The sequence below is a fragment of the Roseisolibacter agri genome (genome assembly GCF_030159095.1).
In the GTDB taxonomy this organism is placed as follows: Bacteria; Gemmatimonadota; Gemmatimonadetes; order Gemmatimonadales; family Gemmatimonadaceae; genus Roseisolibacter; species Roseisolibacter agri.
In genome coordinates, this window is the sequence record NZ_BRXS01000002.1 from 673,618 (window position 1) to 788,960 (window position 115,343).

At 73.9% G+C, this 115,343-nt stretch carries 88 protein-coding genes, 1 tRNA gene and 1 pseudogene (2 of these 90 only partly in view); 46 read left to right on the plus strand and 44 right to left on the minus strand.

All coding sequences use genetic code 11. The features are described 5' to 3' along the window. The 19 genes from rosag_RS07775 to rosag_RS07865 form a co-directional block, all read right to left on the minus strand. A protein-coding gene (locus rosag_RS07775; RefSeq protein ID WP_284349502.1) for a hypothetical protein crosses the window boundary here: on the minus strand, nucleotides 1-460 show its start. The gene continues 506 nt to the left of window position 1, outside the view; only the first 460 of its 966 coding nucleotides appear in the window; its start codon is at nucleotides 458-460; its stop codon lies off the left edge, out of view. Further along, nucleotides 457-4,968: a coiled-coil domain-containing protein gene (locus rosag_RS07780; protein WP_284349503.1), complete on the minus strand. Its 4,512-nt coding sequence runs from the start codon at nucleotides 4,966-4,968 to the stop codon at nucleotides 457-459. The genes rosag_RS07775 and rosag_RS07780 overlap by 4 nt, the downstream gene beginning before the upstream one ends. A gap of 182 nt (nucleotides 4,969-5,150) precedes the next feature. Beyond that, on the minus strand, nucleotides 5,151-5,762 hold the full coding sequence (locus tag rosag_RS07785; protein ID WP_284349504.1) for a hypothetical protein: 612 nt from the start codon (nucleotides 5,760-5,762) through the stop codon (nucleotides 5,151-5,153). Between the two features lie 93 nt (nucleotides 5,763-5,855). After that, the gene (locus rosag_RS07790) at nucleotides 5,856-6,677 is read right to left on the minus strand and encodes a phage tail tube protein (protein WP_284349505.1); all 822 of its coding nucleotides are present in this window, start codon (nucleotides 6,675-6,677) and stop codon (nucleotides 5,856-5,858) included. Between the two features lie 43 nt (nucleotides 6,678-6,720). Next, nucleotides 6,721-7,215, minus strand: coding sequence for a hypothetical protein (locus tag rosag_RS07795; RefSeq protein ID WP_284349506.1), 495 nt, complete (start codon nucleotides 7,213-7,215; stop codon nucleotides 6,721-6,723). After that, nucleotides 7,212-7,793 carry a hypothetical protein gene (locus rosag_RS07800; RefSeq protein WP_284349507.1) on the minus strand — a complete coding sequence of 194 codons (582 nt, stop codon included), beginning with the start codon at nucleotides 7,791-7,793 and terminating at the stop codon, nucleotides 7,212-7,214. The genes rosag_RS07795 and rosag_RS07800 overlap by 4 nt, the downstream gene beginning before the upstream one ends. Further along, nucleotides 7,793-8,263, minus strand: coding sequence for a hypothetical protein (locus rosag_RS07805; RefSeq protein WP_284349508.1), 471 nt, complete (start codon nucleotides 8,261-8,263; stop codon nucleotides 7,793-7,795). Before rosag_RS07805 ends, rosag_RS07800 begins: the two co-directional genes overlap by 1 nt. Nucleotides 8,264-8,303: 40 nt before the next feature. After that, nucleotides 8,304-8,522 carry a DUF7210 family protein gene (locus tag rosag_RS07810; RefSeq protein WP_284349509.1) on the minus strand — a complete coding sequence of 73 codons (219 nt, stop codon included), beginning with the start codon at nucleotides 8,520-8,522 and terminating at the stop codon, nucleotides 8,304-8,306. A gap of 14 nt (nucleotides 8,523-8,536) precedes the next feature. Continuing rightward, nucleotides 8,537-8,935 (minus strand): hypothetical protein, encoded by a 399-nt coding sequence (locus rosag_RS07815; RefSeq protein ID WP_284349510.1) that lies wholly within the window; start codon nucleotides 8,933-8,935, stop codon nucleotides 8,537-8,539. 88 nt (nucleotides 8,936-9,023) lie between these two features. Further along, a complete protein-coding gene (locus rosag_RS07820) occupies nucleotides 9,024-9,998 on the minus strand; it encodes a hypothetical protein (protein ID WP_284349511.1) in 975 nt (324 codons plus the stop codon). 61 nt (nucleotides 9,999-10,059) lie between these two features. Further along, nucleotides 10,060-10,464, minus strand: a complete 405-nt coding sequence (locus rosag_RS07825; protein WP_284349512.1) for a capsid cement protein — start codon at nucleotides 10,462-10,464, stop codon at nucleotides 10,060-10,062. A 4-nt stretch (nucleotides 10,465-10,468) separates the two neighbouring features. Further along, complete coding sequence (locus rosag_RS07830) at nucleotides 10,469-11,593, minus strand: phage protease (RefSeq protein WP_284349513.1); 1,125 nt, start codon at nucleotides 11,591-11,593, stop codon at nucleotides 10,469-10,471. Continuing rightward, nucleotides 11,590-11,931: a hypothetical protein gene (locus rosag_RS07835; protein ID WP_284349514.1), complete on the minus strand. Its 342-nt coding sequence runs from the start codon at nucleotides 11,929-11,931 to the stop codon at nucleotides 11,590-11,592. Before rosag_RS07835 ends, rosag_RS07830 begins: the two co-directional genes overlap by 4 nt. Before the next feature lie 26 nt (nucleotides 11,932-11,957). Further along, the gene (locus tag rosag_RS07840) at nucleotides 11,958-14,210 is read right to left on the minus strand and encodes a phage portal protein family protein (RefSeq protein ID WP_284349515.1); all 2,253 of its coding nucleotides are present in this window, start codon (nucleotides 14,208-14,210) and stop codon (nucleotides 11,958-11,960) included. Between the two features lie 120 nt (nucleotides 14,211-14,330). Continuing rightward, the gene (locus tag rosag_RS07845; protein ID WP_284349516.1) at nucleotides 14,331-14,717 is read right to left on the minus strand and encodes a hypothetical protein; all 387 of its coding nucleotides are present in this window, start codon (nucleotides 14,715-14,717) and stop codon (nucleotides 14,331-14,333) included. 526 nt (nucleotides 14,718-15,243) lie between these two features. Continuing rightward, nucleotides 15,244-16,977 carry a hypothetical protein gene (locus tag rosag_RS07850; RefSeq protein WP_284349517.1) on the minus strand — a complete coding sequence of 578 codons (1,734 nt, stop codon included), beginning with the start codon at nucleotides 16,975-16,977 and terminating at the stop codon, nucleotides 15,244-15,246. A gap of 2 nt (nucleotides 16,978-16,979) precedes the next feature. Then, on the minus strand, nucleotides 16,980-17,426 hold the full coding sequence (locus rosag_RS07855) for a hypothetical protein (protein WP_284349518.1): 447 nt from the start codon (nucleotides 17,424-17,426) through the stop codon (nucleotides 16,980-16,982). 79 nt (nucleotides 17,427-17,505) lie between these two features. After that, on the minus strand, nucleotides 17,506-17,736 hold the full coding sequence (locus tag rosag_RS07860) for a hypothetical protein (protein ID WP_284349519.1): 231 nt from the start codon (nucleotides 17,734-17,736) through the stop codon (nucleotides 17,506-17,508). Continuing rightward, nucleotides 17,733-18,284 (minus strand): sigma-70 family RNA polymerase sigma factor, encoded by a 552-nt coding sequence (locus rosag_RS07865; RefSeq protein WP_284349520.1) that lies wholly within the window; start codon nucleotides 18,282-18,284, stop codon nucleotides 17,733-17,735. Before rosag_RS07865 ends, rosag_RS07860 begins: the two co-directional genes overlap by 4 nt. Before the next feature lie 198 nt (nucleotides 18,285-18,482). Here rosag_RS07865 and rosag_RS07870 point away from each other — a divergent pair, with 198 nt between their 5' ends. Continuing rightward, nucleotides 18,483-19,001 carry a hypothetical protein gene (locus rosag_RS07870; RefSeq protein ID WP_284349521.1) on the plus strand — a complete coding sequence of 173 codons (519 nt, stop codon included), beginning with the start codon at nucleotides 18,483-18,485 and terminating at the stop codon, nucleotides 18,999-19,001. Between the two features lie 4 nt (nucleotides 19,002-19,005). Here rosag_RS07870 and rosag_RS07875 read toward each other — a convergent pair whose 3' ends face one another. From rosag_RS07875 to rosag_RS07885, 3 genes are read right to left on the minus strand one after another with little or no spacing between them, the layout of a single operon-like run. Continuing rightward, nucleotides 19,006-19,428 (minus strand): hypothetical protein, encoded by a 423-nt coding sequence (locus tag rosag_RS07875; RefSeq protein ID WP_284349522.1) that lies wholly within the window; start codon nucleotides 19,426-19,428, stop codon nucleotides 19,006-19,008. Nucleotides 19,429-19,457: 29 nt separating this feature from the next. Next, a complete protein-coding gene (locus rosag_RS07880; RefSeq protein WP_284349523.1) occupies nucleotides 19,458-19,973 on the minus strand; it encodes a RusA family crossover junction endodeoxyribonuclease in 516 nt (171 codons plus the stop codon). A gap of 17 nt (nucleotides 19,974-19,990) precedes the next feature. Beyond that, nucleotides 19,991-20,167: a hypothetical protein gene (locus rosag_RS07885; RefSeq protein ID WP_284349524.1), complete on the minus strand. Its 177-nt coding sequence runs from the start codon at nucleotides 20,165-20,167 to the stop codon at nucleotides 19,991-19,993. A gap of 470 nt (nucleotides 20,168-20,637) precedes the next feature. Between rosag_RS07885 and rosag_RS07890 the strand changes: the two genes are divergently transcribed. From rosag_RS07890 to rosag_RS07900, 3 genes are all read left to right on the plus strand, one after another. Continuing rightward, a complete protein-coding gene (locus rosag_RS07890; RefSeq protein ID WP_284349525.1) occupies nucleotides 20,638-20,910 on the plus strand; it encodes a hypothetical protein in 273 nt (90 codons plus the stop codon). A gap of 88 nt (nucleotides 20,911-20,998) precedes the next feature. Continuing rightward, a complete protein-coding gene (locus tag rosag_RS07895) occupies nucleotides 20,999-21,172 on the plus strand; it encodes a hypothetical protein (RefSeq protein ID WP_284349526.1) in 174 nt (57 codons plus the stop codon). 104 nt (nucleotides 21,173-21,276) lie between these two features. Further along, nucleotides 21,277-21,534 (plus strand): hypothetical protein, encoded by a 258-nt coding sequence (locus rosag_RS07900; protein ID WP_284349527.1) that lies wholly within the window; start codon nucleotides 21,277-21,279, stop codon nucleotides 21,532-21,534. 62 nt (nucleotides 21,535-21,596) lie between these two features. Here the strand turns inward: rosag_RS07900 and rosag_RS07905 are convergent, their stop codons facing one another. Genes rosag_RS07905 through rosag_RS07915 form a run of 3 tightly spaced genes read right to left on the minus strand, consistent with a single transcriptional unit; the run spans nucleotide 21,597 to nucleotide 23,349 of the window. Further along, on the minus strand, nucleotides 21,597-22,820 hold the full coding sequence (locus rosag_RS07905) for a hypothetical protein (protein ID WP_284349528.1): 1,224 nt from the start codon (nucleotides 22,818-22,820) through the stop codon (nucleotides 21,597-21,599). Continuing rightward, on the minus strand, nucleotides 22,817-23,044 hold the full coding sequence (locus rosag_RS07910) for a hypothetical protein (protein ID WP_284349529.1): 228 nt from the start codon (nucleotides 23,042-23,044) through the stop codon (nucleotides 22,817-22,819). The genes rosag_RS07905 and rosag_RS07910 overlap by 4 nt, the downstream gene beginning before the upstream one ends. Further along, the gene (locus tag rosag_RS07915) at nucleotides 23,041-23,349 is read right to left on the minus strand and encodes a YjhX family toxin (RefSeq protein ID WP_284349530.1); all 309 of its coding nucleotides are present in this window, start codon (nucleotides 23,347-23,349) and stop codon (nucleotides 23,041-23,043) included. Before rosag_RS07915 ends, rosag_RS07910 begins: the two co-directional genes overlap by 4 nt. Nucleotides 23,350-23,577: 228 nt before the next feature. Between rosag_RS07915 and rosag_RS07920 the strand changes: the two genes are divergently transcribed. Continuing rightward, nucleotides 23,578-23,639: transfer RNA gene (locus rosag_RS07920), tRNA-Ser, on the plus strand. Between the two features lie 166 nt (nucleotides 23,640-23,805). Here rosag_RS07920 and rosag_RS07925 read toward each other — a convergent pair. From rosag_RS07925 to rosag_RS07940, 4 genes are all read right to left on the minus strand, one after another. Then, nucleotides 23,806-23,970, minus strand: coding sequence for a hypothetical protein (locus tag rosag_RS07925; RefSeq protein WP_284349531.1), 165 nt, complete (start codon nucleotides 23,968-23,970; stop codon nucleotides 23,806-23,808). 112 nt (nucleotides 23,971-24,082) lie between these two features. Continuing rightward, on the minus strand, nucleotides 24,083-26,776 hold the full coding sequence (locus rosag_RS07930) for an ABC transporter permease (RefSeq protein WP_284349532.1): 2,694 nt from the start codon (nucleotides 26,774-26,776) through the stop codon (nucleotides 24,083-24,085). Further along, nucleotides 26,773-27,129 carry a PadR family transcriptional regulator gene (locus tag rosag_RS07935; protein WP_284349533.1) on the minus strand — a complete coding sequence of 119 codons (357 nt, stop codon included), beginning with the start codon at nucleotides 27,127-27,129 and terminating at the stop codon, nucleotides 26,773-26,775. Before rosag_RS07935 ends, rosag_RS07930 begins: the two co-directional genes overlap by 4 nt. A gap of 45 nt (nucleotides 27,130-27,174) precedes the next feature. Continuing rightward, entirely contained in the window at nucleotides 27,175-27,582 is a 408-nt protein-coding gene (locus rosag_RS07940) for an epoxyqueuosine reductase family protein (RefSeq protein ID WP_284349534.1), read from the minus strand. Nucleotides 27,583-27,820: 238 nt separating this feature from the next. Between rosag_RS07940 and rosag_RS07945 the strand changes: the two genes are divergently transcribed. Then, complete coding sequence (locus tag rosag_RS07945; protein WP_284349535.1) at nucleotides 27,821-27,967, plus strand: hypothetical protein; 147 nt, start codon at nucleotides 27,821-27,823, stop codon at nucleotides 27,965-27,967. 88 nt (nucleotides 27,968-28,055) lie between these two features. On the opposite strand, the gene rosag_RS07950 is transcribed toward rosag_RS07945, so the two are convergent. Together rosag_RS07950 and rosag_RS07955 are read right to left on the minus strand one after the other, a co-directional pair. Then, a complete protein-coding gene (locus rosag_RS07950) occupies nucleotides 28,056-30,746 on the minus strand; it encodes an ABC transporter permease (protein WP_284349536.1) in 2,691 nt (896 codons plus the stop codon). 9 nt (nucleotides 30,747-30,755) lie between these two features. Beyond that, a complete protein-coding gene (locus rosag_RS07955) occupies nucleotides 30,756-31,091 on the minus strand; it encodes a PadR family transcriptional regulator (RefSeq protein ID WP_284349537.1) in 336 nt (111 codons plus the stop codon). 206 nt (nucleotides 31,092-31,297) lie between these two features. Between rosag_RS07955 and rosag_RS07960 the strand changes: the two genes are divergently transcribed. From rosag_RS07960 to rosag_RS07985, 6 genes are read left to right on the plus strand one after another with little or no spacing between them, the layout of a single operon-like run. Continuing rightward, nucleotides 31,298-34,015, plus strand: coding sequence for a serine/threonine-protein kinase (locus rosag_RS07960; RefSeq protein ID WP_284349538.1), 2,718 nt, complete (start codon nucleotides 31,298-31,300; stop codon nucleotides 34,013-34,015). A gap of 10 nt (nucleotides 34,016-34,025) precedes the next feature. Next, nucleotides 34,026-36,392, plus strand: a complete 2,367-nt coding sequence (locus tag rosag_RS07965; protein ID WP_284349539.1) for a serine/threonine-protein kinase — start codon at nucleotides 34,026-34,028, stop codon at nucleotides 36,390-36,392. Beyond that, on the plus strand, nucleotides 36,389-38,983 hold the full coding sequence (locus rosag_RS07970) for a serine/threonine-protein kinase (RefSeq protein ID WP_284349540.1): 2,595 nt from the start codon (nucleotides 36,389-36,391) through the stop codon (nucleotides 38,981-38,983). Before rosag_RS07965 ends, rosag_RS07970 begins: the two co-directional genes overlap by 4 nt. Further along, nucleotides 38,980-39,207: a hypothetical protein gene (locus rosag_RS07975; RefSeq protein WP_284349541.1), complete on the plus strand. Its 228-nt coding sequence runs from the start codon at nucleotides 38,980-38,982 to the stop codon at nucleotides 39,205-39,207. The genes rosag_RS07970 and rosag_RS07975 overlap by 4 nt, the downstream gene beginning before the upstream one ends. Further along, the gene (locus rosag_RS07980; RefSeq protein WP_284349542.1) at nucleotides 39,204-40,013 is read left to right on the plus strand and encodes a hypothetical protein; all 810 of its coding nucleotides are present in this window, start codon (nucleotides 39,204-39,206) and stop codon (nucleotides 40,011-40,013) included. The genes rosag_RS07975 and rosag_RS07980 overlap by 4 nt, the downstream gene beginning before the upstream one ends. Beyond that, nucleotides 40,010-40,225, plus strand: coding sequence for a hypothetical protein (locus rosag_RS07985; RefSeq protein ID WP_284349543.1), 216 nt, complete (start codon nucleotides 40,010-40,012; stop codon nucleotides 40,223-40,225). The genes rosag_RS07980 and rosag_RS07985 overlap by 4 nt, the downstream gene beginning before the upstream one ends. A 353-nt stretch (nucleotides 40,226-40,578) precedes the next feature. On the opposite strand, the gene rosag_RS07990 is transcribed toward rosag_RS07985, so the two are convergent. After that, a complete protein-coding gene (locus tag rosag_RS07990) occupies nucleotides 40,579-42,834 on the minus strand; it encodes an RCC1 domain-containing protein (RefSeq protein ID WP_284349544.1) in 2,256 nt (751 codons plus the stop codon). 228 nt (nucleotides 42,835-43,062) lie between these two features. Between rosag_RS07990 and rosag_RS07995 the strand changes: the two genes are divergently transcribed. Both rosag_RS07995 and rosag_RS08000 read left to right on the plus strand, forming a co-directional pair. Then, nucleotides 43,063-45,588 (plus strand): AfsR/SARP family transcriptional regulator, encoded by a 2,526-nt coding sequence (locus rosag_RS07995; protein WP_284349545.1) that lies wholly within the window; start codon nucleotides 43,063-43,065, stop codon nucleotides 45,586-45,588. Between the two features lie 322 nt (nucleotides 45,589-45,910). Then, entirely contained in the window at nucleotides 45,911-47,512 is a 1,602-nt protein-coding gene (locus rosag_RS08000) for a serine hydrolase domain-containing protein (RefSeq protein WP_284349546.1), read from the plus strand. 61 nt (nucleotides 47,513-47,573) lie between these two features. Here the strand turns inward: rosag_RS08000 and rosag_RS08005 are convergent, their stop codons facing one another. Both rosag_RS08005 and rosag_RS08010 read right to left on the minus strand, forming a co-directional pair. Next, on the minus strand, nucleotides 47,574-50,816 hold the full coding sequence (locus tag rosag_RS08005; RefSeq protein WP_284349547.1) for a VPS10 domain-containing protein: 3,243 nt from the start codon (nucleotides 50,814-50,816) through the stop codon (nucleotides 47,574-47,576). Between the two features lie 25 nt (nucleotides 50,817-50,841). Further along, the gene (locus rosag_RS08010; protein ID WP_284349548.1) at nucleotides 50,842-51,975 is read right to left on the minus strand and encodes an alpha/beta hydrolase family protein; all 1,134 of its coding nucleotides are present in this window, start codon (nucleotides 51,973-51,975) and stop codon (nucleotides 50,842-50,844) included. 293 nt (nucleotides 51,976-52,268) lie between these two features. Here rosag_RS08010 and rosag_RS08015 point away from each other — a divergent pair, with 293 nt between their 5' ends. The 5 genes from rosag_RS08015 to rosag_RS08035 all read left to right on the plus strand — a co-directional run bounded on the left by rosag_RS08015 (nucleotide 52,269) and on the right by rosag_RS08035 (nucleotide 59,630). After that, nucleotides 52,269-53,315, plus strand: a complete 1,047-nt coding sequence (locus rosag_RS08015; RefSeq protein WP_284349549.1) for an anti-sigma factor — start codon at nucleotides 52,269-52,271, stop codon at nucleotides 53,313-53,315. Between the two features lies 1 nt (nucleotide 53,316). After that, nucleotides 53,317-54,765, plus strand: a complete 1,449-nt coding sequence (locus rosag_RS08020) for a vanadium-dependent haloperoxidase (protein WP_284349550.1) — start codon at nucleotides 53,317-53,319, stop codon at nucleotides 54,763-54,765. 1 nt (nucleotide 54,766) lies between these two features. Next, nucleotides 54,767-55,276, plus strand: coding sequence for a hypothetical protein (locus tag rosag_RS08025; RefSeq protein ID WP_284349551.1), 510 nt, complete (start codon nucleotides 54,767-54,769; stop codon nucleotides 55,274-55,276). Between the two features lie 113 nt (nucleotides 55,277-55,389). Further along, a complete protein-coding gene (locus rosag_RS08030; protein WP_284349552.1) occupies nucleotides 55,390-58,410 on the plus strand; it encodes a SusC/RagA family TonB-linked outer membrane protein in 3,021 nt (1,006 codons plus the stop codon). After that, the gene (locus rosag_RS08035; RefSeq protein ID WP_284349553.1) at nucleotides 58,410-59,630 is read left to right on the plus strand and encodes a RagB/SusD family nutrient uptake outer membrane protein; all 1,221 of its coding nucleotides are present in this window, start codon (nucleotides 58,410-58,412) and stop codon (nucleotides 59,628-59,630) included. Before rosag_RS08030 ends, rosag_RS08035 begins: the two co-directional genes overlap by 1 nt. Nucleotides 59,631-59,744: 114 nt before the next feature. Here rosag_RS08035 and rosag_RS08040 read toward each other — a convergent pair whose 3' ends face one another. Further along, nucleotides 59,745-62,105: a DNA polymerase domain-containing protein gene (locus tag rosag_RS08040; RefSeq protein ID WP_284349554.1), complete on the minus strand. Its 2,361-nt coding sequence runs from the start codon at nucleotides 62,103-62,105 to the stop codon at nucleotides 59,745-59,747. A gap of 422 nt (nucleotides 62,106-62,527) precedes the next feature. Between rosag_RS08040 and rosag_RS08045 the strand changes: the two genes are divergently transcribed. The 4 genes from rosag_RS08045 (at nucleotide 62,528) to rosag_RS08060 (ending at nucleotide 67,066) form a co-directional block, all read left to right on the plus strand. Continuing rightward, nucleotides 62,528-64,252, plus strand: coding sequence for an ATP-binding response regulator (locus rosag_RS08045; RefSeq protein ID WP_284349555.1), 1,725 nt, complete (start codon nucleotides 62,528-62,530; stop codon nucleotides 64,250-64,252). Nucleotides 64,253-64,752: 500 nt separating this feature from the next. Beyond that, a complete protein-coding gene (locus tag rosag_RS08050) occupies nucleotides 64,753-65,367 on the plus strand; it encodes a sigma-70 family RNA polymerase sigma factor (protein ID WP_284349556.1) in 615 nt (204 codons plus the stop codon). After that, nucleotides 65,364-66,227 (plus strand): anti-sigma factor, encoded by an 864-nt coding sequence (locus rosag_RS08055; protein ID WP_284349557.1) that lies wholly within the window; start codon nucleotides 65,364-65,366, stop codon nucleotides 66,225-66,227. Before rosag_RS08050 ends, rosag_RS08055 begins: the two co-directional genes overlap by 4 nt. A gap of 257 nt (nucleotides 66,228-66,484) precedes the next feature. Further along, complete coding sequence (locus tag rosag_RS08060) at nucleotides 66,485-67,066, plus strand: fasciclin domain-containing protein (protein ID WP_284349558.1); 582 nt, start codon at nucleotides 66,485-66,487, stop codon at nucleotides 67,064-67,066. A gap of 427 nt (nucleotides 67,067-67,493) precedes the next feature. Here the strand turns inward: rosag_RS08060 and rosag_RS08065 are convergent, their stop codons facing one another. After that, entirely contained in the window at nucleotides 67,494-68,138 is a 645-nt protein-coding gene (locus tag rosag_RS08065) for a hypothetical protein (protein WP_284349559.1), read from the minus strand. A gap of 14 nt (nucleotides 68,139-68,152) precedes the next feature. Continuing rightward, complete coding sequence (locus rosag_RS08070) at nucleotides 68,153-68,842, minus strand: hypothetical protein (protein WP_284349560.1); 690 nt, start codon at nucleotides 68,840-68,842, stop codon at nucleotides 68,153-68,155. Between the two features lie 388 nt (nucleotides 68,843-69,230). On the opposite strand from rosag_RS08070, the gene rosag_RS08075 reads away from it, so the two are divergent. From rosag_RS08075 to rosag_RS08090, 4 genes are all read left to right on the plus strand, one after another. Beyond that, entirely contained in the window at nucleotides 69,231-70,322 is a 1,092-nt protein-coding gene (locus tag rosag_RS08075) for an HD domain-containing phosphohydrolase (protein ID WP_284349561.1), read from the plus strand. A 141-nt stretch (nucleotides 70,323-70,463) separates the two neighbouring features. After that, nucleotides 70,464-80,585 carry a GAF domain-containing protein gene (locus tag rosag_RS08080; RefSeq protein ID WP_284349562.1) on the plus strand — a complete coding sequence of 3,374 codons (10,122 nt, stop codon included), beginning with the start codon at nucleotides 70,464-70,466 and terminating at the stop codon, nucleotides 80,583-80,585. Nucleotides 80,586-80,866: 281 nt separating this feature from the next. Next, a complete protein-coding gene (locus rosag_RS08085) occupies nucleotides 80,867-81,319 on the plus strand; it encodes a hypothetical protein (RefSeq protein WP_284349563.1) in 453 nt (150 codons plus the stop codon). 3 nt (nucleotides 81,320-81,322) lie between these two features. Next, the gene (locus rosag_RS08090; protein WP_284349564.1) at nucleotides 81,323-81,814 is read left to right on the plus strand and encodes a hypothetical protein; all 492 of its coding nucleotides are present in this window, start codon (nucleotides 81,323-81,325) and stop codon (nucleotides 81,812-81,814) included. Between the two features lie 82 nt (nucleotides 81,815-81,896). Here the strand turns inward: rosag_RS08090 and rosag_RS08095 are convergent, their stop codons facing one another. Then, nucleotides 81,897-82,391, minus strand: a complete 495-nt coding sequence (locus rosag_RS08095) for a CHRD domain-containing protein (RefSeq protein WP_284349565.1) — start codon at nucleotides 82,389-82,391, stop codon at nucleotides 81,897-81,899. Nucleotides 82,392-82,564: 173 nt separating this feature from the next. On the opposite strand from rosag_RS08095, the gene rosag_RS08100 reads away from it, so the two are divergent. Continuing rightward, a complete protein-coding gene (locus tag rosag_RS08100; protein ID WP_284349566.1) occupies nucleotides 82,565-84,997 on the plus strand; it encodes a BTAD domain-containing putative transcriptional regulator in 2,433 nt (810 codons plus the stop codon). On the opposite strand, the gene rosag_RS08105 is transcribed toward rosag_RS08100, so the two are convergent. Continuing rightward, nucleotides 84,910-85,740, minus strand: coding sequence for a M48 family metallopeptidase (locus rosag_RS08105; RefSeq protein ID WP_284349567.1), 831 nt, complete (start codon nucleotides 85,738-85,740; stop codon nucleotides 84,910-84,912). The genes rosag_RS08100 and rosag_RS08105 overlap by 88 nt on opposite strands. A 125-nt stretch (nucleotides 85,741-85,865) precedes the next feature. Here rosag_RS08105 and rosag_RS08110 point away from each other — a divergent pair. Further along, nucleotides 85,866-86,276: pseudogene (locus tag rosag_RS08110) on the plus strand (YkvA family protein); the annotation flags it as partial. 28 nt (nucleotides 86,277-86,304) lie between these two features. Here rosag_RS08110 and rosag_RS08115 read toward each other — a convergent pair. Both rosag_RS08115 and rosag_RS08120 read right to left on the minus strand, forming a co-directional pair. Beyond that, entirely contained in the window at nucleotides 86,305-89,028 is a 2,724-nt protein-coding gene (locus rosag_RS08115) for an ABC transporter permease (protein ID WP_284349568.1), read from the minus strand. 5 nt (nucleotides 89,029-89,033) lie between these two features. Then, complete coding sequence (locus rosag_RS08120; protein WP_425607504.1) at nucleotides 89,034-89,363, minus strand: PadR family transcriptional regulator; 330 nt, start codon at nucleotides 89,361-89,363, stop codon at nucleotides 89,034-89,036. 235 nt (nucleotides 89,364-89,598) lie between these two features. On the opposite strand from rosag_RS08120, the gene rosag_RS08125 reads away from it, so the two are divergent. The 5 genes from rosag_RS08125 to rosag_RS08145 all read left to right on the plus strand — a co-directional run bounded on the left by rosag_RS08125 (nucleotide 89,599) and on the right by rosag_RS08145 (nucleotide 98,415). After that, on the plus strand, nucleotides 89,599-89,778 hold the full coding sequence (locus rosag_RS08125; protein WP_284349570.1) for a hypothetical protein: 180 nt from the start codon (nucleotides 89,599-89,601) through the stop codon (nucleotides 89,776-89,778). A gap of 155 nt (nucleotides 89,779-89,933) precedes the next feature. Continuing rightward, the gene (locus tag rosag_RS08130; RefSeq protein WP_284349571.1) at nucleotides 89,934-91,277 is read left to right on the plus strand and encodes a serine hydrolase domain-containing protein; all 1,344 of its coding nucleotides are present in this window, start codon (nucleotides 89,934-89,936) and stop codon (nucleotides 91,275-91,277) included. Nucleotides 91,278-91,407: 130 nt separating this feature from the next. Then, the gene (locus rosag_RS08135) at nucleotides 91,408-92,964 is read left to right on the plus strand and encodes a M28 family metallopeptidase (protein WP_284349572.1); all 1,557 of its coding nucleotides are present in this window, start codon (nucleotides 91,408-91,410) and stop codon (nucleotides 92,962-92,964) included. A 293-nt stretch (nucleotides 92,965-93,257) separates the two neighbouring features. Continuing rightward, nucleotides 93,258-96,575, plus strand: a complete 3,318-nt coding sequence (locus rosag_RS08140; protein ID WP_284349573.1) for a SusC/RagA family TonB-linked outer membrane protein — start codon at nucleotides 93,258-93,260, stop codon at nucleotides 96,573-96,575. 13 nt (nucleotides 96,576-96,588) lie between these two features. Next, nucleotides 96,589-98,415 (plus strand): RagB/SusD family nutrient uptake outer membrane protein, encoded by a 1,827-nt coding sequence (locus rosag_RS08145; protein WP_284349574.1) that lies wholly within the window; start codon nucleotides 96,589-96,591, stop codon nucleotides 98,413-98,415. A 139-nt stretch (nucleotides 98,416-98,554) separates the two neighbouring features. Here rosag_RS08145 and rosag_RS08150 read toward each other — a convergent pair whose 3' ends face one another. Next, nucleotides 98,555-99,574 carry a LacI family DNA-binding transcriptional regulator gene (locus rosag_RS08150; protein WP_284349575.1) on the minus strand — a complete coding sequence of 340 codons (1,020 nt, stop codon included), beginning with the start codon at nucleotides 99,572-99,574 and terminating at the stop codon, nucleotides 98,555-98,557. Between the two features lie 345 nt (nucleotides 99,575-99,919). Here rosag_RS08150 and rosag_RS08155 point away from each other — a divergent pair, with 345 nt between their 5' ends. The 3 genes from rosag_RS08155 to rosag_RS08165 all read left to right on the plus strand — a co-directional run bounded on the left by rosag_RS08155 (nucleotide 99,920) and on the right by rosag_RS08165 (nucleotide 102,973). After that, the gene (locus tag rosag_RS08155) at nucleotides 99,920-100,645 is read left to right on the plus strand and encodes a hypothetical protein (RefSeq protein ID WP_284349576.1); all 726 of its coding nucleotides are present in this window, start codon (nucleotides 99,920-99,922) and stop codon (nucleotides 100,643-100,645) included. A 112-nt stretch (nucleotides 100,646-100,757) separates the two neighbouring features. Beyond that, nucleotides 100,758-101,570, plus strand: coding sequence for an SDR family NAD(P)-dependent oxidoreductase (locus tag rosag_RS08160; RefSeq protein ID WP_284349577.1), 813 nt, complete (start codon nucleotides 100,758-100,760; stop codon nucleotides 101,568-101,570). Nucleotides 101,571-101,746: 176 nt separating this feature from the next. After that, entirely contained in the window at nucleotides 101,747-102,973 is a 1,227-nt protein-coding gene (locus rosag_RS08165; RefSeq protein WP_284349578.1) for a GGDEF domain-containing protein, read from the plus strand. Between the two features lie 9 nt (nucleotides 102,974-102,982). Here the strand turns inward: rosag_RS08165 and rosag_RS08170 are convergent, their stop codons facing one another. After that, a complete protein-coding gene (locus rosag_RS08170; protein ID WP_284349579.1) occupies nucleotides 102,983-103,696 on the minus strand; it encodes a DUF3108 domain-containing protein in 714 nt (237 codons plus the stop codon). 212 nt (nucleotides 103,697-103,908) lie between these two features. On the opposite strand from rosag_RS08170, the gene rosag_RS08175 reads away from it, so the two are divergent. Beyond that, nucleotides 103,909-104,865, plus strand: coding sequence for a cyanophycinase (locus rosag_RS08175; protein ID WP_284349580.1), 957 nt, complete (start codon nucleotides 103,909-103,911; stop codon nucleotides 104,863-104,865). A 195-nt stretch (nucleotides 104,866-105,060) separates the two neighbouring features. Here the strand turns inward: rosag_RS08175 and rosag_RS08180 are convergent, their stop codons facing one another. After that, complete coding sequence (locus rosag_RS08180; RefSeq protein ID WP_284349581.1) at nucleotides 105,061-108,321, minus strand: S41 family peptidase; 3,261 nt, start codon at nucleotides 108,319-108,321, stop codon at nucleotides 105,061-105,063. Nucleotides 108,322-108,521: 200 nt separating this feature from the next. Here rosag_RS08180 and rosag_RS08185 point away from each other — a divergent pair, with 200 nt between their 5' ends. The 8 genes from rosag_RS08185 to rosag_RS08220 form a co-directional block, all read left to right on the plus strand. After that, nucleotides 108,522-108,926: a hypothetical protein gene (locus tag rosag_RS08185; protein WP_284349582.1), complete on the plus strand. Its 405-nt coding sequence runs from the start codon at nucleotides 108,522-108,524 to the stop codon at nucleotides 108,924-108,926. Between the two features lie 78 nt (nucleotides 108,927-109,004). Next, nucleotides 109,005-109,610: an ECF-type sigma factor gene (locus rosag_RS08190; RefSeq protein WP_284349583.1), complete on the plus strand. Its 606-nt coding sequence runs from the start codon at nucleotides 109,005-109,007 to the stop codon at nucleotides 109,608-109,610. After that, entirely contained in the window at nucleotides 109,607-111,745 is a 2,139-nt protein-coding gene (locus tag rosag_RS08195; RefSeq protein ID WP_284349584.1) for a protein kinase domain-containing protein, read from the plus strand. The genes rosag_RS08190 and rosag_RS08195 overlap by 4 nt, the downstream gene beginning before the upstream one ends. Nucleotides 111,746-111,836: 91 nt before the next feature. Next, nucleotides 111,837-112,469 carry an RNA polymerase sigma factor gene (locus rosag_RS08200; RefSeq protein ID WP_284349585.1) on the plus strand — a complete coding sequence of 211 codons (633 nt, stop codon included), beginning with the start codon at nucleotides 111,837-111,839 and terminating at the stop codon, nucleotides 112,467-112,469. A gap of 8 nt (nucleotides 112,470-112,477) precedes the next feature. Continuing rightward, on the plus strand, nucleotides 112,478-113,086 hold the full coding sequence (locus tag rosag_RS08205) for a hypothetical protein (protein ID WP_284349586.1): 609 nt from the start codon (nucleotides 112,478-112,480) through the stop codon (nucleotides 113,084-113,086). 88 nt (nucleotides 113,087-113,174) lie between these two features. Next, on the plus strand, nucleotides 113,175-114,407 hold the full coding sequence (locus rosag_RS08210) for a hypothetical protein (protein ID WP_284349587.1): 1,233 nt from the start codon (nucleotides 113,175-113,177) through the stop codon (nucleotides 114,405-114,407). Between the two features lie 83 nt (nucleotides 114,408-114,490). Then, the gene (locus rosag_RS08215; RefSeq protein ID WP_284349588.1) at nucleotides 114,491-115,204 is read left to right on the plus strand and encodes a DUF305 domain-containing protein; all 714 of its coding nucleotides are present in this window, start codon (nucleotides 114,491-114,493) and stop codon (nucleotides 115,202-115,204) included. Nucleotides 115,205-115,256: 52 nt separating this feature from the next. Then, nucleotides 115,257-115,343, plus strand: the beginning of a protein-coding gene (locus rosag_RS08220; protein ID WP_284349589.1) for an LVIVD repeat-containing protein. 1,752 nt of this gene lie beyond the right edge of the window; 87 of the gene's 1,839 nt are visible here — the first part of the coding sequence; the start codon lies at nucleotides 115,257-115,259; its stop codon lies beyond the right edge, outside the window.

A 115,343-nucleotide genomic window follows, 5' to 3' on the forward strand; every position in this document is an offset into this window, starting at 1 on the left:
CCTCTGCGAGCGTCAGCGTGTCCGCCGTGATGGCATCCGCCGCGGCGAGCGTCGCGACGCCCACCGGGTGGCCCGGGCGCCAGAGCGCCACCGCGCCGCCGTTGGCGAACCGCCGATGCGTCGCGTTGTCCCCCGGGCCCGCCCACAGCACGAGTTGGTCGGCGCCGGATTCGGCGTCGACGACCAGCAGCGTCGCGTCCTCCCAGCGCGGCACGCGCACCTGGCGGCGGAGCGGCGCGCTCGCGGCGTGAGCCGCCTGGACGTGCGCGCCGAAGACGGCCGCGCCCTCCTCGACGGTCTCGAGGGTCAGCAGGTAGCGCAGCGTCTCGCGCGGTCGCACGCTGCGCGCGAGCCGCTGCTCGCGGCCGTTGCGCGTCGGCAGCACGTCGGTCGGCCAGGTGCGCACGTGCTGGACGTGGCGCACCCAGTCGTGCGGGATCGCGAGGAGCGGGGGCGTCATCCCTGCACCCCGATGATCGCGCGCAGCGTGTCGCGCTCCTCGCGCCACACCTGCTTCTGTGCGTCGCGGCCCTCGCGGCTGCGCATGGCGGTGAGCACGGCGCCGGGGGCCGGCGCGACTTCGACCGTCACGCCGCCGCTGACGTCGACGCGCTGCGCGGACGCGCCGGAGTCGCCGCCACCACCGGCGCGCGGGACGCGCACGAGACCGCCCTCGGCGAAGCCGGGCGTGTAGCCGCGGACGCCCGTCGTCGGCACCACACGACGCGGCGCGGTCCCGCCCAGGCGGTTGATCTCCTGCAGGTACCCGATGCCCACGCGGCGCACCGCAGCCGCGCGGATCACGAACTCGCCATCGGAGAGGCGCGCGAGAATCGAGTCGGAGGTGCTCGTGCCCGGGCCTGAGACGTAGCCGCCGCCGGCGAAGCCGGGGATGCCGCCCGCTGCGTTCGCCACCGCGAGCGCCGCAGCGGCCGCCTGCAGCGCACCGGCCGCCGTGAGGAGGATGCCGCCAGAAGCACTCAGCGACGCCGCTGCCACGCCCGTCGCCGTCGCGCTGGTGGTCACCGCGGCCCCTGCGGCGCCGAGCGCGGTGGCCGACGCGGTCGTCTGCGCCGCGGCCGCGGCCTGCCCCGCGCCGCCGAACAGCCCGCGCAGCTTCTCGAAGATCTCCGCCGACAGCAGGTCGCCCACCATGCGCTGCGCGTCGGCGACCACGCCCTGCAGGAGCGAGCGCACGGCGTCGTCGAGGTCCTCGACGTTGGTGATCGCCGTGCCGAGGAACTCGCCGAGCCGCGCCTGCGCCGTGTCGGCGATGTCGGAGCCCAGCCGCTTCCATGAGAACGAGAGATTCGTGACCTCGCGGTCGATCTCCGCGATGTCGTCGCCGAGCTGCTGCACGAAGTCGAGGGCGGCCGGATCGGCCATCGACAGCGCCCAGCCCTCCCACGCCTGCCGCGTCTTCTCCAGCTCCGCGCGCGTGGCCTGGTAGGCCGCGACGGTCTCCCGCTGCGCGCCGAGCGCCGACAGCGCGCCGCTCTCGCGCCGCGCGTCGATCGCCTCGAGGCGCCGCTGCAGGTCGCCCTGCGTGCGCTCGACGGCCTCGCCCACCTGGGCCAGCTCGACCTTCGTCCGCTCCGCGTTGAAGAGCGCGCGCACGATCCGCAGCCCGACCGCATTGCCCTCGGCCTCCAGGCGACGGATCAGGTCCCCGAACTGGCGCTCGAGCTCCGCGGTGCGCGCCTGGACGACGTTCCCCTCGGCCTGCAGCAGCTGCACCTGCGCGTCCTGCACCTGGCGCGCGAGCCCCAGCTCCAGCTCGCGCCGGCGCTCGACGGACTCCTCGGCGACGCGGATCCGCTCGTCCTCGAACTGCTGCAGCTGCCCGAGGATCTTCGCGCGCTCGCCGTCGTCGGTGGTGACCGCCAGCAGGGTGATGAGCGCCTGGCGCTGGCGCGCGTTGCTCTCCCGGTACGCCGTCTCGAGGTCCGCGAAGTAGCGCGCGTAGCTCAGGCGGAAGGTCTCGAGCTTCTCGTCGAGGATGGCCTTCTGCGTCTTGAACGACGACTCGGCGGCCGCCACCTCGGCGGCCGCGATCTGCGCGGCATCGTTCTTCGCCTTCGCGCCCACGTTCCCCGGGGTGCCGGTGGGCGTGACGTTGACGGTATCTGGCGTCGTGACGACGACGGGCGCCAGACGCACGGGGTCCGCGCCCGCGATGTCGCCGAACGCCTGACGCAGGCCGTCCAGCGCAGCGCGCGCGGTGCCGACCTTCCGCTCGAGGGCTGCGAGCGCCGTCGAGATCCCGCCGAGATCGTTACCGCGCGCGGCCTTCTGCGCTTCCAGGAGGCTCTGGCGCTGCGCCTCGAGCGACGCCAGCTCGGCCGCGGCCACGCGCACCTTCTCCTGCGCGTTCTTCCGCAGCTCCTCGCGGACGCGCCCGGCCTCGGCGGCCTGCTCGCGCAGCGACTTCGTCTCGTCCTCGAGCGCCTTCCGGTACTCCGGCGAGAGCTCGATCAGCTTCGCCTTGATCTCCTTCAGGCGCTTCGACGCGCGATCGAGCTCGTCGCCCTTCAGGGCGCCGTCTTCGATCTGCTTGCCGAGGCGGGCGTACTCCGCGATGAGCGCCGGCGCCTGCGTGATCGCCTGCGCCTGGGCGTCATTCAGCTCCTGCTGGCGCTTCCGGGCACGCTCCTGGGCCGCCGCGATCGTGTTCACCGCGACGGCCACACCGGCGATCACCACGGCCAGCGCCGTCAGCGGCGCGGCCGCCGCGGCGCCGGCGACCGCCACGGCGGCCAGCGGCACGAGGATCGGCGAGAGCACGAGCGCGAGCCCGGCGAGAACGGCGGTCAGCACCTTCGCCGTCTGCCAGGCGACGGTGATCGCCTGCGCGACGGTACGCAGCACGCCCGCGAGGAGCCCGCTGTCGACCAGCACCCGCGCGATCGCCGCGCCGAACTTCACGACGTCGACGATGATGAGCGCGACCGCCCGCAGCACGTCGCCGGCGGCGCTCGCGATCGCCACCAGCTCGACGCGGTGCTCGCGGAAGTAGGCCCCGAGCGCCTGCGCGCCGGCGACGCTGCCGCTGATGGCGCGCTCGATGAGCGTGCCGATGGTGCCAAACACGGACTGCGCGAGCGCGATCAGCGGCGCGAACTTCGGCCCGATGGTCGCCGCGTCGACGTCGAAGGCGTCCTGCAGGGCTGCGTTCGCCGCCCGCTTGAACGAATCGAACAGCGGCTTAGTCGCCTCGCCGGCGAAGACGCCGAGCATCTCCTGCAGGTTCGAGCGCTGCGTCACCAGCAGGCTGTTGGAGCGCTCCGAGGCGACGTTGAACGCCTCGAGACGCTTCACCAGGAACTGCGCGAGGGTGCCGCGCTCCCGCTCCGCCTTCACCTGCTCGTTCGTGATCCCGAGGCTCTTGGCGACACGCGAGTTGATGTCGATGGTGCCGTCCAGGATGCTGCGCACCTCCTGGTTGAGCTGCACCATCGGCACGCCGAGCGCGCCGGCCGCCTGCGTGATGCCGACCGTGACCTGCCGGATCTCGTCGAGGTTGAGCCCCGCCGAGAGGCCGGCGCCGGTCGCCTGCTGGAAGGCCTCCAGCAGCTGCGGCGTCTCCGCAGCCGTCTTCAGGCCGGCGATGCGCAGCGCGGTCACCTGGCGCTCCGCCAGGCCGTACGCCGTGTCGAGCGCCTGGACGCCGGTCAGCTGCTGCCGGTTGGCGTCGGTCAGCTTCGCCTGCGCGGTGATCAGCGTCGCGATGCCGAACGTCGACGACTCGATCTGCTCGTTGAAGCCGATGCCCGTGCCCACGAACCGCAGCGCCGCGGTGAGGCCCACGACGCCGGCAACGAGCGTCACGACCCGGCGCGAGAGCAGGTCGAAGGAGCCCGCCGCGCGCTGCATCGGCGCCGGCACCTCGTCGGCGCCGTCGCGCACCCCGCGCAGCGCGGAGCGGAGTCGATCGACGAGCGGCGCGGCGGCGGCGGCCGCGCGGCCCAGCACCGACGTCGCGCGCGTGCTCCGGTCGGTCGCGCCGGCCTGGTCGCGCGCGCCCGCAGCGGCGAGCCGCGTGCTTACGGCCGCCCGCTCGCGCGCGTTCGCCGCGCCAAGGGTCGCGCGCGCGTCGCGCGATGCCGCGCCAGCGAGCATGTTGCTCGCGGCCGCCGCGTCCTCGGTGACGGCCACGGTGCGCTCCGCGGCCGCGCTGAGGGCGCCGAATCCGGCAGCGGCCTGCTGCTCGGCCTGAGCGCTCGCGGTGATGGCCTGCGCGGTCGCCTGCGCCTGCGCCGCGACGCCGGCCGTGGCGGCGGTGAGCCCGGACGCCGCCTGCGCGGCCGCCTGCGCGGCCGACGCGCCCGTGTTCAGCGCGCCCGCCTCGGCGCCGATCGCCGTCGCTGCCTGCTGCGCGCTGCTCGCGAGCTCGCCCGTGGCGCGCGCGGCGACCTGCGCGCGCTGCGCCTGGCCCTGCGCGAGATCGCTGGCCAGGCCGTTCGCCGCGAGAGCCGCGCCGTTGGCCTGTCCCTCGGCGACGATCGCGTCCTGCTGCGCCTGGACGGCGATGCGGCGAGCCCGCTCGGCCTTCTGCTCGGCAGCGGCCACCGCGCGCTCGGCGCGATCGATCACCGGCTCGAAGTCGATCGCCTTCGGGTCGCCCGCGCGCTCCGCCTCGTCGAACGCGCGGCGCGCGGCGTCCGCTTCGCCGCGCCGCTTGGCCGCGAGCTGCTCCGCCTTCTGCGCTGCGCGCTCGGCGGCCGCCGCCTCCACCGCCAGCGCGTCCGCCTTCGCGCGCGCGGCCGTCGCCGCCGCCTGCGTCGCGGTCGCGTGCTGCGTCTCCGCCTGCGCGGCCGCGGTGGTCGTGCGCGTGAGCCCCTGCGCGGCGACCTGCGCCCGGTCGAACGCCTGCTCGGCCCGTCCGCTCGCGCGCGCGACCGTGTCCATGGTGCTCGCGGCACCCTGGTCACGCCCTGAGACGGTGAAGGTCAGCTTCTGGTCGGACACGGCTCAGGACGGGCGGCGGGAGGCAGGGGAGCGCTCAGCGGGCGATTAGTCGAGCAGGGCGGGACGCTCGGGCGCTTCGATCGGGTCTTCCTTCGTGGCGTTCGGCGCCCAGATGGCCCACTCCAGATGCGCGAGGCGGTACTCCGCGCGGGCGCGCGCGCGCACCGCGCCGAGGTACGCGCTCAGGGCGTCGCGGAGGAGCCAGCGTCGGACGCCGCGGGCGCCGACGGGGTCGTGCTCGAGGAGCTCGACGACGACGTCGCGCCAGTCGCCGAATCGGTCGACGTCGCGGGCGACGTGTCCTGCGGATCCGTGCGATCGGCGAGCGCCGCGCTCGAAGAGCTCCGGGAACTCATCCGCGAGCCGATCGCGGCGCCGAAAAAAGCGGCGACGCCCGCCGAGAGGATGCCCTGCAGCTGCTGCTTGCTGTCGCGATCGCGCACGCGCGCGAAGAACGCCGCGTTCGTCGTGGCCATCGCCGGCGTCCACTCCTGGGCGACGCCGTCCGCCGTCGCGTCGACGAGCAGCCCGGCGAGCAGGTCGAACGTGCGGCCGCTGTCGTAGATCGCGCAGATGAAGGCGAGCGCGTTGTCGTCCTCGGACGCGTCGGCGCGCAGCGCGGCCGCCGGCGCGCCGTCGTTCGCGAGGAGCCCCGCGCCGCGCAGGTGGCGCGTGAGGTAGATGTCGTGCTCGACGCTGCCCTCGTCGAGCAGCACGAACGCACGGCCGCCGATTGTGAAGACGGCGGGAGCAGAGGCGGGAGCAGCGGGCGCGGGCGAGGCGGCGGCGGTCATCGCGGGAGCGGTGGGAGGCAGGGGAGGGGGCGCACGAGCTGGCGCAGCGGTGCGCTGGCCAGCCCGTGCGGTACTGCGGTCAAGCGGCGCGGCTTACGCAGCCGGGCGCTCAAGGATGCGGTAGTACGGCTCGTCCGGGTGGTTGGTCGCGTCCTCCTGCACCGTGCAGGTGGCGCCCCACTTGTTGAAGTCGGAGCTGATGAAGCCCATCTCGCCGTCCGGCGTGAACGACGCGCGCCAGAGGTCCGCCTCCTTGTTGACGCCCGCCTGGTTGTCGGGCAGGAACTTGAGGTAGCCCTCGATCTTCGACTTCGTCGCGCCGCGGATCGTGGTGCGGCCGCTGCCCGACGCGAGCGCCGCGGCGCTGTAGTCGACCGTGAGGTCGTCGCCGGCGACGAGGCCCGCGGTGGACGGCGTCTGCGAGATCTGGATGAAGCCCGCGGCCGCATCGAGGATCTTGTAGTCGCCGACGCCCGCCGCGTTGACGAGCGCGAGGACCGTCGCGCCCTTCTTCACCGAGACCGCGGAGATCTCGCGGTAGCGCGTCTGGTAGATGCGCCCCAGCACGACGCCGTCGACCGGCGTCAGCACCTCGGCCGTCTGCGCGCCGCCGGTCTGCGTGTACTCGGCGATCTCACCCATCAGGGCGAGCGCCTGGTTGTCGGCCGAGAACTCCAGGCCGGAGATCTTGCCGGTGACCGTGCGCTTCACCGTGACGCTGTTGCGCGTCCCGGCCGCCTTGGTCATGTGGTTCTGCGACTCGAGCTTCTCGTCGGCCGTCGAGATCGTGAACGACTCGACGTTGCCGAGGTGGAAGAACCCGGTCGAGACCCCGTTGTCATCGAACCGATCGAACAGGAGCTGCCCCTTCCCGAGCTGCTCGAGCTTCGGGCTGGGCGAGAGAATGCGGGCCATGAGGAGTGTCCGGGGAGGGGCGAGCAGGGGAGCGCGCGCGCGGCTACGGAGCCGCGACGTCGCGCGCGTGGAACGGCACGGGGCCGATGTCGACGGCCCAGAGCAGGCCGCCGTCCTTCAGGCGATCGACGCTCGCGCCGATCTCGATCTCCACCCCGGGCGCGACGGCGTGCACCGTCTTGCCCTCAACGCGGTGGAGAGTGGGGAACTCGTCGAGCCACGTGAGCACGGCCTCGGGCACGTGCAGCAGGTGGCGCTGCACCTCGTCCATGTTCGCGGAGCGGAACACGTACGAGAGCAGCAGGTCGGTGACGCTGTCGCGCCCCGTGTGCTCACGTCGCGCGGCGGCGCTGCCGTCCCACGTGAGGAAGAGCGCCGGGTACTGCACGGCGACGAACTCCGCGGCCGACTTCCACCAGTCGTAGACGGTGACGCGGTCGAGCAGCTCGACGCCGCGCAGCGCCGCGACGCGCGCGATGCACCCCGGGAGGTCCGCCGTCGCGCTCTCGCGCACCTCGGCGATCACAGAGGCGATCATGCGGCGCCTCCAGCAGCCTGCGCCGCCTGCAGGGGCACGCGCGTCGCGCCGATGCGTCGCGTGGTGCGGCGCCCCTGCCCGAGACGGGCATCACGGCCGAGCAGGTGCTGTTGAATGGGCTGCAGCACGTCGGTGATGATGAACCGCTCGGGGAAATCGAAGAAGCGACGCCGCGTGTTCGCGGCCGCCGCGTAGGGGATCATGGTGCCGTACACGAGCGTCGACGCCGACACCGAGGCGATGGACCCTGCCGCGTTCTCCTCGACGAGCGACTCGCGCAGCGCATGCGTCCAGTGGAGCACACGCCGCGTCGGCCGCTCGCCGTTCGGCTCCTGGGCGTAGTGCCCGGTGCGGTTGCGCCGCGCGGTGATCGTGCGCGGCCGCAGCGCCGACCAGCGGCCCCCGTCCGTCTCGCCGCCCTCGGTGTTGAACACGCGCCGCTGCCGCCGCCGCAGGTTCTCGGCGACGACGCGCAGCGCGGGGCGCAGGTCGTCCGCGTTCTCGCGCAGCGTGAGCGCGAACTCGCGGATCCCGTCGATTCCGTCGGCCCGCAGGGTGAGGCGCAGCAGCTCGGGCATCAGTAGGTGTCCGTGCGCCCGAGGGCGTCGTCACCGAGCACCGGATCACGCCGGTGCTCCGCTGCCGTCCGGCCGACGCGGCGCGTCTCCGTGGTGGGCGCCTTGAAGAGATCAGGCAGGAGCTCGATCTCCTTCAGCACGTCGCGGTAGACGTCCTCGTACGGCTTCGTGAGCTTCTCGACGTCGACGGCCGACATGCCGATCGACACGCGGCGCAGCGCCCAAGCGACGACCTTCGCGACGATGGCGCGCTTCACCAGCGCGGCCGCGTCGTCGTTCGCCGTGGGCTCGACGCCGATCGCGCGCACCACGCGCACGCGCAGCCCCGTGGTCACCGCCGCGATCTCCGCGGTGACGGCGCTCTTCGAGGGCGTAGCGTCGCCCGCCGCCGGATCCGCAGGGAATCCGGAGGGGAGGAGCGCGACGAGCTCGCGGGCGACGTCCGCTTCGTTGGCGTAGACGGTAGGCACGGGACTACGGGTGCGGGTGAGTGCGGCGCGTGACGCCCGGTTACGCGGGCTGCGCCAGCTCGGCGATGCCCTGCGAGATCACGCGGTCGGCGATGTCGGGATCGACCTCGAGGACCTGGCCGGGCTTCACGTCCTCGCCGGCGTGGCGCCACGGGGCCTTCGGCTTGTCGAGCATGCGCACGGGGATGCGCACGGGAGCCGCGGCGGTCGTTTCCGCGGCGATCGCGTCGGCGCCGTCGGTCGGGTTCTTCTTGGCCATCAGAGGGCTCGAGGTCAGCTGGTGGGCGTCGAGCTCTCGCCCGACGGATCAGCGGGCGGCGTCTGCGCGTCGCTCGCAGGGGTCGTCGGCGCCGGATTCGGCGCGGCCTGGCGGCCGCCGCGCGCGCCCGTGGCGGGCTTCGCCGGCGCCGTGCTGCCGGTGCTGCCGGTGCTGCCGGTGCTGCCGGTGCTGCCGGTGCTGCCGGTGCTGCCGGTGCTGCCGGTGCTGCCGGTGCTGCCGGTGCTGCCGGTGCTGCCGGTGCTGCCGCCACCCGTCGACGTCGTCGGGACCTTCGCCTTCACGGCCTCGGCCTCCTTGTCGCGGATGAGGATCTCGCCGGCCGCGTCGGCGATGTCGAACTCGTCGCCCTTGCGGGCGGTGCGGCAGATGTCGGTGAGCGCGCGCAGGCGCATGGTCGTCTCGTCGGTCTGGAGGGGCGCGAGGGCCCGCGCCGAGTACTCCGGCGCGGGCGCTCAGCGAGGGAAGCGCGTCAGCGCGGCGTCAGACGCCGGCGAGCACGTTGGTGAGCTTCCGGGCCGCGGCCGCCACGAGGACCTTCTCGTCGCGGTACGTGCGCGCGTCGATGAAGAGCGTGCGCTTGCGCGGCTCGTAGTGCTCGGTGACCACCTGGCCCTGCGCGTTCGCCGCGGCGCCCTTGAAGGCGCGGCGCCAGGCGTACGTGTACATGAAGGCCAGCTCGCGCCGCATCGGGCGCTCCGGGCGGTAGAACATCAGGATGTCGTCCGTCCAGATGCCGCCGACCGTCCCGCTCTGCGGGCCCGCGACCATGTTGCCCGACACGTAGTGCGCGTCGGCGACGTGGATGTTCTGGATGCCGAAGATCGCACGCAGCACGTTCACGTCGACCAGCGCGGGGTTGTTCACCGTCGCGCCGCCCTTGAAGTAGTCCTTCAGGGCCGCGTTCTCCTTCAGGTGCTCGACCACCAGCCACGGGATGACCATGTGGTTGAGCTGCACGCCGGCGTTGTACGCGATCACCTTCTGCTCGCGCACGTCGGCGACCGGGTCGCCGCCCGAGTCCCACTTCGTCGCCGGGCTCGCGCCCGTCGCGCCGGCGAGGGCCTTGGTCTTCACGCGCACCTCGCGGTTGCGCTGCAGGCGCATCGTCGCGAGCTCCGTGGCGCGCACCTTCACCTCGTAGGGCGCGTCCTCGGCGTTGTCCGCGTCGACCTCGTCGTCGTGCACCGTGGTGCCGCGCGCGCGCTCGACCGTCGCGAACGTCAGGTCGGAGAAGTCGCCCTTCAGCGTGGGCGGCTCCTCGCCCTGCCCGATGCGGTCGTCGCCGTCGGCGTCGACCATCAGGTTGGACTTGTCGGCCTCCATGATCAGGCCGGCCTGCTTGTCGACCAGGAGGACGGGGGCGATGACGTCAGCGACGAAACCGCTGCCGCCCTTGTACTCGACGCTGGCGTTCGTCAGCCGCGTGTTGATGCGAAGCTTGTTGGTAGCGGGCATGGCCGCAGAACCTCTTCAGGAGGGAAGAACGGAGGGGAGGGAGAGGCGGGGGATCCGGCGGTTACGCGACGACCGACTGGCCGTCCATGCGCACCGCGGCGATCAGCTCGTTCGCGGCCGCAGCCGCGCCCAGCGCCTTCGCCTGGATCTTCTTCGTCGACGTGGCGGTCACGAACCGACCGGCGTTGTCGATGGTGAGCGGCGCGCCAACGGCGAACGCCGCACCCGAGCGGACGTAGACCAGCTGCCCGTGCCCGACGTGCAGGCTCGCGACCTGGCCCGTGGTCGCCTCGGTGCCCTTGGCGACGATGCCGAGCACCTCGGCGTCGGCCGCGCCGACGGTGCAGAGGCCCTCAGCGCTGCCCGCGACGGCGGCCATGCCCTCGCTGAGCGTGGTGGCGGACTCGTTCTCGTAGCCCAGCACCGGCGGCATCTGGGAAACAGAGATCAGCTTGCGGTTCGGCATGGGCTCAGCCCTCGTTCGTGGTGGGGACCTTGGTGCCGGCCTGCGCGAGCTCCTGCTCGGCGAGGATCAGCGCGTCGCCGTACGTGATGCCCGGGTTGTCCTTGCGGACCTGGGCGATCTTCTCGTCGAGCAGCTTCTGGCTGTCGGTCTGGATCGGCTGGCCGCCGTTCGGCGCCGCCGCGGGCTGCTGCAGCGGGACGCGCTTCGGCATCGCCTGCAGGAGCGTCTTCGCGCCGTCAGCGACCGCGGCGACGTCGCTCAGGAGCTGCGTGCGCCAGTGCGGCTTCTCGGCGGGCGTGAGGTAGCCGCCGGCGACGCGCTCGTTCAGCAGCGTGTCGACCTCGGTCTCGCGCTTCGCCTGGTTCAGCGCGGTGTTCTGCTCGCTGAGCGTCTTCACCGCGGTGGCGATCGCGCTGCCGTCGGCGGTGTCGGCCAGCTGGAGGGCGTTGCGCACCTCCGTGAGCGTGGTGGCGTTGGCCTGGGCGGTCTGCTGCTCGCTGAGCAGCTGCGCCACCGCGGCCTCGACCTCTGCGTCGGTCGCCGACTCGGCGAGCTTCAGCGTCTGCTTGAGGTTCATGGGGATCTCCGAGGCCGGGGCCTCGCGGGGGTACTCAGCGAACAGGACAGGTGCGGTCCCCGAGGCCGCGTCGCCGAGTTGGAGCGGGGCCATCCCCTCGATGAAGGGGCGGTTCGTCAGCGCGAAGCCGCGGAGCACCTTGCCCACGCGCTTCCCGCTGGTCTTGTCCACGTAGGCCGTCTCGAAGTCGGCCGACGTGAAGCGGTACTCGCCGCCGCGGATCTTCTCGGCAGCCTTCGGCGTGGGCTCGTAGAGCGCCCACAGCTCGGCGCCGTCGGCGCGCAGCTCGAGCGCCTTCACCTCGCCCGCGGCGATCGCGTTGCCGTCGCCCCGGGGCATCGCGATCCCGTGGTCGTAGTCGGCGTAGACGAAGCCGCGCACGCGCGCGTCGAAGTTCTTCTTCAGCTCCGCCAGGTCGGCCGCGGTGATCGCCATCGCGCCGTGCTTCGGGTGCTGCCAGGTGCCGGCGCGCAGGATCTGCTGCCAGCCGGACGACGCGTCGGCGGCGAGCGTGATCGCGTGCGCGAACGCGAAGCGGGTGGGCGTCTTCATCGAACCGCGAGCACGGCGACGGCGGCCGAGCGCCCGCGCTTCACGATGCGCCACGACGCATGGCGGCCTCCCTGGGGGCTGCCGTAGCCGCGGAAGCCGCGGATGGCGCTCAGGTAGGTCGCATCGGTCGCGATCGTCTCGACGAGCGCCCGCGGCGCCGGCGTGCGCTCGGGGGCACGACGCGCGCCGATCGGCTGATCGCCGACGTAGAGCGTGCCGACGCCGAGCGGCGCCGCGCCGCGCGCCTGGCTGGTCGTCGGAGCGTCGGTCACGCCGGTGACGCCGATGGTGCCGAGCGCGAGACTCGCGAACGCGGCGATGCGGGAGAGCATGCGCATGGTCAGGTCCTCGTGTGACGCCGCGCTCAGGCGGCGCGCCGCGGCGCGTCGGCCGCGAGCAGGTACATCCACACGCCCCGGCAGCGCATGCCGCCGGCGCAGTTGGGATCGGGGAGTTCCGGCGCCATCGGGTCGCCGAACGCGTAGTCGTCGCCGTCGTGACGGGCGCAGTGCTCGCACGTGTGCGCGTCGAGCGCCTCCGACCGCACCTGGCGCTCGATCGCGCGCCCGAAGGCCTGCGCGGCCTGCTGGCGACCCTGCCCGAACGCGACGTTCACCACCTCGCTCACGCGCGCCTCGACAGCCGCGGCGGCCCGCTCGGCGAGCGTGTCTGCGACGCGCTGCGCGACCGCCGTCGCGTCCACCGCAGCGGCGCCGGCGGCAGCCGCCTGGGGCGCGGCCGCGGTGACCGCCTGCAGCGCGGCCGCCTGCGCCGCGGTGGCGCGCTGGGCGGCCTCGCGCGACGCGTACAGGCCGACGAGGGCGCGCAGCATGGCCGCGAGGCCGCCCCAGAGGCTGTCGTCCGCCAGGAGGCGACGCAGCGCGCTCCGCAGGCGATCGGTGAAGAGCCGCGGCGTGGGCTGCGTGGTGTCGAGGCCCTGCCGCTCGAGCTCCGCGAGCACCGCCTCGAACCCCACCTGCTGCGCGCGCTCGGCCGCGCGCGCGAGCGCCGCCTGCAGGCGCGTGAGGTTTGACTTCGGGACGTCGATCGACTGCACGCGCGCCGTCAGCGCGTCGCCGCCGGCGGCGGCCAGCGTGCGCACCTGGTCGACGAGCACGCGGTCGATCGCGCGCAGCTCGTCGAGGACGTCGGCGCCGGCGCGCACCGCCTCGCGATCGAGCTGCTCGCCGAGGCCGCGCGGCTTCAGGATCTGCTCCTCGAGCGCGACGACGCGCGCGCCGCGCGGGCGACCGCGGTAGTCGAGCGCGCGGTCCTCGGCCGGGTCGGCGAGCGTCGTCGGCTTCGACTCCGGATCGCCCTTCGGCGGCGCGCCCTTCTGCCCGGGCGCGGGCACCTGGCGCGCCTTCGCGGCCGCCAGGTCGGCCGCCTCCGCCTTCCGCGCCTCGAGGCGCTGCTTCAGCTCCTCGAGCGGGATTTCGGGGAGCTCCAGCTCATCGCGCAGCGCGGCGATGTCCTCGGGCTCCAGGTGCAGGCCCGCGGCGACGGCTGCGGTGATCGCCTCCAGCAGCTCCAGGACGCCCGTCAGCGTGACGCTGACCGTCAGCTCGGGGATCGGCGTCGACTCGCCGAAGTTCCACCGCACGAACGGCTGCACGATGCCGCGGCGGATCACCTTCGCGAGGTACTCGGCGTAGCCCTGCAGGCCGGCGCGCAGCAGCGTCGCGAACGTGTTGCCGAGGGCGCGGTTGCCGCCGTTGCCCGACGTCCCGAGCTCGGTGACCTGCGAGAGCGTCGTCTTCGCGATCTCCGCGGCGAGGGCCGCCAGCTCCTCGGTCGGGCCGGTCCCGGTGTTCTGGCCACCGATCAGCTGCAGCTTCGTCCCGTGCGGGACCGCGAGGTAGGTGCGCGCGCCGGCGCGGAAGTCGGCGAGCGCCTCGTCGACGGCATCCTTATCGTCGTCGCCGGCGCCCTGCGGGTACTCAGCGACGGGCGTCCCGGCGCCGAAGCGGTCGTGGTGCCAGAGCCGCGTCTTCCGGATCGTGTCCCGCTCCAGCCAGGCGCGGTAGCACGGGCGGATGAGCGAGACGCCCGAGTAGTCGGCGCCCTCGCGTGCGTGCACCGCGAGCATGAGGCGCTCGGCCGGCACGTCGATGTCGCGCACGCTCTCGTCGAGCGCCTGCGTGTACTGCACCAGGTGCTCGAGCTCTCCCGTGCCCGCCTTCAGGCGGAACGTGCGCACGCTCTCCTGGCGGATGATCGTGAGCGCGCTGCAGTGGATCCGCTGGTCGTCGCCGAGCGCCCACACGGGCTCCGCGGCCGCGAAGCCGTACTGCAGGTAGGTGAGCAGGTGCGTGAGGACCTGCTCGAACAGGCTGGGATCGTGAGCCGCGCCGCGGTCGGCGCTGAACAGCTCCTCGCGGCAGGCCTGCGCGACGTCGTCATTGCCGGCGACGTCCCACCGGGCGCCGAGGATGGGCTTCTCGAGCGCCATCAGCGCAGTGTGCACCGCGCCGTCGCCGCGGCGCATCTTCGTGTACGTCCGCATGCGCGACGGCAGGTCCTGCAGCGCGCTGACGTACTCGTCCCCGACCACCTCGCGGTTGATCGTGGTCGTGCCGGTGGCGGCGATCGGGGCGAGGCTCTTCCGAGTGGCCACGGCGGGCAGGCAGGAACGCGAAAAAGCGGCCCGGCCCCGGTGGTGCTGGGGCTGGGCCGCTGGAGGGCGGCGAGAAGTTGTGGTGCTACGCTACACGGGACGCAGGAGCGAGGTCAAGCGTCACGCCCGATCTTCGATGGCCTTCCGAATCGCGTTGAACTCGTCGTGGCCCTCGTCGAGGATCTCCATGGCAAAGTGCCGAGCGAGTCCCTGGACGTACTCGTGCAGCCGTGTCGCCCACCTGCCGCCCTGCTCCAAGCCGATCGCGAGGCGCATTGCGTAGCCGTACGCCGTCGCAAAGTTAGTCGCCGTCAGCTGGATGTCTGGGGTGTCGATGACGCGCACCCCGAGCGCGTTGAACAGGGCCTTCACCGGTGCGCGCAGATTCTGCGGCGGGGTTCCACTTCCGCGATGCAGCTCGGTCTCGAGGTCGCGAGCGAGTTGTGCCGCGAGGACCGCCCGGTCACCCGGCGTGAACCTGAGAAACGGATCGTCTGGCGATGGCATGGAGATCTCCCAGTAGGCCGAACGTACGCAGCGGCGTCGCCGCGGTCGTGCGAACCTACTCCACGGCCGTGATCGCGCCAGCGCGACCCGGCCGCGGACGTAGGAGTGGGCCGGGCGTTACCGATCGAGCGCGAATTCGGTATCGCACCTGCTGCAGATCGCGCGGCCGCCGCTCAGCATCAACGGCTGGCCTGCACCACAGTGCGGGCACCGCGGCGCCGGGGCCGGGCAGCACGGGTTCGAGCATGCGGTCACCGGCGCAGCGCCCATCGTGCGGATGACCGTCGCATGCTCTCCGCACTTCGGACACGTCGTGAACCTGGGCATCTGGTAGTTCCTCAGAGGAGGGTGGCCCGAACGCAAAACCGGCCCGGACGCCATGGAGCTGGCGTACAGGCCGGGGGGACAGGCGTCGGGTTGTCTGCGCGGGGACCATCGTCTCCGCAGGCCTGCCGTCTCCAGCAGGCTCCTTCACGTTGTGAGAGGGACCGCGCCATCGCAAGCGCCCCCCGCCGCGACCGTGCCCCTACTCCATAGCCGCGATCGCGCCAGCCGCGCTCGAGCCGGCCCGGGGCCGCTGGCGGCGTTCCTCGCGCTGCGGCGGCTGGCACATCTCAAGGATGGCCATCGTCGCGGTGTCCGCCTGGTCGTCGCGCGCCGAATTCGGCACCGCGGAGAGCTCGCCGAGGAAGTCGGTCACCCACGTGCGCTTCACGTCCTTCGACTGCAGCCAGCTGTCCTCCTGCTCCGCGATCTCCTGCAGCACGGCCGTCCAGCGCTCCGCCAGCAGGTCGTCGGGCAGGTAGACGTTCCCGGCGCGCACGTACGGCGACGCCGAACGCCAGCGCGCCTCCTTCGACACCTCCACGGGCACGGCGATGATGCCTGGGATCTGCTTCGTGAGCGTCGCGATCGCGGCGGGCCCGTTCGCCTTGTCCTCGATCAGCTTCGCGCCCGCGCGCTGCCCGGGCGCCACGCAGTACTGCGACGCCCAGCGGAGCCCCTCGATCAGCTCGGGGAAGCCGAGGCGCGCACGCACCTGGCCGACCAGGTACACGTCGGCATGCACGCGGCCCCAGAGCTGGATCACCGCGAACGATCCCGCCTTGGTCTCCTTCACGTTCGCGTCGCACGCCAGCACGACCTGGTGGAACTTGGGCGGCATGACGTCGTAGCGCTTCCACCAGCCCTTCTTGAAGATCCCGCCGTCGGCCGCGGTCGGCCGCTGCTGGTACTGGCCCGCGTAGTCGTCGAGCAGCTCGAGCTGCGTCTGCGCGATCACCTCGGGCGGGAACATCGTCGGGAAGAGGCACTCGCCGGGCTCCTCGCGCGGATCCTCCCAGCCGATCGACGTCGCCGCCTTCCGCTCCGGCTCGAACTCCAGGGGCAGGCACAGGTGCTGGTAGCCGCCGCGCTCGACGAGGTGACCGGTGAGGTCCTCCTCGTGCAGCCGCTGCATGATCACGACGCGCGTGCCCGTGCGCTTGTCGTTCACGCGAGAGCTCATCGACCGGTCCCACCAGGTGCGCGCCTCGGTGCGCGCGACCTCGGACGAGGCGTCCGCCGCGTTCAGCGGGTCGTCGACGACGATGCCGTGCCCACGGAAGCCCGTCGCGCGGCCGCCGACGGAGACGCACAGCCGGAACCCCATCGCGGTGTTCTGGAAGTACGACTTCACGTTCTGGTCGCCGGCGAAGCGCCACGTCGGCTTGAACGTCTGCTGGTACCACTCCGACTCGATCAGCTGGCGGCACTTCACCGAGTCACGCAGCGCCAGGTCGATCGCGTACGAGCAGAAGATCCCGCGCCACCCGGGCAGGAAGGTCCAGATCCACGCCGGCCAGAAGACGGCGCCGAGCAGGGACTTCATGAACCCGGGCGGGATGTTGATGATCAGGTCCCGGACGGCGGGCCCGCGCCACCAGTCGTCGACGTCGTTCTCGACCTCCCCGGCCTCGATCTGCGCGAGGCGCACGAGCGCGTAGCTGCGCGTCGCCGCCTCGAGGTGCGCGCACACCGCCTCGACGTGCCAGTTGTGGATGTACGGCGTGTCGGGCTCGAGGACGTCCCACGCCTGCCGCACGAAGTCGACGAGCGACATCGGCGGCGCGCCGAGCGGGCGCCGCGCGGCGGCGAGGTCGGACTCCGCCGCTGCCTCGCAGAAGAGCGCCGCCAGCGCGCCACCGCGCGCGACGTCGTCGGCCGAGAGCTGCGCGCCCGCGGCGTCGACGTCGTCGGGCCACAGGGAGAGCGTGGCCACGGCTACCGCCAGATCGCGTTCAGGCGCGCCATGAAGTCGGCGAAGAGGCCCGGGTAGGCCTCGGGCGGGAGCAGCTCGCGCGCGGCGTCGATGGTCTTGCGCACGCGACCCTTCACCTCGTCGACGGTGATCTCCTTCTGCGTGCCGAGGCCGTACTTCAGCAGCTTGTCGCCGGCGATCGCGACGACGGCCGGCTTCTTCTTCCGCAGCTGCGCGTCCTCGACGATGTCGATGAGCACCGGGATCGCGCGCTCCGCGCCCTCGAGCGCGAGCGCGCGCACCTCGGACTTCGGCCGACCGGTGCCGCCGCGGTTGCCCTCGACGCCGCCCGAGAGGAGCGCGCCGCCGTGCGGCTGCTCGACCTTCGTCACCGCCTTCCGCGCGTGCGGACGACGCGCGGCCGCCGGCGCCGGCGTCCCCTCGGGCCCGCCCGCCTCCGCGGCCGCCACCGCTGTTTTCGCCGCTGTTTTCCGGCCGCGGGCGGAGGGCTCCGCCGGCGCCGGCGCGCCCTTCCTGGCCACTGGCGAGCTACCCGCGGACGGTCGTCGCGCGCAGCTGGCGCAGCTCGTCCTCGCGGCGCTGGTACTCGCGCTGGAGAAGCGGGGGCATCGTGGCCATCCCACCGCCGAACATGCCGCGGAGCAGCTCCTGTGCGTCCTGCAGGGCCGAGATGATGCGCGCGACGTCGCGCGCGACCGACGGGTCGTCGTGCGGCACCGGCGCCGGGTGCGGGGCCGGGGCAAGCGAGGCGAAGATCACGCGACGAACCTCCAAGGCGTGAGACGGAGCCGGGCGAGCGCGCGGGCGCGCAGCTGCGATGCGCGCGCCTCGCTCACCCCCAGTTCGAGGCCGATCTCCTTCAGCGTCCAGTCGTCGCGGAAGTACCGGCGGACGATGTGCGCGAGCTCCGAGGGCAGCTGATCGACTGCGGCCCAGAGGCGCGCCGCCTGGTCCACGTCGACCACCAGCGCGAGGGCGTCCGCCGCGCGACACGGGAAGCGGTGCGCGTTCTCGTCGTCGATCGGCGACGGCGCCACGTAGTCGGGGCGGCGCGAGCCGGGGACGATGGCCGCGAGCTGTCGGCGGCCATCGAGCATCGCCCCGCGGATCCGCGGGGCCGCGAACGTCGAGAAGCGCAGGCCACGCGAGGCGTCGAACGCTGCGGCCGCGGCGACGAGGCCGAGGTACCCGTCGCCGAGCAGCTCCGCGCGCGGGCGCCGGATGCGCGCCGCCAGCCGCCCTGCCTCGCGGTACAGCAGGCCAAGATGGTCGGCGGGGTCGATCGAGGAGGGAGCGTCGAGCGCCATCGGAGGGGGCAGAACGCAGAAACCCCCGGCACCGCAGGCCGCCCTGGTGAGGGCGGTCGCGATGCCGGGGGAAGTCGGCGAGAAGATGTGGGCGCCGGCGGCAGGGCCGGCTCGTCGAAGATAGGACGATCGAACGGAGCCGAGCAATACGAGCGGCGGTAGATTGCCGCCGATTCCTACCCCAATCCCGAGGAGGCGATGGCAGACGAGCGAATCGACAAGATCATCGACGCCTGGCGTCAGGCGTCCGAGAAGTTCGACTACTTCCTAACCGGCGGCACTGGCGCCCTCGCCGCGTACGTCGGCCAGCGCATCGAGCCTGTGCGATTGGGGTGGAACCCGACGACGTTCGAGGTCGCTGCCCTCGCGTTGCTCGGCGCTTCGCTCTACTGCGGGATCAAGCGCATCGAGACGATGGTCGAGATCTACCGTGTCCAGGCCCTCACCCTGCGCGCTGAGACGTCGTCCCAGAACTTCATCCGGGCGGCTCACACCCCTGGGGGAGAGTTCATTGACAGCACCACAGGGCGCCCGACCACGCGCGACCGAGTACACGCAGTCGGTGTCGAGCAAGGCGAGGTGGCCAAGGTCGGTCACCAGACGGCTGACTCGAAGGGGAAGCTCGCGGTCCGGTGGTACCAAGCACGGAATGCCACCTTGTTCCTCGGACTCGCGGTGCTTGTCGCAGCTCGCATCCTCCCGGCATACTCGAAGTAGGCGGTCAGGCCGAGCGGTCGATCGTCATACGGGGCCACATCGGCGCGCCGAGGTACCGGAGCGTCTCCTGCACGTCGCGGTGTTCCTTGATCGCGCGCACGTCCGCCCAGTCGACTTCCGCCACGTAGACGGCGCTGCTGCGCGTGTCGACGATGACCCACACGAGCAGGCCGCAGGGCGCGCGGCCGGCGACGTCGCGGTGCTGGCAGCGCACGGGCTGCTCGCCGACGATGAGCGCCCCGTCGCGGATGTGATGACCGCGCGGGCAGCACAGCTCCCGCTCGATCGGGCCTGCGAGCCAGCCGGCGGTGCGCTGGTCGCCGTGGACGTACCGCGTGCGCGGTGCCGCGCGCCGCTCCACGCCGCCCGGCGACTCGATCGGGTGCGGCGCGTACGAACCGTCAGAGGGGGGCGTGAAGGGCGTCACCGGAGGCGGGGTGCAGGATCGACGGATGATCAGACGGGAAGAGGCGTGATCGAGAGCTCGACGCGGGGCCGCGCGTGATCGGAGACGACACGTGTCCCGTCGCCGGTACGAAACCACCAGTCGTCGGCGATCACCTGCGCGTCCTGCAGCGCGTCGGCGAGCGCCTGTTCGAGGCCGAAGCGGTCGGCCTGGTCGCCCGCGCTGTCCGTGTAGAACACCGCGGCGAGGTTGTAGGGTCGATCGGGGAGGGGCAGCGCGAGCTGCTCCCGGAACGAGGCGAGGTGCGCGACGACGGCGTTGCGGTACGCGATGTACGCCTTCGACTGCTTCACGCCGAGCGTCGTGCTGTTCTTCTTCGTGCGCGGCGCGAAGGGGAGCACGAGCTCGAGGCGATCGCCGACACGGCGCGCGATCGGCGGATCCCCGATCACCGCGGTCCCGGTGAACGCGGGCGCACCCGCCGGCGCCGGATTCGGCACGGGCGCGCGCGCGGCCGCCTGCCGCTCGAGCTCCGCGCGGACCTTCTTCTGGAATTCGACGGGCAACTCCGACAGCCGCATCGTCAGCGCCCCCACTCGAACGCGCCGGCGAGCATGACGCCCGCCAGCGACGCGAAGGTCGCGGAGTAGATCAGGAGCCCGACGCGCTCCTCGGCGTGTTCGGGTTCGCTGCTGCCGCGCCAGCAGGCCCACGCGGCGACACCGAACGCGATCGCGAACAGCAGGTACAGGAGACGCATGACCATCAGCCCCCCGGCGCTCCGGCGAGCATATATTCGAGGTGCGGGTGGGGGGTGACGAGTGACGGTTCGGCCGTAGAGCTCGGGGGTCGGTTCGCCGATGCATCGGGCAGCCCGGAGCCCCACCCGCAATCCGCGCCGCGCGCGTGGCGAGTGATCGTCCCTCGCCCTCCGGCGCTGGCCCTTGCCGACGGAGCGGTTCCGCCTGCATAGTGATCGCATCGCCCCATGGCTCGTCGCGGGGCAGTCGCCGGTTTCCCTCGTTTCCTGCGGCTGCACAACGGCGGGTCCACGGGGCGACCTACGTTCGGGCTGGGCGCCCCCAGGCTGGCACACCCCCTGCCGCTGCTCCACGGCGGACTGGCCAGCGGCCACCGTCGGACCTCTCCCGGCGGTGCGTCGGCCGGCGCGCCCTCCCAACCCGACTGATGCTCGCTCCGGAGACCTCCGGTCCCGCTGTGGATCGCTACGTGCGCGCGATGCGCCCGTGCACCACGGCCGCCGGCTTTCAGCACGACTGTGCCCGTGCCGCGGTCGTGCGACTCGCCGAGGAGCTCGAGCGTGCGGGTGAGCGGCCGGCGACGATCGTGCGACTCGCGGTGGAACTGCTCCCGCTCGGGGAAGGCGATGCGGGGACCGTCTTCGGGGTGACCCTCCGCGACTGGGTGCGGACGACGGTCCGCGGCGCGCTTCGCGGTCCGGTGTTCGATCGGCGCGTGCGCCCTCGGGTCGAGGAGCGCTGAGCGCGCGCACTCCGCGCTGCGCTCCATTCCCTTACCGCGCAGAGGAACCCGCTCGATGTACGACCCGCCGGAGTCGCTAGAGGCCCTGATGGCCGACATCGCCCAGCGGGTGCGCCCGACCGTCCCGACCATGCCGCAGGACCAGTTCGACGTCATGGTGCAACGCATGGCGGAGGTCGAGATGCGGTACGCCGAGGCGGCGAGAGCCGAGGCGCGTGCCGCGGCCGCGGCCGCGCTCAGGCTCCTGAATCCACGCGACTGAGACGTCCAGCGGCGACGCCCGCCCATCGCGCACCATCCGGAGTCCGCGCAATGGCGCGTGACGGTACCGGCACGTTGGACTGCAGTCGGAGCTGCATCTCGTGTATGGACCAGCATCGTTTCGCCACCGCGATCGGCGCCCTTCGGGAGCGCACCAGCCGGCTCCTGCCCAGCCAACTCGAGGAGTTCGCCAACGCCGTAGAGGACTTCTGCGACGTCGCGCGGGCCACTGGTCAGTCGCACGCGCTCGTGCGCGCCATCATCGAACTGCAGTTTGCCCGGGACCCCAAGTACGCGGCTGCGCGGGACCGCTCGCTCGCGGCCGTCGACGAGTGTCTCGCGGACCTGCAGTCGCTCAGCTGAGGGCGCCCATCCTGCGAGCGCCACGGCGAGCGCGCGTGCCGAATCCGGCCGAGCTGCACTGATCACGCGCCCACTCCCGCGAGCTCGCCCAGCTCCGCGCGCCGACGCTCGACGAGCTGCACGCGACACGCGGCGCGGGCATGCGCCAGCAGCGCCTTCGGCAGCGCGCTGTTCGAGGGGCACTGCAGGTCGACCTGCACGGCGATCGCCTCGGACTCCTCGGCATGCTCGGCGAGCCACGCGTCGGCCGCGCGCTGGCGCGCCGCGAACTCCTGCTCGTCGGCCGCGCGCCGCGCCCGGTCGTCCGCCGCGGCTGCCTCGGGCGCGGTGCGCCCCTGCGCGTCGCGCGGCGCCACGGCCTCGCCGTCGCGGCACTTGAGCAGCACCACGACGATCGAGCGGTCGGGATTCCGCGTCGGCTCGGCGAGCGTCAGCGCGATCGCGCGCGCGAGAATGGCCGGCGTCGCGCGCACGACCTCCCGCTTCCGCAGCGCGGTCCCCTCGGGCGCCAGCACGCCGTGCAGTTGCTGCACGACGTCCCGCCAGCGCTCCGGCGGTGCAACGCGGTAGCGCTGCTCTCGCAGTCGAGCCACGAGCGCAGCGAGCGGCGCGGCGCGGAGCGGCGAGTCGGCGGGCGCGTCGCCGGCGTCGAGCGCGTCGCGCGCGCCGTCCGGCTGCTCATCCGCGTCGGCAGCGGTCGTCGGCGCCGCGTCGCGCGCGTGCGTCGGAGCTCCGCTGCCGCTTCGGATACCCGCTACGGCTTCCCGCTTCCCGCTTCCGCTTCCCGCTTTATGATCGGGTTCCGTACCGATAGGCCCCGGATACCCTATCGATACGGTATCGCGCGCGCCGGTCTCGACCTGCCACTCGCGGTAGCGGGTCCAGAACGCGCGCACGATCGCCTTCTCGCCAAGCGGGCGGAGGAGGCGCTCGCGCACGAAGGTGCGGTGCTTCGGGTTCTCGGCCGACAGCGACGGGTGATAGCGCAGCGCGTTGACGACCCAGACGATGTTCCGCTCGCGGCGGATCCACCCCAGGCCCTCGACGTCGTCGGGCTTCGGTGCCTCGAGCACGCGGCACGCGGCCTCGTACTCGGCCGGCGTGCAGTTCGCCCGCTGACAGACCTGCAGCACGACGGGCACGCCGATCCCGGCCGCGCCGAGCGACATCCGCAGCGCGATGAGCACCCGGAACGCGAGGTGGTCGAGCGCCTGGACGTCGGGGTCGTCGAGGAACGCGACGTAGAAGGCGTGGTACTCGCCCCGATCCCGTCGGTCGCCTGTCATCCACGACCTCCGCGCACGGAGCGACGCGGCGAGGTGCCGGGGTGCCGCGTCTCCCAGCGCTCGGCCGGGCAGTGGCGACAGCGTACCATCTTGCGGCCGGACGTCGCGTCGAACGTGACCACGCGCCACGTGTGGAACCGCCGACCGTCGGCCAGGCAGCCCGACGCCGCGGCGTGCGCGTGCACGTCGCGCCCCTTCGCGTGGCCCTTCACGCGGCGCTTCACCAGGCCCTCCGGGTACGTGCGGCGGCATGGCGGAGCTGCTGCAGCGTCGCGCGGCCCGCGTGCGTGACCCGGTAGTCGATCGCGTCGGGCGAGAGCACCTTGGGCTCCACGACCTTCTGCGCGACGAGCTGCTGGAGCGCGGCCGCGGTGACCACGCCCTTCCGAACGCCGGCGTCAGTCAGCAGCGTCAGCTCGGGCCGGCTCGGATACTGGCGGCGCGACTCGACGCGGCCACCACCGGCGAGGACGGCGAGCACCTTCGACGAGACGCGCCCGAGGCCCTCGGTGCGGAAGCGGGTCGGCATCAGCGCCCCCGCGGCGAGAGGCGGACCCGGCCGTGACGGCCGGCGGCGATTGCGCGTCGGTCCTCGGTCCCCGGTCGATCGACTACCGCCAGCAGCAGGTGCGCGGCGGGTCCGAACCGGGGCGCATTCGGGGCGGCATTCCGGTCGCGCGCACCGCCGTAGCATGGCGGTTCATGGCGGATCGGAGCGTGGCCCCTACCCTCGTATTCCCCCTCATGACGGGGGCATGGCGGGACGGTCGGCGGGCTCTGAAAATCCCCGTGTCGGGGGTTCGATTCCCTCCCTGGCCACTCCAGTTCGTTGCAGGACAACGACTTGCGCAAACGACTACGCCCGGCCTCTAGGCCGGGCGTTTCGCGTGGTAGAGGGTTCGGTAGAGGGGATCCGCGCGAACCGTCTGCTCCGTCCGCGGTTCAACCTCGCGGAGGTCGTGTGGCACGAGGGGAACCACGAGAACTACCAGTCGTGCGACGAGGTCCCACGAAGCCGCATGCCGAACGCCTCGCGCGCCGGGCGCAGCACCATGAGCGCGGTAAGGAAGCAGAAGCAGAGCGCGGAGGCGACGACGGAGGCCGTCTCCTGCCGGCGGATCTGCGTGAAGCGCTGGAGGATGGCAGTCATCTCGGGCCCCTCTCCCTCAGGGCGACCAGCGCGGCCATGCGGCGACGCATCGCGGCGTCCGGCATGGGCCCGCGCGAGGCCGGTGCGGCGTTCCCGAGGGGCCGCGAACCAGTCAGTCCGCGCGCAGCGTGACCGTGGGGTCGACGCGCGCCGCGCGCCGCGACGGGAGCCAGCTCGCGACGAGCGCCACCGCCGCGAGCAGCGCCACGACCCCGACGAACGTGACGGGGTCGCTCGCACTCACCTCGTAGAGCAGGGCGCGCAGCAGGCGCGTGGCGAGCAGCGCCAGCGGGATCCCGACCGCGAGTCCGGCGAGCACCGGCGCCATCCCGCGCCGCAGCATGAGCCCCACCACGCGGGCCGGCGGGGCGCCGAGCGCCACGCGCACGCCGATCTCGCGCTCGCGCTGCCGCACTACGTAGGCGACGATCCCGTAGAGTCCCACCGCGGCCAGCGTCAGGGCGAGCGCGCCGAACACGCTCACCAGCGTGGTGAAGAAGCGCGGCGTTGCGGCGCCGGCGGCGACCCTGTCCTGCATCGGGACGATCTGGAGGATCGGCCGCCTCGGCAGCACCTCGCGGATCGCGGCGCGCACCGCCCCCGCGAGCAACGCCGGGTCGCCGTCGGTGCGTACGACGAGCGAGACGTGCACTAGCGGCAGCTGCCGGTCCGGCACGTACGCCGTGTAGCCGGCGATCGAGTCGAGCCGCGTGCTGCGCACGTCGCCCGCGACGCCGATCACGCGCACGGCGCGGGGGCCGAGAAGGAACGACTCGCCGACCGGGTTGCGCCCGGGCCAGAACCGGTCCGCCATCCGCTTGCTGATGATCGCCGACCGCCCCGCCGTCGAGTCGCCCGCCACGGCGTCGATGTCCTCCCCGGCGAGGAGCGGGATGCCCAACGCCTTTAGGTAGCCCGTGCTCACCGGCAGCAGCTGGACGAGCGGCTCCTCCCCGGGGGCCGGGGCGGGCTGCCCCGGCACGGTGAAGGGGCGCGCCTGCCCCTGCCCGTCGGTGAACGGCGCGAACGTCGTCGCCCCCGCCGCGGTCACCCCCGGGATCTGGCGCACCCGCTCGATCACGCGCCGGCGCTCCGCCGGGAAGGGCCACGGCGGCGGGCCGTCCGCCTCCAGGTGGAAGCGCGCGAGCAGCGCCCCCTCCGGGCGGAAGCCGGGGTCCACGCTCGTGAGCCGTTGGAAGCTGCGGAGCATGAGCCCCGCGCTCGCCACCAGCACGACCGCGAGCGCGACCTCGGCCCCGACGAGCACCGCGCGGGCCCGGTGCGACGCGGCCCCGCCGGAGCTCCCGCGGGCGCCATCGCGCAGCACGCTCGCCAGCCGCGTGGACGACGCGCGCAGCGCCGGCCAGAGCCCGGAGACGAGTCCGGTGAGGAGCGTGACGCCGACCGCGAACCCGAGCACCCCGAGGTCGAGCCGCACGTCGGCGGCGCGGGGGAGGAAGTGGCCGCTCAGCGCGACGAGCGCGCGCACGCCCCACCACGCGAGCGCCACGCCGAGCGCGCCGCCCGCGAGCGCGAGCAGCAGGCTCTCGGTGAGCAGGAGCCGCACGACGCGCGCGCGCCCCGCCCCGATCGCGGCGCGGACCGCCATCTCGCGCCCGCGGCCGGTGGCGCGCACGAGGAGCAGGTTCGCCACGTTCGCGCAGACGACCAGGAGCACGAGCCCCACCGCGCCGAGCAGCACGAGCAGCCCGCGGCGCACCTTACCGACGATCGAGTCGCGCACGTCCTCGACGACCGCCGACGTCCACCCGGCGTTGGTCTGCGGGTACGTGGTCGCGAGCCGCCGCAGCAGCGCCTCGACCTCCTCGCGTCCCTGCGCCGGTGTGACCCCCGGGCGCAGCCGCCCCACCGGGCTCAGCCAGCGCCGCTCGCGCCCGCGCCACCCGGCGTCGTCCGGGTCCATGACGCTGCTCGGGACCCACACCGCGATGCCCGGATCCGGGAAGGCGAAGTCCGGCCCCATCACGCCGACGACGGTGTACGGCTTTCCGTCCAGCTGGACCACGCGCCCGACGACCTGCGGGTCCGCGCCGAGTTGCGCGCGCCAGAACGCGTCGCTCACCACGATGACGCGGTTCGCGCCGTCGACGTGCTCCTCGGCGCGCAGCGTCCGCCCGAGGCGCGCGGGCGTGCCGAGCGCGGGGAAGAAGCCGCGCGAGACGTACGACGTCCTCGCGTACGCCGGCTCCGCGCCCCCCTCGCCGTACACGTGCCCCATGGGGATCACGCCGAACGCGCCGACCGCCTCGAAGCCGCGCAGCTCGCGCTCCCAGTCCTCGAGCTCCTTGGCACTGACGACGCGACCCTCGATCGCGACCTTCGGGTTGCCGGGCCAGAGCCGCACGACGCGTTCGGCGTCGGGGAAGGGGAGCGGGCGCAGGAGCACCCCGCGGACGACGGAGAACATCGCCGTCGTCGCGCCGATCCCCAGGGCGAGGGTGAGGAGGACGACCACGGAGAACCCGCGCGCGCGCCGGATGCCGCGGGCGGCGTACACGACGTCGTGCCAGACCGTGGAGAGCAGCTCGTGGCGGCGCATCGCGGTGTCGCGGTGGGAGGAGATGTCGTGGCAGCGCGCGCGCACCGCCTCGAGGTCGCCGAAGCGGCGCAGCGCCTCGGCGCGCGCCTCGTCGGGCGCGCGGCCGGCCGCGACGAGCTCCGCGGCGGCCATGTCGACGTGGAAGGCCAGCTCCTCGTCGACCGCCGCGCCGACGTCGCGGTCGGCGCCCGGGAGGCGGAAGAGGCGCCGCACGCCCGGGAAGCGGCGCAGGCCCCGGGCGCTCATGAGGGGCCTCCGTCGGCGACGGCCAGCACGCGGCTCACGGCGGCGGCGTAGCGCGCCCAGCTCGTGCTCTTGGCGCCCAGCTGCGCGCGCCCCTCGCGGGTGAGCTGGTAGTACTTGGCGCGCCGGTTGTTCTCGGAGAGCCCCCACTCGCTCTCGATCCAGCCGCGCCGCTCCAGCCGGTGGAGGGCGGGGTAGAGCGCCCCCTCCTCGACCCGGAGGACGTCCTCGGAGACCTGGTGGATCCACCGGGCGACGGCGTAGCCGTGGCGCGGGCCCCAGGAGAGGGTCTTGAGGATGAGGACGTCCAGCGTCCCCTGCAGCAGGTCGAGGTCTTCGGCGGCGGCGATCGTCATGTGTTCCCCATGAGACCTTATGGGAACGATAGTGACGCGGTCGCCCTAAGACGTCAAGGGGAGAGTGCGGGACCGCCCCGCCTCGGTTTGAGCCTCCGCCGAGCGCTCCAGCGCCGACGCTAGCACGGCCGCGTTGCGCTTCAACCCGCGGAGCTTCGCGCGCTTCATCGGCGAGCCCTTGAACGCCGCGCGGTAGGCGTCCACGTCCATGCCGAGGATCTCGCGAGCGAGCGTGCGCGCGTCCTTGCCCGCGAGCGCCTCACGCGGCGCGAAGGGTGAGCCGGCCGGCAACAGGGTGGCGTACTTGACGTTCCAGGGGCAAGTGGTCTGGGAGACGTCGCACCCGTTCATCGTCGCTCTCGGAATGCCGCCACGCTGACGTCGCGGATCGAAGTAGAGGGACCAGTAGAGGGAGTCGGGCCCACCGAGCGCCTTCGCGCGCACCGAGTTCACCCTCGCGTGCACCGCGCGCACCCAGTGCCGCCGAGTGGTCGTACGGCCTGAAAATCCCCGTGTCGGGGGTTCGATTCCCTCCCTGGCCACTGCAAGCAGGACAACGACTTACGGACTTTCAGAACGCCCGGCCTCGTGCCGGGCGTTCTGCGTGGTAGAGGGTCCGGCGGAAATTCATCGTGCGAATCGTCGCCCCTCGGTGCGCAGTTCCTTCGTTCGATGGCGCTCCGTGCGAGCCATGCGTCCGCATTGGTGGCCCGACTGCTTCGAGGCCCGTTGGAACGAGGGGAACTACCAGTCGTACGTCGAGAACCTGAAGCGCCGGAAGGGCGCGGACGCGGACCAGCCGCACCGACTCGTGTACAAGAAGCTCGTGCGCGCGTAGTCGCGCGCTCGTTCGTCGAAGCATGACAGCGGCCCGGTCGCCCTCTCGGGGGTAACCGGGCCGCTCCGTCGCTACGGCGTCGGAACCTTCACTCGTCGCGCAACGCCACGAGCGGGGGCACTCGCGCGGCCCGCATCGCGGGCACCAGCCCCGCCAGGAGCGCCGCGAGCCCGAGCAGCGCGGCGGCGGCGGCGAGCACCAGCGGGTCCGACGGACGAGTGCGGAAGAGCTGGGCTTCGAGGAGCCGGCCGGCCCCGAGCGCGACCGGGATGCCGACCAGCGCGCCGGCCACGAGCACGCGTGCCACGTCGGCCAGCACCATTCCCACGACGCGCCCGCGGCCGGCGCCGAGCGCCTGGCGCACGCCGATCTCCGTGGTGCGTCGCGCCACCGCGTAGGCCGTGACGCCGTACAGGCCGAGCATCGAGAGGGCGACCACGACCGCGCCGAACGCCGACGCGAACGCCGCGAGCACCCGCTCCCGGCGGATCGACGACCGGACCTGATCGGAGAGGGTGCGCATCGCGACCGCTGCGCCCGGCGCCACCCGCGCGACCGCAGCGCGCACGGCGGGACCCACCGACGCCGGGTCGGCGGCCGTCCGCAGCTCCGCCCGCATGGTGGCGGCGGGCGCGCCCTGCGACATGGCGACGTACACCGTGGGGCGGGGGGGCTCGCGGAGCGAGAGGTACACGGCGTTCGGCGCCACGCCGACGATAGTGAGGGGCGCCGACCGGGTCCCACCCTCGTTCCGACGGATGCGCCGGCCGACGACGTTCGGCGTGCGGAAGTACTTGCGCGCGAACGCCTCGTTGACGATCGCCGCGCCGGGGGCCGTCGCCGCGTCGCGCGCGTCAAACTCGCGCCCGGACCGGAGCCGCATCCCCATCGTGGCGAAGTAGCCGCGGTCGACGCGGTTGAACCAGACCTGCGCGTCGTCCCTGGTCCGGGGGGTGTAGCCCTCCACCTCGACCGCCTCGCTCCACGACGCGCCGCCGACGGGCGTGAGCTCGGACTGGCTGGCGTGCGTCACGCCGGGGATCGCGCGCATCGCCTCGAGCAACGCGCCGCGCGCAGCCACGAGCCCGGCCCCGCGCAGGCCGCTGCGCGACAGGTCTGTGGTCACGAGCAGCACGCCGTCGGCGCGGAAGCCGGTGTCGACCCGCACGAGCGCCGCGAACGACTGCACGAGCGCGCCGGCGCCGACCAGCAGCACCAGCGACAGCGCGACCTGCGCCGCGACGAGCGCCTGGCCGCCGGAGAAGCGCCCGTGCCCCCGGGCGACCGCGCGGCCGCCCACCTGCATGGCCGCCTGCGGCGCGACGCGCGTGGCGCGGAGGGCGGGAAGCACGCCGAACAGCGCCACGTTCAGCGCGGCGACCGCCGTGGTGAAGGCGAGGACGCGCGGGTGCAGCGAGAGGTCTAGCTCGATCGGGCTGCCCGCCGTCGCGATCACCGCGAGCAGCGCCGCGGCGCCCAACCGCGCGAGCAGGAGCCCGCCGGCCGCCCCGAGCGCCGCTAGCAGCGCGCTCTCCACCAGCAGCTGGCGCACCAGGCGCGGGCGCCCGGCGCCGATCGCCAGGCGCACGGCGAGCTCGCGCCGCCGCCCGGTGGCGCGCGCGAGCAGCAGGTTGGCGACGTTCATGCACGCGGCGAGCATCACCACCGCCACGAAGCCGAGGAGCGTCAGCAGCGCGCGGCTGTACTGCGCGCGGAGCGGCGAGATCCCCTGCGGCGCGGGGGCCATCGCGAGCTCCCGCGTCGCGTAATCGCGCTGCTGGGATGGCGTCCAGTCCGGCGGGGTGGTGGCGGCGTAGGCCGCGGTCGCCGCGGCCCGGAGCCTGGCGGCGACCTGCCGCGGGTCGGCGCCGCCCGGCCGACGGCCGATGACGGTGAGCCACCAGCTGTGGCGCGAGTCGAGCAGCGACCGCTCCCCCGGCAGCGCGGCCTCGGCGCAGAGCGGCAGGGTGATCGGCGGGGCGCGCCCCACCTCCGGGCCCGAGAAGCCCTCGTGCGACACGCCGACGATCTGGAACGGCCGCCCATTGACGGACAGCGTGTGACCCACGACCGCGGGGTCGCGCGCGTACTCGCGGTCCCAGAACGCGTGGCTCAGCACCGCGATGGCCGGGCAGCCGCGGACGTCGTCCTGCCGCGTGAACAGTCGCCCCGCGGCTGGCGTCACTCCGAACACGCGGAAGTAGTCGCCGCCGGCGAGCGCCGCGTCGACGTACCGCGGCTCGCCGGCCCGCGCGACGTTGACGCGCAGGGCGCTGAACGCGGCGACCGCGTCGAAGCCGTTGGGCGCGTCGCGGAGCGCCTCCCACAGCGGGTTCGTGAACACCCCGTCCAGCGGCCCGTCGCCGGGGAGCTCCTCGCGCAGCCCGCCCGCGCCCGGGGTGGCGGGGCCCAGGAGGTACAGCTCCTCGGGGTGCGGGACCGGCAGCGCGCGCAGGGCCAGCGCATCGACGAGCGTGTACACCGCCGTCGTGGCGCCGATGCCGAGCGCGATGGAGCCGACCGCGATCAGGGCGACCAGCGGCGCCTGCCGCAGCGCGCGCAGGGCGTAGCGCAGGTCGGCGGCCGCCGAGCCGAGGAAGACCGCGACGCCGCCGGGCGGGAGCGGGTTGCCGAAGCGCCGGCGCGCCTCGACGGCCGCCCCATGTGCCGAGAGCCCCGAGGCGCGCAGCTCGTCGGCGCGCTCGGCGAGGTGGAACGCGCGCTCGCGTTCGAAGTCGGCGGTGCGGAAGCGGCGGAGCAGCCGGCGGTGCCAGGGCATGGGCGGACCTCAGGTGTAGCGGAGCGCGCGGCCGACGCCCTTGGTGAGCCGCGCCCAGCTCTCGCGCTCGACCCCCAGCTGCCTCCGGCCCTCCGCCGTCAGCGAGTAGAAGCGCGCTTGGCGGTTCTTCTCGGTGGTGCCCCACGCTGACCGGAGCCACCCCTCGTCCTCCATGCGGTGGAGGGCGGGGTAGAGCGAACCCTCCTCGACGCGCAGGAGGTCCGCCGACACCCGCTGGATGTGCGAGGTGATGGCGTAGCCGTGCAGTGGCCCCGCGGCCTCGAGGGCCCGCAGGACGAGGAGGGTGAGCGTGCCCTGGAGGACGTCGTTCTTGGGTTTCGGCACCTTTACCTAGCTAGCTAGGTGAGTGGTGGGAATGCTTACGGCCGGCCGCCGACGGCGTCAAGGGAGCATGGGGCCTGCTGACCACGAGCGTCGACGCCAGCGACTTCGGGTGTTTCCGGATTCCGGCCGGGGCCGTATGTTGGCGCGCCTTCGTGCGGCAGTTGCCCGTCCGGCCCGCCGCCTCCTACCTGCCGTTCCGCCCTTTCGTGGCCGACCCCCAGCGCGACCCCCTGCGCGACCAGCTCCAGGCCACCCTCGGCGCGAGCTACACCCTGGAGCGGGAGCTCGGCGGCGGCGGGATGTCGCGCGTCTTCGTCGCGCGCGAGGAGGCACTCGGCCGCGACGTGGTCGTCAAGCTGCTGCCGCCGGAGATGGCGGCCGGCGTCTCCGTCGAGCGCTTCAAGCGAGAGATCGCCCTCGCCGCGCGCCTGCAGCACCCGCACATCGTGCCGCTGTTCTCGGCCGGCGATCTGGACGGGCTGCCGTACTTCACGATGCCGCTCGTCGACGGGGAGTCGCTGCGCGCGCGGCTGGCGCGCTCCGGCGAGCTGCCGCTGCACGAGGCGGTGCGCGTGCTGCGCGAGGTCGCGACCGCGCTCGCCTACGCGCACGAGAAGGGGATCGTGCACCGCGACATCAAGCCGGACAACGTGCTGCTGTCGCGCGGCAGTGCGATGGTCACCGACTTCGGCGTCGCGAAGGCGCTCAGCGCCTCGAGCAACGGCGAGCACGGCGGCGTGACCTCGCTCGGCGTTGCGCTCGGCACGCCCGCGTACATGAGCCCCGAGCAGGCGAGCGCGGACCCGGCGGTGGACCACCGCGCCGACGTCTACGCGTTCGGCGTGCTGGCGTACGAGCTCCTCACCGGCCAGCCGCCGTTCGTCGGGCGCACGCCGCAGGGGCTCCTCGCGGCGCACGTGACCGAGGCGCCGGAGCCCGTCGCGCGGCGTCGCGCGTCGGTGCCGCCGGCGCTCGCCGCGCTCGTCATGCGCTGCCTCGAGAAGCGCGCCGCCGACCGCCCCCAGAGCGCGCAGGAGGTCGTGCAGGCGCTCGACACTATCAGCACGCCGAGCGGCGGCAGCGTGCCGACGACGGCGGTGCGCGTGTCGGCGGACGGTGTCGCGCCCGGGCGCCGGTCGCGCGCGCCGCGAGCGGTGCTCGCCGCGGCCGCGATCGTGGCGGTCGCCGCGTTGGGCGGGGCCGGCTGGTGGTGGACGACCCGCGCGAAGGCTCCTGCGGCCGACGCCGTCGCGCCGCAGCGCGTCGCCGTGGCGACGTTCGTCAACAAGAGCGGCGACGCGTCGCTCGACCCGGTCGGCGCGATGGCCGCGGACTGGATCGCGCGCGGCCTCGCCGGCACGGGGCTCGTCGACGTCGCGGGGACGGCCGACGAGCTCGCGGCGCGCGCCGGCGTCAAGCTCGCGCCGGGCGCGTCGGCAGCCGTTCAGTTGGGCCGCGAGGCGCGCGCGGGGCTCGTGGTCTCCGGCGCGTACTACAGGCAGGGCGACAGCCTGCTGTTCCAGGCCGACTTCACCGACGTCGCGGCGGGGAGGCTGGTGCAGAGCGTCGGACCGGTGTCGTCGTCGGTGACCCGGCCCCTCGATGGCGTGGAGCGGCTTCGCCAGCTCGTGACGGGCGGGCTCGCGCCGATGATCGACTCGACGCTCGCCGGCGCGGCGACGCAGATCTCGCGGCCGCCGAGCTACGAGGCGTATCGCGAGTTCCTCCGCGCGGAGGCGCTGTTCTACGAGGACGAGGCGGCGGCCGTGCTGGCGTTCGAGCGCGCGGCCGCGCTCGACTCGTCGTACGTGTATCCGCTGCAGCGGCTCGTGTCGCTCCTGAGCAACATGGGCCGCGACGTGGAGGCGGATTCGGTGCTGCGGATCATCGAGCGCCGCCGCGCCCGGCTCTCGGGGTACGAGTCGGCGTACTTCGACTTCCACAAGGCCATCCTGGACGGCGACCGGCGTGCGGCCCTCGACGCGACGGGGCGCATGAGACTCTCGGCGCCGCGCTCGCCGTTCCCCGCGTATCTGCAGGGGCCCAGCCTGAACGCCCTCGGCTTCCCGCGCCGCGCGCTCGCCGAGCTCGATGCGCTGGATCCCATGAGCGGGGGGCTGCGGGGCCGGATCTTCTACTACGGGTACGTCCTGACCTCGCTCCACGCGCTCGGCCAGCACGAGCGCGCGCTGGAGGTCGCGCGCCGCGCGCGGGCGCAGTACCCGAACCGGCTGCTCGCGACCCAGACCGAGCTGCACGCGCTCGCCGTGCTGGGTCGGACCACCGAGGTCATGCGCCTCCTCGACGCGGTGGAGGCGCGGCCGACGGAGTCGCGCACCTCAGTCGGCGGCGCCGCCGTCGCCGCGCTCTGGGAGGCGCGGTCGCACGGCCATGGCGACCTGGCGCGCGCGATCGGGTCGTGGCTACAGGCGCGCCCGGGCCTGTTCAGCGCCTCGACGCGCGCGCAGCTCTCGGAGGGCGTGTACGTCTCCGGCGGGGCGCGATCGCTCGCCGCGGACGTCCTGGTGGCGACCGACCAGTGGGATCGCGCGGCCCGTCTCGCCGACTCGCTCCTGACGCAGGCGCCCCAGGATCCCGGTGCGCTGGGCCTGGCCGCACTCGCGGCGGCGAAGCGCGGTGACCGCCCGCGCGCCGCGCAGCTCGCGGCCCGCCTGACGCAGGCAGCCGTGCGGGCGGACTCGCTGCCCGCGGTGAGCGGCCGACACCGGCGGAACCGGCACGACGCGAACCTGCGGTGGCGCGCGGGCGTCGCCGCCGCGCTCGGCGACTTCGAGCGTGCGACGTCGCTGCTGCGCGAGCAGGCGGAAGGGGGATGGGATGCGGCGCTGTACCACGACGAGCTCACGTTCGACCTGCTGCGCGCCTATCCCGGGTTCCAGGCGCTGATCGCGCCGCGCGGGTGACGTGGGCGCGATGACCGACCTCCTCAGACACCGTCTCCAGACCTCGCTAGGTGCCGCCTACACGCTCGAGCGCGAGCTCGGCGGCGGTGGCATGTCGCGCGTGTTCGTGGCGCGCGAGGAGGCGCTGGGCCGCGACGTGGTCGTGAAGGTGCTGTCGCCCGAGCTGGCCGAGGGACTCTCCGCCGACCGGTTCGCGCGCGAGATCCGGCTCGCCGCCGCGCTGCAGCAGGCGAACATCGTCCCGGTCATCACGGCCGGGACGGGCGACGGCGTGCCGTACTACACGATGCCGTACGTCGACGGGCTCTCGCTGCGCCAGCGCCTCGCGCGCGGGCCGCTTCCGGTCGACGATGCCGTCTCGATCCTGCGCGACGTGGCGCGCGCGCTCGCCTACGCCCACGAGCGCGGCGTCGTGCACCGCGACATCAAGCCCGACAACATCCTCCTCTCGGGCGACGCCGCGGTGGTGACCGACTTCGGCATCGCGAAGGCGCTGTCGGCGTCGAAGACCCGGGCGGACGGCGAGACGCTGACGCGCGTGGGGACGTCGCTCGGCACGCCGGCGTACATGGCCCCCGAGCAGGCCGCGGGCGACCCGGCGACCGATCACCGCGCGGATCTCTACGCGCTCGGCTGCGTCGCGTACGAGCTGCTCACCGGCGCGGCGCCGTTCGCGGGGCGCCCCGCGCACGCGCTGTTCGCGGCGCACATGAGCGAGACGCCCGCGCCGCTGCCCGCCGGCGTGCCGCGGCCGCTCGCCGCGCTCGTGATGCGGTGCCTGCAGAAGGACCCGGCGCGCCGCCCGCAGAGCGCGCGCGAGCTGCTGCAGGCGCTCGACGCGACGACGACGGGCGCCGGGCGCGCGGCCGGTCGCGGGTGGCGGCTCACCGCAGTCGCGGCCGTCATCGCGTTGGGTGGGTCGGCCGCGGTGGGCGCGCGGCTGTACCGGACCCGCGCCGGCTCGTCGCCGTCGGCCGACGGCCGGTCGCTGGCCGTGCTCCCCCTCGCGAACGCGAGCGGCGACACCGCCAGCGCGTACTTCGCCGACGGCCTCACCGAGGAGCTGACGAGCGTCGTGTCGAAGCTCCCCGGCGTGCGCGTCGTCGGCGGCCTGTCGGCGGCGGCCTTCCGCGACCGGACGTCGCTCGACGCGCGCGAGGTCGGCGCGCGCCTGCACGTGGGGCAGGTGCTGGAGGGGAGCGTGCGGCGCGCGGGCGCGCGCGTGCGCATCGCGGCGCGTCTCACCAACACCGGCGACGGCACGCTGGCCTGGTCCGACACGTACGAGCGCGACGCGGCCGACGTGTTCGCGGTGCAGGCCGAGATCGCGCGCGCCGTGGCCGCCGCGCTCCGCGTGCGGCTCGGCGGCGCCGACTCCGTCCGCCTGGCGCGCGGCGGCACGCGCGACACCGTCGCGCACGAGCTGTACCTGCGCGGCCGCGCGAAGCAACTGCAGTACTCCGCGGCGTCGCTCCGCGAGGCGATCGCGCTGTTCGAGCAGGCGGTGGCGCGCGACCCGAGCTACGCCGACGCGTGGGCGGCGATCGGCGTCGCGTGGGCGAACCTCGGCGACGAGCACGTCGCGCCGCGCGAGGCGGGCGAGCACATGATCGCGGCGGCGTCGCGCGCGCTCGCCATCGACTCGACGCTCGGCACCGCGCGCTTCGACCGCGCGCTCGGGCTCGCGTACCTGCGCCGCATCTCCGTCCGCGATCTCGTGGCCGAGGTCCGCCGCGCCGTCGACGCGTCGCCGAACGACGCGATGCTGCAGGCGCTCGGCGGCTTCCTCGTGCTGCTCGAGGACCGCGACGCCGGCGTCGCGATCGCGCTCCGCACGCGCGACATCGACCCGCTCGCGGGCGTCGTCGCCGCATTTCCCGCGTGGGTGCTGCGTTACGCTGGCCGCACCGCGGACGCCGAGCGGCTCGCGCGCCAGGCGATCGCGCTGCAGGGCGACGTCGGCATCTCGCACGGTACGCTGGGGACGATCCTGCTCGACCTGCACCGGGAGGCGGACGCGCTCGCGGCGTTCGAGCGCGGCCGTGCAGTGGGCGACCGCGACCTCAGCACCGCGGGCATGGGCGTCGCGCTCGCGCGGCTCGGGCGGATCGAGGAGGCGCGCCGCGTGCGCGCGCAGCTCGAGGCCGAGGCGCGCACGCGCTACGTCGTGGGCGACTGGATGGCGAAGCTGTGCCTCGCGTTGGGCGACCGCGACGGCGCGCTCGCCTGGCTCGCGCGCGCGGCCGACGCCGGCTCGGCGTACACGATGTTCGTCGACCTCGACCCCGACTTCGCCGCGCTGCGCGGCGACCCGCGATTCGAGGCGGTGCGGCGGCGCGTCGGGCTCGCGGGCGATGCGGCCGGAGGCGCACGATGAGGGACCCGCTGCGCGAGCGCCTCCAGGCGTCGTTGGGCGCGGCGTACACGCTGGAGCGCGAGCTGGGCGGCGGTGGGATGAGCCGCGTGTTCGTCGCGCACGACGAGGCGTTGGGGCGCGACGTCGTCGTGAAGGTACTCGCGCCGGAGCTGGCGGCGGACATCAGCGCGGAGCGGTTCGCGCGCGAGATCCGGCTCGCGGCGGGGCTGCAGGACCCGCACATCGTGCCGGTGCTGGCGGCCGGCGTGACCGCGGACGGGCTGCCGTACTACACCATGCCGTTCGTGCGCGGCGCGTCGCTGCGGCAGCGGCTCGGCGACGGCGCGGTGCCGCTCGCCGAGGCGGTGGGCGTCCTGCGCGACGTCGCCGCGGCGCTGGAGCACGCGCACGCGCAGGGCATCGTGCACCGCGACGTCAAGCCGGAGAACGTGTTGCTCAGCGGCCGCTCGGCGGTGGTCGCCGACTTCGGCATCGCGAAGGCGCTGCAGGCGTCGAGGACGCAGGCGCCGGGCGGGACGCTCACGCAGATCGGCACGTCGCTGGGCACCCCGGCCTACATGGCGCCCGAGCAGGCGGCGGGTGACCCCGCGACCGACCATCGTGCGGACCTGTACGCGTGGGGCGTCGTCGCGTACGAGCTGCTCGCGGGCCGGCACCCGTTCACAGGGAAAACGTCGCCGCAAGCGCTCATGGCGGCGCACTTCTCGGAGACGCCGGCGCCGCTGCCGGCGTCGGTCCCGCGCCCGCTCGCCACCCTAGTCGCGCGCTGCCTCGCGAAGGAGGCGGCCGAGCGGCCTGCGGCCGCCGCCGATCTGCTCGCCGCGCTCGACGGCGTCGCGACGGGCGAGCCGCCCGCGTCCACCGCACGCCGCACGCGCCGCGTCGCCGTGGCCGTCGTCTCGCTCGTGGGTGTCGCGTCGGCCGCGGGACTTGCGCTTCGGGCCCGCACGGCGCGCGGCGCCGACGCGCCGAGCGTGGCGGTCCTCCCGTTCGAGCACCGCGGCCCCGCCGATCAGGCGTTCTTCGCCGACGGCCTCACCGACGCGATCACGGGAAAGCTGGTCGACGTGCAAGGCATCACCGTGATCGACCGCCGCAGCGCGTCGATATACAAGGCGACGACGAAGGGCGCCACGCAGATCGGCCGTGAGCTCGGCGTCGCGTATCTGCTCGAGGGCGTGGTCGCGTGGGCGCGCGACTCTGCCGGCGGCTGGCGTGCGCAGGTCACGCCCACGCTCGTCCGCACGCGCGACGCAGTCGCGCGGTGGTCCGGCACGCCGATCGTCGTCACGTCGAGCGATCCGTTCCGCGCCGAGTCCGAGATCGCGACGCGTGTTGTCGACGCGATCGGCGTCGCGCTCCGTCCGGGCGAGCGCGCGGCGCTCTCGGAGATGCCGACGCGTGTGCCGGAGGCGTACGAGCTCTTTCTCCGCGCCGGCGCGCTCGTGCGAGCGCGCCGGCGCGCCGAGGCGGCCGTGCTGCTCGAGCGCGCGACGCAGCTCGACCCCAAGTTCGCGCTCGCCTTCGCGGAGCTGGCACGCATCGAGGAGCTCCGGGCGCGCACCGACAGCGCGGCGTTGCCACGCTACGAGGCCGCGCTTCGCACCGCGCTCGCGCTCGACCCGAACCTCGCGGAGGCGCACTTCCTCCGCGCGGAGCATCTCATCTTTCGCGAGTCGCGCCTCGTCGACGCGGCGCGCGAGCTCGCGCGCGCGCACGCGCTTAAGCCAGGCGACGCGGAGATCCTCAGTGAGCTCGGCGCGGTGCAGGTAGCCACGGGGCAGCGCGACGAGGGCTTCGCGAACCTCGAGCGGACGGCGAGGCTGGACCCGCTGGACGCGCGGTCGAACTATCTGCGCGTCTTCTTCCTCTGGCATTTCCGCCGTCTCGACGACGCGGCGCGACACGCCGCGCGCTTCGCGGCGGTCAACCCCGACGACTGGGGAGGGCACAGTGCTCTCATGCGCGTCGCGCTCGCCCGCGGCGACGCTGCCGCGGCACGACGCGCGCTGTCCGACGGCCTGCACGCCACCGGACGTCCGGACGCAGACGCCGAAGATTTCTGGATGGTCCCGGCGACGATGACGCCCGGTTTCGGTTGGAAGCGCGACGGCGCGTGGCCCGGCGGATTCGAGCCCGCGGGCCGTACGCCGCTCGGCTTCGCGGCGGTCGGCGCGTGGGCGCGCGAGCACGGGCAGACCGCTCGCGCGCGTGCGTGGTTCGACTCGACGCTCGTCGCACGCGGCTCGATGCTCGACGCTCGCTCGTTGACCGTCGGAGAGACCGCCGCGGCGCGTGCGATCGCGCTCGCGGCCACCGGCCGCGCGGCCGAGGCGCGCCGCGCGATCGCGCTCGCCGACAGCGCTCGGCGCGCTCTCGCGCTCCCCGACGAGCCGAACGCCGCGGCGGCGCAGGACTATCTCGCGTACGCGGAGCTCGTGCTCGGCGACACGGCGGCGACGCTCGCGCGCCTCGAGCGGCTGCTCGCGGTGCCGTCCGGGCGCACGCCGGCGATGCTGCGCACGATGTGGCCGTACCGGTCGCTCCACGGGGACCCGCGCTTCCGGCGGTTGGCGGAGATGGACCGGTGAGCGACGCGCTCCGCGACCAGGTCCTGACATCGCTCGGCGCCGCGTTCGCCGCGCTCGAACGGTCGATGCGCATGCCGGCCGACGCGCCGGCCTGGACGCCACTCTCCCGCGACCCGCGCTACCTCGCCCTCTGCCGCCGCCGGCTCGATCCGGAGACGCGCGCGCGCAAGGTGCGGGCGCTCGAGGCGTTCGCGCCCATCCCGCCGCCGGCGGCGCTTCGATGATTACCGACCTGGCACCCGAGCCGGCCACGCCCGCGGCCGAGCCACCGACGGCGCGGCCGCGGACCGTCTGGCCCTCGCTCCGCATCAGGATCGACTGGCGCTACGCCGTGGGACAGGTGTGCCTGACGGCGTTGGGCGTCCTGCTCGCGCTGGCCGGCAGCGCGTGGTGGACCGACCGCCAGGAGCGCATCCGCGAGCGCAGCGAGCTGCGCAACCTGCTTGACGCCGCGCGCGTGAACGAGCGCCGACTCCAGCAGGCCGTCCACGAGGACAGCGTCGCGCTCAAGATAAACCTCAGGCTGCGCGACTCGCTCGCCACCGTGTCGGACGACTCGCTGCCGATCCTCGTCGACGACGCCGGGTGGTGGTCCGACGCGCAGCCGATGGTGACGCCGTTCGCCGCGCTGATCCAGAACGGCGACATCCACCTGGTGCGGGACTCCCGTCTGCGCGCGCTGCTGCCCACGTACGTCGGCGAGATCGAGACCCGCACGCGCAACGTGGACGCGCTGAACCAGGCGCGCGTGGCGTTCGGCGCGAAGGAGCCATCGCTCATCGCACCCGACTACGGCGCGCCGGCGCGGGTCCGTGGTGCCGTTCTGCGGTCGCGACCCGGCCTGCACGACGCCATGCGGGCCATGTGGTTCTTCAACCTGAATACGACGGCCCACTACCGCATCATGCTCCGAGCGACGACGGAGCTCCGCCAGGAGCTCGAGCGCGTGCTGGGCGAGCGCCCGGTGCCGCTGTCCGCGCCGCGCATCAACCGGGACTCTTTCATGTCCGGCCGCGAGACTCGCCGGTGATTGCCGACCACTCCGACCTGGAGCGCCTCACGCGCGCCCTCGCCGGCCGCTACGCCGTCGAGCGCGAGCTCGGGCGCGGCGGCACGGTCACCGTCGAGTCGAGGCCGGGGAGCGGCACCAGGCTCTACGTGCGGCTCCCGGTCAGTGGGGGGGACGGCGCACCAGGCGGCCCCGCGGCCGGCCGGACGCCCGCCCAGGAGGTGGTCTCGTGACGCGGACGACCACGCCGTTCGGGGGCTCGATTCCCTCCCTGGCCACGCCAGTCCGTTGCAGGACAACGACTTGCGCAAACGACGACGCGCGGCTGCGTGCCGGGCGTCTTGCGTGGTAGCGGGTCAGGTGGAGGTTCCCGGTGGGCATCGGCGTCTCCGTCCGCCTCCGTTCCAGGCTGGGCTTCCTCGCTGATCCGATCCAAATCCCGGAACGCATGTAGCGCCCCACCGCGCCCGGAGCACGATGAGGGACCGGGCGATCCGGTCCCTCATCGTGTCGGCAGCTCATCGCTCGGTCAGCGATTGCTCGCGTCCGCCGGTCGGTGGTCGCGGCCTGACCGTCGCATCGTCCATCAGCAGCCGAGAGCCTCTCGTATGCGGGTGGCCTCGGCGATCCAGGCGTCGGCGAGCGACGTGCGAATGAACTTCGTGCGGCGCGCCTCCACCACGCGGATGAACACGTCGAGCTGGCGGCATGCCTCGGCGGTGCTGCCGCGCCGAAGTGCGCCGACGGCGGCGAGCAGCGGAGCCGCGATCTCCTGATGCCCATACTCGATCACGGACGCGTGCAGCATCGTCGTGGCGTGCTCCGGCGTCATGGCCGAGAGCTCGGCAAGCACGGGCGTGGCCGGCAGATACGCGGGTGTCCCGGCCTGGTCCGCCTGGACCCTGCACCAGCCGGGTCCGGTGATCGCCAGCGTGGCGCCGCTCGGCCCGCTCGTGGCGCAGGTGGCCGGCGTGAGCGATGTGAACGTCACCGGGTTGCCCGACCCGCCGCCGGTCGCGGTCAGAACGAGGCGGGCGCCGACGATGACGGTGCCCGGCAGCGATCCCAGCGTGATCGTCTGCGGGCGTCGCACCACGGTGAACGCCACCGAGTGGGGGAACGCGGGCTCGACGAGCTCGGTCCCACCCTGATGCGCGACGACCGTGCACTCCCCTTCCGCGAGGAACGTCACCGGGCGCGTGGCGCCGCTTCCCGAGATCGAGCAGTAGGGTGCGGAGGCGGCCGTGATCAGCACCGTGGCCGGAAGCCCCGAGCTCGCGGTCGCGGTGAAGAGGTAGGTCTCCCCGGGATGGACCGTCCGCGGGGCGACGTAGCCGAGCGTGACGGTCTGCCGCTGCATCTGCACGGACACCTGCGCCGTGTACTCGGTGGCGTCGCCAGCGCGGTCGATCACCTGCCCGCGCACGGTGCGCTGGCCGAGCGCGGACGTGGGGCAGCTGATCGCGTTGACCTTCGAGGCCGCGCCGTAGCCCGCGCCGTCGCCGCAGTCGAGGCGGTAGGTGAACTCCGTCTCCCCGGGCGCACCGGGCACATAGGCGTTCTTGAAGCCGATGTCGAAGCTCGCGCCGACGGTGACGCTGGCCGGCGCGCCGAACGTGGCAACGGGGTACTCACGGCGGGTCCACGAGCCAGACGCGGTCTTCGTGGCGGGTGCCTGGCCGTCGGCGTTGTAGCCCCAGCACTCCACGATCCCGTCGTCGCGCACCGCGCAGGTGGAGCCGCCCGATGCCATGACCTGTACAAAGCGGCGCCCGTTGGTGGTGGCGCGCTCTGCGGGCGCCTGTCCGCTCTCGTTGCGCCCCCAGCATTCCACCACTCCATCGGTGCGGAGCGCACACGCGTGTCCGCCTGCGGTCACCTGGATGTAACGCCCGTCCACAGGCCTCCGCTCCGTCACCACGGACCCGCTGCTTCCCCAACACTCCACCGCACCATCGTCGCGGAGGCCGCAGGTGAAGGAGTCACCGGTCGTCACCTGGACGTAGAAACGACCGGGCGCCGCGAGCCGTTCGGGCGGAGCCGCGCCGCCAGTGTTCCGGCCCCAGCACTCCACCACTCCGTCGCTGCGCAGGCCGCAGGTGAAGTCGTGGCTCATGCTGAACTGGGTGAACTGCTCGCCCGGCACGCTGGGCGCGCGCTCGGGCGGCGCGTTGCCCCAGTCCATGATGAAGGTTCCGTTCTGGTTCAACGGATGACCGGAACACTGTACGACACCATCGGAGCGAAGCCCGCAGACGCCGAAGTCGTTGTAGCCGGCGACCTCCACTTGAACGAAGCGGCCGACGCTCGCACGATGCTCCCGTTCGGGCTCGGAGAAGCTGGGGTCGTCGAAGTATGCCCAGCACTTCACGACACCATCGCTTCTGAGTGCGCAGACCTTCACGCGATCCGCAGTCGAGTACGTGAAGTAGTTCCCGTACGGATCGAGGTTCCGGACGTTGTAGATGAGCGGGGAGACGACGCTGACGACCTGTGTGAAGGTACCCGAGGTCGGGACGTGAACCGGTGCGAGATACGCTCGCATCGCACCCCAGCACTCCACGGCTCCGTCCGAACGGATGCCGCATGGCACGAAGCCCGAGACGTTGGTGGCTAGCCACCTGAACGAGTGCGGCGTCGAGACGACCAGAGCGTTCGGGGCGTCCGCCACCTGGGCCGGGCCGAGTGGGGCGATCTCGTCGTGGCAACCGACGACCCCCGAGGCGATCGCCAGCGCGACGACCGTGCGCCTCGCGAGCTCGAGGGCCGGGACAACTGGCGAGGCTTCCGACGCACGAGACGTCAGCTGTCGGGCCCGCACGGGCCCCCGAAACCGGATCATACGCAGCGCTCCTGGCGTGACCAGTTGTCGACCGGGAGCACGCGCCCTCGCGCGTCCATCGACGGCCTCGCCACGTGCTGCGTGCTCGCAGCGCGTGCTTGCCCGCCCCGGCTGGGGCTCATATGCTAGCGCGGCCGGTCAATTCACCGTCCGTTTGCCGTCAACGCGCGCTCAACTGCCCGCCAGGCCTGCCTGACCGCTTGGGGGCGCGTTCGAAAAGGCCTCCGTATGCTGTCGCTGCGCTTCCTCGGCACTCCGGAGCTGCTCCAGGAGGGACGAGTGGTCACCGGGGCGGCTGCGCAGCGCCATCGTGTGGCCCTGCTCGCGCTCCTGGCCCATGCCGCGCCACGCGCCGTCAGCCGGGACCGGCTCCTGGCGCTGCTCTGGCCGGAGAGCGAGGCACTCCGTGCCCGTCATCGCCTCAACGTCGCAGTCCACGCCCTGCGACAGACGTTCGGTCCGGTGGTCGTCTCGCAGGGCGACGAGCTGCGGCTCGACACGGGGCTCGTGGTGAGCGATCTGGGCGCGTTCGAGGCGGCGGTCACCGCTGGCGATGCCCGACGGGTCGTCACGCTGTACTCGGGGCCACTTCTCGACGGCCTGTTCCTGAAGGACGCCGCGACGTTCGAAGCGTGGGTGGAGGGCGAGCGTGCGCGCCTCGCCCGACAGTATGCTGGGGCGCTAGAGGAGCTGGCGGACGCGGCCGAGCGCGACGGCGACACGGCGGGAGCGGTCGAGTGGTGGGGACGGCTCGTGGCGCACGACCCCTGCCGGACGCACTCGGCACTCGGTCTGATGCGGGCGCTCGATGCGGCCGGCGACCGGGCCGGCGCGCTGCGCCACGCCGAGCTGCACGCGCGGCTGATGACGCAGGAGCTGGACGCGGCGCCGGATCCGCTCGTGGAATCGTTCGCCCGACAGCTGCGCGTGGCGCCCTGGCCGCCCACACCGCCCTCTCTCACCACCGAGCCGGGTCCCCCACTGGACCCCCCGCCGGCCGTCACGGCGCCACCGCTGCGCAGCGGCGACCAGCGTCCGGTCGCTGTTCCATCGATGCGCCCAGCAATCGCTTCGCGTGCGCGGCTGATGGGCCACCTGACGGTGGGCGCGGGCGTCGCGCTGGTCGCGGTCACCACCGTCGCGATCGTGCTCTATGGTGGCCGCGTGGTGACCCCGGCGGATGCGGTGGTCTCGCCTGCCGCGCAGGCGCTGTACCGAGAGGGGCTCGCCGGAATCGGGGCGCTCGACAGCGCGGCAGTCTTTCGGCTGCTGACCTCCGCCCTGCGCGAGGACCCCAGACTCGCGCGGGCCGCGGTGCTGGCAGGGCGCATCGCCCCGAACGACTCGACGCGGATCGCGCTCTTCGCGAAGGCGGAGTCGCTGGCGGTCCACGCCTCGACGCGTGACCGCCTGTACGTGCGCACCGTCGTCGGCACGCTCACCCTCGACTCGGCGCGGCTGGCGGCGTCGGACACGCTCGCGGCGCACCACGCCGACGACGTCGAGGCGATGGCCGCCCGCGGCCAGCTGCTCACGTATGCCGGCCGCTACGAGACCGTCGTCGCGGAGCTGACGCCGGTGGTCCGGCGCACGGCTGCGCGCGGCGACGAGGTGGACGGCGCGCTGAGCGAGGCGTACGTCGCGTTGTACGAGTCGCACATCTCCCTTGCGGCGTTCGATGACGCGGAGCGCGTCGCCCGCGAGTGGATCGCGCGCATGCCGGATCGGGCGGCGGGGTGGGAGCGACTCGCCGACGTGCTCACCGTGCGCGGCCGGTGCGCGGCCGCAGACTCCGCGCTCGCCGTCCCCCCGATGCGGGTGATCGCGGCGTCGCGCCTCCGGCCCGCGCTCCGCTTGGCGTGCGAGGGCGACTATGCTGGCGCCGCCGACTGGCTGGGCGTCTACGCGCGGGTGGGGGACTCGCGCGATCGCGGCGCCGCGAACTGGCTGCGGCTCATCGCCGAGCGCTACGCGGGGCGTCACGAGGTCGCCGCGCGGCACGCGGCCGCCCTGTGCGAGTCGATGGGGCCGTCGTGCTCCCCCTTCCGCGCGCACGCGCAGATCCTGCTCGAGCGGGGACGTCCGCGTGAAGCCGCGGCCGCATTCGCGCTCGCCGCCGATTGGGCGCCGCTCGCGGCGCGGTCATACGGCCGGCTCGAGCTCACCGCGAGCGGGGGCGCGCTGCAGCGTGCGTGGTATCTCACGCATGTGGCGACATCGCTGCTTGCCGCGGGGGAGCTGGACCGCGCGGCGGCGCTGGCCGACACGATCGCGGCCCTCGTGCGACCGTACGTGTCGGGACGTGGCTCGGCGCTGCCGCACCAGGTGCGTGGGATGGTGCTCGCAGCGCGTGCGCGCCGTGCCGGCGACCCCGCCCATGCCGCCCAGCTGCGACGCGAGGCCATCGCCGAGTTGCGACACGCGCTCGGGCGCCCTTTTCGCGGGCTCCCCAGGGCCCGGTTGGAACTCGCCCGTCTGCTGGTCGACGAGGGGCGAGCCGGGGAGGCAGTGGCGGTGCTTCGCCCGGCGGCGTGGCGCGGACTCGAGCAGGCGAATCTCTTCTACGTCACGGGGCCCGAGTTCCGGCTCGCACTCGCCGAGGCATACGACGCGGCGGCGCAGCCCGACAGCGCGGCGGCCGAGTACGGACGCGTGCTCGCAGCGTGGCGCGTCGCCGAGCCGGCGCTGGACGCGCGCCGGGCGCGCGTCGCACGCCGTCGTGCAGGGCTCGACCGTGGATCCCCGCGTCGGTGACGTCGAGGGACCAGAAGAGGGAGCTGCGCTCACCACGCGCTTTCACGCGCACCGAGCACACCACCGCGCGCACCGTCTACACCCAGTGCCGCCCCGTGGTCGCACGGCCTGAAAATCCCGTGTCGGGGGCTCGATTCCCTCCCTGGCCACTCCAGCAAGACGACGCCCCGCGAGACTCGCGAACGCCCGGCCATGTGCCGGGCGTTCCGCGTCCGGTAGGCATCGAGAGGGCGTCGCGCAGCCGATGGGCATGCGCGTTCCCAGAGCGCCAACGCCCGGTCGCCGTGGCGCGTTGGGGAGCCATACCCTCCGCCGCCCCATCATGGCCCGCCTCGCGCTCCGCTCGCTGCTCACCGTCCCTGTCGCCGGCGCCGCCCTCGCCGGCCCCGCCGCCGCGCAGGCGCCCGCCGACCGCGTCGACGCGGCGTTCGCCCGCCTCGCCGGCCCCGCGACGCCGGGATGCGCCGTCGGCGTCGCGCGCGGCGGACAGCCCGTGCTGCAGCGCGCCTACGGCATGGCCGACCTCGAAGGTGACCGCCCGAACACTCCCGAGACGGTGTTCGAGGCGGGGTCGGTGACGAAGCAGGTCACCGCGGCCGCCGTCGTCCTCCTCGCCCTCGACGGGCGATTCGCACTCGAGGACGACGCGCGGCGGTGGCTGCCCGAGCTGCCACGCTACGAGCGGCCGATCACCATCCGCCACCTGCTCACGCACACGAGCGGGCTGCGCGACTGGGGGAGCGTGGCGGCGCTCACGGGCTGGCCGCGCGGCACGCGCGCGTATGCGACGCCCGACATGCTCGCCATCGTCGCGCGGCAGCGGACGCTCAACTACCCGGTCGGGGACCACTACTCGTACACGAACAGCGGCTACAGCCTGCTCGCCGTGCTCGTCGAGCGCGCGAGCGGGATGCCGTTCGCCGAGTTCACGCGCACGCGCCTGTTCGCGCCACTCGGCATGGCGAGCACGCAGTGGCGCGACGACTACACGCGCATCGTGAAGGGCCGCGCCATCGCGTACGAGCCGGCGGCGCCTGGGCCGGCGGCGTCCGGGGCGTTCCGCCTCGACATGCCCTTCGAGAGCGTGGTCGGCAACGGCGGGCTGCTCACGACCGTCGGCGACCTGCTGCGCTGGACGCAGAACCTGGAGACGGGCGCCGTCGGCGGCCCGCGCTTCCTGGCCGCGATGCACCGGCAGGCGCGCCTCACGAGTGGGCGCCAGATCGAGTACGCGAGCGGGCTGTTCGTCACCAGCTGGCGCGGCATCCCGGAGGTGAGCCACAGCGGCTCCACCGGCGGCTACCGCGCCTTCCTCGCACGCTACCCGCAACAGCGCGTCACGGTGGCGGTGCTGTGCAACGCCGCCCACGCCAACGCCACCGCGCTCGCCCATCAGGTGGCCGACGCGTACCTCGGCGACGCGCCGACCGACGTGGCGACGCGCGCCGCCGCCACCGGCGCCACCGGCGGCGACACCACCGGCGCGGTGCCTCCGGCAGGGCTCTACCGCGACGTGCGCACCGGCGCCGCGCTCCGCGTCGCGGGCACGCGCGGCCCCGCCGGTCGCTGGGTCGCCCAGCAGGCGCCGGGCGGGCGCACGACGTGGCTCCGCCTGGCCGCCGACGGCGACACCGTGCGCTACGAGCCGATGGCGCCGGCCACTCCGACGGCACGCGACCTCGCCGCCTACGCGGGGCGCTGGCGCAGCGAGGACGCGGAGGCCACGTGGCAGGTGCGCGCGGCCGGCGACACGCTGCTGCTGCGCGACCCACGCGGGCGCGAGACGCCGCTCGTGCCCGCGTGGCGCGACGCCTTCACCGCCGCGGGCACCGTGTGGCGCTTCGAGCGCGATGCGGCGGGACGCGTGGTGCGCCTCGTCGCCTCGCAGGACCGCGTGTGGGCGATGCCCTTCACGCGGTCCTGAGGCTCGTGCGTGCGGGCGCGCGCGGAGCGCCGGCGACGACTACCTGACGACTACCTGACGACTACATCCGCAGCCGCCCCGCAGGGCTGACGACCACCTCCTGCAGCTTCCGCTGCCGTAGCCGTCCGTTGAGCGTCGCGAGATCCTCCGCGAGCAACCGATCCAGCGTCGCGAGGTGCGCGCGCAGCTGGCCGTTGAGCAGCTGCTGCACCTCCGCGTGCTGATCGGTCGGGCGATCGTCGCTGCCGGCGATGCCGTTGGCGAGGTAGCCGAGCTTCCCGATCAGCTTCGAGCCGAAGCGCACGCCGTCCTGCCCGCGTCCGGTCAGCCGCAGGTCGACGAGCTCCATCTCGAGATCCGTCAGCCGCCGGTGCAGCGCCGCGGCGGCATTCCGCACGCCGGTCTCCGTCACGGTGCGCGCGATCGTGTCCAGCTGCAGGCGCACCGCCTCGATGCGGTGCACCGCGTCGGCCGCCGCCGCGAGGTCCGCCTGGATCGCCGACACCATTCGCGTCTGTGCGGCAATGTCGGCCTCGGACCCGCGCGAGTGGGGATCCTTGCGCACGACGAGCGGCTGCGACTGCTCGACCCCGCCGGCCGACAGCGTCACCGTGTAGGTGCCCGGCGGGGCGAGGATGCTCACCGTGCCCGTGCCGGGGGCCACGCGGCCGCCCGAGTCGACGGCGATGTACGGGGCGTAGAGCGGCGACGTGCGCAGCCGCACCGTCGGCGACGGCGCGAAGCGCAGGTCCCAGTGGATGCGGTTGATGCCGGCGACGCCCGTGCCGGTGAGGCGGCGCACGACCGCGCCGGCGGAGTCGCGGATCGTGAGCGTCGCGGGCGACGCCGCGGGCAGCGCCGCCTTCAGGTGGTACGTGATCGACGCGCCGTATGGCGGATCCTCGCCGGTCGTGGGGTCGTCGTAGGTTGTCGACGGCGCGGTGATCGGCCGGAAGCGGTACGCGGCCCGCGGCACGTACAGGTGCGCCGCCTTCGCGAGCACCGCCGGCGTCGTCTCGCGCAGCGCGCCGACGTCGTCCATGATCCAGAAGCCGCGCCCGTACGTCGCGATCACGAGGTCGTCGAAGTGCTCCTGCACGACGATCCCCGACACCGGCGCGTGCGGGAGGTTGTTCTGCAGCGGCTGCCAGCGCGCGCCGTCGTCGAACGACACGTAGATCGCGTTCTCCGTGCCCAGGTACAGCATGCCGCGGCGCTTCGGGTCCTCCTGGATCACCTTCGCGTAGCTCAGCGGTCCGCGCGGGATGCCGTCGGTGATGCGGGTCCACGTCCGGCCGTAGTCGCGCGTGCGGAAGACGTGCGGCTCGCGGTCGTTCTCCTGGTGCGCGTCCACGGCGACGTAGGCGGTCGCCGCGTCGTGGCGCGACGGGACGATGCTGCGCACCGAGCCCCACGCCGGCAGGCCCGGAAGGTTCCGGGTGACGTTCGTCCACGTCTTCCCGTCGTCGCGCGTGAGCTGCACCAGCCCGTCGTTCGTCCCCACCCAGATCAGCCCCTTCTCGCGCGGCGACTCGGCGAGGCCGTACACGACGCCCGCGTACTCGACGCCGATGTTGTCCGGCGTGAGCCCGCCCGAGCTGCCCTGCCGCGACCTGTCGTTGCGCGTGAGGTCGGGCGAGATCACCTGCCACGACTGGCCGCCGTCGCGCGTGCGGTGCACGTGCTGGCTGCCGATGTAGACCGTGTTCGGGTCGTGCGGCGAGAGGTGCAGCGGCGCGTCCCATACGAAGCGGTAGCGCACCCCTTCGGCCGGCCCGTTCGACTGCTGCGGCCACACCTCCACGTTGCGGAACTGGCGGCGGTCCTCCTCGAAGCGCACGACGATCCCGCCGACCATGCCGGAGCCCGACGCCGTCGACCAGACGAGCTTCGAGTTGGTGGGGTCGGGCGTCGCCCACCCGCTCTCGCCCCCGCCCACGGAGTGCCACATCCCGCGCGAGATCCCGGCCCCGCGCCCGCCGAACACGCGCGAGTTGGACGGCCCGCGGTAGGACGGCTCGTCCTGCTTGTTCCCGAGGACGTTGTACGGGACCTCGTTGTCCACGGTCACGTGGTACAGCTGCGCGTTGAGGAGGCGCTGCCGGTACCACGTCTTCCCGCGGTTCTGCGTGATCGACAGCCCCTGGTCGTGCGCCACGATCTGCCGCGCGGCGTTGGTCGGATCGAACCACACCTCGTGGTGGTCGCCGCCCGGCGTGAGCGCGCCCGGCAGCGTCGTGATCGTCGCGCCGCCGTCCTTCGACACGGCGTAGCCGTTGGTGAGGAAGTGCGCCTCGTTCTCGTCGTCGGGCGCGACGGCCATGCGCCCGTAGTAGTGCGCGCGCCCCATCGCGCTGCGGTCGCGCGAGACGAGCGTCCAGCGCTCGCCGCGGTCCTCGGACCGCCAGAGCTGGCCGCTCTCGGTCTCCTGCCCGTTCCACGGCAGGCCGTCGCCCGTCTCGAACAGCGCGTACACGCGGTTCGGGTTGGACGGCGCGATCGCGACGGCGACCTTGCCCACGGGCTTCTTCGGCAGCCCGCGGCCGCGCAGGCGCGTCCACGTCGCGCCGCCGTCGCGCGACACGTGCAGCCCGCCGCCCGGACCGCCGCTCGTCCGTCCCCACGTGTGGATCTCGAGCTGCCACGTGCCGGCGAAGACCACGTTCGGGTCCTTCGGGTCCATCGCGAGGTCCGAGCAGCCGGTGCGCTCGTCGACGAACAGCACCCGCGTCCACGTGCGCCCGCCGTCGGTAGTGCGGAAGACGCCGCGCTCCGGCTGCGGCCCGTACGCGTGCCCGAGCGCGCAGACGAGCACCGTGTTCGGGTCGCGCGGGTGGATGACCATGCGCGGGATGCGCCCGGTGCGCTCGAGCCCCATCAGCGTCCACGTCGCGCCGGCGTCGGTGGACCTGTACACGCCCTGCCCGAGTGAGATGTGCGAGCGGATCTTCCCCTCGCCGGTCCCCGCCCACACGACGTTCGGGTCGGACGGCGCGACGGCGAGCGACCCGATCGACTGCACCGGCTCGCGATCGAACAGCGGTGCCCAGGTGGTGCCGCCGTCGGTCGTCTTCCAGATGCCGCCCGACGCCGCGCCGACGTAGTACGTGAGCGGGTCGCCCGGCACGCCGACGGCGGAGGTGAAGCGGTTGCCCTCCGGCCCGATCGTGCGCCAGCGGAGCTGCCGATAGACCGCGGGCGCGATCGACGACGTGATCGACGACGTGTCGGCGGGCTGCGCGTCGGCGCCGACGACGGGCACGAGCAGGGCGAGGAGGAGGAGCAGCCGGCGGCGGCGTGACATGTTGGCCTCGGGGCGTGGAGGGGCGCTACCGCGTGCGCACCGGCGGCGCCGGCTTCGAGCGGTCCTCGTACGGGCGCAGGGTCCAGTCGAAGAACGTCCACGTGCGGTTCCACGAGTCGATCTGCTCCGGCGAGTCCACGCGCTCGAGCGTCACGGGGTCCACGCGCCGGCTGAACGCGTGCCCGACCGAGCTGCCCCAGGGCGCGGGGTCGACGTAGATCTTCGTCTCCGCGAGGTCGGGCTTGAGCGAGCGGAGCGTGTGCACCATCTGCACGTCCTCGATGTAGTACACGTCGCGGTCGTTCGTCGCGACGTGCACGAGCATCGGCACCTTGAGCTTCTCCGCGTGGTACACGGGCGAGCGCCGCACGTACTCCTCCAGCTGCTCGTGCGGGAGCCCCTGCAGCTCCTTCTGCGTGGAGAAGCTGCGCGCGTAGCCGGGGCCGCGGTACGAGAGGCGCGTGATGAGGTTCGTCACCGGCACGATCGCCGCGCCGGCCTTGAACTCGTGCGCGTCGCGGAAGAGCGTGTGCGCCGTGATGAAGCCGCCGTGGCTCCACCCCATCATCCCGAGCCGGTCCTGGTCGACGTAGGGCAGCGTCTTGAGGAAGTCGACGGCGGAGATCACGTCGTCCACCTCCTTGCCGCCGTAGTCGATCGCCTTGTGGTGCGCCTCGCCGTGCCCGGTGCTGCCGCGATAGTCGGGCGTGATGATCACGTAGCCGCGCTGCACGGCCTCGCGCACGAACGGGAACATCGACGTGCCCCAGTCGCCGTGCACGCCGCCGTGCACCCAGATCATCGCCGCGTGCCCCTTCGCGCCGCGCTTCTGCAGTGGCGCGAACAGGTACGCGGGGATCGTCATGCCGTCCACGCGGCTCCTGTACGTGATCTTGCGGAACTCCATCACATTCGCGCTGCGCGCCGCGTACACGCTGTCGGTGCGGCGCTTCTGCGCCATCTGCCGCGCGTAGTCGGCGGGCGGATGGTCCTCGTGCCGGTTGCTGACGTACAGCGCGGCGATGCGCGCGGAGTCCATGCGCACGACCTGCGGCGCGGGCGCGCCGGTCTCCGACTGCGCGGCCAACGGCGCGGCGGTGAGGGCAGCCAGGGCGGCCGCGCGAGCGACGCGGCGGAGCGGTGCGGGGCGGGTGGGCATGACGGTGGGGGTGACGGGACGGCGGTCGCGACCGGCGGGACGGCGCGAAGGTGCGGGCGGGACCGGGCACGCGCCACCACGGCCCGGCGCACCCGCCCACGGCGACCGTCGCGCGAACGTCGCGCGAACGTCGCGCGAACCTCGCCCGACGGGCGGGTGCTTGACGGGACGATGCCCACGCGCATTGTACCGCTGCACGCGGTCGCGGACGGGTGACGGCGCCAGTCACCCGCGTCCGCTCGTCGTGTCCGCCGACGGTGACGTCACCCCCATCCAGCGAGGGCTCGCCGAGCATGCGTACCAGCACTCGCCTGCTGCGGCGCCTCGGTCGTCGCGTCGCCACCGCGCGTGTGCTGGCCGCCCTCGCGGCCGCGGCGTGCGGCGGCGGCGGCGGCGGCGATGCCCCCACCGCGCCTGGGCCGGCGGTGCTCGCCCTCACCCTCGCCGGCGTCGGCCCGCTCGACCCGGCGCGCGAGGGGCACTACGCCGCGTGGCTGATCGCGGGCGGCGACGTCCGCCCCGCGGGGCGCGTGCAGCTCGGCGCCGACGGCAGCGCGACCGTCCCCATCGCCGAACGGCCGGCGCGCGTGGACTCCGTCCTCGTGACCGTCGAGCCCCCGGGTGACGCCGATCCCGGCCCGTCGGCGCAGCGGCTGCTCGTCGGCGCGCTGCGTGGCGGGCGGGCGACGCTGGGCGTGACCGGCGCGCTCACGCGCGGCGCGCTCCCGCTGCAGGAACGTCCGGGGCAGTTCACCCTCTTCACCACGAGCAACAACGCGCGCCTCGGCTATCCCTCCTACGAGGAGGCCGGGGTGTGGCTGTTCAACATCGTCCCGAACGAGACGCCGCAGCGCGACACGTGGGTGCGGCTGGCGCAGCTCGCGCCCGCGTGGACCTACGAGGGCTGGGTGGTGCGCGACCTCGGTGCGTCGAACGCGGTCTGGCTGTCGTACGGGAAGTTCGTCACCGACGACGGGGGCGCGGTGGCCGAGAAGGACGACGACGGCTGGGGGCCGCTGTCGGGCATCCCCGACTACCTCACCGCCGGCATCGACAACTTCCCGGGCAGCGACTTCCTCGCCAACCCGCTCGGCCTCCCGCTGCCCGCCGGCGTGACGCTCCCGCTCGACCTGCGCGAGCGCGACGCCGCCGGCGGGTCGCGGTGGTCGCACGTGATCACCATCGAGCCCGCGACCGAGCGCGGCGAGGCGATGGGCGCGGCGCGCCCCTTCCTCGTGCGCCCGTACCGCGATCCGTTCGGCGACGCGGGGGCGGGACGCCCGCGTGCCATCACCTACCGTCCCGACGGTGTGCCGCACGGCACCGCGGAGCTGCGCTAGCGTGCGCATTCGCATGCACACGCGCACGCGGCACGTCGGCCGGTGGATCGCGGTCGCCGCGGCGGCCGCGCTCTCCGCCTGTGGCGACGCGTCCGCCCCGACGGCCAGTCCCGACGTCGAGGCGACCGGGCTGCGTCCGTGGGTGCTGGAGCGCGTGGACGCGCTGCGCCCCCCGGCGCCTCCCGGTGGCGACGCGGCGCGCCTCGAGCTGGACGCGGTGGTCGCCGCGCAGCGCGCGCGGACGGCTGCCGTCGACTCGGCCATCCGCCGGTGGGACGGGCTGCCGGGCGAGCCGTGGACGCGGGTCGCCCTCGACGAGCTGCAGCTGCGCTGGTACCTGCTGCCCGACATCCGCGACGCCACGCCGGCGCGCTCGTCGCGCGCGATGGCGCTGCTGCACGTCGCGATCGCCGACGCGCTGCTGGCGACGCGCGACGCCCAGGGCGCGTATCCGCGCGCCGCCCCCGCGCAGCGCGATGCGCGCGTGCGCGCCCTCGTCGCGCTGCGCGCCGACGCGTCGAGCTACCCGTCCGAGCACGCCGCGGCGGCGGCGGCGGCGGCCCCGGTGCTCGCGTACCTCTTTCCGACGGCGGACACCGCGCGCTTCCATCGGCTGGCCGCCGAGGCGGCGGCGTCGCGCGTGGCGGCCGGCGCGTCGGCGCCATCGGACGTCGACGCCGGCGCCGCGATCGGCCGCGCGGTGGCGGCGCGCGTGATCGCATACGCGCGCGCCGACGGCGCCGACGCCGTGCGCGCGCCCTGGCTGCCCCCGCGCGCCGACGACGCGCTGTCGTGGCGCCCCACGCCGCCGCGCATGGTGCAGGTCCCGTTCGACGCCGACGCCGGGGCCTGGCGGCCGTGGGTGCTCGCGTCGGGCGACGCCTTCCGGCCGCCGCCGCCGCCCACCCCCGGGTCGCGCACCTTCGTCGACGACCTGGCGGAGCTGCGTCGGCTGGGCGACGGCGCGCGCACCGTGCAGCAGGCGGACGTCGCGCGGCGCTGGGCCACCGACGCGCCGTCGGCGGCGTGGGAGGTGTTCCTGTCCGACGAGCTGCGCGCGCGGCGCATGGCGCCGCTGCAGGCGGCGCGCGCGCGGGCGCTCGTGAGCGTCGCCATGCACGACGCGTTCGTGGCGTGCTGGGACGCGAAGTACCACTACAACCTCGCGCGGCCCATCACCGCCGACACCCGACTGCGCACCGTGTTCTCCACGCCCCCATTCCCGAGCTATCCCTCGGGGCACTCGACCATCTCCGGGGCGGCCGCCGAGGTGTTCGCGGCGCTGTTCCCCGACTCGGCCGCGGCGTACCGCGCGCGCGCCGACTCGGCGTCGCTGTCGCGCATCTGGGGCGGCGTCCACTACCGCTTCGACGTGGCCGCGGGCCACGCGCTCGGCGAGCGCGTCGGACACGCCGTGCTCGCGCGCGCCGGCGACGTGGGGGCGCGCTAGCGTGGCGGCGGAGCACCTCCCGCACGCGGCGCGTGCACGTCGCGCGCGCCGCGCGGCCGCTGCCCTGACGCTCGCATCGGCCCAGCTGCTGGCGGGCTGCTACACGTACGTGCCGCGCGACGCCGTGGTCCTCGCGCGCGAGGCGCCGCCGGGGGCGCGGGTCGCGCTCGACGTCAACGACGCCGGACGCGCCGCGCTCGCCCCGACGCTCGCGCCGGGCATCACGCGCGTCGAGGGCACGCTGGTCGGCGCGCGCGGCGACACGCTCGTGCTGGCGCTCGCCGGCTACTCGCAGATCCGCCGCCCCAACACGCGCCTGGTCGGCGACACGCTGCGCCTCTCGCCTCAACACCTGGAGGGCGCCGCCGAGCGCCGCCTGTCGACGCGCCGCACCGCGCTGGTGGTCGGCGTCGGCGTCGCGCTCGTGGCGACCTTCCTCATCGGTCGCCAGCTCGGCGGGCGCGGAGTGCCGCCCGAGAGCCGTGGTCCCGACGGTGGGGACGACCAGTGACCGTCGCACCGCCACGTCTCCCTTCCACGTAGTCGCCGTCTCCGCCGTCTTCCGCCGCTCGCCACCGTCCCGGTGTCCGTGCCGGGGTCCGTCCCACGCCGCAGGAGGTCTCGATGGCCGTCGCGTCCGTCCCTCGCGCCCGATCCCACCCGGGCCACGTCGCAGCGCTCGTCGCGCTGTTCGCGCTGGCCGGAGCGTCACCCGGTGGGGCGCTGCGCGCCCAGCAGGCCCCGACCACCGGCGGCACCGTGCGCGGGCGCGTCACCGTGGAGGGCACCGGACGCCCGCTGGGCGCCGCGCAGGTGCAGGTCGTCGGGTCCAACCTCGGCGCGCAGACGAACGACGCCGGCGAGTACCGCATCACGAACGTCCCGGCCGGCGCGCGCACCGTGCGCGCGGTGCGCATCGGCTACGCGCCCGGCACGCGCGAGGTCACCGTCACGGCCGGGCAGACCGTGACCGCCGACATCACCGTGCGCGACGCGCCGGTCGCGCTCGAGCAGGTCGTGGTGACGGCGACCGGCGACGTGCGCAAGAAGGAGCTCACCAACTCGGTGGCCACCATCTCGATGGATCAGGTGAAGGCGGCGCCGGTCACCAACGCGCAGCAGCTGCTGACGGCGCAGGCGCCGGGCATCACGGTGCTCGGCAACTCCGGGCAGCCCGGCGCGGGCGGGCGCATCCAGCTGCGCGGCGTGAACAGCATCTCGCAGGGCAACAACCCGATCATCTACGTCGACGGCGTCCGCATCTTCAGCGGCTCCGCGCCGATCGCCGGGATGGCGCGCCAGAACACGAACCCGTTCAACGACATCAAGCCCGAGGACATCGAGCGCATCGAGGTCGTGAAGGGCGCGTCGGCCACCACGCTCTACGGCACCGAGGCGTCGAACGGCGTGATCCAGATCTTCACCCGCCGCGGGCGCACCGGCGCGCCGCGCTGGACGGTCGAGGCGACCGGCGGGACGAACGACCTGCGCAACATGGGCCCCGAGGGCGACCCGAGCGGCGTGTTCGTGAAGGAGTGCCGCGGCCCGCTCATGTTCGGGATCAACGTCACGTCGACGAGCCCGCAGTTCGGGCAGGACGTGCCGTTCGAGGACCCGACGTGCCCGTCGAGCGGCAGCTGGCTGCGCACGGGCGCCGTGCAGCGCGTGAGCGCCTCGGTGGCCGGCGGCACCGACGTCGCGCGCTACTTCCTCTCGGGCAACCGCAGCAGCGAGGAGGGCGCGGTCTCCCCGAATGAGCTGATCGAGGGCGGGCTGCGCGGCAACTTCTCCTTCCGCCCGGTGCAGAGCCTCGAGCTCGCGCTCAACTCCTCGTACCAGAAGCGCCGCCAGCACTGGATCCCGGACGGCAACTACGCCCAGGGCTTCATGCTCAACGTCGGCCGCGGATACGCCAACAACTACAAGGGCACCGGCTGCAGCGCGACGGCGCAGTTCTGCCTCGCCAACGCGGAAGTCCTCCGCCAGGCGCCCATCACGCGCGGCGACCACTACATCACCGGCCTCACCCTCAACCACACGGCGAACGACGCGCTCTCGAACCGGCTCTCGGTCGGCTACGACTACACCACCAACGAGAACCGGCAGATCACGCCGTTCGGGCAGATCAACAACCCGGCGGGGAGCATCGCGCAGAGCGACTGGACGCGCCGCTTCGTCTCGTTCGACTACGCGGGGACGCTGAAGAACCGGTTCCGCGGCGAGGCGCTGCAGTCGACGTTCTCGTGGGGCGGGCAGCTGTTCCAGGACGACCTGAAGAGCCTCAACGTGTCGGGCACCGTGTTCTCCGGCCCCGGCGACCCGCTCATCTCGACGTCGGCGCGCCCGGTGTTCGGCGACGACAACCGCCGCAGCGTGATCAACGCCGGCCTGTTCCTGCAGGAGCAGCTGGCGTTCCGGGACCGGCTCTTCGTCACGGCCGGCGTCCGCGTGGACGGCAACAGCGCGTTCGGCGAGAACTTCGGCCTGCAGACCTACCCGAAGCTCGGCTTCTCGTACGTGCTCTCCGACCACGACTTCTTCCCGACCGCATGGTGGGAGACGCTCAAGCTGCGCGGCGCCCTCGGCGAGGCCGGGCGCGCCCCGGGCGCGTTCGACGCCGTGCGCACCTGGGACCCGACCAGCGGCGACGACGGGAAGCCCGCCGTCACGCCCAACCAGATCGGCAACGCCGACCTCGGCCCCGAGCGCACGCGCGAGCTGGAGCTCGGCTTCGAGTCGAGCATGTGGGGCGGGCGCCTCTCGCTCGACTTCAACTTCTTCGACACGCGCACCATCGACGCGCTGATCCAGGTGCGCTACCCGCCGTCGCAGGGCTTCCTGAGCACGCAGCTCGAGAACGTCGGCCAGCTGCGCAACACCGGCATCGAGGCGCGCATCGAGGGGTCGGCCATCCGCCGCGAGAACCTCGAGTGGCGCGCCCGGCTCAACGTCACCAGCATGTCGAACGAGGCGGTGGACCTCGGCGGCGTGCGCGAGATCTCGATCGGCACCGCGACGGTCGTGCGCGAGGGATACCCGGTCCCCGCGGTGTTCGGCCGCAAGGTGCTCAACCCGACCGAGCTCGCGAACCCCATCGTGAGCGACACCGCGGTCTACCTGGGGCGCACCTTCCCGAACCGCGTCATCGGCGTGGGCTCGACGCTCACCCTGTTCAACCGCGTCACGCTCGACGGGCTGGGCGAGTTCCAGAAGGGCGGGATGAACATCAACTTCATCGGCTACCAGAACACGATCCGCGGCGTCTGGCGCCCGTGCTACGAGACGCAGCGCAAGCTCGCCGCCGCCCAGAAAGGCAACGCCGCGGCGCTGGCCGACGTCCCGGCGCTGGAGCGCGCGCGCTGCGCGTTCGACGCCACCACGCGCAACTCGGACTTCTGGATCGAGCCGACGGACTTCTTCCGCCTCCGCTACGTCTCGGCGACGTACGACATCCCGCCGCGCTTCCTGCGCGGGGTGCAGGGGGCCAGCCTCACGCTCGCCGGGCGCAACCTGTTCACGTCCACGGACTACTCGGGGCTCGATCCGGAGAGCGCCGACCAGAGCGACAACACGTTCGCGCGCCGCGAGTACTACCAGCTCCCGACGCTCCGCCAGTTCTCCCTCTCCCTCCGGGCCAACTTCTGATGCGACCGCTCACGAGACGCCTCGGCGCCGCGGCGGTCGCCGCCGCCCTCCTCGCCACCGCCTGCGGCGACGTGCTGGAGGTCCGGAACCCCGGCCCCATCCCCGACGAGGACCTCAACCGCGTCGACGCGGTGCAGTCGCTCGTCAACGGCATGTCGCTCGACCTCTCGCGCGCCCTCGACCCGCTGACGCAGGGCACGGCGATCATGGCCGACGAGCTGTATCACGGCGGCAGCTACGCGGCCGAGGGGCTGTGGAACCGCGGGATCATCAACGCGGAGGACGTCAACGGCCTCTGGGGCAACACGCACCGCGCGCGGTGGGTCGCGGAGTCGGGCATCGAGCGCCTCAAGACGGTGCTCGGCCAGGCCGAGTTCGACCGCTCGCCCTTCGCGGCGCGCGCCTACATCTACGCGGGGCTCGCCAACCGCACGCTCGGGGAGCTGTTCTGCGACGCGGTGATCGACGGCGGGAAGCGCGAGGCGAACACGGTCCACTTCGCGCGCGCCGAGGCGCAGTTCACGGAGGCGATCCGCATCGCGGGCGCCGTCACGCCGACCGCGGTGCGCGACTCGCTGCAGCGCGTCGCCTACGGCGGGCGCGCCTCGGTGCGCGCGTGGCAGGGCAAGTGGGCGGAGGCCGCGCAGGACGCCGCGCAGGTTCCCACGGCGTACACGTTCGTGGCGTTCTACTCGACCAACCGCGCGATCGAGAACAACGACACCGCCTTCGAGACGCAGCAGACGGGCGGGCGGCGCGAGTTCACGGTGTTCAACACGTTCTGGGCCACGGTCACGGACGACCCGCGCGTGCCGTGGCTCTCGACGACGCTGAACGGGCAGGACGGGCGCACGCGCTTCTTCCGCCAGATGAAGTACCCGAACCTCGACTCCGACATCCCGCTGGTGAAGGGGACGGAGATGCTGATCCTGCGCGCGGAGGAGCGCCTGCGGGCCGGCGACGTGGCGGGGGCGATGCAGCGGATCAACGACGTGCGCACGTTTCACAAGCTTCCGGCGGTGACCGCGACGACGGCCGAGCAGGCGTGGCCCATCCTGCAGCGCGAGCGCGGCGCGACGACCTGGATCGAGTCGCGGCGGCTGTGGGACCTGCGCCGCTGGAACGCCGAGCCGGCGCCGATCAAGAACACCTTCCTCGACAGCCGCGCGAAGTGCATCCCGATCAGCGAGAACGAGCGGCTCTCGAACCCGAACCTGTAGGGTCGAGCGGGCGATGATCGCCTGCCCCCGTCGGCCCGCGCGGAGCGCGGGCCGACGGCGTTTCGGGGACCGGGTCGCGCAGTGCCGACGCCCCGCGTCCCGGGCGGGAAGCGCTCACGCAGAGGTGGATGGCAGGACCCGCAGGATCGGGCGGATCGCGTGCAGGGACGGCGCGAACAGCGTGAGCTGGTCCGCATCGGCGAAGACGACGCCGAAGTCCTCCGGCGTGAACGCGCGCGCCAGACGCTCCGCGTAGCTGGAGCGGAGCAGGCGCGCGTAGTACGCGACGTCGTAGTCGCGCGGATCGTCGGTCGGGGCGTCGTCCTCCGACGGCGCGACCCCGCCCTCGCCGCCCTGCTTCCGGTAGACGCGCACGCGGTCGCCCGCGCGCCAGCGCGTCCGTCCGCTCGCGAGCAGCGCCTCGTAGGCCAGCTCGCGCCGGCTCGCGCGCGTCGAGGTGTACTGCTCCGGCGCCTTCGTGAGCCGCACCTGCGACGCGACGTCGGACGTGGGGAGCGCGCGGCCGCGCAGCGCGGCAATGCTCGCGAGGTACGCCGCCCGCACGCCGGCGATGTCGCCGACCAGCAGGCGCCCGATCGCCGCGCGCAGGAAGCGCTCGCCGAAGGGCTCCGAGCGGCTCGAGCGGAAGGCGACGCCGCGCAGCGTCAGCGTCCCGTCGTGGTCGAGCAGCGCGTAGTTCTTCGGCTCGTGCGACAGCATCGCCGCGTAGCGCCCCTCCAGCTCCAGCTGCACGAGCGGCGGCAGCAGGGCGGCGACCTCCGACACGACGCGACGCTCGTCCGCCTCGGTCCACGACTCGGGCACGGCGAAGTAGGCGCCGTCGGTGTCGGCCTCGAGGAGCGTCACGCCGCGCGCGGCGAGCTCCCGGCACAGCAGCGCGAGCAGCTCGCGGCCGCGGCGCGTCACCTCGTTCGCGGCGTGCACGTCGGCGAAGCGCGTGAGCTCACCGCCGGCCGCGAGGTATCCGTATGCCGAGTTGACGACGATCTTGAGCGCGGCCGCCATCGCGTCGTGCGAGTGCCGCTCCGCCGAACCCGGCGCCGCCGCGCGTGCGCGCGCCTTCGCATCGAGGCGCCGCTCGACCAGGTCGTCCACGAGCGCGAGCAGCGCGCCGAGTCGGTCGCGCGCGGGCCCGATGCGGTAGGCGCGCATGAGCGACGGGTACAGGCTCGCCACGTCGGCCTTCACGACGCGATGCGCGACGCCGGTCGCGAACAGGTGCAGCGCCGCGCCGCTGTGCGGCGTGTCGTCGCCCGCCTCGTGCGCGGGCAGCGCCTGGCCCGCGCGCAGGTACGCGCGCACGAGCGTGGGGTCGATCATGCCGGTGGCCGCGCCGGCGTCGGCGAGTCGCTCGTACCGACGCGGCACGAGCTGCGCGAGCGCGTACGCCGGCCCGCCCAGCATGCGCGAGAGCTCGGCCACCTCCCGCACGTCGTCGGTCGCGTAGCGCCGGACGCGCTCCGGGTCGGTGCGGTAGGTCTCGTGGATCCGGTCGCCGCGGATGTACTCGCGGTCGGGCGCCGCGATCCCGAGGTGCCGCGCGACCGCCTTCAGCCCGTGCCCCGGCAGGTCGCGTCTGCCGACGTCGTGCCGTCGCACGGCGTCCAGCGTGTCGATCAGCTCGCGGCCCGGCGCGACGAAGCGCACGCGCCGGTGATCGTCCGCGTTCGGACCGGGCGCGCCGCGCAGGGCGGCGCGCGTCCGCAGCCCCGGCTCGTCCAATCTTCCGAGGGCGAGCAGCACGCCGAGCGTGCGCGCGCGCCGATCGAGGAAGGGGAGGTCGAAGCCGTGCAGGTTGTGGTTCTCGACGACGTCGGGATCGGCGTCGCGCACCCGCGCCACCAGGCGTCGGATGAGAGCCGCCTCGTCGGCTGCCTCGTCACCCGCCGCCTCGAGCACCTCGGTGTCGCCGTTCGGGTAGCGCACCGAGACCATGAAGATGCGGTCGCGCCGCGCGTCGAGCCCCGTCGTCTCGAGGTCGAACTGCAGGCGATGCAGCGCGTCGAACGGGAGGTCGCGGAAGTAGGTGCGTCCCGTCGCGACGAGGTACTGCTCGTCCGGCGGCAGCCGGAGGATCGTGTCCTCGGGCAGCTCGGCGACGTGGCCGACCCGACGATCGAGACGCTGCGACGCGCCGAGCAGCAGTGCGGCGGAGAGCGCACGCCCGTCCGCGGCGCTGACGAGCCAGCGCAGCGCGCCCGGTCCTTCGAGCTCGCGGTGCCACACCGTCGCACGCGCGTCGCCCTCGGGACCGAGCGCGGGACCGAGGTGGCGCAGGTCGTCGAGGCGGTCGAGGAGGAGCCACGGGCGGAAGCGCGCGTCCTCGCGCACGAGCGCTCCCGTCTCGGGAAGGCGGCGCCACACCACCGCCCGCCCGTCGTGCTCCGCGTGGACGGAGACGATGCCGGGCGTCGGGTCCCAGCCCCAGAGCCATTGCGCCGCGGCGGCCTTCACCGGCGTGCCCGGATGTCGCGGCCCGTCATGCGGCGAATCTACTCGACGCCCGCGCGTCCGGGCCGGCACGGGCGCCGAGCGCCGCGCGTGGTGGACCGAGAGCACCTGCCCGCTTCCAGCGAGCCGCGCAGTACGTATGTTTTCGAGGGCGGCTGGTCGTGGCTCGACGACCGCGACCCGACCGCACGTTCGGTTGCATCGACCGAAGCAGTCCCGCGCTTCGCTTGCTCGCCTTCAGGTCCGGTGTCCCCGGACCAAGTCGCGTGCCCACCGACGGCCGTGCGCGTTCCCGCCGTCGCATGTTCAGAAGGAGTCGGCTCATGCCCGTGTCTCGTATCGGCACCGCGCTCGTGGGCGGCGCAGGCGTCCTGCCGCCAGCGGGTCGCGCTGCCGCCCCCTCCGCTGGCGTCCAGGCGGGCGATGTGGGTGGTGCGTCCGGCGCGGGCGACGGGCCGGCGATCCTGCTCGTGGACGACGTGCCGGCGAACCTCGTCGCCCTGACCGGGGTGCTCGCGCCGCTCGTCGCCGAGCATGGGCTGCGCGTCATCACGGCATCCACCGCGGACGAGGCGCTGCGCCACGCGCTCGCCGAGGGTGGGCGGCTCGCCGTGATCGTGCTCGACGTCATGATGCCCGGCACCGACGGGCCGGCGCTGGCGCGGCTGATTCGCGCGCGGCGCCAGACGGCGCACGTGCCGGTGCTCTTCGTGACCGCGCTCGACGCGGAGCGGCGGCGGCTCACCGAGGCGTACCAGTCGGGCGCCGTCGACTACCTCACGAAGCCGCTCGAGCCGAGCGTCATCCGCGCCAAGGTCGCGGCGTTCGTCGCGCTGCACCGCACCCGGGCGGAGCAGGAGGCGCGGGAGCGTCGCCGCTTCGCCGACCAGGCGCGCGCCGAGGTCGACGCGACGCGCGCGCGGCTCGCGCTCGTCCTCGACAGCCTGCCGGACGCGGTGAGCGTGTTCGACCGGCAGTGGCGCTACCTGTACGTGAATCCCGCGGCCGCCGAGATCCAGCGCGCCGCCGGGCTGGCTCCGGAGGCGGTGCTGGGGCAGGTGCTGTGGGACGTCCTGCCCGAGCTCCGGGGCACGCGCCTCGAGGCGGAGTTCCGCCGCGCGGTGGCCGAAGGGTGCCTGGTCACCTACGAGGAGCACGTCGAGCGCCTCGACCAGTGGATCGAGCGGCGGCTGATCCCGGCGCCCGACGGCACGTGCACCGTGATCTCGCGCGACGTGACGGCGCAGCGGCGCGCCGCGGCCGCGCTGCGGGCGAGCGAGCGGCGGCTCGCGGGCCTCGTGGACGAGACGGCCGCCGCGCGCGCCGCCGCCGAGGACGCGAACGCGGCGAAGAGCCGCTTCCTCGCCGCGATGAGCCACGAGCTCCGCACCCCGCTCAACGCCATCATCGGGCACGTGGCCCTGGTCGAGGACGAGGTGTACGGCCCGGTGACCGCGGGGCAACGCGACGCGCTCGCCCGGGTGCGTCGCGCCCAGCAGCATCTGCTGACCCTCATCCGGGACGTGCTGGACCTCTCGAAGCTCGAGGCCGGCCACGTGGAGTACACGCTCGAGCCGGTCCGGCTCGCGTCGGTCATGGCCGAGGCGACCACGATGCTGGAGCCGCAGGCGGCGGCCGCACGGCTCGCCCTCGAGGTGCGACTGCCGGACGACTCGCTGGAGGTGTGGGCCGACGTCGAGAAGCTGCGGCAGATCGTGCTGAACCTCCTCGGCAACTCGATGAAGTTCACGCTGCCCGGGGGGCGCGTGTGGCTCGAGCTCGTGGAGCCGGTGGACGCGCCGGACGTCGTTCATCTGCGCGTCCATGACACCGGCATCGGCATCCCCGCCGCGCAGCTCGGGCGCGTGTTCGAGCCGTTCGTGCAGGTGCACGACCGCGCGCGCGCGGTGCTGGCGTCGGCCGGCCGGGCCGACGGCACGGGGCTGGGCCTCGCGATCAGCCGCGACCTCGCACGCGGCATGGGGGGCGACCTCACCGTGGAGAGCACCGAAGGCGTCGGCTCGACGTTCACCGTGGTGCTGCGACGCGCCGTGCTGCCGTCGGGCGAGCCGACGGACCGCCGGAGCCCGGACGAGCGCCGCGCGGGGGACGAGCGGCGGAGCGGCGACGACCGGCGCGACCCGCGCTGAAACGGCTGACACCCTGCGACCGGGCGGTCGACCGCGCGCGCCACCGTCGTCGCCATGGCCGTCAGCTCCGCGTCCTGACGAAGAGGAGCCGGTGGCTCGGCAGGTCGCCCCTCAGGCGGTTGCCTGGGGGTCGGCCGCCTGCCGCGCGCGCCGGGCGCTCAGGTGGCGCCCCGCGCCATCTGGTTCCACGTCGCGGCGTCCGTGAAGCCGACGACCTTGATCTCGAACGCGGTCGTCGTCGGTTGGGCCGCCGCGTCCCCAATCCGCCGGGCGGCGCGGCGCGTAGTCGGGGTGTGTGTCCCTCCACCTTCGCCCAGGTCGCCGTTCGTGCTCCCCACCCGCGCCGCGCCGACGTCGCCTCCGCCGCGCCGCTCGCCGCCCCCGGCGCGCCGGGGATCGCGGCTTGCCGCGCGTCGGTCCGCTCGCGAAGTTGCCGCCCGGCAGCCGGCGTCCCCTTCTCCCCGCGCGTGTTGGCGGATCGTGCCATCCTCCACTCCGACGTGACGCCGCCCGCCGCGTCGCCCGGCGACGACGTGGCGCTCGTCGCGCGCGTCGCGGCGGGCGACGCGGAGGCGCTCGGCGCGCTGTACGACCGTCATGGCGGCGGCGCGTATGCGCTCGCGCTCGCGATGCTGCGCGACCACGCGGATGCCGACGACGCGGTGGCGGGCGCGTTCGAGCAGCTCTGGCGCTCCGCGTCGACCTTCGACCCTTCGCGCGGCAGCGTGGCCGCCTGGCTCACGATGATGACCCGTTCCCGTGCGCTCGATCTCCTGCGCGCGCAGCGTCGTCGTGCCGCGGCGGTGGAGCGCGCGATGGCGGAGCGGACGGCCGGCGACGATCCGTCGGGGGTGACCGCCGTCCCGCTCGGGGCCCCCGAGCCGGCCGATGCGGCGGTCGAGCGCGGCGAGCTGGCGCAGGCGGTGCGCGCCTCGCTGGCCACGCTTCCGGACGCGCAGCGCGCGGCGATCGAGCTGGCCTTCTTCGGTGGCCTCTCGCACGCCGACGTGGCCGCGACGCTGGGCCAGCCGCTCGGCACCGTGAAGACGCGCATCCGGGACGGCATGCGCAAGCTGCGCGACGCGCTCCGCCCGCACTGGCGAGGGGCCGCGTGAGCGCCAGCGGCGATCGGCCCGTCGCCGGGGACGACCCGGTGGGCATGCACCCGGAAGCCGACCTCGCGGCGGCCTACGCGCTCGGCGCGCTCGCCCCGGCGGAGCGCGGCGACTTCGAGGCGCACCTCGCGGGGTGCGCGGAGTGCCGGGCCGAGGTGCGCGCGATGCACGAGACGGCGGCGCTGCTGGCCCGCGCGGTGCCGGCCGCGTCCCCGCCGCCGGCCCTGCGCACGCGGATCGTGGAGACCGCGCGGCGCGACGCGGCAGCCCGCCGGCATCCCGCCAGTGCCGCGCCGACGCCGGTGGTGCCGCTCGAGCGGCGTCGGCGCGCGGGGCTGCTGCCCTGGTTCGCGGCGGCGGCCGCGCTCGCGCTCGCGGTGGGTCTCGGCAGCGCGTGGCGCGGCGAGCGCGCGTCGCGCCTCGGCCTCGAGCGCGCCCTGGCCGATGCGCGTGCGCGCGTCGGCGAGGGGGACGCGCTGCGGGGCGCGCTCGCGGAGCGCGACTCGCTGCTGGCCGCGGTGCTGGACCGCGACGTGCGCACCGCGCACCTCGCCAGCACCGGCGCGGGACCGGACGTGCGGGTGATCTGGAACCGTCGGCGGGGCCTCGTGGTGCTCACGGCCAGCGCGCTGCCGCAGCTGCCGAAGGGGCGCACCTACCAGCTCTGGGGAATCCCGCAGGGCGGCACGCCGCGCTCGCTCGGCACCTTCGACGCGGGACCGGTGGGCGTGACGCGGGCGCTGTTCCGCACGGGCGCCGATGCCCCGCTCGCGCTCGCGGCCATCACCGAGGAGCCCACGGGCGGCTCGCCGCAGCCGACGAGCGCGCCGCTGCTCGCCGGGCCGCTGAAAGGGGACTAGGGCGCGACGGCGCGCGCGCCGCTCGCAGGGGATGCGAGCGGCGCGTTGTGCGCGAGTCGTCGAGGCGCGACCGCCGTCAGCGGCGGCATGCGGAGCGCGGCGTCCGCTGCGTGACGTCCCTGCGTGCGCGTGCCTGCTCTTACGACAGCTCCAGCGGCGCGAGGACCGTCCGAACATCCGCGCGCGAGATCGCGGCGTAGAGAGGGTGTCGCCGAACGACACCATCCATGCACGCTTCCGATTCTGGAGATCGCGCCATGTCACGCACCGTCCGCCTGACCGCCGCCGCCCTCGTCCTCTCCGCCGCGCCCCTCGCCGCGCAGGCCCGTCTGACCGCGGGCGCCTCCGCCGGCACCGTGATGGTCGGCGCGCAGGCCATGTATCCGACCAGGGACATCGTCGACAACGCCGTCAACTCGGCGGATCACACGACGCTCGTCGCCGCGGTGAAGGCGGCCGGTCTCGTCGAGACGCTGAAGGGGAAGGGGCCGTTCACCGTCTTCGCCCCGACCAACAACGCCTTTGCCGCGCTTCCCGCCGGCACCGTCGAGAGCCTGGTGAAGCCGGAGAACAGGGCGACGCTCACGGGGATCCTCACGTACCACGTCGCCGCCGGGAGCTGGGACGCGGCGGCCCTCGAGCGCGCGATCCGCGCCGGCGGCGGTACCGCGACCATCAAGACCGTGAACGGCGGCTCGCTGTCCGCGATGATGAACGGCCCCCGCAACATCGTCGTGCGCGACGCGAAGGGAGGCGTCGCGAACATCCCGACGTACGACGTCCGCCAGTCGAACGGCGTGATCCACGTCGTCGACCGCGTCCTCATGCCGGGCATGTGAGGGCGCGCTCGCGCTCGCACCGGACACCGCGGGCGCGCAGCCCAGCGCCCGGCGACATCGTCGTCGGCGTGGCCCGCGTTCGTGAAGCCGCCCTCGCGTCGACGCTCAAGTCCGCATGCCGCTGGCCGACATTCGATGCTGGATCGACGCACACGCACGCTTCCCGCGTCGACTCCGTCCCCACGCTCAGCCGGTCCGGCTCCCGAGGGAGCCGGGCCGGTTGAGCGTTGCGGTCGGAGCGGGTGAGAAAGGTGCGGGTTCGACGCGCGTCGTTCGCGGTCGCCCGCGCTGCCGGCATCGCGGCGCGAAACCCTTGGAGCGGTTGCGCCCATCTCCCGGGGCCCGACGCGAGCGATCCCCAGGCGCCGGGAGTGGCGCCTGGGGATCGCTGGTGTCGCAGCGATGCGGACGTGCGGTCCCGGAAGCCCTAGAAGCCGAAGCCGGTGTCGCTGATGGGCTCCTCGCCCGAGCGGTCGACGACCACGTTGTAGCCGCTGAAGTGCTTGAGCCGGCGGTAGACGAAGAGCGTGTTCGGGTCCCGGTACGTCGCCAGCGTCGGGTCGGTGCGCGCCTCGTCCACGCAGGTCAGCTGTCCGGTGGGGCACCAGACGATGGCGCTGCCCTCGGTGATCGCGGCCGTCTTGTCCTTCAGGCGCAGCGTCACCGTCGTGCCGGGCACGAAGCGCACGTCGGGGCTGAAGGTCAGGTGCGGGCGGCCGGCCGCATCGGTCCAGGAGCGCGCCGTGAAGACCATCGGCGTCAGGAGCGGGAGGCAGCCCGCGTCCCACAGCTCCGGGCCGTACCCCGAGGTGAGCGGATCGCAGACGGCGCCGGCGGGCATCGTGAGCTGGTGGCCGCCGGCGAAGCCCTGCGACGTCCCGAGGAGCGGCGTGTAGACGAACGTGGAGACCGTCGTGTCGCCGACCGTGTACACGGCGTGTGCGGGCGCGTCGGACGGCGCGAGGCGCGACGGCGTCGCGGACGTCGGGGCGTCGCCGCAGGCGGCCGTCAGGCCGAGCAGGAGCACGGCGGCGGTCTGGCGGAGCACGGGCCTGGAGAGCTGGATCGTCATCGTCGGGTCCTCGCTCAGAAGCCGCTGTCGTCCTGGATCTCGCTGCGACCGCTCGAGACCATGTAGCCCGAGAAGTGGTCGACCGTGAAGCGCACGACGCCGCGGTCCTTCAGCACCACCGTCGGGCGGAACTCGCTGACCTGCGCGCTGCCCTTCGTCTGGTCGAGCGCGGTCACGTCGGCGAAGTAGGCGCCCTCGATGCTCGACGTGGAGATCCCGCTCAGGTTGATGCCCGCGAGCGGCTGCTCGATCACCACCGGCACCGCGAAGCGGATCCCGTGCGGCTGGAACTCGTAGGCGACGATGCGCCCCGGCACGCGCGAGATGCTGAACGCCACGGGACCGCCGACCGCGCCGGCGGGCACGATGAGGCGCGCGCCGTTCGGGATCGCGATCGAGCCGCCCTGGGCGCCGATCACGCCGCTGACCGTCACGGCCGTCACGGGCGACGACCAGAGCATCCCGGTCACGGGCGTCAGGATGGCCTCCACGGTGGAGACGACGCCGCCGACCACGCCGCCGACCACGCCGGTCACCCCACCGAGCAGGCCGCGGCTCGGCGCATCCGTCGCGACGGGGCGAGGCGCCGAGGGGGCGTCGGCGCAGGCGGCGAGCCCGCTCAGCGCGACCAGCGCGAGGCCCGCGAGCGAGGAGGGGCGGCGCAGCATGGTACGCAGCGCGCGCGCGGTGGACAGAATGGGCACGGACGACTCCGGGATGGCGGTGTATTGGAGGGGGAGTGGGGCGCGGCAGCGGTGCCGCGCACCCCTGGTTTCTTCCCTCGCCGTCACGTATCGGTCGTCGTCCGGCTCGACTTGAGCGGTTCGAAGCGCCTTTCGGCGAAAACTTGAGCGCGGGTTCGTCACGGAACGGGCGCCCACCGTCACGTCGTGCGCACTGCCGGCGCAGGGTGTGACGGGCGCGCCGTCTTCGCGGCGCTCGTCGCCGGTCGCCGGTCGCCGTGCGTGGCGCGCCATCGCGCGTGTCACGATCCAGGCGCGTGACGGGCGTCGTGCGACGCTCGTCGCCGTCGTGCCGGAGCGCACGTGTGCGGGCCCGGGGCGCGATGCCGTCGCAAGGAACCGAGCACCTGTGAACGACGATCCTGGAGAGCCGATCACGCCGCTGCAGCCCGTGGCGCTGGCGGGCGCGCGCATCCTGCTGGTGGACGACGAGGACGAGCACGCGCGCCTCGTGCAGCGCGTCCTCGCGGGACCGGAGATCGCCGACGTGCGTGTCACGACCGACGCGCGCGGCGTCTCCGCGCTCTGCGCCGAGTACCGGCCGGACGTCGTGCTGCTCGACCTGTCGATGCCGGACCGCGACGGGTTCGGCGTGCTGCAGGACCTCGCCGCCGATCCCGATGGCGACCGGTCGCTGCCGGTGCTCGTGCTGACCGGCGACGTCAGCGCGGAGGCGCGTCGGCGCGCGCTCGCGCTCGGGGCGCGCGACTTCGTGGCGAAGCCGTTCGACCCGGACGAGCTCCGGCTCCGCGTGCGCAACCTCCTCGAGATGCGCACGCTGCAGCGGACGCTCGAGGCGCAGAACGCCCGGCTGGAGGCGCGGGTCCGCGAGCGCACGCGCGAGCTGGACGAGACGCAGTTCGAGGTGCTGGCGCGCCTCGCGATCGCCGCCGAGTTCCGCGACGACGACACCGGCCGGCACACGCAGCGCGTCGGCGAGCTCGCGGCGCGGCTCGGCGCCGCGCTCGGGCTCCCGTCCGAGCGGGTGGAGCTCGTGCGCCGCGCCGCGCCGCTGCACGACGTCGGGAAGATCGCCATCCCGGACGAGGTCCTCCGCAAGCCGGACAAGCTCACGCCGGCGGAGCTGGAGGTCATGAAGGCGCACGCCGCCGTGGGCGCGCGCATCCTCTCGGGCGGGCGCTCGCCGCTGGTGCAGACGGCGGAGCGGATCGCGCGCAGCCACCACGAGCGGTGGGACGGCACCGGCTACCCGGACGGGCTGGCGGGGGAGGCGATCCCGCTCGAGGCGCGGCTGGTGGCCGTGGCCGACGTGTTCGACGCGCTCACGCACGCGCGGCCGTACCGCGCCGCGTGGGCGATGGTCGACGTGCTGGCGCTCATCCGCGCCGGGGCCGGCACGCACTTCGACCCGGCCGTCGTCGAGGCGCTGTTCGGCGCGGAGTGCTCGGCCTACGTCGCCGCCGCTGCCATGCCGGACTGATCGCGCTCGGCACCTTCGAGCGAGCGAGTTGCGCAGGCGAGCCGCACACGCACCGCAGCTTGTGCCGCGTCGGACGCCGGGCTAGCGTCGACGTCTGGGAGCACCTCTCCCCGCAACCTCGCTCCTCGCAGGCAGGGCGCCATGGCGAAGCACACGCGCACGTCGACCGGCGCGCCCGGCGCGGGCGGCGCGCCCCGCCCTCCCGAGCCGCCGATCACGGTCGTCGGGATCGGCGCGTCCGCCGGCGGCCTGGCCGCGCTCAAGGCGTTCTTCCGGCACGTCCCCGCCGACAGCGGGCTCGCCTACGCGGTCGTCGTGCACCTCGCGCCCGACCACGAGAGCCACCTCGCCGAGCTGCTGCAGCCTCACGTGCGCATGCCGGTGCAGCAGGTCGCCGAGAGCACGGCGCTCGCGCCGAACCGGGTCTACGTCATCCCGCCCGGGCGCAACCTGTCGGCGGTGGACACGCACCTGCGCCTCTCCGAGCTCGAGGAGGACCGGCGGGAGCGCGCGCCGATCGACCACTTCTTCCGCACGCTCGCCGCGACCCACGACGGCGCCTCCGTCGGCGTGATCCTCACGGGCACCGGCTCCGACGGCACCCTCGGCGTCACGGCCATCAAGGAGCGGAACGGCCTCGTCGTCGTGCAGGACCCGGCCGACGCCGAGTACGACGGCATGCCGCAGAGCGCGGTGGCGACGGGGCTCGCCGACCTCGTCCTCCCGCTGGCCGCGATCCCCGACGCGATCCTGCGCTTCGCGCGCACGCGGCCGCGGGTCGCGGTGCCCGCCGACGCGGACGACGTCGATGGCGAGGAGCGCCAGCTGCTGCAGAAGGTCTTCGTCCAGGTCCGCACGCGCACCGGGCGCGACTTCACGCACTACAAGCGCGCGACGCTGCTGCGGCGCATCGCGCGCCGCATGCAGCTCCGATCCGTCGAGGAGCTGCCGGCGTACGTCGCGCTCCTGCGCGAGCAGCCCGACGAGGTGCAGGCGCTCGCCGACGACCTGCTCATTACGGTCACGAGCTTCTTCCGCGACCCCGAGGTGTTCGAGGCGCTCGCGGCGGAGGTCGTCCCGCGCCTGTTCGACGGGAAGGGCCCCACGGACGACGTCCGCGTGTGGAGCGTCGGCTGCGCGACCGGTGAGGAGGCGTACTCGCTCGCCATCCTCCTGCTCGAGGAGGCGGCGCGGCGCGAGCGGACGCCCCGCCTGCAGGTCTTCGCGTCCGACCTGCACGAGCACTCGCTGGCGCGCGCGCGCGAGGGCTTCTACCCCGGCGACATCGCGACCGACGTGGGCGCCGAGCGGCTCGAGCGCTTCTTCACGCGCGAGAACGGCGGCTACCGCATCCGGAAGGAGGTGCGCGAGCTGGTCGTGTTCGCGCCGCACAACCTCCTCTCGGACCCGCCGTTCTCGCGGCTCGACCTCGTCACGTGCCGCAACGTGCTGATCTACCTCCAGCGCGGCGTGCAGCGGGAGATCGTGGAGCTGTTCCACTACGCGCTCCGGCCGGACGGCGTCGTCGTCCTCGGCGGCTCCGAGACGGTCGAGGGCACGGACCTCTTCCAGGTCGTCGACAAGAAGCGGTGCGTGTACCGCAAGCGGAACGTCCCGGCGTCCGAGCCGCGGCTGCCCGTGTTCCCGCTGACGCGGCTGCGGCGCGTCGGGCCCCGCGCGCGTGGAGGGGCGGGGCAGGAGCCGCCCGTGGCGCACGGGCAGCTCCACGCGCGGCTGGTGGAGCGCTACGCGCCGCCGAGCCTCCTCATGAGCCCCGACGACAACGTCGTGCACCTCTCGGAGCACGCGGGGCGCTTCCTCGTGCACCCGGGCGGCGAGCCGACGACGAACGCGTACCGGCTGGTGCGCGAGGAGCTGCGCTTCGAGCTGCGGTCGCTCGTCGCCAGCGCGCGCGAGCGCGGCACGGCGCAGCGCTCGCGGCCGATCGTCGTGCCGTTCGACGGCGCGCGCGTGCCGGTCGTCCTGCACGTCCGCCCCGCGCGCGACCCGCACGAGGAGGGGTTCGCGCTCGTGATCTTCGACGAGCGCGAGCCCGAGGCCGCGGCGCCCGCGGAGGGGGCACCGGCGGACGGCGCGCGCGTGCGCGAGCTGGAGGCGGAGCTCCGGCTGCTGCGCCACCGGCTGCAGTCGACCGTCGAGGAGTACGAGACGGGCCAGGAGGAGCTGCGCGCGTCGAACGAGGAGTTCCAGTCGGCGAACGAGGAGCTGCGCTCGACGCTCGAGGAGCTGGAGACGAGCAAGGAGGAGCTGCAGAGCACCAACGAGGAGCTGCAGACCGTCAACCAGGAGAACCGCCACCGCGTCGAGGAGCTGCGGCAGCTCACCGACGACCTGCAGAACCTCCTCGTGGCGACCGACATCGCCACGCTCTTCCTCGACCGCGAGCTGCGCATCCTGCGCTTCACGCCGCAGGTGGGCGCGCTGTTCAACGTGCGGCCCGCGGACCGCGGCCGCCCGCTCTCCGACCTCACGCACCGCCTCGGCTACCCGACGCTGCAGGCCGACGCGCGGCGCGTGCTCGAGACGCTCGCGTCGATCGAGCACGAGGTGCAGGACGACGCGGGCCGCTGGTACCTCGCGCGCCTGCTGCCGTACCGCAGCGCCGCGCACCGCATCGACGGCGTGGTGCTCACGTTCGTGGACATCACGGCCCAGAAGCGGGCCGAGGAGGCACTGCGGGAGAGCGAGGAGCGGCAGGCGTTCCTGCTGAAGGTGAGCGACGCGCTGCGGCCCCTCGCCGACCCGCTGGCGGTGATCGCGACGGCGAGCGAGATGGTGGGCCGGTACCTCGACGCCGGTCGCTGCGGCTACGGCGAGCTGCCGCCGCCGTACGACCACTTCGTCGTCGAGCGCGACTGGACGAACGGGATGCCGAGCCATCGCGGGCGCTGGCGCCTCGCCGACTTCGGCGACGCGCTCGTCTCGCAGAACCGCGCGGGCCGCACGCTGGTGATCGACGACGCTCTCGCGGACGAGCGCGGCGAGGGCGCCGAGGACGCGCTGGAGGCGGCCGGCGGCCTGCGCGCGAGCATCGGCGTGCCCCTGCTCAAGGACGGGAGCTGGGTCGCCGCGTTCTTCGTGCACGACGCGAAGCCGCGTCGGTGGACGAAGGGCGACGTCGAGCTCGTCGAGGAGGTCGCCGAACGCACGTGGGCCGCCGTCGAGCGCGCGCGCGCGGAGGCCGCGCTGCGCGAGAGCGAGGCGCGGCTGGCCCACGACCTCGACGCGACCCGGATCCTGCAGCACGTCGGCAACCAGCTGATCTCGACGCCCGGCGCGAACGGGCAGTTCGACGAGCTGTGCGAGGCGGCGCGCACGCTCATGCGGTCGGACTGCGCCAGCATCCAGGTGTATGACGAGGCCAGCGCCCGGCTGAGGCTCGTCGGGCACGTGGGGTTCCATCCCGACTCCGCCGCGTTCTGGGAGTGGGTGGACGCGGGAACCGGCAGCGCCTGCGGACAGGCGCTCGCGCTCGGCGAACGCGTGATCCTGCCCGACGTCGAGGCGTTCCTCGCCGAGCCGTCGGAGCACGAGGCCTGGCGGCGCTCGGGCATCCTCTCGGTCCAGTCGACGCCGCTGGTGGCGCGCACCGGCCAGGTCGTGGGGATGATGTCGACCCACTGGCATCGGCGAGACGTCGTCACCGAGGCCAGCTTCCGGTTCTTCGACATCCTCGCACGCCTCGCCGCCGATTTCATCGTGCGGACGCGCGCGGAGGCGGCGCTGCGCGAGAGCGAGGAGCGGCAGGCGTTCCTCGTGCGCTTCTCCGACGCGGTGCGCGGAATGACGGATCCGGCGGAGGTGGCGACCACGGCGTGTCGGATGCTGCTCGCACGGCTCGACGTGGACCGCGCACACTGGTCGGAGATCGATTGGACGACGGAGGAGTTCGTGACCACCGGGTCCGTCAGCACGACGGGCCTCGCTCCGATCGAAGGGCGTTTTCCGCTCGCGGCGTGGGAGCCGTACAGCGCCTCGCATCGCGAGGGCCGCGCGGTGGTCGTCGACGACACGCAGACGGACCCGCGCGCCGACGGCGCGATGCGCGCGGCGGCGGCTCGCCTGAAGATCGGTGCGGACCTCGCCGTCCCCGTGCTGGTGGGGGGACGACTCGCGAGCGTCCTCGGGGTGAAGCGGCGCGCGCCGCGCCGCTGGACGGCCGACGAGATCGCGCTCGTTGAAGGTGTCGCCGCTCGCTGCTGGGCCGAAGTGGGGCGTGCGCGCGCCGAGGCGGCGCTGCGCGAGAGCGAGGAGAAATATCGAACTCTGTTCGAGTGGATGGGCCAGGGTTACAGCCTGAACGAGGTCGTCCGTGACGCGGAAGGCGCCGCAGTCGATCTTCGCTACCTGGAGCTCAATCCCGCCTTCGAGCGGCTGACTGGCGCCTCGCTCAGTGAAGCACGCGGTCGGCTCGCCAGCGAGGTCTTCCCGGGCCTCGATCGCTACTGGGTGGACATCTGCGATCGCGCAGTGAGGACCGGGGTGATCGAGCGGATCGAGCACGAGCTCACGCCCATTGGCCGCTGGTACCAGTCGAACTTCTATCCGATCGGCCGTGATCGCGTGCTGTCGCTCTACGACGACATCACCGAACGCAAGCTGCGCGAGCAGCACAAGGACTATTCGCTCAAGCTCAGTGACGCTCTGCGTCGCCTGGCGGATCCCGTGCAGATAAAGTTGGAAGCCTCGCGAGTGCTGGGCGAGGAACTCGGTGTCAATCGGGCGCTGTATGCCGAAGTCGTGGGCGACGATTGGTGGGCCGAGCGCGGCTACGTCCGGGACGTCGATGCGCTGCCGACCGGTGCCTATGCATCCGATACGTATGGGCACTGGATCATGCAGACGTACCGTCGCGGCGAATCGTTGGTTTTCGAGGACGTACGCGCTGACCGTCGATTCACGAATGAACAGCGAGCGGCCGCCGAGAGCGCGTCCATCATCGGGGCGGTCGGAGTGCCGCTCGTCAAGAGCGGGGAGCTCGTCGCCCTGCTCTCGGTGCACACGGCGCAGCCGCGCACGTGGACGGCGCACGACATCGCCATCGTCGAGGAAACCGCTGAGCGCACCTGGGCGGCGGTCGAGCGTGCCCGTGCCGAGGCCGCGCTGCGCGAGAGCGAGGAGAAGTACCGCACGGTGTTCGAGTCGATCGACGAAGCGTTTCTGATCAATGAGATGATCCGGGACGAATCCGGACGGGCGATCGACCTGCGGATGCTGGAAGCCAACCCGGCGTACACCCGACAGACCGGGCTGGGGCTCGAGATGGTCGGCAAGCTCGGCAGCGAGATCCTGCCCACCCTGGAGCGATTCTGGCTCGACACCTACGACCGGGTGGCCCGCACCGGCGTTCCCGAGCGGGTCGAGAACTACAACCGGGACACCGACCGTTGGTACGCCGCCCACATCTCCCGGGTCGGCGGGGACGAGCGCCGGGTCGCCGTCGTGTTCGACGACGTGACCGTGCGCAAGCACGCGGAGCTGGCGCTCAAGGCGAGCGAGGAGCGGCAGGCGTTCCTGCTCGGGCTGAGCGACGCGCTGCGGGCGGAGCCGGACGCGGACGCCGTCGCGGATCGTGCGATCCGGATGCTGATCGAGCACCTGCGGCTCGATCGGAGCTACATCGTGTCGTACCGGCTCGACGAGGACCGTGCCTACCTGGTGCACCAGCGGGGCAACGATACGGTGCCGCCGCTGCCGGACGTGTTCATCCTGTCCGACTACCCCGCCGCGTTCCGGGCGATCTTCGACCAGACGTTCGTGGTCGAGGACGAGCTGGAGCGGCAGGGGCTGTCGGAGGCGGAGCGGCGCAACAGTGGACGGCTCGGCATGCGCGCGATGGTGGCGGCGACGCTGCGGAAGCGCGAGGGCCGTCCGCTCTGGTCCATGGTCGCGATATCGTCGCTCCCCCGGCGCTGGACTCGGGACGAGGTCGCGCTGGTCGAGGAGGTCGCCGAGCGCACGTGGGCGGCGGTCGAGCGCGTGCGCGCCGAGGCGGCGCTGCGCGAGAGCGAGGAGCGGTATCGCGCGCTCTTCACCGAGATGGACGAGGCGTACGCGGTGGTCGAGGTCATGGCCGACGCGGCGGGACGGTGGACGGACTTCCTCTTCCTCGAGGTGAACTCCGCGTTCATGCGGCACACGGGAATGCCGTACCCCGTGGGCCAGACCGCGACGCAGCTCCTCGGCACCCCGAACCCGCGGTGGGCGGAGCTCTACGGGCGCGCGGCGGAGACGGGCGAGTCGATCCGCGTCGAGGAGCCGGAGCTCATGCTCGGCCGCATCTTCGACCTCAACATCTTCCGGCTCGGCGGCGAGGGGAGCCGCCGCGTGGCGGTGCTGTTCACCGACATCACCGCGCGGCGACAGGCGGAGGACGCGGTGCGCGAGAGCGAGAAGCGGCTCCGGCGCGTGCTCGACGGCATGGGCGAGGGCTTCGGCCTGCTCGCGCCCGACTTCACGCTCCTCGAGCACAACCGCGAGGCGCTGCGCATGGACGGGCGCGCCCGCGAGGAGATCGTCGGGCGCTCGCACTGGGACGTCTACCCGGGCAGCGAGACCTCCGAGATCGGGCGCGTGCTGAAGAAGGCGATGGCCGAGCGCGTGCCGGTGTCGCTCGAGCACCAGTACGCCTGGGAGGAGGGGCGCGCGCGCTGGCTGGAGATGCGCGCCTATCCGACGGACGACGGCGCGCTCGCGGTGTTCTGGCGCGACGTGACGGACCGCCGGGAGGCGCAGGACGCGCTGCGCGCGAGCGAGGCGCGGCAGGCGTTCCTCGTCCGCTTCTCCGACGCGGTGCGGGGCCTCTCCGACCCGTCGCTCGTCGCGGCGGCGGCGTCGCGCCTCGTGACCGAGCAGCTCGGCACGGAGCGTACGGGCTGGACCGACATCGATTGGACGACGCGGGAATACGTGGCCGATCATGTGTCCCTGGCGGACGGCTCGGCGGGGGAGCCCTATCGCTGGCCGCTGGACCCGCGGGAGCCGTTCGTGGCGGAGCACCTCGCCGGGCGCACGGTCGTGTACGACGACGTGGAGGGCGACCCCCGCGTGTCCGACTCCGTGAAGGCGGCGATGGCGGCACGGGGGATCCGGGCCGGCATCGCCGTGCCGGTCGTGGTCGCCGGGACGCTGCGCGCGGTCCTCAACACGAGCCAGAGCGTCGCGCCGCGCCGCTGGCTGCCCGACGAGGTCGCGCTGGTCGAGGCGTTCGCGAGCCGGGCACGGGCCGAGATCGAGCGCGCCCGCGCAGAGCAGGCGATGCGCGAGAGCGAGGAGCGGCAGGCGTTCCTGCTGACGCTGAGCGATGCGCTGACGCCGCTTCGCGACGCGTCGGAGATCAAGGCCACCGCGTCGCGGCGACTGGGCGAGCACCTCGGCGTCGGGCGCGCGTTCTTCGCGGAGATCGTCGGCGACGACTGGATCGTCGGCGACGCGTACGACGACGGCGCTTCGCCGCTCGAGCCGGGTCGCTATCCCGCGGCGGAGTACGGCCGTTGGACGATGGACACGCTGCGCGCCCGCGGCGTCGTCGCCGTCGCCGATACCGCGAGCGACGCGCGGCTCGAGCCGTCGGAGCGGGAGGCGCTGCAGCGGATCGGCAACGCGGCGGTCGTGGGAGTGCCCCTCGTGCGGCACGGCGAGGTCGTCGCCGTCCTCAGCCTGCACAGCCGCGAGCCGCGCGAGTGGACGAACGCCGAGCTCGAGCTCGTCCAGGAGATCGCCGATCGCACGTGGCCCGCCGTCGAGCGCACGCGCGCCGAGGCGGCGCTGCGCGCCTCGGAGGCCAGGTACCGGACCCTGTTCGAGTCGATCGACGAAGGGTTCGCGGTCGCCGAGGTGCTGTACGGCGCCGAAGGCCGCCCCGTAGACCTGCTGTACCTCGAAGCGAACCCCGCCGCCTCGCGACTGACGGGAGGTACCGCCTTCGTAGGCCGTCGCGCGAGTGAGGTCTTGCCGCAGGCCGACCGGACGAGTCTCCAGATCTACGACACCGTCGCACGCACGGGCCAGCCCGAGCGGGTGGAGCGCCATTACGCGGCCTTCGATCGATGGTTCGAGGGCCACATCTCGCCCGTGATCGACGTCGAGCGGGATGGAACGCACGCCAGTCCTCGCCGTGTCGCCATCGTCTTCCGGGACGTGACGGAGCGCCGTCGTGCAGTCGAAGCCCTCCGCGCGAGCGAGGAGCGCTACCGCACGCTGTTCGAGACGATGGTGCAGGGCTACGCCGACATCGAGCTCGTGCGCGACGCCGACGGCCGGGCCGTGGACCAGCGCTACCTCGCGCTCAATCCGGCGTTCGAGCGGATCTTCGGCATGCCGGTCGCGCGCGCCGTGAACCGCCGACAGAGTGAGCTCTTTCCCGGCCTGGAGCCGTGGTGGAACGAGGCATGGGACCGCGTCGCGCGCTCCGGCGTGCCGGAGCGGATCGAGCACGAGGACGCGTCGCTCGGACGCTGGTACGAGATGTGGGCGTACCCGCGCGGCGGCGACCGGCTCGTGGTCCTGTACGACGACGTCACCGATCGCAAGCGCGCCGAGATCGTGCTGCGCGAGAGCGAGACGCGGCAGGCGTTCCTGCTCCGGCTCACCGACGCGCTTCGGTCGGCCGCCGATGCCGTCGCGGCGCAGCGCGCGGCGACCGACGTCATCGCGGCGCACCTCGGGTGCGCGCGCAGCTATTACACGGAGTACGACGAGGCGCGCGGTGTCGGGGTGGTGCACGTCGAGACGTCGTACGCCGATCTCCCGCCCGCGACCGGCGAATACCGGTTGGCCGATTTCGAGACGCTCGTCGCGCGCCTGCGCACTGGCGACCCGCTCGTGATTCCCGACTGGGACGCGTTCACGCTCGGCGCGAACGCGTCGACGGTCGTGCGGAGCCTGCGCGCGCGCGGACACATCACGGTGCCGCTGGTGCAGGGCGGCACGCTCGTCGCCGCGTTGACGGTCCAGGACACGAAGCCGCGTGCGTGGAGCGCGTCGGACGTCGCGACCGTGGTCGAGACCGCCGAGCGGACGTGGGCCGCCGTGGAGCGCGCGCGCGCCGAGGCGGCACTGCGCGAGAGCGAGCGGAAGTTCGCCGCGCTCTTCGCGACGTCGCCGGCGCCGTTGCTGGTCCTCGCGCCGGACGCGCCGCGCTACACGATCGCCGAGGTCAACGACGCCTACCTGGCCGCGACGATGCGGACGCGGGAGGGGCTGGTCGGCCGGGGCATCTTCGAGGCGTTCCCCGACAACCCGGACGACCCGACGATCACGGGGGTGAGCACCCTGCGTGCCTCGCTCGATCGCGTGCTCGCGACGCGTCAGCCGTCCGCGGTGCCCGACCTCCACTACGACATCGCGCGGCCTGACGGCACGTTCGAGGAGCGGTGGTGGCGCCCGGTCAACTCGCCCATCCTCGACGAGCGCGGCGCGGTCCAGGCGATCATCCACAACGTCAGCGACGTCACCGCCGAGCGGGCCGCCGCGGCGGAGCTGCACACGCTCAACGAGCGACTGGAGCAGCGAGTGGCCGAGCGGACGACGGAGCGCGACGCGCTCCGCCGCGCGTTGACCGCGGCCGAGGAGGCCGAGCGGCGGCGCCTCGCGCGCGAGCTGCACGACCAGCTCGGGCAGCACCTGACGGGCTTCGCGCTGGGGCTCGCCGACGTGCGGCGCCGCATCGCGGCCGGCGAGCCGGCGGCCGACCGCCTCGACCAGCTGGAGGCGCTCGCGCGCCTCATGTCGCGGGACGCGCGGACCCTCGCGCTCGAGCTCCGGCCGCCGGAGCTGGACGACGTGGGGCTCGAGGGCGCGCTCGAGACGTACGTGGCCGAGTGGAGCGCGCGCTTCGACGTCGCCGCCGAGGTGACGGTCACCGGGCTCGCGGAGCGGCCGCTCGCGAGCGAGGTCGGCTCGGCGCTCTACCGCATCGTGCAGGAGGCGCTGACCAACGTCGCGAAGCACGCCGACGCGTCGCAGGTGAGCGTGATCGTCGATCGCCCCGACGGCGCGGTGCGGCTCATCGTCGAGGATGACGGCCGCGGGTTCGACGTGGACACGACGACGGCGCGCGCGCGGGCCGAGCGGCGGCTCGGGCTCGCCGGGATGCAGGAGCGGGCGGCCATCGTCGGCGGCACCGTCACCGTGGAGTCGAGCCCGGGGAGCGGCACCGCGCTCTACGTGCGGCTCCCGGTCGAGCCCGTGAGCGGCGAGCCGGCGACGGACGGGCCCGCGCCGACGGAGGCGCGTCGATGAATCGCGCGACCCTTCCACCAGGCGCACACGGCGCCATGGGCGAGGGCGGGATGGCGGGCGACCCGTAGCGGCGCCCGCCCGGCGATCTCGGGGAATTCCCCGAGCGACCGGCGCTTTCTCCGGGTCCCGACGCCGCGAAGCCCGATGGGCATGCTCGGCGGCGCGCCATAACCTCCAGGGCCCATCGCGTGCGCCGCCGTGCGTGGGCGCCGCGACGGCGAGGGGAGCGTGGTGACGGTCCGGGACACCGCAGTGGACAGCGCGATGGAGGGTACCGCGCCATGAGAGAGCAGCGAATGGATGCGCTGCGCGGCCGGTCGGTGACGGACGGCGCCGCGGCGTCGCCCACCGCCGACCAGCGACCCGCGCGTGAGGACGGGCTGGGGTCTCGCGCCCACATCCGGGCCACGATCGAGCGCGCACGCGCGGCGATCCACTCCGCCCGCGACCGGACCACGAGCAGCCGCGCGGCGCTCGCGCACTCCGACGCGCTCGTCGGGGCGTCGGAGCAGATGCTGCAGCAGTCGCTCGCGCTACGCGCGCAACTCCGCGCCTCGGTCACGGCCTACGCGCGGCACCTCAGGGCGGATGGGGAGCCGCCGCAGCGCATGCTCGTGCTCGTGAAGTCGGCGATGCGCGAGGCGACGCCGCCGGAGCTCGATCCGTACGATGCGCGCGCGCTCATGGAGGACGTCGTGCGCTGGAGCATCGAGGCGTACTATCACGCCGCCTGAGCGATGAGCCCGGTCGCGCGCGTCGCGCTGTTCGAGGAGCTCGCGGCCCTGCGTGGGCGCAGCGCCGTCGCCCGCGCGGCGAGCACCGCGCTCGTGCGGCGGGCGGCGGCGGCCTGTGCGCGCGGCGAGGCGGTGTGCCTGATGCGCGCGCTCGCACGTATGCCGGAAGTGCCGACCGGTTCGGCGGCTGACACGCCGGCGCAGTGGATCCTCGGCGTGTTCGCCGAGCTCGAATCTGCGGCGGCGGAGCGCAGGCTGCGTGAGCCGTGGCTGGACGATGCCGGGGCGATGGACCTCGTGCTCGGCGCCGCGATCGACGCGCTGGTCCGGCAGGCCCCGCCGGCGGAGGTGGAGGCGCTGGCGGCCGCGCTTCGCGACCTCGCGCGTGCGCTGCTGCGTCCGCTGCAGCGCACGCTGCACGACGACGCCCCGCGCGCGGCGTCTCGCGACGCGCGGACGTGCACGCGGTTCCGACCGCCGCTGGGGCCAGCGTAGCGTTCGGCGCATCGGGTGGTGCACCGCGGGGAGCGCGGTGCGCTACCCGGTGCACCACCCGATGCGCTCGCACGGCCGCGCGTCAGCCGTCGAGCTGCCCGCGCACGGCGCCCTGCGGGAACTCGCCCGTGTGCACGTTCACGTAGAACGACTCGGGGCTGGCGAGGATCTCCTTCAGCAGCGCGCGGTCGGCGCTCGTGGTGCAGCCGACCGACCTGCCGCTCGCGTCCGGAGGCGTCAGCGTGACGACGATGCCGCCGCGGACGCCGGCGGGCGCGCGGTGGATGTGGGCGGCCGTCGACAGGGCGACCCCGCTGACGTCGAGCTGCCAGCAGAGCTCCTCCTGCCCGGGGTTGATGGTGATGAGCGCGCTGCCCGAGCCGTCCGGATCGCCCCAGTACGGAGGCGTGGTCGTCACCTCCTGCGTCATCGGCGTCGCGAGCGGGTGGCCGCCGTGCGCGGCGCCGGGCACGATGCTGAGGCGGACGCTCGCGGGCGCGATCGGCTCGTGCCGGTCGGCACAGGCGGCGAGGACCAGGACCGCACCGAGCAGCGCAATCGACCGAGGGGACGGCATGCCGGACATGGATGACTCCCGTGACGTGGGTGGTGGTGTGCCGGAGCTCGACGGAGCTCCCCGCCCCGACCCGGCATCTGTCCAGGTCGGGGCCGCGCGCCTATGCTAGGCGCCGCGGTCGTGGCGCTCTCGCGACGCTCTCGCGCCTCTCTCGTGGCCCCCCACGGCACCCCGTGCACACGCTCACGCTCTTCGGAACGGCCGCGCTGCTCGGCCCCGACGGACCGGTCACGGGCCGAGCGGCCCAGGGGCGACGACTGGCGCTGCTGGCGTACCTCGCGCTGGCGCGCGGGCGTGCCGTCGGCCGGGAGCGGCTGCTCGCCCTGCTCTGGCCCGACAGCTCCGCGGAGCGCGCCCGCCACCAGCTCTCGGACGACCTGTACATCCTCCGGAGCGCACTCGGCGACGGCGTCGTCCGGTCGGTCGCGGACGACCTCGTCCTGGACCCTGGCCTGATCGCGAGCGACGTCGGGACGTTCGAGCGGCTGCTCGACCAGGGACGCCCCGAGGACGCGGTCGCCCTGGTGTCCGGGCCGCTGCTCGACGGCTTCCACCTCGCGGGCGGCGTGGACTTCGAGCACTGGCTCGACGGCGAACGGGCGCGTCTCGCCCGGCGGCACATGACGGCGCTGGAGGCGCTCGCGGAGGAGAGCGAGGCGCGGGGCGACGGCGCGGCGGCAGTGGAGTGGTGGCGGCGGTTGGCCGCGCTCGATCCGCTCAGCGGCCGGCTGGCCGTCCGCCTGATGCGCGCGCTCGCGGCCGTGGGCGACCGCGCGGGCGCGCTGCGTCACGCGCGCGTGCACGCGTCGCTGCTGGAGGGCGAGTTCGGCACGGGGCCGGACCCGGACGTGGAGGCCTGCGCGGAGCGCCTGCGCACCGAGCCTGCGGGCACGCTGGCGACCCGGCCCATCCCCGGCCCCGTGACCGTAGAGGGGCCGGCGCCGGTCGCGCCGCCCGTCGCGCCGCCCGTCGCGCCGGTCGTCGCGCCGGTCGCGGCGCCGGAGCCCGGTCGCGCGCCCGCCCTCCAGCTGGGGGCGCTGGTCGCGTGCGCCGTTCTCCTGGTGCTGGCGATGGTCGGCCTGCGCGGGATCGCCGGGACGCGCGGCACGGCGCCGGGCGCCCCAGCCTCCGTCGGCGTGCTGCCGTTCGTGAACATGGGGCCGGACCCGACGGATGCGTACTTCGGCGACGGCCTGGCCGAGCAGGTCATCGCCGCGCTCGGCCGCGTCGAGGGGCTGCACGTGGCCGCGCGCACGTCGTCGTTCGCGCTGCGCGACGGCCGCCTCGACGTCCGCACGATCGGCGACACGCTGGGCGTCGCGGCGGTGCTCGAGGGGAGCGTGCGCCGGGACGCCGGCCGGGTCCGCATCACCGCGCAGCTCGTCGACGCCGCGACCGGCTACCGACTCTGGTCGGCGGAGTTCGATCGCGAGCCGCGGAACGTGCTCGGCGTGCAGGAGGAGATCGCGGCCGCGATCGCGCGGGCGCTCGAGCGGCGGCTCGCGCCCACCACGGCGTCCGCCCGGCGGCACGACCCGCCGGACTTCGAGACCTACGACCTGTACCTGCGCGGGCTGCACCTGCGGGATCGCCTGACGCCCGACGCGCTGCGCGAGGCGAGCGCGCTGTTCGACCGGGTGATCGCGCGCCAGCCGCAGTTCGCCGCCGCCCACGCCGCGAAGGCGAGCGTCGTCGGTCCGCTGATCATGTTCGGCCACCTGCCGCAGTCGGAAGGCGTGCCGATGCTGCGCGCGCTGACCACGCGCGCGCTCGCGCTCGACCCGGACCTGGGCGAGGCGCACGCGGCGCTCGGGATGCACCGGCTCTTCTTCGAGTGGGACTGGGCCGGCGCGGAGCAGGCGCTGCGCCGCGCGATCGCGCTCAACCCCAGCGACGCGCACGCGCACCACCACATGGCGAACCTCCAGCGCGCGGTGGGACGGCTCGACGCGGCGATCGCGAGCCGCGCACGGGCGGTCGCGCTGGATCCGCTCAACCCGCGCACGGCCGTGGTGCTCGGCGTCGACTACTTCGTGGCCGGCGACATGGAGCGCGCGATGGTGCACTTCCGCCGCGCGCAGCAGCTGGATCCGTTGCACGCGCTGGCGCTCGGGTCGGGGCCGTTCCTCCCCGTGGGGCCCGCCGAGATCTTCGAGCACCAGCACCGCGACGCGGAGGCGGTGGCGGAGTACACGCGGATCGCGACGCTGCGCGGGGCGACGGCGCGGGACGTCGACGATTTGCGGGACGGGTACGCGCGCGGCGGCATGCCCGGCTTCTGGGCGCGATGGCTGGCCATGGAACGTCGCCAGGCGACCGCGGCGCCCGATCCCATACGGATGGCCAATCTCTCGGTGCGGATCGGCGACACCACCCAGGCCATCGAGTGGATGGAGCGCGCCTACGCCGCGCGGCACCCGGCACTCGTGTACCTGCAGCACACCCCGGCCTTCGTCCCGCTGCACGCGCAGCCGCCCGTGGCGCGCATGCTGGCGGGGATGCGGTTCCCGCCGCGCGCTCAGGGCCGCGCCGGCGCCGGCGGGGCGGGCGGCAGCGACGCGAGACGCGCCCGCACGATGCGGAAGCCGGCGTCGTTCGCCTGGTAGGACGCCAGCTCGTCCGCCGGCACCGCGGCGAGCATGCGCTCGATCTCGGCGATGCGGTCCGCGGTGCCCGGATGGTCGGCGAACCACGCGCCCACGGGACCACCGTCGCCGCCCGCGGCGCGCTCCTCGGCCGCCAGCTCCTCGAAGAACGTGCGCATGCCCCGCGGGTCGACGCCCGCGCGCCGCACGTTGACGAACGCGCCCGCATCCGCCTCGCGCTCGGCGTCGCGCCCGAAGCGCGCGAACAGGAGCGAGCCGGCGACCTGGATCCCGATCCGCGCGCCCGCGCCCTCGCACGCGTTCGTCAGCGAGCAGACGAGCGACACGCCTGTCTGCGTCCGCTGCGCCTTCTGCATCTGCTCGACCGAGTGGCGGCGCACGACGTGCTCCACCTCGTGCGCGAGCACGCCGGCCAGCTCGCTCATCCTGTCCGCACGTTCGAGCAGACCGCGGTTGACGTAGATGAAGCCGCCCGGCAGCGCGAACGCGTTGACGACGGACGTGTTCACGACGGCGAAGCGCCAGGCGAGGTCGGCGCGCGCGGTGCGGCGCGCGATCGCCTGGCCCAGGCTGTCGACGTAGGCCGTGACGACCGGATCGTCGAGCACCGGCAGCTGCGCCTCGATCTCGCGCGCCGCCTGCCGCCCGAGCGCGACCTCCTCGTCCTCCGTCGCGTCGCCGCACGCGAGCGCGGCCGCCGCGGCGACGAGTGCCCATCGCCGCCACCGCGCGATCCACGCCATGCCCGCCGCTCCTGTGACCGTGTGCGCATCACCCATGCGCCACGCGCCGGGGCAACGCGTGTGCCGGTCGCGAGCCGTCCGTCCCCATCCGCGAGTATGTTCCGCGCATGCCACCAGCCGCGCACGCACGACTCCGCCAGTGGGCGCGCACGGTCAAGCGCGACGTGCTCGCGCTCTGGTTCGCCGCGCGCGACCCGCGCGTGCCCTGGTACGCGAAGGCGCTCGCGCTCGTCGTCGCCGGCTACGCGCTGAGCCCCATCGATCTGATCCCGGACTTCATCCCGGTCCTGGGGTATCTCGACGACGTGATCCTCGTGCCGGCGGGCATCCTGCTCGTGCGGCGCCTCATCCCCGCCGAGCTCCTCGCCGAGCACCGCGCGCTGGCCGAGCGTGCGGCCGAGCGTCCGACGAGCCGCACCGCGGCGCTCGTCATCGTCGTGATCTGGATCGCCGCCGTCGCGCTCACGCTCTGGCTCGCGTGGCCGACGATCGCGGGGTGGGTCGGGCGCGGGCCGCGCCGCGCGAGCCGACCGTGAGACAGGTCGCGCTCGCGGCAGCCGTGCGTCAGGTTGACCCGAGCACCTCGGCGGGATCGACGGCGGCGGCGCGGCGCGCGGGGAGCCAGCTCGCGACGAGCGACACGAGGACGAGCGCGACCGCCGTGAGGCCCAGCACCCACGGGTCGGTCGCGCTCACCTCGTACAGCAGCCCGCGCAGCAGCCGCGTGAACGCGAGCGTGCACGCCACGCCGATGGCGATGCCGGCCGCCACGAGCCGCAGGCCGGCCAGCGACACGGCGCGGCCGACGTCCGCGGGCCGCGCGCCGAGCGCGATGCGCACGCCGATCTCGCGGCGCCGCACGCTCACCCCGTACGCCACGACGCCGTACAGGCCGACGGCGCCGAGCGTCAGCGCGACGGCGCTGGCGACGGCGAGCAGCACGACGAGCGCGCGGGTGCGCGCCGACCCCCGGCGCACCACGGCGTCGAGCGTGCCCTCGTCGAACGTCGGCAGCGCGGGATCGAGCGCGCGCACGACGCCGCGGATGGACGCGACCGTCGCGCCCGCGCGTCCGGGCTGCGTGCGGGCGAGCACCGCGACGAGGTACGGCGCGGGCGCACCGCCGCCCTGCGGGACGATGGGGAAGTACACGACGTCGTCGGCCGGCCGGTCGAGCGCGTCGTAGTGCACGTCGCCGACCTCGCCGACGATCGTCTGCCACGCGCCGCCGACCGCGCGGATGCGCCGGCCGATCGGGCTCGCGCCGTTCCAGTACCGCATCGCGAACGCGCGGCTCACGACCACGTCGCCGGCCGTCCCCGCGTCGTCCATCGCCCCGAACGTGCGGCCGCGCAGCAGCGGGATGCCCGCCGTGCGGAAGTACCCGCCGTCCACCGTGGCCGCGGCGTGCGCCATGCCTCCGGCGGGCGCCATGCCTCCGGCGGGCGCCGGCAGCGGGCGATCCTCCACCTCGATCGCGGCGCTCCAGCGGTCGCCGCTCAGCGGCACCCAGTTGGTGAGCGCCGCCTCCCGCACGCCGGGCACCGCGCCCACCCGCTCGCGCAGCGCCTGCAGGAAGCTCGCGCGCGCCGGGCCGGCGCCATACCGCGCGATCGGGAGCAGCACCCGCGCGACGGCGACGTCGTCCGACACGAAGCCCGGCGGCACGGCCTCCAGCCGCAGCAGGCTGCGCGTCATGAGCCCGGACGACGCCACGAGCACCAGCGCCAGCGCGGTCTGCGCGACCACGAGCGCGTGGCGCGCGCGCTGGCGCGATGCGTCCGCGACCGGCCCGCGTCCCGCGCCGCGCAGCACGAGCGCGATCGACACCCGCCGCGCGCGCAGCAGCGGCAGCAGGCTGACGCACAGCGCGCACAGCGTCGTGGCGCCCAGCGCGAACGCGAGCGCGCGGAGGTCCACGGTGGCCTCGTCGAGACGCGGCACCGCCCACGCGTCGCCGGCCCGCACCGCCGCCCGCAGCCCGGCGCGCGCGAGGAGCACGCCCAGCGCGCCGCCCGACGCGCAGAGCAGCACCGACTCGGCGAGCGCCTGTGTCATCAGGCCGCGCGCGCCGGCGCCGAGCGCGCCGCGCACCGCCAGCTCCACCTGCGCGTGCTCGGCGCGCACGAGGAACAGGCCGGCGACGTTCGCGCAGGCGACGACGAGCACGAGCAGCACGCTCGCCAGCAGCATCCAGGCGAGGCGCGCGGAGCTGCCGACGACGGAATCGCGGAGCGACTCGACCTGTGGCGCGACGTGCGCCTGCGCGAGGACGTTCGCCGAGGGATCGCCCGGGAGCTCGTCGGGCAGCCGCGCGAGCGCGCGCGCCAGGTCGGCGCGTGCGCGGGTCGGCGTGACGCCGTCGCGCAGCCGCGCCACGCCGACGAACCGGAAGCGCGCGGCCTGCGTGGCGGCCGGGTCGAGCGTGAGCGGGATCCAGAGATCCACGGTGCTCGCCGGATACGCGAAGCGCGGCGCCATGACGCCGACGATCGTGCGCGGCACCCCGTTGACGAGCATCTGCCGGCCGATCACGCCGCGATCGCCGTGGTAGCGCTGCCGCCAGAGCCGGTCCGACAGCAGGACGACGCGCGCCGCGCCCGCGCGGTCCTCACCGTCGGCGAAGCCGCGGCCCAGCGCCGGGCGCACGCGGAGCACGTCGAGCAGGTTCGCGGTGACGCGCGCGATGCGCGCGCGCGCGGGCGTCTCGCCGGGCGCGGACGGCTCGATGTTGGCGTCGACGTTGTCGGCCCACCACGCGGCGATGCCGTCGAACGCCGCGCCCTCGGACGCCGCGTGCCGCTGGTAGAGCATCACCGTCGCGTCCGACTGGTCGACGGTCGGGCGGCCCGCGAGGCTCGCGGTGTGGGTGAGCCGCACGAGCCGCTCCGACTGCGGATACGGCAGGGGCTTGAGGAGCATCGCGTCCACGACGCCGAAGGCCGCCGTGGACGCGCCGATCCCGAGCGCGAGCACCAGCACCACCGCCGCGGCGAACCCCGGCGCGCGCCGCAGCCGTCGCGCGGCGATGCGGAGGTCGTGCAGCACCGACTCCAGCGCCACGGTGCCGCGCGCGCGGCGGCTCGCCTCCTTCACGCGATCGAGGTGCCCGAACTCCGCGCGCGCGCGGCGCAGCGCGTCGTCGCGCGAGAGCCCCGCACGCTCGTGGCGCGCGGCCTCGTGCTCCACGTGGAAGCGCAGCTCCTCGTCGAGCTCGCGCTCGAGCGCGTCGCGGTCGAACAGCGCGCGCATCCGGTAGCGCACGTCGCTCCAGATCTCGGCCAGCATCGCGGTCACCCCATGTCGAGCACCAGCGACACGGCGCTCGTGAGCCGCGCCCACGCGTCGGCCTCGACGTCGAGCTGTCGGCGGCCGGCGCGCGTGAGCTCGTAGAACTTCGCCCGGCGGTTGCTCTCCGACGCGCCCCACTCGGCCCGGATCCAGCCGCGCCGCTCCAGGCGGTGCAGCGCGGGGTAGAGCGAGCCCTGGGGCACCTGCAGCGCGTCGCGCGACACGTGCCGGATGCGCTCGGAGATCGCCCAGCCGTGCATCGGCTCGACCGAGACGGCCTTCAGGATCAGCAGGTCGAGCGTGCCCTGCGGCAGGTCGAGGCGGTCGTCGATCACGGCGCGGTCCTCGTGGGGTCGCGCGAAGGATGCGAGCGCTCTTGTAGAAGTGCAAGGGGTCGGCGATCGGCCGGCGCCGAGGGCGGACGGCACGTGCGGTCGCCCGCGTCGCACGGGGCTGGCGCGCGGGATGCGAATCCACGGGCGCTCACGCCACGCCGCCCGCTCCACGCGCCCGACCACGGGGCTGGCCAACCTCGGAACGGCCCCACCTCAGGAGCAGTCTCGCCGCATGCCGCACCCACGCACCCAGCGCCCGATCGCGGAGAAGCCCGAGCCGAGGATCTGCGGCTGCTGCGCCACCTGCGGCTGCCAGGTGTTCCCGACGCGCGACGCGCTGCCGGACGTGTGCCCCAAGTGCAAGCAGCTGTGGACGGGGATCATCCTCGATCCCGACCGGACGCTGCGCTGACGGGAGTGGCCGGGCGTCTCGCCGCGTGAAGGGTCTGCCGGTCGCGCACTCGCGTCCTGTTGCAGTCCGCTTCCGAGCGCCCCATGTTCGCGGACCGGTCCGGCCGACGTGGCCGCCGGCGATCGGACGCCGTCCTCCCGCCACCCGGGGGTCCCGTGCCGCTCCGTCTTCCGCGACAGGTGGCGCCGCGCGCCCTGTCGATCGTGCTCGCGGCGATCGCGAGCGCCGCGTGCGCTGACGCCACGCTCGGCGCCCAGTCCCTCCCACGCGCCACGCCCGGCGATGTCGGCCTCTCGGCCGAGGCGCTCGCGCGCATCGCGCCCGCCATGCGGGCCTACACCGACTCGGGGAAGCTCGGGGGCATGCTCGTCGCCGTCGCGCGCCACGGCAGGCTGGCGTACCTCGAGACGTTCGGGACGGCGGACGTCCGCACCGGCGCACCGCTCGCGTCCGACGCGGTCTTCCGCATGTACTCGATGACCAAGCCCGTCACCGCGGTGGCGGTGCTGCAGCTCGTCGAGCGCGGAACGCTCGGCCTCGACGATCCGGTGGCACGCTACATCCCGGCGTTCGCGGAGGCCGCCGTGTACGCGGGTGGCGGGGCCGCGCACCCGACGACGACGCCGGCGGTGCGACCGATCACCATCCGGCAGCTCCTGATGCACACGTCCGGGATGGCGTACGGGCTCGGGGTCCTGGCGCCGGACTCGATCGCCAACGCGCGTGGGCTCTTCGTCGCCTCGCGCACCGTGGCCGGCTTCGCGGACACGGTGGCGCGCATCCCACTCGCCTTCCAGCCGGGGGCGCGATGGCGATACGGTCCCGGGCTCGAAGTGCTCGGCCGCGTCGTGGAGATCGTCGACGGACGCCCCTTCGAGCGCTATCTCGACGAGGAGATCTTCACGCCGCTCGGCATGCGCAGCACCGCGATGCGTCTCACGCCCGCGCTGCGCGCGCGACTCGCGGGCTACTACGAGCGCGGCCCGGACGGCCGGCTGCGCACGACGCGAGGCATGGTGCCGCAGGACCTGCTCGAGCCGGCGGCGCGCTTCGCGTGCGGCGGGTGCGGACTGGTCTCGACGGCCGGCGATTACCTGCGGTTCGCGCAGATGCTGCTGAACGACGGCACGCTCGATGGCGTGCGCATCCTGCGGCCCGAGAGCGCCGCCGAGCTGCGGCGCGACGCGCTGCCGCCGGCGCTGGGGCCGATCCCGGCGGGCAACTTCGGTCCGGGCACGGGCTTCGGGCTCGGCGTCGCGGTGCAGCGCGACCGCGCGTCGCCGGAGAACCCGAGCGCGCCGGGCACGTTCGGGTGGTCGGGTGCGGCGAACACGTATTTCTGGGTCGATCCGGCGAACGGCGTGATCGGGATGGTCCTCACGCAGCACCACCCGCCGTTCTCCTATCCGCTTCTTCGGGAGACCAAGCAGCTCGTCTACGCGGCGCTCGTCGCCCCCGACTCCACGGCGCCGGCCACCCCGCCGCGCCGGCCGCGGTAGTCGACGCCGTCGGGACGTGCATGCGCGGCGTGCCCGCTCGCTTGCCGGCGCGCTTGCCGGCGCGCCGCACGCGGCGCAGATAGCACGTCCGGCGCGCACCCCGCGCGCCGACCCGTCCGCGTCTCCCGCCATGCGCCTCCCGTCCACCACGACCCGTCTCCTCGCCGGCGTGCTCGGCGCCGTCGCCGCGGCCCCGCTCGGGGCGCAGGCCGCTCCGCGCGCCGCCACGCGCAGCGCCGAAGTCCCCGCCGCGCTCGCGGCCGTCCGCGAGGCCGACCTGCGGCGCGACGTCACCGAGATGGCGTCGCCCGCGATGCGCGGACGCGAGGGCGGCACGCTCGACGAGATGCGCGCGTCGATGTGGGTCGCGGAGCAGTACCGCCGCATCGGGCTCAGGCCCGCGGGCGACGACGGGACCTGGTTCCAGTGGCTCGACATGGTGCGCACGCGCGTCTCGACCACCGCCAGCCGCGCGAGCGTCGGCGGCCAGGCGCTGACGCTCTTCCGCGACCTGACGCCGCTCAACGTCGTGCCGGCGGAGGCGGCGGGCGCGGTGCTGTGGGTGCCCGACGCGACCGACAGCACCGTCGACGTGCGCGGACGCATCGTCGCGACGCCGCTGCTCGCGCCGCCGCCGGCGGCCATCCGCGCGAACAGCTACACGTTCGCGTCGCGCTACGCGGACGCCGCCATCAACGCCACGCTCGCGCGCTTCCAGCGCCGCGGGCCGTCGGCCGTCATCCTCGTCGCGTCGGCGCCCGTGGACAGCGCGTACGAGGTCGTCGCCTCCGCCCGCACCCGCGGCGCGTACGACGTGGACCGCGCGGTGCCGCGCGCCGCCAACGGCTCACCGCGCGTGGCGCCGCCGCCCGCGCTCGGCAGCGGGCCGACGCCGGCGTTCCTCGTGCGCGCGGCGATGCGCGAGACGCTCGCGCGGCAGCCGCAGGCGGAGCTCTCCGTGCGTCTCGAGCGGTTCACGACGCCGTCGGTGAACGTCATCGGCATGGTGCGCGGCACCGATCCCGCGCTGCGCGACGAGTACGTCGTCTTCAGCTCGCACCAGGACGCCAACGGCGTGCGCGTCACGCTCGAAGGGGACTCGGTGCACGCGGGCGCGGACGACAACGCCACGGTGACCGCCGCGGGGCTCGCGGCGGCGCGCGCGTTCGTGCGGCAGCCAGGGAGGCGCTCGGTCCTCTTCATCAACCACGGCGCCGAGGAGCGCGGCCTGATCGGCTCGCGCTACCACGCCGCGAACCCAGTCGTCCCGCTCGAGAAGATCGTCGCGGTGCTCAACGGCGACATGATCGGCCGCAACCATCCCGATTCGGCGTCGCTGCTGGGCGCGCAGCCGCCGCACCGCAACTCGAGCGACCTCGTGGCGATGGCGCTGCGCGCCAACGCGCTCACCGGGCGCTTCACGCTCGACTCGCTGTGGGACCGGCCGACGCATCCCGAAGGATGGTACTTCCGCAGCGACCACCTGCCGTACGCGCGCCTGAACGTGCCGGCGCTGATGTACACGACGAACCTGCACGACGACTACCACACGCCGCGCGACAACCCGGCCCGCATCGACTACGCGAAGCTGACGCGCATGGCGCAGTGGATGTACCTCACGGGCTGGTTCGTCGCGAACGCGCCCAAGCGCCCGGCGGTCGATCCGGGGTTCCGGCTGGAGCGCTGAGCGTCTCCGGTACGTCGCCGATCCTCGTGAACGCCCGGCCATCCGGCCGGGCGTTCTGCGTTCCTGCGCGCCGAGCGATCCGCTCGCACCGCGCTTGACGCGGCGTCGCGCCGGGCCGTATGAGAGGAACGGACGGCGCACCCGCCGCGCCCCGCGCCCCCTCGCCCCCCGTTCGCGCCCGGTCCCGCCTCACGCGATCTCGCCCCACGCTCGGAACATCGGAACGCAGGTGACCTCGTCGGTGCGCCCGTCCGGCGCGCCTCCCTCGTCTCACCGTCATCCCGGAGCAGCAGATGAGACGTGCGTCCTCGTTCGTGCTCTCGTCGGTCCTCACGCTGGGCGTCGCCGTGCCCGGCGCGGCGCAGCAACGCCCACCGGCGCCCGCAGCGGAGTCGGCGCCGCGCGTGGAGACCGGCACGGTCAGCGGCGTCGTCACCGAGGCCACGACCGGCCAGCCAGTGCCCGATGCGCAGGTGGGGATCGCCGGCGCGCCGCTCGGCACCGCGACCCGCGCCGACGGGCGCTTCACCATCGCCAACGTGCCCGCGGGGAGCCGCGTGGTGCAGGTGCGGCGCATCGGCTACGCGCTGCAGGAGCGGACCGTCACCGTCGCCGCCGGGCAGGTGGCGACGGTCAGCTTCCAGCTCACGCGGCAGGCGACCGTGCTGAGCGAGGTCGTCACCGTCGGCTACGGCACGCAGCGCCGCGGGAACCTCACCGGCGCGGTGGACCAGGTCGGGAGCGAGGCGCTGCAGAACCGCCCGATGGCCAACCTGACGCAGGGGCTGCAGGGCGTGATCCCCAACGTCAACGTCGGGCTCCTCGACGGCCGGCCGACCCAGGCGCCGCGCATCAACGTGCGCGGCGCCACGTCCATCGGGCAGGGCGGCAACGCGCTCGTGCTGATCGACGGCGTCGAGGGCGACCCGAGCATGCTCAACCCGAACGACGTGGCGTCGATCTCGGTGCTGAAGGACGCCGCCGCGGCGGCGGTGTACGGCGCGCGCGGCGCGTTCGGCGTGGTGCTCATCACCACGAAGAAGCCCGCCGGCGACGGCTTCGCCATCACGTACGACACGCGCTACGGACAGCGGAGGCCCACCGTCCCGGCCGGGTACGTGACCGACGGCTACACGTACGCGAAGATGTTCAACGAGTCGTTCTTCAACTTCGAGGGGACGTTCCCGCAGAACATCAACAAGACGCAGAGCTTCTCGCAGCAGTACCTGACGGAGTTCGAGCGGCGCTCCAAGGACCCGAGCCTGCCGACCACCGTGGTCGGTCCCGACGGCCAGTACGTGTACTACGCCAGCACCGACTGGTACGGCCTGCTCTACAAGGACCAGACGCCGACGGCGGAGCACAGCCTCTCGGTCTCGCGCAGCACCGACAAGGCGAGCTTCCTCATCTCCGGCCGCTACCTCGACCAGCCCGGCCTGTTCCGCTACAGCTCCGACGACTACCGGATGCTGAACATGCGCGCGGTGGGCACGCTGCAGCTCTATCCGTGGCTGCAGGCGAGCAACAACCTGATCGCGTCCAACCGGAAGTACTACAACCCGCTGAACATCGGCGAGGGCGGCGGCATCTGGCGCAACCTCGCCGACGAGGGGCACCCGAGCGAGCCGATGCTCAACCCCGACGGCACACTCACCTGGTCGGGCGCCTACACCGTGGGCGACTTCTACTACGGGAAGAACGGGAGCGACCTGAGTCGGAACCTGGTGCGCAACACCACCGGCCTCACGGCGACCTTCCTCGACCGCAAGCTGAAGATCAACGGCGACTTCTCCTTCCAGAACACCGCCGACGACGAGACGCGGCGACGCGTCGAGATCCCGTACTCGCGCTCGCCCGGCGTGATCGAGTACCTGGGCACCGCCACCAACGACCTGCGCAACCTGCAGGACCGGGGCGTCTACCTCGCGAGCAATCTCTACGGCGACTTCCAGACGCTCCTCGCCGAGAAGCACTTCGTGAACGTGGTGCTCGGCACCAACTACGAGCAGTCGACCTTCGAGCGCCTCGACGTCACGCGCAACGGGCTGGTGTTCCCCGACGCGGAGAACATCAACCTCGCGCTGGGGCAGGGGATCACGACGGGCGGCAACTACGAGAAGTGGGCGATCCTCGGCGGCTTCTACCGCCTGAACTACAACTACGACGAGCGCTACCTCCTCGAGCTCGACGGCCGCTACGACGGCTCCTCCAAGTTCCCGTCGAGCCAGCGCTACGCCTTCTTCCCCTCGGCGTCGGTCGGCTGGCGCCCGTCGCGCGAGCCGTTCTGGAAGGTGCCGGAGCGCGTCATCTCCGACCTCAAGCTCCGCGCGTCGTACGGCTCGATGGGCAACGGCAACATCGCCGCGTACACGTTCAACGAGCTGTTCAACATCACGAAGTCCACGCGCATCCTGAACGGCGTGCAGCCGCAGTACACGGGCGCGCCGGCGGTGCTGCCCGACGGGCTGACGTGGGAGACGGTCACCACCAGCAACGTCGGCCTCGACCTCGAGATGCTCGCCGGGAAGCTGCTCTTCACCGGCGACGTGTACACCCGTCGCACGACGGACATGTACACGATCGGCATGACGCTGCCGGCGACCTTCGGCGCCACGTCGCCGCGCGGCAACTACGCCGACATGAAGACGACGGGCTGGGAGGCGATGCTCTCCTGGAACCACCGCTTCGACGTCGCGTCGCGCCCCCTCGGCTACAACGTCCAGCTGACGCTGGCCGACAACCGCGCGGAGATCCTGAAGTACAACAACCCCGATCGCTTCCTCACCGACTACTACGTCGGCCAGAAGGTCGGGGAGATCTGGGGCTACGTCACCGAGGGCTTCTTCGGGTCGGCCGAGCAGATCGCGTCGCACGCGGACCAGAGCCTGTTCCGGTCGCACTCGTCGGGACGCATCCAGGTCGGCGACATCATGCTCAAGGACCTGAACGGCGACGGCAAGGTCAACCCCGGGAAGAACACGGTGGACGATCCCGGCGACCGCGTCGTCATCGGCAACACCACGCCGCGCTACCGCTACGGCGTCAACCTCGGCGCCAACTACCGCGGCGTCTTCCTCTCCAGCTTCTTCCAGGGCGTCGGCAAGCAGGACTGGTACCCGTCGCCGGAGTCGAACGCGTTCTGGGGCCAGTACAACCGCCCCTACGGCTTCGTGCCCGAGTGGCACCTCAAGCCGGGGATGATCTGGACGGCGGAGAACCCGAACGCCTTCCTCCCGCGCTACGCGTCGCGACTCTCCAACAACGCCGCCGGCATCCTGCGCCAGCCGCAGTCCAAGTACGTGATGAACGCGGCGTACCTGCGGCTGAAGAACCTGCAGCTGGGCTACAACCTCCCCACGCGCCTCTCGTCGCGCATCGGGGCGAACACCACGCGACTCTACGTCTCGGGCGAGAACCTCTGGACCTGGTCGCCGCTCTACAAGTACGCGGACAACATCGACGTCGAGAACGCGACGGCGCCGTCGGAGCGGCTGTTCCAGAACAATCCCGACCAGCTGAACGCGTCGGGCGCGTTCGTGAACAACGCGGGCGACGGCTACAACTACCCGATGCTGCGCAGCTTCACCATCGGCGCGACCGTCACCTTCTGACGACGAGACGACCATGACCAGACGACACATCCCGCGCCGCCTGCTGCTCGCGGTCGCGCTGGCCGCCGGTGTGACGGCGTGCGACGACTCGCTCGAGCAGAACCCGGTGGCGACCTCCAGCCGGGAGGCGGTGTTCGGCTCCGCGAACGGGCTCGCGCTCTACGCGACGTCGTTCTACAACTGGATGCCGGACGCGAACAACATCACGCAGTCCGAGTCGATGTCGGACTACGCGGCGCGCCGCGACGTGCCGCAGTTCATCCGGCCCGGCGTCTACAACTCGCGCGTCACCGACATCACGGCCTCGGGCCAGTACGAGGTCGTCGCCCTCGGCGGCAACGTCAACTGGCAGTGGACCACGCTGCGCAGCATCAACTACTTCCTCGCCAACAACACCGATCCGAGCGTCCCCGAGGCGGTGCGGAACAACTACAACGGCATCGCCCGCTTCTTCCGCGCCTGGTTCTACTTCGAGAAGGTGAAGCGCTACGGCGACGTCCCGTGGATCGACCGGCCGCTCGACGTCGGCGACTCGGCGCTCTACGCCGGGCGCGACTCGCGCACGGTGGTGATGGACCACGTGCTGGAGGACCTCGACTACGCCATCGCCAACATCACGGCGACCAACGAGGCGTCGCGCACGCTCGTCACGAAGGACGTGGCGCTCGCGCTCAAGTCGCGCGTGGCGCTGTTCGAGGGGGCGTTCCGGAAGTACCACCCGGAGTTCGGGCTCCAGAGCACCGCGGACCGCTGGCTCACCGAGTCGGCCAGCGCGGCGAAGGTCCTGATCGACAGCCGGCGGTACAGCCTCTACACGGGCTCGGGCCCCACCGACTCGTACCGGCAGGTCTTCATCCGCGAGGTGCCGATCGCGCAGGAGGTGCTGCTGACGAACGTCCAGAGCACCGCGCTGGCCGTGCGCCACCAGGCGAACTGGATCTACACCAGCGCCACCACGGGCGTGCGCTTCAGCTTCATCCGCCCCTTCATCCACACCTACCTCAACGTCGACGGCACGCCCTTCACCAACCGGGCGGGCTACCAGACGATGACCTTCCAGGAGGAGACGAAGGGGCGCGACGCGCGGCTGGCGCAGACGATACGCACGCCCGGCTACCGGCGGTTGCAGTCCGGCGCGCAGGTCGCCGCACCGCCGGCGTTCACGTACACCTACACCGGCTACCACCCGATCAAGTTCAGCACCGACGACGCGTCGATGGACGGCGGGAGCCTCAACACGAACGCCGTGCACCTCTTCCGCTACGCCGAGGTGCTGCTGAACTACGCCGAGGCGCGGGCGGAGCTGGGGCAGCTGACCGCGGCCGACTGGGCGGCGACCGTCGGCGCGACGCGCGGCCGCGCGGGCATCACCGGCGGGCTCACCACGCTGCCGACGGTCGTCGATCCGTACCTGCGCTCGGTCTACTTCCCGGACGTCTCCAACCCGGTGATCCTCGAGATCCGCCGCGAGCGCGGGATCGAGCTCGCGATGGAGGGCTTCCGCTTCTACGACATCGTGCGCTGGGCGCGTGGCGCGCTGATGGAGATGGAGTGGCGCGGGATCTACGTGCCGCAGGCGAACACGAACATCGACCTGGACGAGAACGGGACGCCGGACGTGAACTTCTTCACGGTCAACGTCCCGACCGCGAACCGGCTGCCGAGCGTCACCTACATCTCGGTGACGGGCAACGACTTCAAGCTCGCGAACGGGACGTCCGGCGAGATCGTCTGGCGCAGCGACATCCCGCGGAAGTGGGAGCAGAAGAACTACCTGTACCCGATCCCGGAGGGCGACCTGCTCACCAACCCGGCGCTGAAGCAGAACCCCGGCTGGTGATCGGCGTCGCGACCGGCGCACGTGCGAGAGGCCCCGCGGTGCGGGGCCTCTCGCGTCTCACCACGTGTCGGCCGCGGTCGGGTGCCGTCCGGCGATGGTGCGCGCGAACCTCCCCGGTCGCGGACGTCGGCGATGCTCGTCAGCGCACGGCCGGCGCCGCGGTGGTGCCGCGCACGACGAGGCGGGGCGGGATGAGGATGTGGCGCGAGGTCGTGCGGTCGCGCGTCAGCCGCTCGAGCACCAGCGTCACCGCCTGGCGCCCCATCTGCGGGCGCGGCTGATCGACGGTGGTGAGGCTGATGTGCCGCACGGCGGCGAGCGACGTGTTGTCGTAGCCCACCAGCGACATGTCGTCGGGCACGCGCAGCCCGCGCTCGGCGAGCTCGCTCATCGCGCCGAGCGCGGCGAGGTCGTTGGCGACGAAGATGGCCGTCGGACGCTCGCCCGACGCCAGCAGCGCGGCGACGCCCTGGCGGCCGCCCTCGTCCGTGTAGCTGCCGGGGATGACGCGCACGTGCGCATCGAGGCCGTGGCGCTGCATCGCCTGCACGTAGCCCGCGCTGCGCGCCGCGGCGCCCGCGCCGCCGCCGCCGTCCACGTGCGCGATGCGCCGGTGGCCGAGCGCGACCAGATGGTCCACGACGAGCGCGGCGCCGGTCGGGTCGTCGTTCGCGACGCTGTCGATCGCCTCGGAGTCGGACGGCCGCGCGACGAGGACGACCGGCACCTCGGCGCTCGCGCGCGCGATCGCGTCCATCTCGATCATCGGGCTGGCGAGGATCAGCGCGTCGGCGCGCAGCTCCAGCAGCGTGTCGAGCGCGCGGCGCTCGGCGCTCGACTGCCGGCTGGCGGTGCAGATGATCGTGCGGTAGCTGCGGTCCTCGGCCTCCGCCTCGATGCCGTCGATCACCTCGGTGAAGAACGGGTTGTGGAGGTCGGAGAGCACGACGCCGAGCATGTTGGTGCGCCGGCGCACGAGCGAGCGCGCGACGGCGTTCGGGCGATAGCCCAGCGCGTCGGCGGCCTCGAGGACGAGCCGGCGCTTCTCCTCGCGCACGTCGCTGGAGCCGCGCATGACGAGCGAGACCATCGACTTCGACACGCCGGCCTTGGCGGCGACGTCGATGATCGTCGGGCGACGCGGGATGCCCTCGCGCATGTCTCGCTACTCCGGAGTGGGGGCGGGCGCGGACGTGCGGCCGCCGGGGTCGGCGGCGCGCGCTTCGCGCACAAGTGCAGTCGTCGCGTGGCGGGGGCGTCGGGCGCGCAGGCCGTGGTCGCTGTACGTGTGCGTGACGAGCGGCGCGGACTCGGCCATGGGTCTGGGCGGGTGTGTTGTTTGGAACGTTCCAAGCGATCGGCCGGAATGATGGGGGCCGGACGCCGAATGCGCGAGGGCGTGCGCCCTTCCGCTCCGTTCGGCGCGCCCGGACGCGCGTTTGATCGCGCTTTGACGGCCGCCGCGTAGCCCTCCTCCACACCACTCACCCACTGGAGGAGCGCCATGCGAACCAACATCGGGACCATGCTCGTGGCCTGCGCGATCGCGGCCGCGCCCGTCACCGCGGCCGCGCAGAGCGAGAGCGCCATCGTCGCCTGGATCGGGCTCATCACCACCCCCCTGGGCGCCTTCACACCGTACGCGCCGCCGACCGCCGCCGCGCCCCCGGGGACGTCGGTGGGCGTGCAGGCGCGCTACTCCCACTGGCAGTTCGACGCGGACGACGACAACACGATGAACGTCGGGGCGGGGCTCGTGATCCGGCGCGGGCCGGTGCGGACGGCGATCGAGCTCGGGCGGACGTCCGTGAAGGGGTGCGGCGACTGCGACCACCTGATGGCCGGCGTCGACGTGCACGTCGGGCTGCTCGACCGTCCCCTCGGCGGGCCGGTGGCCATGAGCGTGGCGATCAATCCGGCGCTCGGCTTCAGCCGGCCGGGCTCGTCGGACGACGAGTTCACGGCGCTCGCGGGCGCGCTGAGCGTGCCCGTCTCGCTGTCCGTGCGGGCGGGGAACGCGCTCCGCGTCGTGCCGTTCGTGTCGCCGGGCTTCGGCTTCGCGCGACTCAGCGGTGGGGGCGAGTCGTCCACAGGGTCGCGCGCGATGCTGTCGGGCGGCCTCGCGCTCGCCGGCACGAGCACGCCCGTGCAGCTGACCGCGAGCGCGCGCCGGATCTTCGTGGAGGGCACGCCGACGATCGTCGGCGTCGGGATCGCGGTCGGCCGGTAGTCGCGCCGCGCGCCTCGTGACGCCCGCACGCGCGTGGTGCGCACCCTGCGACGCGGCGGCGCCACGTCGTACGGCACCGTACGGCACGCGGACTCACCACACGGGATCACACATGGCGCAGGACACGAAGCACGCAGGAGGGCGCCGGCTGGCGCTCGTCACGGGCGCGTCGAGCGGGATCGGGCGCGAGCTGGGCACCGTCTTCGCGCGCGAGGGCTGGGACCTCGTGCTGGTGGCCGAGGACCCGGACATCGAGCGCGCGGCGCGCGAGCTGTCCGCGCTCGGCACCAGCTGCGAGGCGATCGTCGCGGACCTCGCCACGCGGGACGGCGTCGAGCGGGTGGCCGCGCGCTTCGGCGCCGACCGGCGCGCGCCCGACGCGATCGCGCTCAACGCGGGCGTCGGGCTCGGCGGCGCGTTCCTGGAGCAGGAGCTCGACCGGATCTTCGCGCTCATCGCGCTCAACGTCACCGGCACCGTGCACCTCGCGCACCGGCTGCTGCCCGCGATGGTGGCGCGCGGCGAGGGGCGGGTGCTGTTCACGTCGTCCATCGCCGCGCGGATGCCGGGGGCGTTCCAGGCCGTCTACAACGCGAGCAAGGCGTTCGTGCAGAGCTTCGCCGAGGCGCTGCGCAACGAGCTGAAGGACACCGGCGTCACCGTGACCGCGCTGCAGCCCGGCGCGACGGAGACGGAGTTCTTCCACCGCGCGGGGATGGAGGACACGAAGGTCGGGCAGGAGGACAAGGCCGATCCGCAGGACGTCGCGCGGAAGGGCTACGAGGCGATGCTGGCCGGGAAGGACCACGTCGTCGCGGCGACGCTGAAGGAGCGCGCGCTGGCGGCGGCCGCGCTGGTGACGCCCGCGCCTATCGCGGCCGAGCAGCACCGCCGGATGGCGGAGCCGGGCTCGGGCTCGGCCTGAGCACGCGAGGCAGTCCCGACCGCCCGGCGATCCGGCCGGGCGGTCCGCGGCGAAGGGCCGAAAGGCAGCGCAGTTGCCTCGACGGCGCTGCCGCGTCGTACGTGCGGGACCAGTCCGGATGCGTGCCACGCGGAGCAGCGCCAGTCGGACCGCGTCGTCCCGCCCTGCCCCCCCGCATGTCTCAGTGGCCTGACCGATTCGTGCACGCCTCGCTGCGCACCGACGCCGAAGTCCTGCGTCGCGCGCGATTGACGGTGCTGCTCTCGGTCGTCCTGATCGGGACCGCGCTGGCGTACGCGCTGTTCTACGGCGCGGTGGTCGGCTACCCGGCGGGCGCCGCCGTGCTGACGACGGGCGCCGGCGTCGGCGCGCTCGCCCTCGGCCTGCTGCGCGCGCGCGCATCGCTCCGCACGACGGGGCTCCTGGTCGCGGGCGCGCTCTACGGCGTCATCGTCGCGCTGATCGTCTGCGAGGGGGGGCTGCACGCGCTCGCCACGCCGCTGCTCGGCATCCTGCCGATCTTCGCGACCATGCTGCTCGGCCGGCGCGGCGCGATCGGCGGCACGACGCTGTGCGTGCTCACGGTCCTCCTCTTCGGCGTGCTCGAGGCGCAGGGCGTCCGCTTCCCGCCGCGCTATCCGGCCGAGTGGGCGGCGCGCATGAGCGTCGGCAGCCCGATCGGGCTGGTGCTGTGCACCGGCCTCCTCGTCCTCGCCTTCGAGAGCATGCGCGCCGGCGCGCAGGCCCGCGCCGACACCGCGACGGCGGCGCTCGCGCGCCTCGCCTACCACGACGCGCTCACCGGGCTCGCCAACCGCGCGCGCTTCCTCGACCGGCTGGAGCGCGCGCTCGGCCGGGCGTACGCGGCGGGAGATCCGGGCCGCGTCGCGGTGCTGATGCTCGACCTCGACGACTTCAAGGCCGTCAACGACACGATGGGCCACGCCGCCGGCGACGCGCTGCTCATCGAGGTCGCCGAGCGGCTGCGGGCGGCCACGCGTCACGGCGACTCGCGCGACCGCGACACGGTGGCGCGCCTGGGCGGCGACGAGTTCGCGGTGCTGCTGGACGGCGTGCGCGACGACGCCGACGTGGCCGCGGTGGCGGAGCGGATCGTGGCCGCGCTGGCGCGCCCCTTCACGCTGGCGACGGGCGTGGCGCGCGTGGGCACGAGCGTCGGCTCGGCGCGGGCGACGGTGTCCGCCATGGGGCTCGGCACGGCGACCCCCGACGGCATCCCGGGACGCGTGCCCGATGCCGCCGTCGCCGCCATCCTGCACCACGCCGACATCGCGATGTACCGCGCCAAGGCGCTCGGCCGCGGGCGCCACGTGCGCTTCGACGCGGACGCGTTCACCGACGCGTCGCCGGTGGGCGCGGCGCACGTCGGCGCCGCTCGCTAGCGCCGCTCGCTAGCGCCGCTCGGCCACCATCCGCGTCGTCCCGCGCTCGACCTGCGTGCGCAGCATGCGCTTCGCGGTCGGATCGATCCACTGCGTCGCGCTGAACGTGCCGTACTCCAGCGCGACCTTCCACGCGGACACGGTGGCGCCCTTCACCGCGACGTCCTCGCGGCCGAGCACGCGGACGGTGGTCCACTGCGGCCCGCGCGTGACGTCGTGCAGGGCGAGCGTCGCCACGTAGCCCTCGCGCAGCGGGAGGTGCGGCACGAGCCGCGAGCCGAGGCTGTAGTCGATCGCGTCCGAGGGCGCGGGCAGGTCCACCGGCGTCACGGTGCCCGCGCTGTCGGTGGCCGTGCCGGCCATGCGCCCGTTCGCGAAGGTCACGCGGCGGCTGCCGCGCGGCGTGAGGTCGGAGTGCCAGCGCGTCGCGAGCGTGCGGCCGTCCACCGCGACGCTGTCGAGCGAGAGGAGCCGGCCGTCGGGGCGCGCGTTGCGCTGCACGACCAGGAAGCCGCCGGACACGGGCACCACGCGCTCCTCGTACACGACGCCGAGGCGGCGCTCGCCCGACGGCGCGACGAAGTACGTGTCGGTCGAGTCGACGCCAGCGGCCAGCGCGTGGGCGACGCTCGGGTGGCCGACGCGGATGGTGTCGGGCTGCTGCGCGGGCTGCGCGTGCAGGACGCCCGGGGCGAGGACGGCGAGGAGCGGGAGATGTCGCATGGGCGTGGGCGCTGTCGGTGGGGCGAGGGCCGCGGCTGCGGATCCTGAACCTGAACCGCGTCGGCGCGCCGGCAGCGAACCGCCGCCGGCTTTGACAGGATTACAACGGACCGAACGGAGGGGCGCGGGTCCTGGCGCGCGCGCGTGCACGCGCCGCAACTTCGCTGCGCGTTCACGCAGCCCGCCGCCGCCATGCACCCGCGCTCCACATCATGCCCGCATTCCCGCTTCCTCGCCGCAATCCATCCGGCCGGCTGGCCGGCGCCACCCTCCTCGCGCTGGTCGTGGCGGGCTGCGCGACGGGCCACGCCGGCACGGCGCGCGTCTCCGCGGCCGGCGCACCGGCGGTGCAGGGGCGCGGCACCCTGTTCGTGGTGGGCGGCGGACCGCAGCCGCCGGCGCTCGTGCAGGAGTTCGTGACGCTCGCCGGCGGATCAGGGCGCGCGCGCATCGTCGTCTTCGCGATGGCCAGCGCGGAGGGCGCCACCTCCGGCGAAGCGAAGGCCGCCGACCTGCGCACGCTCGGCGCGCGCGCGACCAACGTCTGGGTCACGCGCGAGCAGGCGAACACCGACTCCGTCGCGGCGCTGCTCGACGGCGCCACCGGGATCTGGTTCGGCGGCGGCGACCAGTCGCGCCTCACCGCCGCGCTGCGCGGCACGAAGACCGAGGCGGCCATCCGCCGACGCTACGAGGGCGGCGCCGTGGTCGGCGGGACCTCCGCGGGCGCGGCGGTCATGTCGGCCCGCATGATCACCGGCGACGAGCGCCGTCCGGGCGGCGACCGGCCCGTGAAGGACGACGGGTTCATGACGATCGCGCGCGACAACATCATCCTCGACGCGGGGTTCGGCCTGCTCGACGACGCGGTCGTCGACCAGCACTTCCTGCGGCGCAAGCGGCACAACCGCCTGATGAGCGTCGTGCTGGAGCGCGCGCCGCACCTGGGCGTCGGCATCGACGAGTCGACGGCGCTGGTGATCGAGCCGGACGGCCGCTGGCGCGTGAGCGGCGCCAGCGCGGTGGTCGTCTACGACGCGCGGCGCGCCGCGGTCACGCCGGCCGGCACCACGCTCGGCGCGACGGGAATGACGGTGCACGTGCTCCCCGCCGGCAGCCGCTTCGATCCGCGGACCGGAAGCGCGACGCTGCCGTCGGGCGTGCCCTGAGCGAACATGTCGCGCCGGACCCGAACGGCATTTGCAAGGATGAAGATCGGATAAGGTCCGATAACGACGGATGGCTCCGTGTGGTGCGCGATTCCTCGCCGCCACATGGAGCCATCCGCATCTTTCAGATCTTCTCAGATTTCAATCCTTGCTGCAGTTGCCGTTCGGGGCCGGCGCAGGATCCGCCGCCGGTCGTCAGGGCACGACGGCCGTCCGCTGCTGCGTCAGCTTCTTCAGCGCCGCGACCGCCGCCTCCAGCTGCTGATCCTTCCCCGCCGCGGCGGCGCGCTGCTCGTTGCGCACCTTCACGTCGGGCTCCGTCTGCAGGTTTTCGAGGTACTGCCCCGTCGTCGCGTCCTTCACGCCGAGGCCGGGCACGCCCCAGCGGATCCCGTCGGGCAGCGACTCCCACCCCGCGAACGTGCACGTGCCGGGCACCGGCATCCCCACCAGCGGCCCGAGCTTCTGCTGCTTGTACGCGTACGCGAAGCAGTGGCCGTCGCTGTAGTTCGCCTCGTTCGCGATCGCGACCGTCGGGCGCGTCCAGCGGAAGTTCGGCTCGTAGCCCGCGCTGCGCGTGTCGGTCGTGTAGTCGAAGAACCGCTGCCCGCTGAGGAACATCGCCAGGTCGGCCACCAGGTCGCCGCCGCCGTTGTTGCGCGTGTCGACCACGATGCCCTGCCGCGTGGCGTACTTCCCCATGATCTCCTCGAACGTCGTGCGGTACGCGCCGTCGTTCATGCCGGGGATGTGCACGTAGCCCAGCTGCCCGCCGCTCTCGCGGTCCACCTCCTCCGCGTTGCGGCGCACCCAGCGCGCGTACAGCAGCCGCCCCTCCTCGGCCGGCGGCACGGGCTTCACCACCACCTCGCTCGTCGCGCCGCCGTCCGTGATGGTCAGCAGCACGTTCTTCCCCGCCTTGCGGTTCAGCAGCTCGGCGATGTCGCGCGACGGCTCGATGTCGACGCCGTCCACCGCGCGGATGATCGCGCCCGGACGGAGGCGCACGTCCGAGCGGTCGAGCGGCCCGCCGCGGATCACCTCCGCGACCTTCACGCCGGGGCCGACGTACGCCTGGTCGTAGAACAGCCCCAGCGACGCCGTCGCGTCGTCGGTGGGCGTCGTGAACGCGTAGCTCGCGCCGCTGTGGCTGACGTTCAGCTCCCCCAGCAGCTCGGCCAGCAGCTCGGTGAACGCCGCGTTGGTGCCGACGTGCGGCAGGTACTTCGCGTACACCGCGCGCAGCGTGGTCCAGTCGGCGCCGTGGAAGCCGCCGGTGTAGAACGTGTCGCGCGTGCGGCGCCAGACGTGGTCGAACATCGCCGCGCGCTCGGCGTCCACGTCGAGCGAGTTCTCGCCGGCGAGCGACACGACGTCGCGCTTCGGCGTCGCGGCGCTCGGGTCGATGCGCGAGATCGTGCTGTCGGCCAGCAGGTAGAGGAACTTCTGCTCCCGGTCCCACGCCATGTTGCCGCCGTTGGCGTTGAGCTGGAGCACCATCTTCGTCTCGCGGCTGCGCAGGTTCGTCGACCAGAGGTTGAGCCCCCGCTCGAACCGCGCCAGGTAGTACAGCGTCTCGCCGTCCCTGCTCACCAGCGCGTCGCCGAGCGACGCCGACGCGACCGTGAGGCGCGCGCGGCGGGCGTCGAGGTCCGCCAGGTCGAGCGTCAGCGGCTTCGCCGGCGTGCGCGCGGCCGCGCTGTCCTTGCCCTTCGCCGAATCGCCGCGCGCCTTCGCCAGCCGCTCCTCCGCGTCCTTCACCAGCGTGAACTCGTCCTTCGACAGGCGGAACCGCTCCCACGCCTCGCGGTCGAAGAACATCGCGTACGCGTCCTGCTGCGTGCTGCCGCTCTGCGCGACGGACTTCATGCCGTCGCGGTTGCTGAACCACATCATCGCCTTGCCGCCGAGGATCCAGCGCGGGCGCGCGTCGTTGAAGCCGCTCTGCGTGAGGTTCACGACCTGCCCCGTCCCGTCGGCGCGCACCAGCCCCACCTCGCTCGGCGCGATGCCGGGCACGTCGAGGTCGAAGGCGATCCACTTCCCGTCGGGGCTCCACTGGAACCAGTGGTCGTTGCCGAACAGCTCCTTCTCGGTCAGCAGCGTGCGCGCCTGCCTCGTGGCGAGGTCGATCACGCGCAGCGTGTTGCGGTTCTCGAGGTACGCCAGCGTCTTCCCGTCGGGCGAGAAGCTCGGGTGCGTGTTCTGCTTCTCGTTGCTGATCAGCGGCGTCTCGCGCACGACCGTGGACACGTAGAAGTAGGGCTCCGCGTCGCGCGCGCGGCGCGCCTCGTAGATCGCCCACTTCCCGCCGCGCTCCGACGCGTAGACGAGCGCCTTGCCGTCCGGCGAGAACTCGAGCCCCGTCTCCGCCTCGGGCGTCGCGGTGATGCGCTTCGTGCCGCCACCCTCGGCCGCGTTCACGAACACGTCGCCGCGGTAGAGGAACGCGACCTCCTTCCCGTTCGGCGACACGACGAGCCCCTGCGCGCCCTGCGTCACCGCGAGGATGCGCTGGCGGTTCGACTTGTCGTCGGCGGTGACGGTGATCGGCACGCGCTGCGCCTTCCCGCCGGCGGCCATCGTGTAGATCTGCCCGTCCCACCCGAAGGCGAGCGTGCCGTCGTCCGCCATCGAGAGGAAGCGCACCGGCACGCCCGTGAACTGCGTCAGCTGCTGCGACGCGCCGCCGTCCACGCTCATCCGGTGCACGTTGAGCGTGCCGCTCGCCTCGCTCAGGTAGTGGAACGCGCGCCCGTCCTTCGTGAACACGGGATCGCGGTCCTCGCCCGCGAACGTCGTCACCTGGCGGTGCTCGCCGCTGCGCGTGTCGAGGATCCACACGTCGCGCGCCACGGCCGACGTGTGATGCTTGCGCCACGCGTTCTCGCCGCCCTTGCGGTCCTCGTAGATGAGGAAGCGGCCGTCCGCGCTCGGCCGCGCGTTCTCGGCGGGCGTCGTCAGCACCTGCGTCGGGCGGCCGCCGGTCGCGGACACCGCGTAGAGCTCCGGCTGCGCCGCGGTCGGATAGAGGCGGTTCGCGGCCGCGTCCTGCCGCGCCGCGCCGAACAGGATGCGCGCGCCGTCGGCGGTGAAGCTGTACGGGTATTCCGGCGCGGAGTGGAAGGTGAGGCGCGTCGGCTCGCCGCCGCCCACGCCCACGACGTAGACGTCGTAGTTGCCGTGGCGGTCGGACGCGAAGGCGATGCGCTTCCCGTCGCGGCTCCACACCGGCATCACGTCGTTGGCGGCGTGCGACGTGAGCGGGACGGCCGCGCCGCCGCTGCTGGGCACGGTGTACAGGTCGCCCTTGTAGGTGAAGACGAGGGTGCGGCCGTCGGGCGAGAGCGCGGGGTAGCGCATCCAGCTCGCGCCGTCGGGCGAGGTGGACGGCGTCTGGGCGGCGAGCGCGGTCGCCGACGCGAGTAGCGCGGCGGTGGCGAGGAAGGGCTTCATCGAAGCGGCAGGGGTGGGGCGGGGACGGGCGGGCCCGAGCAGGGCTCCCCACGATAACGCCCGGCACGCCGGTCGGCTGATCCGCATGCGCACCCCAGCGAGGGCGCACCTGTTGCAAGCTCGTTCGGATCCGCGGGCGTGCGCCCGCGCCGGGCGGACGCGCGGGGCGCCACCGGTTCCCGTCGCCAGGAGGGCGGTCCGTGGGCTTCGAGGTGCGACTGGAGGGCCCGCTGCTCCGCATGCGCTTCTTCGACGCGCTCACGCACGCGGATCTCGCGGGGCTCGCCGAGGAGATGCTGGCGTGCGAGGCGCGCCTGCCCGTGACCCCGTCGCGCCTCAGCAGCCTCACGGAGGTCACGCACGTCGAGGTCGGGTTCTCCGAGATGCTCGCCTTCGTCGAGCGGCGCCGCGCGGTGGGCCCGCGGCAGCCGATCCGCTCGGCGCTGGTGGTGACGGAGGCGGTGCAGTTCGGGATCGCGCGCATGTTCCAGACGCTGAACGACCACCCACTGGTGACCGTGTGCATCTTCCACGACGAGGCGGCCGCGCTGGCCTGGCTGGGCGAGGCGGCCGCGGTCGTGCGAAACGCCGGCGCGGGGCCGTAGCGTAGTCGGGGACGAAACCTCGCCGGGCGCCGCCGTGTCCAACCGGCACCGCGGCTCCTCCCTCCGTCCGGACCCCTCATGCCCCGCACCCCGCAGCCCGACGCCGCGCCTGGCCAGCCGGCGCCCGCGGTCACCGAGCTGCTGCGCGCCTGGGGCGCCGGCGACGCGCGCGCGAGCGAGGCGCTCGTGCCGCTCGTCTACGCGGAGCTGCGGCGGCAGGCGCAGCGCGCGCTCCGCCGCGAGGGCGACGGCCACACGCTGCAGGCGACCGCGCTGGTGCACGAGGCGTGGCTGCGGCTCGGCGGCCAGCACGACGCGCACTGGGAGAGCCGCACGCAGTTCCTCGCCGTCGCCGCGCAGATGATGCGGCGCGTGCTGGTGGACCACGCGCGCACGCGCCGCGCGCAGAAGCGCGGCGGCGGCGCGACGCAGCTCTCGCTCGGCGACGCGGGCCGCGCGGCCGCGGTGCAGGAGGCGGCGGACGCGGTGGACGTGCTCGCGCTGGACGACGCGCTGGCGCGGCTCGCGGTCCTCGATCCGCGCAAGGCGCGGCTGGTGGAGCTGCGCTACTTCGCGGGCCTCAGCATCCCCGAGGCCGCGGCGGCGCTCGGCGTCTCGCCGGCGACGGTGGGGCGCGAGTGGGCGGTCGCGCGCATGTGGCTCCGCCGCGAGCTGGCGCCATGACGCAGGACACGCCGACGCGCGACGCGCCGCCGCCGTTGACGCCCGAGCGCTGGCGCGCGGTCGACGCGATCCTGCAGGCGGCGCTGGCGTGCGAGCCCGCGCGGCGCGACGCGGTGGTCGCGGCCGCGTGCGGCGACGACCGCGCGCTGCGCGACGAGGTGGCGTCGCTGCTGGCCGCGCACGGCGACGTGGGCGACGACTTCCTGGAGCGGCCCGCGCTCGCGAGCCTCGCACCGCGGCCGTCGGTGGCCGAGCGGCTCGCGCGGGCGCTGGCGGGCCGCTACGCGATCGAGCGCGAGCTCGCGCGCGGCGGCATGGCGACGGTGCACCTCGCGCGCGACCTGCGGCACGAGCGGTGGGTCGCGATCAAGGTGATGCGCGAGGAGCTGGCCGCCGCCGTGGGCGCGGAGCGGTTCCTGGCGGAGATCCGCGTCACCGCGGCGCTGCAGCATCCGCACGTCCTGCCGCTGTTCGACTCGGGGAACGCCGACGGGCTGCTCTGGTACGCGATGCCCTTCGTCGAGGGGGAGACGCTGCGCGCGCGCCTGACGCGCGAGGGCCCGCTGCCGGTGCACGAGGCGGTGCGCATCGCGCGCGAGGTCGCGGACGCGCTCGACCACGCGCACGCGCGCGGCGTCGTGCATCGCGACGTGAAGCCCGAGAACGTGCTGCTGCAGGGCGGCCACGCGCTCGTCGCCGACTTCGGCATCGCGCTCGCGCTGGAGCACGCGGGCGGCGAGCGCCTCACGCGCACGGGGATCTCGGTCGGCACGCCGCAGTACATGGCGCCGGAGCAGGCCGCGGGCGAGCGCGCACTCGATGCGCGCGTGGACGTCTACGCGCTGGGCGCGGTGCTGCACGAGATGCTCGCGGGCGAGTCGCCGTTCGCGGCGCCGACGCGGCAGGCCGTCGTGCACCGGCTGCTGCACGAGCCGGCGTCGGCGCTCGCGGCGCGTCGGCCCGACGTGGCGCCGTGGATCGACGCGGCCGTGCGCCGCGCGCTCGCGAAGCGTCCCGAGGCGCGCTTCGCGAGCGCGGCGGCGTTCGCGGCGGCGCTCGCGGTGCCGCTGGACGACACCGATCCCGGGGCGGGCGCGTGGACGCCCGCGCGGCCCGAGCCGCAACCGCGCGGCCGCACGGTGTCGGCGCGGGCGGCGCTCTACGCGGCGCTCGCGATGCTGGCGGCGGGGCTCGCCGGCGGGCTGCTCGTGGACCGCGCGTCGCTCGTCCCGCCGTGGCAGGACGTCGCGTCCGCGCCAGTGCCCGAGGCGGCGCGCCCGTCGAGCGACGCCGGTGCCGGAGCACGCACCGCGATGGTCGGCGAGGCGACGATGACGGTGGTGGACCGCGCGGGCCGGCTGGTGGCCGCCATCCCGGCCGAGCGGCCGTGGACGCCGCGCTTCTCGCCGGACGGGCGGCGCGTGGCGTACGGCGCCTTCGGGGCGGGGCGGAGCACCAGCGATCTCTGGGTGACGGAGCTCGACGGGGGCGCGACGCGCCGGCTCACCGACGACGATCTCGACAGCAACGACCCCCAGTGGAGCGCCGACGGCGCGCGGCTCGCCTACTCGGCCGCCGCGTCGGGCGGGAAGGACCTGGTCACGGCGTCGCGCACCGGCGACGACGCCCGCGTGCTCGCGCGGCGCGACGGGACGCAGTTCCCGAGCGACTGGCTGCGCGATGGCAGCGCGCTCCTGGTGACCGAGGAGGCGCGGGAGAACGGCCACGACATCCTCGTGCAGCCGGCCGACGGCTCGCCGGCGCGGCCATATGTCGCCACTCCCTCGAACGAGCTGGCCGCCCGCGTCTCGCCCGACGGGCGCTGGGTCGCGTACACGTCGGACGCGTCGGGGCGTTCGGAGGTCTACCTCGACGCCTACCCGCGGCCGGGGCGGCGCATCCGGATCTCGACCGACGGCGGCGAGCATCCGGTCTGGCGCGGCGACGGGCGGGAGCTGTACTACTGGCGCGAAGGTGCGCTGATGGCGGTGCCGATGGGGCGCGCGGCGCGCGGCGCGCTCCCGGTCCCGGGCCGGGCGACGGAGCTCTTCCGGGCGCGGTACCACGGCGGCGTCAGCACCATGTACGACGTCTCACGCGACGGGACGCGCTTCGTGATCGTGCGGCAGCCGTGAGCGCGCGGCGGTAAACGCCCGCGGCGGTCGTGGCATCATGGGCAGGACGTCACCGACCGCGCACCCCACGGGCCCACCCCCGATGCTCGCCATGCGGCCCGACCCCGAAACCGCCACTGCGCCGCCCGCCACTGCGCCGCCCTCCGCGTCTCCGGACGCCGCGCGCTGGGCGCTGGCGGCGCGCGCCGCGGCCGGCGACACGGCGGCGTTCACGGCGCTGGTGGCCGAGCTGCACCCGGTGGTGCATCGGTGGGCGCTGGTGTTCGCGGCCGATCCGGACGAGGCGGACGACGTCGCCCAGGAGGCGTTCGTCCTGATGCACCGCCAGCTGGCCGCGTTCCGGGGCGAGGCGCCGCTGGCCGCGTGGCTCTACCGGATCGTGCGGCGCGCGGCGGGGCAGCGGCGGCGCACCACGCAGCGCCGGCACCGCCTCGCGACGTCGGCCGGCGCGCTGCCCGAGCGCGACGTCTACCTCACCGACCCGGGCGCGCGCGTGGACCGGCAGTGGGTGGCGGCGCGCATCCGCGAGGTGTTCGGCGGCCTGCCGCGGCGGCAGCGCGAGATCTTCGACCTCGCGGACCTGCAGGGCTACGACCCGGCCGAGATCGCGGCGATGACGGGGCTGAACCCCGCGACCGTGCGTGCGAACCTCTACAAGGCGCGCGCGGCGGTGCGGGCCCACCTCATCGCCCGGCACCCGGGCGCGGCGGAGCTCACCGGATGACCCACTCCATGACCAGCGCCATGACGTGCACCGACTGCCTACGGGTGGTCGCCACCGCCGACGTGGCCGAGCTGACGACGGCGGCCGCGGTCACGGAGCACTGCCGCGGCTGCCCCGACTGCGCGACGCTGGTGCGCGAGGTCGCGGAGGAGTCGCGCCGGCTCGCCGACATGCTCGACGGCACGCTCCCGGGGGTCCCCGCGCACGTCGTGGCGCTGGAGGCCGTCGCCGGCTCGGGGCGCGTGCGGCGGCGCGGCCGGGCGCTGCGCGTCACCGCCTCCGTCGTCGGCGTGCTGCTGGCGACCCTCGTGGGCGGGCGGCTCGTGGGCGGCCGGGCGGCACCGGTGGAGACCCGGACCGTGGAGCTGCAGTGCCTGGACCCCGAGCAGATCGTCGAGGTGGCGCGGCCGCAGCTGCCGCCGGGCGTGGCCGTCACCGCGCATCCGGCCGTGCGGCTGCCGGTGCTGACGCTCCGCGGCTCGCCGCGCGATCTGGCGGCGGCGGAGCAGACGATCGCGCGGCTGGACGCGCGCTGGGCGGCCGAGCGACCCGCGTACTGCGCGAACTTCCCGGCCGGGCGCGCGGTACCCACACCGACCGCCATCCCCGGCCACTGACACGCGGGCGGCGCGCCCTTGCACGGCGGGCGTCCGGGCCCTTCGTTCCGGCGGCTGCTCCCCGTCCGGTCGCCCCGTTCCCTCGCGCATGTCGTCTCGCCGTCCCGCACGACCCGTCGTCCTCCTCGCGACGATCGCCTCCGCGGTCTTCGCCGCGTGCGCCGAGGGCGCCAGCTCGGCCGGCGCCGCGAACGCCACGCCCGATCCGGCGCCCGTCGCGCGCGCCGGGCCGCCCCGCGCCTCGCCCGCCGACTCGATCGCGGCCGCGGCGCGCGCGACGGTGATGGACTCGACGCCGGTCCCGGCGACGGCTCCGGCGTCCACCGGGCCCGCCGCCATCGCCACGGACACGGGCACCCGCGTCACACAGGACACGGCCGCCGCGGCCGCGGCCGCGCGGGCGCGCGCGGTGGCGAACGGCACCCAGGAGGCGGAGCGCGGCGGGCTCCTCGGCCCGAAGGCGGGCGACCGCCACATCGCGTTCCGGAACGCCGGGAGCAACCTCGACTCGCTCTGGCCGGTGAAGGGGCCGGCGCCGCTCCCCGGGTCCATCCTCCCCGCGAAGCGCATCGTCGCCTTCTACGGCAACCCGCTCTCGCGGCGCATGGGGATCCTCGGCGAGTTCGACTCCGAGGAGATGCTGCGCAAGCTCGACGCGGAGGTCGCGGCCTGGAACGCGCTCGATCCCGCGCACCCCGTGCAGCCCGCGCTGCACCTGATCGTGCTCGTCGCCGACGCGACGCCTGGCGCGAGCGGGAAGTACCGCACGCGCCACGACAGCGCGATGATCGAGAAGGTGTACGGCTGGGCGCGGAGCCGGAACGCGCTCCTGTTCGTGGACCTGCAGGTGGGCCAGAGCACGCTGCAGCACGAGCTGCCGTGGATCGAGAAGTTCCTCGTGCGCCCCGACGTGCACCTCGGCATCGATCCCGAGTTCTCGATGAAGGGGGGCGGCATCCCCGGGCGGCGCATCGGCACGTACGACGCGGCCGACATCAACTACGCATCGCGCTTCCTCTCGGACCTGGTGAAGAAGCACCAGCTGCCGCCGAAGATCCTCGTCGTGCACCGCTTCACGCCGCGCGGCGTCACGAACTACAAGCAGATCGCGCTCGACCCGAACGTGCAGATCGTGATGCACATGGACGGCTTCGGGCCGCCGTGGATGAAGCGCGACACCTACTGGCGCGACATCAAGCGCGAGCCCGTGCAGTTCACGGGGTGGAAGCAGTTCACCAAGGCCAAGAACGACCGTCCGCCCACGCCGCGCAGCGAGATCCTGCGGCTCTGGCCGGTGCCGCTCTACATTCAGATCCAGTAGCGGTCGCCAGGGACAGCGCTCGCCGCCCGGCCGGCGTAGTCTTCTGGACCCCTCATTCCCACCTTCCGCCAACACGGCCACTCGTGAACGCGGCTCCTCCTCGCATCGGCCTCGCGGCCGCGTGCTGCCTCGCCCTGCTCGGCGCCTGCGCCACGGCGCCACGCCCGGCGGCGGCGCCGCCTGCCGCCCCTGCGCCCACGCAGACGACCCCCACGCAGACGGCCCCCACGCAGACGGCCGCCGCGCCCGCTCAGGCGCCGGCCGAGTCGATGGCGCACCACGACCACCACATGGCGGGCGCTGGCACCATCACCATCCCCGCGGGCGCGCGCTACACCGAGGCCGACGTGCGCTTCATGCAGGGCATGATCGCGCACCACGCGCAGGCCATCCACATGTCGCGCATGGCGCCGACGCGTGGCGCCAGCGCGCGGCTGACGCGCTTCGCGCAGAAGATCGACCTGTCGCAGGCCGGCGAGATCGTGCTGATGCAGGAGTGGCTGCGCGCGAACGGCCAGTTCGCGCCGGACACGTCGGCCTGGCGGACGATGACGATGCACGGCATGCTCACCGCCGCGGAGCTCGCGAAGCTCGAGGCGGCGCGCGGCCCCACGTTCGATCGGCTGTTCCTCGAGTACATGATCCGCCACCACGAGGGCGCGCTGAAGATGGTGGCCGACCTGTTCGCCACGCCGCGCGCCGGCCAGGACGTGGACGTCTCCGTGCTCGCCAACGACGTCGAGAGCACGCAGACGGCCGAGATCGGCCTGATGCGCCAGATGCTGCTCGAGATGTGAGACCTGTGTGCGCCGTATGCTCGCCGTGAACCCCCACCCGGAGTCGCACCTGATGGAATCCGTCCGCTGGACGCGCGTCGTCCTTCCGACGCTGGCCGCCCTCGCGCTCGCGCCGGCGCTGCTGGCCGCGCAGACCTAC

Bases quoted from the DNA above. Each gene is read 5' to 3' on its own strand.
- rosag_RS08015 (WP_284349549.1), top strand. From the start codon at position 52,269: ATGCGTACCAGCACTCGCCTGCTGCGGCGCCTCGGTCGTCGCGTCGCC.
- rosag_RS07970 (WP_284349540.1), top strand. From the start codon at position 36,389: ATGAGGGACCCGCTGCGCGAGCGCCTCCAGGCGTCGTTGGGCGCGGCG.
- rosag_RS07785 (WP_284349504.1), bottom strand. From the start codon at position 5,762: ATGACCGCCGCCGCCTCGCCCGCGCCCGCTGCTCCCGCCTCTGCTCCC.
- rosag_RS07830 (WP_284349513.1), bottom strand. From the start codon at position 11,593: ATGAAGACGCCCACCCGCTTCGCGTTCGCGCACGCGATCACGCTCGCC.
- rosag_RS07795 (WP_284349506.1), bottom strand. From the start codon at position 7,215: ATGATCGCCTCTGTGATCGCCGAGGTGCGCGAGAGCGCGACGGCGGAC.
- rosag_RS08210 (WP_284349587.1), top strand. From the start codon at position 113,175: ATGTCGTCTCGCCGTCCCGCACGACCCGTCGTCCTCCTCGCGACGATC.
- rosag_RS08195 (WP_284349584.1), top strand. From the start codon at position 109,607: ATGACGCAGGACACGCCGACGCGCGACGCGCCGCCGCCGTTGACGCCC.
- rosag_RS07905 (WP_284349528.1), bottom strand. From the start codon at position 22,820: ATGACAGGCGACCGACGGGATCGGGGCGAGTACCACGCCTTCTACGTC.
- rosag_RS07885 (WP_284349524.1), bottom strand. From the start codon at position 20,167: ATGCGTCTCCTGTACCTGCTGTTCGCGATCGCGTTCGGTGTCGCCGCG.
- rosag_RS07950 (WP_284349536.1), bottom strand. From the start codon at position 30,746: ATGCCCTGGCACCGCCGGCTGCTCCGCCGCTTCCGCACCGCCGACTTC.
- rosag_RS08085 (WP_284349563.1), top strand. From the start codon at position 80,867: ATGAGAGAGCAGCGAATGGATGCGCTGCGCGGCCGGTCGGTGACGGAC.
- rosag_RS08140 (WP_284349573.1), top strand. From the start codon at position 93,258: ATGAGACGTGCGTCCTCGTTCGTGCTCTCGTCGGTCCTCACGCTGGGC.
- rosag_RS08065 (WP_284349559.1), bottom strand. From the start codon at position 68,138: ATGACGATCCAGCTCTCCAGGCCCGTGCTCCGCCAGACCGCCGCCGTG.
- rosag_RS08190 (WP_284349583.1), top strand. From the start codon at position 109,005: ATGCCCCGCACCCCGCAGCCCGACGCCGCGCCTGGCCAGCCGGCGCCC.
- rosag_RS07965 (WP_284349539.1), top strand. From the start codon at position 34,026: ATGACCGACCTCCTCAGACACCGTCTCCAGACCTCGCTAGGTGCCGCC.
- rosag_RS07900 (WP_284349527.1), top strand. From the start codon at position 21,277: ATGGACCAGCATCGTTTCGCCACCGCGATCGGCGCCCTTCGGGAGCGC.
- rosag_RS08160 (WP_284349577.1), top strand. From the start codon at position 100,758: ATGGCGCAGGACACGAAGCACGCAGGAGGGCGCCGGCTGGCGCTCGTC.
- rosag_RS07895 (WP_284349526.1), top strand. From the start codon at position 20,999: ATGGCCGACATCGCCCAGCGGGTGCGCCCGACCGTCCCGACCATGCCG.
- rosag_RS07820 (WP_284349511.1), bottom strand. From the start codon at position 9,998: ATGCCCGCTACCAACAAGCTTCGCATCAACACGCGGCTGACGAACGCC.
- rosag_RS07990 (WP_284349544.1), bottom strand. From the start codon at position 42,834: ATGATCCGGTTTCGGGGGCCCGTGCGGGCCCGACAGCTGACGTCTCGT.
- rosag_RS07810 (WP_284349509.1), bottom strand. From the start codon at position 8,522: ATGGCCAAGAAGAACCCGACCGACGGCGCCGACGCGATCGCCGCGGAA.
- rosag_RS08150 (WP_284349575.1), bottom strand. From the start codon at position 99,574: ATGCGCGAGGGCATCCCGCGTCGCCCGACGATCATCGACGTCGCCGCC.
- rosag_RS08060 (WP_284349558.1), top strand. From the start codon at position 66,485: ATGTCACGCACCGTCCGCCTGACCGCCGCCGCCCTCGTCCTCTCCGCC.
- rosag_RS07865 (WP_284349520.1), bottom strand. From the start codon at position 18,284: ATGGCGCTCGACGCTCCCTCCTCGATCGACCCCGCCGACCATCTTGGC.
- rosag_RS07925 (WP_284349531.1), bottom strand. From the start codon at position 23,970: ATGACTGCCATCCTCCAGCGCTTCACGCAGATCCGCCGGCAGGAGACG.
- rosag_RS07980 (WP_284349542.1), top strand. From the start codon at position 39,204: ATGATTACCGACCTGGCACCCGAGCCGGCCACGCCCGCGGCCGAGCCA.
- rosag_RS08175 (WP_284349580.1), top strand. From the start codon at position 103,909: ATGCCCGCATTCCCGCTTCCTCGCCGCAATCCATCCGGCCGGCTGGCC.
- rosag_RS08125 (WP_284349570.1), top strand. From the start codon at position 89,599: ATGCCGCACCCACGCACCCAGCGCCCGATCGCGGAGAAGCCCGAGCCG.
- rosag_RS08205 (WP_284349586.1), top strand. From the start codon at position 112,478: ATGACCAGCGCCATGACGTGCACCGACTGCCTACGGGTGGTCGCCACC.
- rosag_RS08155 (WP_284349576.1), top strand. From the start codon at position 99,920: ATGCGAACCAACATCGGGACCATGCTCGTGGCCTGCGCGATCGCGGCC.
- rosag_RS08115 (WP_284349568.1), bottom strand. From the start codon at position 89,028: ATGCTGGCCGAGATCTGGAGCGACGTGCGCTACCGGATGCGCGCGCTG.
- rosag_RS07930 (WP_284349532.1), bottom strand. From the start codon at position 26,776: ATGAGCGCCCGGGGCCTGCGCCGCTTCCCGGGCGTGCGGCGCCTCTTC.
- rosag_RS07790 (WP_284349505.1), bottom strand. From the start codon at position 6,677: ATGGCCCGCATTCTCTCGCCCAGCCCGAAGCTCGAGCAGCTCGGGAAG.
- rosag_RS07825 (WP_284349512.1), bottom strand. From the start codon at position 10,464: ATGCCGAACCGCAAGCTGATCTCTGTTTCCCAGATGCCGCCGGTGCTG.
- rosag_RS07845 (WP_284349516.1), bottom strand. From the start codon at position 14,717: ATGCCATCGCCAGACGATCCGTTTCTCAGGTTCACGCCGGGTGACCGG.
- rosag_RS07945 (WP_284349535.1), top strand. From the start codon at position 27,821: ATGCGTCCGCATTGGTGGCCCGACTGCTTCGAGGCCCGTTGGAACGAG.
- rosag_RS07815 (WP_284349510.1), bottom strand. From the start codon at position 8,935: ATGCGCCTGCGCGCGCTCACCGACATCTGCCGCACCGCCCGCAAGGGC.
- rosag_RS08200 (WP_284349585.1), top strand. From the start codon at position 111,837: ATGCGGCCCGACCCCGAAACCGCCACTGCGCCGCCCGCCACTGCGCCG.
- rosag_RS08035 (WP_284349553.1), top strand. From the start codon at position 58,410: ATGCGACCGCTCACGAGACGCCTCGGCGCCGCGGCGGTCGCCGCCGCC.
- rosag_RS07935 (WP_284349533.1), bottom strand. From the start codon at position 27,129: ATGACGATCGCCGCCGCCGAAGACCTCGACCTGCTGCAGGGGACGCTG.
- rosag_RS08180 (WP_284349581.1), bottom strand. From the start codon at position 108,321: ATGAAGCCCTTCCTCGCCACCGCCGCGCTACTCGCGTCGGCGACCGCG.
- rosag_RS08030 (WP_284349552.1), top strand. From the start codon at position 55,390: ATGGCCGTCGCGTCCGTCCCTCGCGCCCGATCCCACCCGGGCCACGTC.
- rosag_RS08165 (WP_284349578.1), top strand. From the start codon at position 101,747: ATGTCTCAGTGGCCTGACCGATTCGTGCACGCCTCGCTGCGCACCGAC.
- rosag_RS08170 (WP_284349579.1), bottom strand. From the start codon at position 103,696: ATGCGACATCTCCCGCTCCTCGCCGTCCTCGCCCCGGGCGTCCTGCAC.
- rosag_RS08135 (WP_284349572.1), top strand. From the start codon at position 91,408: ATGCGCCTCCCGTCCACCACGACCCGTCTCCTCGCCGGCGTGCTCGGC.
- rosag_RS07995 (WP_284349545.1), top strand. From the start codon at position 43,063: ATGCTGTCGCTGCGCTTCCTCGGCACTCCGGAGCTGCTCCAGGAGGGA.
- rosag_RS08145 (WP_284349574.1), top strand. From the start codon at position 96,589: ATGACCAGACGACACATCCCGCGCCGCCTGCTGCTCGCGGTCGCGCTG.
- rosag_RS08105 (WP_284349567.1), bottom strand. From the start codon at position 85,740: ATGGCGTGGATCGCGCGGTGGCGGCGATGGGCACTCGTCGCCGCGGCG.
- rosag_RS08005 (WP_284349547.1), bottom strand. From the start codon at position 50,816: ATGTCACGCCGCCGCCGGCTGCTCCTCCTCCTCGCCCTGCTCGTGCCC.
- rosag_RS08090 (WP_284349564.1), top strand. From the start codon at position 81,323: ATGAGCCCGGTCGCGCGCGTCGCGCTGTTCGAGGAGCTCGCGGCCCTG.
- rosag_RS07800 (WP_284349507.1), bottom strand. From the start codon at position 7,793: ATGCCCGAGCTGCTGCGCCTCACCCTGCGGGCCGACGGAATCGACGGG.
- rosag_RS08010 (WP_284349548.1), bottom strand. From the start codon at position 51,975: ATGCCCACCCGCCCCGCACCGCTCCGCCGCGTCGCTCGCGCGGCCGCC.
- rosag_RS07835 (WP_284349514.1), bottom strand. From the start codon at position 11,931: ATGCGCATGCTCTCCCGCATCGCCGCGTTCGCGAGTCTCGCGCTCGGC.
- rosag_RS08095 (WP_284349565.1), bottom strand. From the start codon at position 82,391: ATGCCGTCCCCTCGGTCGATTGCGCTGCTCGGTGCGGTCCTGGTCCTC.
- rosag_RS07870 (WP_284349521.1), top strand. From the start codon at position 18,483: ATGGCAGACGAGCGAATCGACAAGATCATCGACGCCTGGCGTCAGGCG.
- rosag_RS08000 (WP_284349546.1), top strand. From the start codon at position 45,911: ATGGCCCGCCTCGCGCTCCGCTCGCTGCTCACCGTCCCTGTCGCCGGC.
- rosag_RS07915 (WP_284349530.1), bottom strand. From the start codon at position 23,349: ATGCCGACCCGCTTCCGCACCGAGGGCCTCGGGCGCGTCTCGTCGAAG.
- rosag_RS08080 (WP_284349562.1), top strand. From the start codon at position 70,464: ATGGCGAAGCACACGCGCACGTCGACCGGCGCGCCCGGCGCGGGCGGC.